The organism is Mariniflexile maritimum (genome assembly GCF_009746565.1).
Classification (GTDB): Bacteria; Bacteroidota; Bacteroidia; order Flavobacteriales; family Flavobacteriaceae; genus Mariniflexile; species Mariniflexile maritimum.
Genome location: NZ_WRPN01000001.1, coordinates 115344 through 230686, shown reverse-complemented (window position 1 = coordinate 230686; position 115343 = coordinate 115344). Strand labels below are relative to the sequence as shown.

Genomic DNA, 115343 nt, shown 5'->3' with positions numbered 1-115343 from the left:
TTGTACCAAAACTATCCACATTTTGGGTAACCATTATAGCGGGCACTGTGGCTACCGTAGCCGGACTTTTTCCTGCATTTGCTATGAAATTATTGGATTTTGTTGCTTTTTACGGCTTTGTTTTAGCACCCGTTGGGGCTGTAATCGTATTTGAACATTTCTTTCATAAAAAATATGGTATCATAAAAAATTATGCCGAATATTCGGGTATCAAATTCAACAAGTCGGTATTATTGGCCTGGGCCATTAGCTTTGGATTGTTTTATACTATTTCGTTGAAATTTGAAATTTTTCTATCGTTTGTAACCTTACCAACCTGGTTATTGTGTGGGGTGTTGTTTTTGGTGTTCAGTAAACAGTTTCAAAAGATAAAATAGAATAACCATGCAACTAAACTATTAACTATATCTGTAGTTTAAACGCTCGGGGCAGTTATTTCACACATCTTAAAGGATTTAAACCCATTTATTGTGTTCATTAGTAACTTCCATGTTTGTTACATTGTTTCAAAATTACTTTATCAAAAGCCTATAAACCGCTTGTTTGTGGGCTTTTTGGTTTTGTTCCCTAAAAATATAAAACCATTTACCACAGTAATTAAGGCGGCATGTGTATATTTGTAATACTATTAATTTTTAAAATAATTTGTTTTGTTTACTATTAAAGACGTTAGAAAAAATTCTCTTCACGAGGAATTCATTAGCATAGAAAATTCCAATAACACCACGTTTGCCAAAATTTACACCACCCTGGGTGCCAGTTTACAAGAATTGGTTTTAAACGGAAAAAGCATCATTACCGATGTGTCGCCTTTAACCTACGCCAATACCTACGCCTCTTCCCTACTGTTCCCATTTGCCAACAGAATAAAAGACGGCACTTATCAGTTTGATGGTAAAATGTATCAATTCCCCATCAACGAAAGCGGTAACAACAATGCCTTACATGGCTTGGTTTACAACAAAACTTTTCAGGTCGTTGAACAACACACCACTGAAACCTCTGCTTGCATAAAACTACAATATATTGAAACCAAGGAATCTGCTGGGTTTCCATATACTTATACCTTTCAAGTGGAATACATTCTTTCCAACGAAGCGTTGAACATACATGTAGAAGTTAAAAATACCGATACCAAACCATTTCCATTTACTGTGGGTTGGCATCCTTATTTTGATAGTAAAGACTTATATAACAGTACTTTAAATTTTGATAGTGATAAAAAATTGGTTTTCGACGTCCGTTGCATCACCCAAGAAACAGCAACTATTAAAAACGAAGGCGTTTTTGAAGTTAAGGACAAACAATTGGACGATTGCTTTATTTTGAACACCAACCAAACCCAGTTCAACACCCCAGAATACAAACTTTTAATAAGCGCAACTTCCGCCGAAAACTTTTTACAAATTTACACGCCACCTAAAAAAAACACCATAGCCATTGAGCCAACAACGGGCGTTTCCAATAGTTTTAATAATAAAATGGGCTTGCAAACCTTAAAACCAAATACTGTTTATACTGTAAGTTGGGAGGTAAAACTTCTTTAAATTCATCTTAAAATAGTAACGTTCAAACCAATTTTAGCAATTATATGCTAAATGATAATCACAAAAGTTATATTTTTGAACATTAATTGGCACATAAACCTTGCATACTCAATGAATCGTTACATCTATGTTATTGTTACCATTGGTTTTTTAATGCTCTGGAGCTCGTGTCGCAACGATTTTGATTTTTCACCAAGCACGGGCACGCTCCAATTCTCTAAAGACACCGTATATTTAGATACCGTTTTTACCAATATTGGCTCCAGCACCTACAATTTAAAGGTATATAACCGAAGCAATAAGGATATTTTAATCCCTTCCATTCGTTTGGCCTTGGGCAACAGCTCCAATTACCGATTGAACGTAGATGGCATTGCAGGAAAAACTTTTGAAAACATACCAATACTTGCTAAGGACAGTTTGTATGTTTTTGTTGAGACCACGGTTGATATCAACAATTTTGCGAACCCTGATGGCCGATTTCTTTACACCGACCAAATTGAATTTGATGCAGGAACCAACCTTCAAAAAGTAGAACTTGTTACCTTGGTGCAAGATGCGGTTTTTATTTATCCAAATCGTGATAATACCACCAAAGTAATTGAAACATTGAAGCTCGACATAAACGGCGACCAAATTGAAACCGATATTCTAGGGCGCGAATTACTACCTAGCGAGCTCACCTTTACCAACGAAAAACCCTATGTTATATATGGTTTTGCAGCGGTGCCCAACGGAAAGACTTTAACCATAAATGCCGGTGCACGCGTCCATTTTCATGAAAATTCCGGATTGTTGGTTTCTGAAGGCGCCACTTTAAAAGTGAACGGCAGCCTAAGCAGCGACCAAAAACTTTTAGAAAATGAGGTAATTTTTGAAAGCGATCGCCTAGAGCCCGATTTTGCCGATACTCCCGGACAATGGGGCACCATCTGGTTTTTCGACGGCAGCCTAAACAATACCATAAACTACGCTACCATAAAAAACGGTTCCATAGGAATTTTATGCGACGGCAACCCCAATGTAGCGACCGAAAAATTAAAAATTACCAATTCGCAAATTTACAACAACAGCAGTTTTGGCATTTTAGGCAGAAACACCTCGATAACTGCTGAAAATGTGGCGATTAACAACGCAGGACAAGCGGCATTTGCAGGTACCTTTGGCGGAAAATACAATGTTACGCACGCCACTATTGCCAACTATTGGAACGGGCCTAGGCAGTTTCCGGCCTTGTTGCTAAACAATTTTATTACCGATGAAAACAATACGGCCATAGTAACCGATTTAACCCAAGCAAATTTTAACAACTGTATCATCTACGGAAACGACAATCCTGAGATTTTGTTGGATGAAGTTGAAGATGCCTCGGTGGTTTTTAACTTTAAATTCACCAACTGCCTCATTCGGTTTGATAATACCAACAACAATACCTTAAAAGGGCCCAATTACGATTTGAACGATACCAACCACTATGTAGGAACCATTTTCAACCAAGACCCTTATTTTAAGAACACCAACTTAAACCAATTGATTATAGGCGAAAAATCGGCAGCCATCAACAAGGCGCTTCAAACCTTCGCAAACCAAGTTCCATTTGATATTTTAAATGTAAACCGAACAACGACCCCCGATATAGGCGCCTATCAACATATTGTTTTTCCTGTTGAAGATTGATAGGTAAAAATTAAAGAACCGTTTTTTAAAAAAACAGGCCTACTCTTTAAACCAGTCAGTAAAAAAACTAATGGCCATAATTTTGTAATTTATTAGTGAATTCGATTATTTTTATGGTATAACTTAAAACTTAAAATGACACTCTTACTTTTTTATCTTTTCATTGCGCTTTTTGTTTCCTTTTTGTGTTCCATCATGGAGGCCGTACTACTATCTGTACCCATTTCATTTTTAAAATCAAAATCGGAATTGGGCGACAAGAACGCCGATGCCATGATAACACTTAAAGAAGACATCGACAAACCCTTATCGGCCATCCTATCGCTAAACACAGTGGCCCATACAGTAGGTGCAGCAGGCGTTGGTGCCCAAGCTACCCATGTATTTGGCGACGCCTATTTTGGTATTGTTTCGGCTATTTTAACCATTCTCATTTTAGTGTTCACAGAAATAATCCCTAAAACGTTAGGAGCAAACTATTGTAGGGAATTAATTGGCGTTACCTCAAAAATCATCAAAGGAATGATATTTATTATCTATCCTTTGGTTTGGCTCTCTTCCATATTAACAAAAATGCTTTCAAGGGAAAAATCGAAAATGACAACCAGCAGGGAAGAAATTTCGGCATTGGCAAGCATTGGTGCGCAAGAAGGTGTTTTTGCCGATAAGGAAAATAAAATCATTCAAAACCTGATTAAACTAAAAAGTTTGAAAATTAAGGCCGTTATGACGCCTCGAATTGTAGTTATTACGGCCAATGAAGAAATGACCCTTCAGGAATTTTTGAAGAATAAGGAGTTTTTACACTTTTCCAGAATTCCAGTATATCAAGGCAATAGGGATAACATTACGGGCTATGTTTTTAGGGAAATGGTATTTGAAAAATTAGCCGAAGACCAATTTGATTTAAAACTGAAGGACATCACGCGTGAAATTGTTACGTTTTCAAAAAACATAACCTTGTTTGATGCTTGGGAAGAATTGCTGCAAAAAAAGGAACATATTTCATTAGTCGTTGATGAATATGGCGGTATGGACGGTATTACCACCCTTGAGGATATTATTGAAACCCTGCTAGGTTTTGAAATTGTTGATGAAAAAGATAAGGTTGAAGACATGCAGCAATATGCCGTAAAACGGTGGCAAGAAAGACAAAAGAAATACGAACTTTTGAAAAATGAGGAATAATTTTTTTTAGACTAAACGCAACGAGTTCTATCCGTTAGTGTATATTTCAAAAGATCCCCGGGTTGACATTCCAAAACCTTACAAATAGCTTCCATGGTAGAAAACCTTACCGCTTTTGCCTTTCCAGTTTTTAATACTGAAAGATTTGCATAAAAAAACCTGCATTAAGCAGGCTTTTAAAACTTTAACAGAACCTCACCGGTTTTTTTTTAGTTTGTGAAGTCTATTTTAATATATTATAATGATAAAACATAACTGTTTCAAACGTTAAAACGACGTAGTTTACACAAATAGTGGTCTTCCGGCCATCATCGCATTAACTTTATCTTTTACAGCTTCTAAAACTGTTTCATTATCATGGTTGGCAATTACTTCATCAATAAGGTCAACTATTTGAAGCATATCGCTTTCCTTTAACCCTCTGGTAGTAACCGCAGCAGTGCCTACACGAATACCTGAGGTTACAAAAGGCGAACGCGTATCAAAAGGAACCATGTTTTTATTCACGGTAATATCGGCTTTTACCAAGGCTTGTTCTGCTTCTTTACCAGAAACGTTTTTGTTGCGCAAATCGATTAACATGCAGTGGTTATCGGTGCCACCGGAAATAATGTTATAGCCTTTTCCAACCAATGCTTTCGCCATGGTAGCGGCATTTGCTTTTACCTGTAATTGGTAGTGTAAAAAATCGTCGGTCAACGCTTCACCAAAGGCAATCGCTTTTGCTGCAATGATATGTTCCAAAGGGCCACCTTGGTTACCGGGAAATACCGCAGCATCCAATAATGATGACATTTTGCGCAAGCTTCCATCCTTTAAGGTAATACCAAATGGATTATCAAAATCCTGTCCCATCATAATCATACCACCACGGGGGCCCCTTAACGTTTTATGGGTTGTGGTAGTTACTATGTGGCAATGCGGCATGGGGTCGTTTAAAATACCTTTCGCGATTAAGCCCGCAGGGTGGGAAATATCGGCCATTAAAATAGCACCCACGCTATCGGCAATCACTCTAAAGCGTTTAAAATCAATATCTCTGGAATAAGCAGAAGCACCGGCAATAATTAATTTTGGTTGCTCCTTAGTGGCAATTTCCTGAATTGTATCATAATTAAGAACCCCTGTTTCTTGCTCTACGCCGTAAAATACGGGATTGTATAATTTACCTGAAAAGTTTACGGGCGACCCATGGGTTAAATGTCCGCCATGAGATAAATCGAAGCCTAAAATTTTATCACCGGGCGTTAAACATGCATGATAAACCGCTGTGTTGGCTTGACTTCCGGAATGGGGCTGCACGTTTACATAATCGGCCCCAAACAAAGCTTTTGCACGATCAATGGCAATTTGTTCTACTTCATCAACCACCTCGCAGCCACCATAGTAACGTTTCCCTGGATAGCCCTCGGCGTATTTATTGGTGAGTACAGAGCCTGCTGCTTCCATTACTTGGTTGCTTACAAAATTCTCTGATGCAATAAGCTCAATACCATGTAGTTGGCGTTCTTTTTCAGCTTCAATAAGTTCAAAAATTTGTTCGTCGCGTTGCATAAAATGTAGTTCTCGTTAAATATTCGGCAAAAATAGCAAATAGATTAGTTAAATACATCAAAAAACATATATTTACAATTAAGTTTTTAACCACTTTATCAACGGTTAAAAGAAACCTATTTTTTCTGCTTTTTTTTCATTTTAAATAAAAAAATTGTGTAGGTTTGAATATAATTCCATAAACAATAAACCATAGGTTATGCCATTATCAGCTAACAATCCAGATAGAAAATCGTGGTTACACGTCGATAAAAACTCCGATTTTCCCATACAAAACATCCCTTTTGGCGTGTTTTTAACCCGCGATGATATTATCACCATTGGCACGCGCATTGGCGATACGGCCATCGATTTGGGCGCACTGCACCAACTTGGTTATTTTGACGGTATTCCGCTAACCGATGATATTTTTCTTCAGGACACCCTAAACGATTTCATTGCCGATGGCAGAAAAACATGGCGTGCCGTAAGAAACCGCATTGCGCAAATATTTGACAGCAACAACGATAGCTTAAAACAAAACAAACGCCATAAGGAAATTGTACTGTTCCGGTTGGATGAAATTGAAATGCAATTACCCGTGCACATTGGCGATTATACCGATTTTTACTCCAGTATCGAGCATGCCACCAATGTAGGCAATATGCTAAGAACCCCCGAAAATGCCTTATTGCCAAACTGGTTGCACATCCCTATTGCCTATCATGGCAGAAGTTCGTCCATCATCCCTTCCGGTATCCCTATCCATAGGCCACAAGGTCAAATACTTCCAAATGATGCCGACACCCCCATATTTGGCCCAAGTAAATTGGTTGATTTTGAACTGGAAATGGCATTCATCACCACGGTTGCGAATGATTTAGGTGAACCCATTCCTGTTGATGAGGCCGAGGAATACATTTTTGGTTTGGTGCTACTGAACGATTGGAGCGCGCGCGACATCCAAAAGTGGGAATACATACCCCATGGCCCATTTTTATCCAAAAATTTCGCCACTTCAATTTCACCCTGGATCGTTACCCTGGATGCTTTAGAGCCCTATCGTGTTGAAGGCCAAAAACCTGTAAAACCTCAATTGGAATACCTGCAGTACCACGGTAAAAAAAGTTTTGATATCGACCTAGAAGTTGCCATTCGCCCAAGTGGTGCCAAAGAAACCATAGTAAGCAAAACCAATTTTAAATACATGTACTGGAATATGGCGCAACAACTGGCACACCACACCATTAATGGCTGCCCTATAAATTCAGGCGATTTGATGGGAAGCGGTGCTATTTCTGGCCCTACTAGCGATTCTTACGGCTCCATGTTAGAACTCACTTGGAAAGGTGAAAAACCATTAAAAATGAAAGACGGCAGCGAACGCACCTTTATAAATGACAACGATACCGTTATCATGCGGGGGCATTGTGAAAAGGACGGTACGCGAATTGGTTTTGGCGAAGTATCCACTAAATTATTACCTGTTTTTAAACGAAAATAAAACATTCGCTCCTTAATAACCCTAAATTATATCTAACGGAAGGGATATGCGGGTTATTTTATATTGAATTAAAATGATTTTTTGCCATGAAAAAACACATAGTTGTACTAACCGGTGCAGGCATAAGTGCCGAAAGTGGCATTAAAACATTTAGGGATGCCGATGGTTTATGGGAAGGGCACGATGTTATGGAAGTAGCAACGCCCGAAGGTTTTGCCTTAAATCCGGGTTTGGTTTTGGATTTTTACAACCAACGCCGCCGGCAATTGCGGGAAGTAACCCCCAACCAAGCGCATTTGGATTTAGCGGCTCTAGAACAAGCGTATAAAGTAACCATCATTACCCAAAATGTGGACGATTTGCATGAACGCGCCGGCAGCACCAGCGTTATTCATTTACATGGTGAATTATTAAAAGCCAGAAATGTGGTGGATGAAACCTCTGTAATTACCTGGGAAACTGATATCAACATTGGCGATGTGTGCAAAAACGGCCATCAACTGCGCCCACACATTGTATGGTTTGGTGAAAACGTTCCCATGATTGATGCCGCCATGGCCATTTGTAAAACGGCCGATATTTTGGTTATCATAGGCACGTCCATGCAAGTATATCCTGCGGCGGGCTTAATGCATTATGTGCCCAAAAACACGCCCATTTACTTCATAGACCCAAAACCTGCCATGGATAGCAAAGAGCATGTAACCGTTATTGCTGAAAGCGCGACCCTTGGGGTAAGGAAAATGATTGAACAGTTGTAACCCATTGCGTTGTTTAAAAATTTGACACGGATTTAACCAGCAAAATCTGTAAACCCCCTACCTCATTTCCTTTTATACTAATGGATGAAAACCTTGAAGCCGTTGGCGACCGATTAAATTTTTAAATCAATTTGTTTTAAATTTTCAATACGGTTTCTAACCAAGAAATCATCAATGGTTTCAAAATGTTCAATCACACGTTGGTCCTTAAATTCAAACACTTTTTGTGAAAGTCCTTGCAGGAAATCGCGATCGTGCGATACCAGAATCAGGGTACCATCAAATGCCAATAAGGCTTCCTTTAAAACATCTTTCGATTTTAAATCGAGGTGATTGGTAGGCTCATCCAGAATCAATAAATTAACGGGTTCCAGAAGAAGCTTAACCATTGCTAAACGTGTTTTTTCGCCTCCTGAAAGCACACTTACCTTTTTATCTATATCGTCGCCCTTAAACATAAAGCGTCCTAAAATATTTTTGATTTGGGTGCGTATATCGCCTTCGGCCACTTCATCAACCGTTTGAAAAATGGTTAAGTTATCATCAAGTAGCGAGGCTTGGTTTTGGGCAAAATAACCCACTTTTACGTTATGACCCAAGGCACAACTTCCTTCAAAATCGATTTCGCCCAAAATAGACTTGATCATAGTCGATTTTCCTTCACCATTTCTGCCTACAAACGATACTTTTTCACCACGAGAAATGGACATATTGACATTTTTAAACACCACGTGCGCACCGTAAGCTTTCGTTAAATCTTTTACCGTTACAGGATAATCGCCAGAGCGAATGGAAGGTGGAAACCGCAGTTTTAAAGCAGAATTATCAACTTCGTCTATTTCAATAATCTCTAATTTTTCCAGCATGCGCTCGCGCGAACTTACTTGGTTGGTTTTAGAGTAAGTGCCTTTAAAACGCTCGATGAACGCCATATTATCGGCAATAAATTTTTGCTGTTCGTTGTACGCCTTTATTTGGTGCGCACGTCGTTCTTCGCGCAATTGCAAATAATGCGAATAGTTGGCTTTATAATCGTAAATACGCCCCATAGTTACCTCAATGGTACGGTTGGTAATGTTATCGATAAAGGCTTTATCGTGCGAAATAACCATAACGGCCTTTGCTTTGTTCAATAAAAAATCTTCCAGCCAAATAACGCTTTCAATATCGATGTGGTTTGTTGGCTCGTCTAAAAGAATTAAATCGGGTTTTTGCAATAAAATTTTTGCCAATTCAATACGCATGCGGTAACCGCCACTAAACTCGCTGGTCAATCGGGTTAAATCTTCGCGTTTAAAACCCAGACCGCGCAGAGCTTTTTCAACTTCGGCATCATAATTCACGTCTTCGAGCGCATAATATTTTTCGCCCAGATCGGATACTTGCTGAATAATTTTCATATAAGCATCCGAATCATAATCGGTTCTGGTTTCCAGTTCTTTATTTAAAAGTTCCAGTTGATCGCGCATTTCAAAAACATGTTTAAAGGCTTTTGATGCTTCCTCGAAAACGGTACAGCTGTCTTCCGTTAATAAATGTTGTGGCAAATAAGCAATAATGGCGTCTTTTGGGTAGCGCACATGACCACGTGTAGGTTTTTGTACGCCTGCAATAATCTTCATCATGGTCGATTTTCCGGCACCATTTTTCCCCATAAGGGCTATTTTGTCATTTTCATTTATGGTGAAGGACACCTCGCTAAACAAGGCGCTTCCGCCAAATTCGACTGCTAAATTATCAACTGAAATCATCGTGAATTTTTTAAAGGTGCAAAGCTATAAAAAGAAGTTAGATATTAGCAGTTAGACATGAGATTTTGGCATCCAAAAATAATATAAATCTCTTTAGCCTTTTATCTGGTAAATAGTGCCTTAAAAACAGTATCTTCGCGCCTTATTTATAAAAAATCCAGAATGAAACGTATTAATGAGTACAAAAAATTGTTTGGTGTTGAACAGGAAATTGACCTTAAACAATTAAAAACCACTTACAGAAACTTGGTAAAAGAGTGGCATCCTGATAGGTTTCAAACTGGAGATGACAAAGCCTTGGAGGCCGAATTAATGAGTCGGAAAATTATTGACGCTTATCATTTTTTGGTAAGTATGGCTCCCGAAACCAAAGCGGCCAATTTGGATGCATATAACGAAACCATTAACAGCCCCATTATAGATTGGCAACACAAGGGCTTGGTTTTAGAAATGACTTTTTTAGACGGCAATACCTATGAATTTTTTGGTGTAAACAAAGCATTGTATATGAAACTGTGTCAAGCCGATAAATTAACGCGCTTTGCAAAACGCAATATTTTCAACAGCTATACCTACCGAAAGATTAAAAAGAGTGAAGTTGCGGCCTAAATTTGTTTAATTTAAACGCAACCTTTACTTATTTTCCACATCTTACTAATAAATAGGTTACTTTATGAAAAAGAAAGCCCTTGCACTCGTGTTGATTGCTCTAATTTTCAACCTTAGCTGCGATACAAGCCAAGCACCAAACACGCAAAACCTAAAAACGTACAGGGCGAGTTTAGCAACGTGGAACGCCTTAAAGAAAACCCATGGCGCATCTTATTCTTATAACATTGTAACAAGTTCTGTTTTTGGATTTGGAACCATCAAAAAAATAACCGTTTTAAATAATAAAGTTACGTCTCGAGATTACGAAGCTTATACCATTTACGATAACGACCGCAACTACCTTGGTTTTGAGAATAGGCTCATATTAATCGCATATTCTGAAAACACCAACAACCTAGGCACAAATAGTGAAGGCGCATTGCCAATAACCATAGACGCACTTTACAAAACCTGTTTGAACGATTACCTTTCGGTAGATGCCAATACCAACACCTTAACGTTTCACGTTGACGATTTTAACATTATCAAAGATTGCTTTTACGTGCCCAATGGCTGTCAGGACGATTGTGCCTTTGGTATCATGCTAACAAATTTTAATTGGTTGAAAGCGGGATGAAATTCAGCAACTGTAATCTCTAGATATCCATAGACACGAATTTCACAAATTAACACAAACATTTATGAAATTATCGCTATAAACAATCCTACGAACAGACATAATAACCAAAAAATAATAAATTAATGTCAAGTTCGGTCAACGTTATTTAGGCATTAACATCAAAACACCCAAAACCGATAACCCAATAACTTAATAACCCTGAACTTCCAACTTCAAGACCACGAATTGTCCCCTTGAGGGGACTTTAGGGGTGTCTTCAAAACTTGAATGACATTCAAAAACCCTAAACAAAATTAAATATCATCATTGGCAGCCTACCAAACATATAACTTAATAACCCTGAACTTCCAACTTCAAGACCACGAATTGTCCCCTTGAGGGGACTTTAGGGGTGTCTTCAAAACTTGAACGACATTCAAAAACCCTAAACAAAATCAAATATCATCATTGGCAGCCTACCTAACATATAACTCAATAACCCTGAACTTCCAACTTCAAGACCACGAATTGTCCCCTTGAGGGGACTTTAGGGGTGTCTTCAAAACTTGAACGACATTCAAAAACTCTAAACAAAATTAAATATGCATCATTGGCAGCCCTCCAAACATATAACTCAATAACCCTGAACTTCCAACTTCAAGACCACGAATTGTCCCCTTGAGGGGACTTTAGGGGTGTCTTCAAAACTTGAACGACATTCAAAAACCCTAAACAAAATTAAATATCATCATTGGCAGCCTACCTAACATATAACTTAATAACCTTATAACTCAATAATCATATAAACTTCCAACTAAAAACCTCTTTCAAAACAATAATATTTTTCTTATCAAAAATTATAGCACTTCATCTATAAAATACCTCTCAAACGAATAAATTAAGTACTTTAGCCTTTCTTTTAAAAACGCAATAGATTTTAATGGTAATGGGTTTAAAGATTACGCATCACAATTTTTTTTCCGATGTATTCGAACAGCAAAAAGGCCATGCACTCTACACGAGTGTTTCCAATGGTTTTAACCATGCAAACATCCGCTTAGAAAGTTATGGAGATGCCAATATGCCATTAAAATCGCACATACATACCTTTAAATTGGTGCCCGACTACTTAAAAACAACGGTTGCTGCCAATTGGCGATGCAACAAGGTGTTTTTAAAAGAAGGGTATCTGGCAGATTTAAAAGCTTCCGCATCGGTTGACGATTACCTAAAAAATGAATGTAAGCGCACCTTCAGGTATAAAATACAAAAATCGGTAAAACGGTTGCAAGCCTGTTTTAACATTACCTATAAAACATTTTACGGAAACAATATTAGCTATCCTACTTACGAAACCTTGATGGCCGTATTTCACCAGATGCTGAAAACCCGCTTCGAACAACGTAACGACCGGAATATCATCCTTGAAAACTGGGAGTATTACTTCAACATCGCTTTCAATCTCATTACAAACAAAAAAGCATCCTTATTTGTTATTTTTAATGATGAAGAACCCATCACGTTTACTCTAAATTTTCATTGCGATACCATTTTGTATTTTTCAGTGCCAACGTTTCATTTAGATTATGCCAAATTCACACCCGGCAATGTGGCCATCTATAAAATTATGGAGTGGTGCTTTCAAAACAACTACGACGTTTTCGATATGGGTTACGGCGGGTTTGAAAATAAAGTAAACTGGTGCAACGCACGCTATAAGTACGAACACCACGTGTTATTCCGCCCCAAAAACCAATGGGGCACCATATATACTGGCTTTTTAAACTACAAATACCAACTAATAAACTACCTCCTCTCAAAAAATGTAAACGGAATGGTTAAACAACTTAAAACCACCATAAAAGGAAAAAAAGAAACACCGGCACTACCCTACACGTTTTTGCTTGGTGCTGACTTACAGCATATTAAGGAAGCTGACCTTGTAAAAATAGCAATAGAACATGATAACGAATATCTTCTTAAAAAACCACTTCATGATTTTTTATATTGGAATACCGAACATGACACGGACGTACACGTATATAGATTGAATAACATGCCACAGCACTATCTGTTTAAAGGAAAAAAGGCCAGTGCCCTATTACAATTTACCACCTAGCGACCATGAAGCATATTAAAAGAGACCAGTTTATTTGGGATTTTCAAAACCATGAAACTATTCCAAACTGTTACAAAAAGGTGTTATTGAACGAAACGGTGTTTACCAACGAAACAGCCCGGGCAAACCCCGAACCCGTACTATATGTAAGCTTAGTGCCCACATATTTGGATTATGTGCTTGTAAACCACAATGCTTACCATCACAAAAAAATAAGCCATAAAGGGAAAGATGGGGCCGGTATGCTGCTAAATGGCGAAAATACGGTCGATTCCTATTTACAGAAATTTGCAAAGCGACAACTCCGCATCAACTTAAAGCGGGCCATTACCCGTTTGGAAGAATCCTTTAATATTACTTACGAATACAATTTTGGAAGCATCACCAACGAGAAATGCCAGTTTTTACTAACCGAAATGAGGCATTTATTGGAAAATAGATTCCAAGAAAAAAATATGGAGAACATGTTTTTAAAGGAATGGGAACTGCATACCGCTAACTTAGAAGCCTTGATACGCGCCAAAAAAGCGTCCTTATTTGTTGTTTATGATGAAGAAAAACCCATCAGCATCTCATTAAATGTGCATATAAAGAACAGCATCCTCTTCTCCAAATCGAATGCCTACGATACCGATTATGCCAAATTCAGTTTAGGCCATTTGGATAATTACTTGCTTTTAAAATGGTGCTTGGAAAACAACTACCAATTTTTGGACTTAGGGTTTGGCATCATGGACTATAAAATAAAATGGTGTAACCTTTTTTACAATTTTGATTACCATATTTACAGTAAAAAGGGTTCTTTTTTAGCTACGGGCATCGCTATATTGGAAACAACAAAAATCAAGTTGAAGAATGGTATCAAAACATTCAAAATACGCGAACGCTTACGGCACATCAAGTCTATTGCCATTAAAACCAAGGAAACAGAAACAGCAACAATGCCAAGATACAAACAAGAAATCCTGAGTGCTTCTGAAGCATTTCAAGAAACCGATTTAATGGAAATAAACATTAAGGATACGGAGTACAAGGCCATCCGACAGCCTATTTACGATTATCTATATGCGCAAAAAATGCATCTGAACGCGATAAAAACCTACAAGATTGAAGAAAACACGTTTTTGTGCAAAACGGGCGAACATCTTATTAAAATCATAAGGTTATAACCATGAAAAAGGGCCACTTTTTAAATGAATTATTGGAAAAGCACCACATACCAAGTGCCTATAATGCCCTGTGGTACGATTTTAACAATACCTTAGTTTACAAAGCTGAAGTTACCAAAACATCCCATATTTCGGTGCAAAAATGGATAGCCTTTCCAACATTTTTAAGACCCGACATAAACGACGCACTTTTTAAAACAAAAAAAAGCGTTCAGAAATTTCAGGATAGTTTTGGCATCATCATCCCACCAAACTGCACGCATATAGGTGAGTATCTCAATGAACATTTCAGTAAAAGTTCGCGGTCACCCATCCTAAAAAAAATGAAACGCTTAGAAAGCTGTTTCAACATCCGTTACCGTGTGTATTATGGGGAAATATCTATGGAAACTTATACCCAAATCATGGACAAAACACAAACCATGTTAGCGCGCAGGTTTAAACAACGGAATGACAATACCTTCGTGTTAAACCAGTGGAACAGGTACAAGACCTTGTTTTTTCCGCTCATTAACGAAAAAAAAGCATCGCTATTCGTGATATATAACGACGATACGCCCATACAGGTTTCCATTAATTTCCATTACCAAAAAACCTTTTTCGCCTATATTCCTGCCTATGATATTGATTATGCAGCATTTGGCTTGGGCAATACCGCCGTTTACAAGCAACTGGAATGGTGCATACAGAACCATTATGCCTATTTGGATATGGGCAATGGCGATTACGAATACAAAAAAAGATGGTGCAATTACCAGTATCAGCTGGAAACGCATATTCATTACAAACCTAACAACGTTTTAAACCTTTTGTGGGCCAACAAGGAATTAACACGTATAAAAACAACAAACATCTTAAAAACCCTTATTCATAGTACTTTTTACCAAAAAATGAAGTATCAGGTTTTGGCCAAACCATCGGCAAATGATGAACTTCCCTATGAACATTATACCATTGAAAACCTAACTGGCACGGATGCCATAAATAGCGACACACTGCAACCAATGGATTTAAATTTTCAAGCATTAAAAAAACCACTATATGATTTCCTATACAATACCAAAGACCATATCAATGCGGTGCGGGTTTATAAAATAGTCCATGAAACCGATGCTTATTTGATTAAGGGAGCCACCAGCATCCAAAAAGTAGTTTTCAATAAAAAACACAACGGGTCGTATGCATAAAATTAAAGGGTTTATTTTCAGCAAATTTTCAATTTATAACTTTTATATTCGGTCTGCTATTAAACGGTCAGTACCGCCATTTTATAGTAACGTTCATAACAATACTACTGATTTACCTATTATTTTCGAGTCGGAATCAGATGCGCCAAATCCAAATAAAGGCCTGCATTATGTAACATTCATACCCCCTTATGTTAAAACTGTTGCCAATAAGAGTTTAAAATATAAATCCTTATATCAATTTGTTGGTTTTTTGGCTGATTTAAAACCTTATGAATCTTTAGAAGCGTATATGAATCACCAATTTGGAGCTAAAAGCAGAAGTAAAATTAGGGCGTATTGCAAACGTTTGGATACCTGCTTCAATACCCGTTATGAACTATACCATGGCAGTATTGAAAAATCGGACTATCACGCTATAATTGATGCTTTGGAACGTATGGTTAAAAGACGTTTTAATCAACGGGGCGAAGAACACCAAGCAGAAAAAGATTGGGCCTATTATAAAGAAACAACCTATCAATTTATACTAGATAAAAAAGCATCCCTTTTTGTTATCTATGATAATGATAAACCCATAGACATCTGTTTAAATTACCATTATGATAAGATTATGCTCAATTATATCAGGACTTTTGATATTGATTATGGAAAATTCCGGTTAGGATATATCGATATCTTTAAACAACTGGAATGGTGCTTTGAAAACAACTATGAAATTTTCGATTTGAGTGCCGGTGTTTTCTCTTACAAAAAACAATGGTGCAATGTGACTTATAAATTTAGAAACGATATTGTATTCAATAAAACAGCGGTTTTCAATACCTGTTTCGGATATTTTGCATTTGCACTATTAAAATTAAAATTATTTCTAACCAATAAAAACATCATCAAGGACAAGGCAAATTCAAATCGTGATGTTTCAAATAGTAGCAGCAATGCTGTTGAAAACGTATTGATCAATTTTAAACAAACTGAACAAAAAGTTACCGAAATTACTGATGATTTCTGTAAAATTGATATTGAACAAAACGATTACGCATTTTTACGACAAACAATTTACGAATATCTCTATCTGAATTTTGAAAACAAAAATACGGTAGTTATTTATAAACTGAACAATATGCCAAATAGTTATTACATATGTGGTAAAAATAACTTCATAAGCATTGAACATCAATTAAAAATCAATGAAAATGAATAAAATTAAAACGTTTCTAGTAAGCAAACTTATAAGATATCATTTCCATGAATTTACACTAATTAAAAGACAAAAATTTCCCGTTTATTCAAAAGTAATAAACAAAGTGTCCGCAAAACCTATAAATAATTTAATAAAGACTCCAAATGATATCAACATAAAAAAAAATATATATTACGTTTTAGAAATACCCTCGTATGTGGAACCCGTAATTACAGCTAGTTTTAAAAAACTTTCATTTTACCGGATGCCGGGATTTTTAGTAAATATTGAAGGCTTCAAATCACTAAACGAATATATGTCATATCAATTTACAAGTAAAAACAAAAGTAAAATTAAATCATGTTGTAAACGATTAGAAACTTGTTTTAACATATCTTATAAATTATACTTTGGCAGTATAGACAAACAAGACTACGAACGTTTAATGGAAGTTTTAGAACACATGATAAAAAGACGTTGGGATCGAAGAAGTGGAAAGCATCAAGATGTTGAAAATTTGGAATTTTATAAAAAAATAACGTATCAATCTATACTAGAAAAAAAGGCATCCATGTTTGTTATTTATGACAATGAGAAACCTATAAGTATCGCTTTAAATTGTCATTATGAAAATGTTATGATTGGTAACATTATAGCCTATGATATAGACTATGCGAAATTTAGCCTTGGAAATATTGATGTTTATAAACTACTTGAATGGTGTTTTGAAAATAATTATAAAATTTTTGACTTAGGTGTATTATTTTTATCATATAAAAAACAATGGTCAAACGTAATCTATACGTGTAGAAATGACATTTTGTTTAATAAATTTTCTGTTTTTAACACCTGTTTCGCTTATTCTATTTATACATTATTCAAACTAAAGCTATATTTTACAAAAAAAAATATTTTAAAAGATACGGTTGATTTGGTTCATGATAATTCAAATATTAATAATTATAGTTCCCAATTTGCCAAAATAGAACTAGATTTCAAAATTACAGAACAAAAGAATCTAGAAACAAATAGCGATTTTATTGAAATTAATATCGAAACTGATAATTACAACTTTTTAAGAAAAACTGTTTACGATTATTTATACTTAAATTTTGAAAATAAAAATGCTATAACTATTTACAAACTGAACAATATGCCAAATAGCTACTGCATATGTGGTAAAAAAAGCATCATGCTCACACATCAAAATAGTGATAGCCCAAATCTATAATACATAACAGAATGGCATTACATGAGAATTTTCACGAAACCATCACAACAAAAAACAAAGTATTGGAGGGCTACCAAAAACTGTATTTTACCCATAACCTCACACCTGTTTTTGAATCTGAAAATAATCATCTAACAAATAGAAATACAGCAATTAACGTATCTTTATTTCCATCATATCTTCAACCTAAATTTTATAAAGGTTCAGGGCTTGAAGTGGTTAAAATTCCCCAAAAAAAAATAACGGGTTATGCCATTTTAATTAATAACCACAACCATTTAGAGGCCTTTTTTAAAGCCGAATACAAAAAAAATTTTAGGGCAAATATTTTAAGGTTTGTAAATAGGTTTGAAACCTGTTTTAACGCAACATACAAACTGTTTTATGGCGATATAGCGAAAGCCGATTACACCTTTTTAATGGCATCATTGCATACCATGTTAACCCATCGGTTCGACCAGCGCAATGATTCCAACAAAGTGCTTAAAAACTGGGATACTTACCTTCATACCACCTTTGATTTGATTCAAGCGAAAAAGGCATCCCTATTTGTTATATACCACAACACCAAGCCGGTTCATATTTGCATCAACCATCATTTTAACAACATATTGTTTGTTTCGGTACCTTCCTACGATATCGACTATGCCAAATTCGCCCTGGGCAATATTTCACTTTACAAACTATTGGAATGGTGTATAAACAACCACTATGAGGTGATGGATATGGCACAAGGCTATTTGGAATACAAACGCCGCTGGAGCACCCTTATTTACCATTTTGACCACCACATACTGTATCGCAAAGAAAACAAATCGGCTACTTTTGGGGCATGGATTGAAATGAACAAACTGCACTTTAAAAATTTCTTGAAATCGATGCATGTCGATACCCTGATAGAGCAGCTAAAACAACGCATAAAAAAGCAAACGGCCTATCAAGAAACCCTTCAATACCAATTGGAAGATACCCAAATAATGGATACAACCGGTTTAAAGGAGATAACCGAACACAGCCCCATATACCCTAACTTAAGAAAACCCATCAACGATTTTTTGTACACCCACAAGGAGCAGGATGCGACCTTAAAAATAGTAGCACTTAAAAAAGAAAAAGAATACCTCCTGCAAGGGCAACACGCATCTCAAAAATTGATTATTAAATAAACTATAACGAAATATTTTACGTCCTAACTAATATTATTTCTAATGATTCATAAAAAGAATAATATTACAATTAATAAAATTCATAGAAGAATGTTATCAAAAATCAAAAACAAAATAAAAACATTTTATGGCCTGTTAAAAGGCGGAAAACATAAAGATATATTAGAAATAATAAAAAGAAGAATGTACTCCGATGTAAGCTACTACTTTATCAAAAAAGACCTTACGATATTAGACAATGAACCCATTCCGGAAGCCAAGATAAACATCAAACTGCGCCCTTATAGAGAATCCGACCATCAGTATTTTAAAAACCTACCCTTAGATGATATGCTCATTAATGCCAATATCCCAACCTGCTATGTGGCCGTTACCGATGATGACGTACCGTGTTTCAGACAATGGTTTATGGAACCCAAGGATAATGATAAAATCCAAGCTTTTTTTAGATATAATTTTCCATTACTTAAAGCAGATGAGTGTATTTTGGAAAGAGCTTATGCCATTAGAAAGTTTAGAGGATTAAATATCATGCCCCGCGTAATCTATTTAATGGAAAAAATGGCTTTAGACTTGGGATACAAATGGGCCATTGGGTGCATTCCGGTTAAAAATACCCTATCGCTAAAAGCAGCGTTAAACGCACAAGCACGACCTTATAAACTGCAAGTTACAAAGCGACGTTTCTTTATCAGGCATACCGTATATATAGATATTCCCAAGAAATTAAAAGTGCAAAACCCATGGCTGTTTCCTGAAATAAATACACAAGGCAAAAACACATGAAACTTAAAAACTCCTATAAAACCTTTGTCATTTCCTTGCTTTTAATACCCAATTTGTTTGTGGTTGTTTTTGGCATTGAAAGTTTTCCATATACCTGTGCCCCCATGTTTGGGCATTATATTGATAACGAAACGCCTCTGTATCTATTTAAACTGGAGGGTGTTAACCAAAATAAAACCACCGATCTCACCGCTTATTTAGGAAAACCGGAAGACTTCTTTATGCGGCATTTTTTTAGTAAGGTTTATGGCTCTACGCAGGCCATCTCTCCGTTTTCGCACAAATTATCTGAGAGCCAATCGGCTTTTCAAAATAGGATGCATGTTTTTTTTGAACACTATACCACGGTTTTAAAGGAAAAGTACCACCTAAGCTTTGAACAAATTAACATAAAAGCGATACAAGTAGATCAAAAACGCCAACCACGGGCAGAACCTCAATTATTAGGCTATTATGATGGCTTAAACAAAACTTATGTATCGGCCTATAAAAATGCAACACCAAACAACCTACACCAAAACAAAACCCAACAATGAGCGTATTAAATAAACTATCGGCGGCCGTTTATACGATACTGAACCAACCACTCAGCGTGCTGCGTTTTGGGCTCGCCATTTTATTGGGGAAAAAAACCATTGAGCAATTATATTTTATTTATGATGTAACGGACAATGGTAGCTATGCGCTTTCAAAAACTTGGTTTACCAGTGTATTGCCTCCCTCTTTTTTCGACTTCAGTCCAGGTTACTTTAAAACCCTGGTTATTGTAATTGCAGTGGTTGCCATAACCGCTGCAGTGGGTTTTTTGGGCAGGTTAAACTTATTGCTTTTAGCTTTTTTTAGCTTTTATATTTTTGGGGTTAGCGAAGGTATTGGCATTTTTGACCACCATGCCTCCTTGCCCACCCAAGTTATTTTGGCACTGGCACTGGTACCGGGTACAATGAAACTTTCCATTGATTATGCGCTATTAAAATATGGCTATTTTAAAGGTAAAATGCCTTTTCCCCATGTTTCAAATAACCCTAAATGGGGCTTTAACCTGATATTGGCCTTGGTTGCCGTTACATATTTTACGGCGGGCATATCCAAATTAAGGTATGGACATGGCTTAAACTGGCTTGATGGCCAAACCTTAGGGTTCTACCTAAAGGAAAAAACTTATTTGTACAAAGAAGGCGACGTGCAATTGATTATTGGCGACAGTAACCTACCCGATGACCATAAATGGAAAGATGCCCTTGGGTTTATAGGCCATACCTATGCCAATTATCAAGTTTCGCCAAAATTAAGGGCCATTGCTGGATATGTAGCAAACAATCGGGTGCTTTTAATAGCCCTGTCGGTAGGCTCGGTACTATTTGAATTGTTGGCCTTTGTGGTGTTTATAAACTCAAGGTACCGAAACATCTATCTTATTTCGGCCATCGTGTTCCATCTATCCATTGGGGCCTTAATGGGTATTTCATTTAGGCAATACCGTTTTATTTGTTTCTGTTTAATGGATTGGAACCTCATCGCAACCTACCTCTCAAACAAGCTACAAGGGTTTAAGTGGTTGGGGTTCAAAAAATTATCAACAGGATAAATGGGTTTTAATCGATTTTTAATATGATGAAAGGGGATACATTGTATCTTTATGGTTTAGAGTTAACTGCAATTTAACCAATCACTATGGATAACAATTATTTCTTAAATATATCGATTAGCATTTTTGCTGGTATCTTAACTTATGTGCTAATCGGAATGTTTAAACAAGTACTTGAAAAAATTCTTATTCCTAGGTATCAAGCTAAAATTTATAAAGGACTCGATATAAGCGGAATTTGGATTGAGAATCATAACTATAAAAGGACTTTTGCCTCAAGAATCCGAAATAAAAATAAAACAAAATGCACACAAAATAAATGGAACTATAACTTTAGCTAAAAAAGAAAGATGACAACGAAATAATTGAAATTAAAAACTTTAGGTTCGAGGGCGAATTTTTAAACAACTTCCTTAACATAGCTTGTTGGAATGAAAATAAAAAAACAAATTGGAACCCATAATTATTTAATGAGGGTTGAGCGAGACGGAAAAGAAATGGACGGATTTAAAACTTATTTCGACATTGGAATGAGGAAAATCAGAACTGAAGAAATGTATTGGGTGCGAAAATAAAAAACGTTAGCTAACACATTATTAAAAAATAGCTACTTTTATCATATATCAAATGCCCGCTGCTCATAAACAGAACATAATACTGAAAAAGATTTAAAACTTTTCAACCATGAAACTACTCTTTGGAAAAACCATACTGTACGGTTTGCTTATTTTTATAGCCCTGGAATGTATTGTGCGCGTATGCCATCTGTACGACCAGTACCCACAGTTTATCATAAACGACAGAAACGTAAAAACCTATGCGCCCAATCAAGAAGGCTACTCGGTAACGGGCAACCGGGTCATGAACTTTGCCCAGTACCACATCAACAAATCTGGTTTTAACTCGTATCGTGAGTTTACACCTTCCAAGGAAAAAACCGACGTGGCCATAATTGGCGATTCCTTTATTGAAGGCCTGCATCAAAATTACAACAATTCCATAGGCAAAAAAATGGAAAGACAACTAAATGATGGTACCGAAGTGTTTGAATACGGCCATTCTGGTTACGATTTTGCCGACCAACTCCATTTAATCGCTGCTTATAAGGAAAAATTTGAGCTTATTGATTATATCATCATTTACATGAAATTTGAAAATGACCTGCAACGCGATTTTTATAAACCAGACCAATATTGGATTGACTCGCAATACTTTTTAACCTCGCGTATCCAGAACAAAATAAAACTATTCAATTATGTTGGCAACATTGGGCTTTTTGAACCGTTACGCGAGTTAAAAACCAAAGTGCTATCGTTGGGGGCTGAAACTGAGGTAAAGCCCCAAGTTACTAACGTACCCAAACAAACGCCCAAGGAACTAAAATACTTAGGGAATTTTAAGAAGCTTATTGAAACCTACGGCTTCGACAGGAACAAAACAGCCATTTTACTGGATTCAAGAACCACAAGTCCATCCTTTTTAAGCTATTGCGATGCCATGAACTATGATTATATAGATTTTGGAAAAGTGTTTGAAAAATCGAAAACGCCCACTACGCTCATTTATGATATGCATTGGAACAACCATGGCAGGCACCTAATTGCTTCTGTAATTACCGATTACATCAAGAAAAAAGAAAAACAACCCTAAAAATTACCGAACCTCGTTTTTAAAATTGGAAGTAAATAAACGAACGGTCCACGCCACTATCGTAAAACAACAGCATCAATAGGATAATGAGCGTATAAATAACAAACCGTACCGCCTTATATCGGAATTTAAACGGCGAACGCTCGTCCTTACGGATGCTATACTCGTAAATTACAAACAAGATTACAAGTAGGTAATAATCTATCATACGGTATCCCATGGGGTGTTGATAGGTTTCATAAGAAAAGTTGGAAAAGATACGGTTAATGTAACCAAAAGCATCCGTTAAGGTTTCAGACCTAAAAAATATGCGCGAAAAGGTTACAATGGAAAAAGTCAACACCACCTGCCCCACTTCGGTAAGCGTTGGAAAAACCGTATGTTCGCCCACTACCGAATCTTTATAAATGGTATTTCTTCCCATTAAAAAAACGGGAATAAAGGCCAAGGCATGAAAACCGCCCCAAAAAATAAAGGTCCAATTGGCACCGTGCCAAAAACCACTTACCAAAAAAACGATACAAATATTTCTAACCGATAGTAATTTGCTGCCTTTGGAACCACCTAATGGAATATACAGATAATGCCGAAACCAGGTGGATAACGATACGTGCCACCGTTGCCAATATTCGGCAACGTTTCTTGAGAAATTAGGAAACTTAAAATTCGACATCAATTCGATGCCAAACAGTTTTGAGGTACCAATGGCAATATCCGAATACCCACTAAAATCGCCATATACCTGAAAACTAAACAAGGTAACGCCCAAAATAAGCGTCGAGGCCGTATGCTGTGAGTAATTGGTAAAAATATCATCCACAATGGGGGCCAAACCATCGGCAATGACCACTTTTTTAAACAACCCCCATAAAATAAGCTTGATGCCGTCGGCCGCCTGATCGTAACTAAAACGGCGTTTTTCTAATATTTGCGACAATAAATGGGAAGCGCGCTCAATTGGCCCTGCAACCAACTGCGGAAAGAAACTAACAAAAGCCGCAAACGATAAAAAATCGGATGTTGGCTTTAACTTTTTATAATACACATCAAACGAATACGACATGGTTTGAAAAGTGTAAAAGGAAATACCAACCGGCAAAATAACCCGCAAGGTCCAGGTGCTCTTTATTTCATAACCAAAAAGCGACACCATATCAACCCAGGAATCTACAAAAAAGTTATAATATTTAAAAAATCCCAAAAGGCCCAAATTGAAAAAAACACTCACCCACAACCACCGCTTTCTCATGTTGGGTGCACTGGTGGCGTGAATTTTAAGAGCTACAACATAATCGATTAAAGTACTTAACAAAATTAGGGACAGAAATCTCCAATCCCACAGGCCGTAAAACAAATAACTGGCCACCAAAATTAAGATATTTTGGGCTTTTAGGTGTTTTTTAAATACAAACCAATAAAGGAAAAATACGGTAGGAAGAAATATAAAAAACTCTAAAGAATTAAATACCATCTAATCTGAATATATTTTGTGGTTGGAAATTATTTTTCAAACAAACATCGATTTTAAAAAAAAACAAAACAAAAAAAATCTTTGAAAACACCATTAACATCCGCCATCTACAAAAAGCATAAAAAAAAGCTACCCCTTTAAAGAAATAGCTTTTTATAATCTTATATGTTAAACTAGTGCATCTCGTTAAAAATGGAATGCATCAATCGTTTCTTATCATTGATGCTTTCTTCCAATGAAATCATGGTTTCGGTTCTATAAACCCCATCAATATCATCCAGTTTAAAAATAATTTCTTTGGCATGTTCGGTGCTGCGCGCCCTTATTTTGCAAAAGATATTGAATTTTCCGGTGGTGATATGGGCCACGGTAACAAAAGCTATTTCATTGATGCGTTCCAATACGAACTTTGTTTGCGAAGTGTTGTTTAAATAAACGCCCACGTATGCAATAAACGAGTACCCCAGTTTTTTATAATCGAGCATTAAAGAAGACCCTTTGATGATGCCTTGCTCTTCCATTTTTTTAACGCGTACGTGTACGGTTCCGGCAGATATTAACAACTTTTTTGCAATATCAGTAAACGGAATTCTTGTGTTATCAATTAACATGTCAAGAATTTGATGATCAATTTCATCCAATTTAATTTTACCCATAATTAACTATTCTTAAATATTAATCAAAATTAATACATTTTTGTTAATAATTACGCATTTATTATACATAATATTTTGGTAATAATGAGATTTTTTCATTATTCATCATAACGAAAACGTTTTCGTTATTAACTTTCACTGGTTGCCCATCAGCATCCAGTACCTCTTGATACCCTGCATCTATGGTTCTGTGTCCATAATACCCTTCTAAGCGTTCTATTCTTTCAATGTTCGGTACAAATAAAATCTGACCATCTACCAACGTTTCTTGATATAAAATTCCAACATCAACCACCTGTTCTTGGTCGTTAATTTTTTGCTTCACATTTTTTATCAAAATATCAAAAAACAGTTTTTCGTTTTCGGGAATCGTGAAATAGGGTTCGTAATGCTGACCCGAAACATCGTTTTTAGCGATATAGTCCAACGATACCAGATACGCCATGTAAATAAGTTCGCGCGTTTTATCCCGCGCGTAATCGTTATTGAAATGGCCTGCTTCAAACAAAATTGTGGGCACGTGCTCGCTTTGGAAGGTGTCGCCAACACAGTTTAAATTAAAGGCATCATCATAAACCCCAACCTGGTTGGGTATCACCGCTTGTAGTACCGCGTTCATGGCGGCAATAAGTTCCATGGCCACTTTTCTATTGGGCGTGATGGTGCAGGCCTTATCTTGTGCGGGCGATAAAAAGGATATGGTAGCCGGTTTATTGGTATTACCGGCGCTAAAAATAGTGCGCTGTCCGTGTAGGTTATAACAATAATGGGGCTTAAAGGTTTTAAAGGCAGCTCTTAGCACCTTGCTTTCAGGCTGTGTTAACGCTTGGGCGTCCCTATTCAAATCAACCCGATTGGCATTAACGCGGGTGTAAACATGGGCGCCATCGGGGTTTAAAATAGGAATGATATACAGCGTGCACGCTTTTAAAATAGGCGCAACTAATGCTTCACTACCTAGAAAAGTGTTAAATAAGTCGAAAAGGGCCTTGGTGGTGGTCGATTCGTTACCATGCATTTGCGACCACACGAGAATGCGCTTTTCGCCACTGCCTACTTTAATACCATAAATGGGCCGATTTAAAACAGAGGTGCCAATGACTTCAACGGGGAAGCTGTGACCAAGCCGTTTTAATAAAGGTTCGATATGGGTATTGGTTATGTATCGGTGATTTAAACCGGACTCTTTGTGTTTTAAAAACAACGACTTTAAATCTTCTACTAACATCATATTATTTTGGTGTACAAATGTAAACATTTACTAATTTACAATTGTAAACATTAAAAACAGTGGTAATGTTTACATTATTATACGCGAAAAAGTTGTTTTTGAATTTCTTTATTTACAAAAAAAGAGCGCACCTATTGTTTAAAATGTAATAAACTGTTTTTCAGTAATATTTACTGCTTTACTTAAAGTTTAAAATTAATAAATATTTGTTTTTTTGGATGAGAATTGACCTCATTTGATTAATTATAATTACATTTGTAAAACCAAATCTTAAAACAGCGTTTACAATGATAAACACCGAGGCTTTTGCTAACAGACTCCAAAAAGTAATTGATTTTTATGGCGAAACAGCTTCTTCATTTGCTGAAAAAATTGGTGTGCAACGCTCCAGCATCTCGCATATTTTATCGGGAAGGAACAAACCAAGTTTAGAGTTTGTCCTTAAAATATTGGCATCCTATCCAGAGGTTGAATTGTACTGGCTGTTAAATGGCAAAGGGGAATTTCCTTCAGCTAAAAAATCAGGGGAATTAAAAACAGAACAGCCCCCTACTGTTTCTGCCCAAGAAAAAATACAAATGGATTTAAAAAAGGACAAAACCATCGAACGCATCATCATTTTTTATTCCGATGGAAGTTTTAGGAATTTTCAGAATTAACCATTTTTAGTTTCTTATTTTTGTGGTGAAATATAAAACCTATGAAATTTCTATATCTTTTTTTATGTGTTGCTTTTTTTGGCTGCTACCAAACCTCCCGCAACTGCAACGATTTTAAAACCGGTACGTTTTACAGCGAAGTAACCATCGATGGTGTATTGTTTAAATCGGAGTTTAAAAGAACCGACACCTTGCAAATAGAGATTTACAACAATAAAATTGATTCAACGCGTTTGCGATGGATAAACGATTGCGAAGTGGTTTTTAAAACCATAAACCCTAAAAACATGGCCGAACGCAAGGATATTCACCTAAAAATCCTAACCACCACCGATTCGTCATACACCTACGAATATTCGTATGTAGGCGAAACCAAAAAGCAAAAAGGGATTGCCTATAAAAAGTAACCGCAATTGGTGCAACACTTAGTTTAAAGGATACAAAAACGATTCCACAACTTGAAATGTTACTTGTTTGTCTTCAGAAACTTGGTAGGTTAGAAATACCTCGCCCCACAGCTGTCCATCGGTAAAATCGGCTATAATCCATTTGTGGTTAAGTAATTTAACGGTGTTGATCAGCATCCTTCTGCCGGCGCTTGCAGCATAAGGCACGATGGGATGCTCGCCCTTTACTTCATTGGTTTCATAAAGTTGGTCTTTTATGTACGGCTCCAGTTCAGCCACATTAAAGTCTTTGTTTTCAAAATAACTTATAGCATCTTCATTGCGCCCTAAATTAAAGTGCGACAGCTCTAAATTCTCATCTTGCAATACCGAAATGGAATCTTTGTATTGGGTTATTTTCTTCTGAAACGATTCCATGCGTTTATATTGTTCTTCCAGTTGCCGCTTGGAATTTACATATTGAAACAGCACCAATAGTACTGAAAACACCGATACATACACTAAAATTTTCTGTTTCATTTTTGCATTTTAAATGGTTAGTTCAAGACCGTCATACGCTAAAAACACGTTTTTTGGGAGTATTTTTTCTACCTCATCGTGAAAACCCATGGTATGGCTTATATGGGTTAAATAGGCTTTTTGGGGTGCTACTTTTTTAATAAAAAGCAAAGCTTCCTCTAAGTTAAAATGCGAATGGTGCGGTTGTATGCGCAAGGCGTTTACCACGAGCACTTTAACATGTTTTATCTTTTCAATTTCAACATCCTCAACGGTTTTCATATCGGTTAAATAGGCAAAATCACCAAATTTATAACCAAAAACCTTTAAATCGGCATGCTTGCCTTTTACAGGGACCACTTCCAGATTTTGCAATAGGAACGGTTTGTTTTTTATGCGATTAACAATAACCGATGGCGCTCCTGGATATTTGTTTTTTGTAGCAAAAATATAATCGAATTTTTTTTTGAGCGACTTTAAAACTCCCTTGTGCGCATAAATGGGTATAGGGCCTTGGGTGAAATAAAACGGACGTATATCATCCAATCCCGCTATGTGGTCGGAATGATCATGGGTAAACACAATACCATCCATTTTTGTGCACCCCGTGCGTAACATTTGGTATCTAAAATCGGGGCCGCAGTCTATAACATAAGTTACATCATCCCATGCTACCATTACGGAAACGCGCAACCGCTTATCTTTTGAGTTAGGGCTAAGGCATACGGGGTGCGTGCTTCCTATTACGGGAATACCTTGTGATGTGCCTGTGCCTAAAAATGTTATTTTCAAAAGTTGTTGATTTTTTATTTTATGCAACCTAATTTGCCCCTACTACTTTCAATACGGCTGTTAAGCACCATACTGAATTCTACATTTTGTCCTTATTAAAAAACATCAAAAAACAACCAGCGCAAACTCGTTCTTTACTAAGTGTTTGGTAGCATTGCCACAAAAATAAAGTTATTTTTTTATTTGCTCCCATTATTTGATACCTTTGTTTAGTACGAAATAACCCAAACTGTTACATGGAAATAAGCTTAAAAGGAGATAAGGAATTTGAGGAAATCCCATCGTTAAAAACCAAGGCACTCCGCATTAATTTAAACGAGAACATATACGGCACCTTTGCGGAAATAGGTGCAGGCCAAGAAACGAGCCGTCATTTTTTTAGAGCTGGTGGTGCATCGGGAACCATCGCAAAGGCAATGTCCGCCTACGATAAGGCCTTTAGTGATGCTATCTATGGTGCCGAGGAAGATGGCAGATACGTTACAGAAGCGCGCTTGCACAAAATGCTAACCCATGAAATTAATCTTATTGAAGAACGCCTTTCCCGGGAAGATCATCCCAACAAAATGTTTTTTACGTTTGCAAATACCGTAACTACCATTGATTTTGCAAAACAATTTAAGGGCCATGGCTGGATTGGGATTAAATACCAAATTGAGTCCAAACAGGAATACAATGAAATCATCCTCCATGTGCGCTTTAAGGAAACCGATGCGCGACTTCAACAGGAAACCTTGGGCGTTATTGGCACCAACCTTATTTACGGGGCTTTTTACAAGTATAACGAACCAAAAAAACTATTAAAATATTTATACGACCATTTGGATAAAGACCAACTGGAAATTGATACCGTAAACTTTTCGGGCCCTCTGTTTAAAAATGTAGATAACCGTTTGATGAGTTTGCAATTGGTGAAAAACGGCATGACAGATGCCGTAATGTTTGGTCCCGACGGAAAAAACGTGCTTCCTGCACGCGTACTTTACAAAAAGAACATTTTGGCCTTTCGGGGAAGTTTTAGACCCGTTACCAAAGTGAACATTGATATGTACGAGAACGCATATAAAATGTTTTTGCAAGAAAAGAAAGTGGACAAAGATAAAACCGAAGTGGTTTTTGAAATCACACTCTCAAACCTTCGAGCCGAAGGGGAAATAGACGAACAGGACTTTATTGACAGGGCCGATTTGCTATGCTCGCTAGGGCAATCGGTAATGATTTCCAATTTCCAGGAATACTTTAAAGTGGTTGAATATTTCTCCAACTATTCCAAAGCCCGAATGGGACTTGCCATGGGCGCCAACAATTTGATTGATATTTTTGATGAAAAATACTATCGTCATTTAAGTGGCGGTATCCTGGAAGCCTTCGGAAAATTATTCTTCAAGGACTTAAAAGTGTATCTCTACCCCATGCTTGACGTGGTTACGGGCGAACTTATAAACAGCGACAACCTAAAAGTGTATCCGCGTATGAAGGAATTGTACAAATTCTTTAAATACAATGGCAAAGTGGTTGATATTGTTGATTATGACAAAAGCTGCCTAACCATTTTCTCAAGAGACATCTTACATCAAATTGCCAATGGGGAAAGCGGTTGGGAAGAAATGTTGCCTGAGGGTATTGCCGACTTGATTAAAGACTATCGCCTATTTGGTTATACCAGAAAACCCTTGGTATTGCCAACAAAACGGAAGAAAATTTAATTTGTAAATTGCCACCCGAACACGTTTGAAAGCACAATTGTTGTTGGCTAAAACAAATTCATGAAGCTTTTAAGAATTACAAAATAAGCGTTTAGAAAAATTTTTAGCTTCTACCCTATTTTATTAAACTTAAAATTATCATCCCAAAATTTGGGCTGCATGTTCCTTGGCCTTTACGGTATCGATAACCCGTTCAACAACACCTTTTTCATTGATAATAAAGGTTTTACGATGGATACCATCAAAAGTGCGACCCATAAATTTTTTGGAACCCCAAACGCCAAAGGCATTGATCATAACCTTATCCACATCGGCAATCAAGGGATATTGAAAGCCATGTTTGCTTTTAAAATTGGATTGTTTCTTTTGTGTATCGGCACTCACGCCCAAAACTTCGTAACCCGCATTGGATAGCTCTTTGTAGTGGTCGCGGATATTGCAAGCTTCAACCGTGCAAGTTGGCGTGCTGGCTGCCGGATAAAAAAACACAACCCATTTTTTTCCTTTATAATCGGCTAATTTTATAAGTTGGCCGTTTTCATCATTTACCTCAAAATTTGGTACGGCATCGCCTTGTTTTAGTGTGTTCATAATGCTAACTTTGTTTTTACAAAAATACAACATGACAAAGGAAAAAAAGGTAGAATTCGTAATAAAAACATTGAATGGGTTATATCCCACCATACCTGTTCCGTTGGACCATTCCGATGCCTACACCTTGTTAATAGCTGTATTGCTATCGGCGCAATGCACCGATGTGCGCGTAAACCAAATTACCCCTTTATTATTTGAAAAAGCGAATAATCCCTATGATATGGTAAAACTTTCGGTGGAGGAAATTCGGGATATCATCAAGCCCTGTGGCCTTTCGCCCATGAAAAGCAAGGGCATTTATGGGTTGTCTAACATTTTAATTGATAAGCACAACGGCCAAGTGCCGCAAAGTTTTGAGGCGTTGGAAGCTTTGCCCGCCGTTGGGCACAAAACAGCAAGTGTTGTGATGTCGCAAGCCTTTGGAGTGCCGGCATTTCCTGTTGACACACACATCCATAGGTTGATGTATCGTTGGGGTTTTAGCAACGGCAAAAGCGTGGTACAAACCGAAAGGGACGCCAAAAGGCTGTTTCCAAAGGAACTTTGGAACGACTTACACCTCCAAATTATTTGGTATGGCCGTGAATATTCGCCCGCTAGAGGTTGGGATTTGGATAAAGACATTATCACAAAAACCATTGGAAGACAATCGGTTATAAAAACACACCCACAATACAAGGCCTTGAAAAAGTAAACGACTTTTAAACTTGATGAATAAAAAAAGTCCTAATTCGCATTAGGACTTTCCTCAAACTTAATTTAGAAGTGCTTCAAACTTCAACTTATTACAATTAATAACACTTAAAGCCTTAGAGTAATTTAGAAGAAAATTAACCGTTTCTTCTTTCGGTTCCATTTTATTCAACTTGTCAATAAAATTTTCAGGGTAAAGTTTTGCCATTTTAATAAATTAAGGGTTCATTTAATTTATTAACGTAGCGAAATTTACTTTATTGTATCAGTTTGTTAAAATGATGTTGTGCTTATCAATAATTTTCCTGAGATTGATCAAGGCGTAGCGCATACGGCCCAGTGCAGTGTTGATGCTCACGCCTGTTTTGTCTGATATCTCCTTAAAGCTCAAATCCTCGTAAATACGCATCAACAACACTTCCTTTTGGTCGTCGGGCAGCTCTTCAACCAAGCGTCTTACATCGGTTTCAACTTGTTCTTTAATAATGCTGTTCTCTGCATTTAAACTGGCATCACTAAGTACCGAAAAGATATTGAATTCATCGGTGTTATCAAATTTGGGCATGCGGTTGTTTTTCCTAAAATAATCGATAATCAAATTATGCGAAATGCGCATGACCCATGGCAAAAATTTGCCTTCTTCATTATAAGTGCCCCGTTTTAAAGTGCGTATTACTTTAATAAAGGTGTCCTGAAAAATATCTTCAGCAACATCACTGTCAAAAACTTTTGAATAAATAAAACTGTAAATTTTTTGCTTGTGTCTGTATATCAGGATTTCCAAAGCGCGCTCATCGCCTTTAATATAATTGCTAACCAGGGTAGCATCGTGTATAAGTTCGTTTTGCATAATCATTACTTTTTTGCATAGAAGCAAGCTTCAATGCTTGGAGTTATTAGTTTAAAAGTAATGTTATGCTATAGGCAAGTATTGATTTATAATCGATTAACGAATCAAATATAACAACAATCATTCCTAAAAAGCAAAAAATAATGCATTTTTTTAATATTTCTTTAAGAGTTAGGCAAATTCTTGCGCTACTACTAGAGTCCTATTTTCGCGACCCCTACACAAATTATGTAAAAAAAATAAAAAATGAGCACGCAAAATGGCTTCTTCATAGATGCAAAATACAAAAAATAGGCATGCGTGCATTTTTTCAAAATTAGTTTATCATTCTTTTAAGATAGATGCATTTTTTATGCTGACAGACTTGTAGTATCTTTGCAAAATTATTTGTTTTATGCTTATGACCACTACAATTTCCGAAGTAAACCCTAAAGAAAATATCATTATTAAAGGTGCGAAACTGCACAATTTAAAAAACATTGATGTAGTGATACCCCGAAATAAATTGGTAGTGATTACTGGCTTATCGGGTTCGGGAAAATCAAGTTTGGCATTCGATACCTTATATGCTGAAGGGCAGCGCCGCTATGTTGAGAGCTTATCGAGTTATGCTCGCCAGTTTTTGGGCCGATTAAACAAGCCCAAGGTGGATTATATTAAAGGCATTGCCCCGGCCATTGCTATTGAACAAAAAGTGAACTCCACAAATCCACGTTCTACCGTTGGCACAACTACCGAAATTTACGATTACCTCAAATTGCTATTTGCCCGCATTGGCAAGACCTATTCGCCCGTTTCTGGGTTGGAAGTGAAAAAAGATACCGTTACCGATGTTTTAAATTATATAAACACGTTTCCTGAAGGCGAAAAGCTGCTTCTACTGACGCCCATCCATTTGGAAACCGGTCGCACCATGGAAGATAAACTTAAAGCATTACTTCAACAAGGATATGCTAGGGTGAAACTAAATGAGGTAGTTGTTCGTATTGACGATAGTGTTGAATATAATAAAAACGACACCATACTATTAGTGGTTGACAGGGTTGTAATTAAAGATGAGGAAGATTTTAAAAACCGATTGGCCGATGCCATACAAACCGCTTTTTTTGAAGGCAACGGCACGTGCTTTATTGAAACCCTAACAGATAACAAACAGCGTTGCTTTAGTAATAAATTTGAAATGGACGGCATTGTGTTTTTAGAACCCAACGTCCATTTGTTTAGTTTCAACAACCCTTATGGCGCGTGCCCCAAATGTGAAGGGTATGGCGATATTATTGGGATTGACGATGATTTGGTAATACCCAACACCGGACTTTCGGTTTATGAAAACGCTATTTTTCCATGGCGTGGTGAAAGCATGAGCTGGTATCGGGACCAGTTGGTCAACAATTCGCATAAATTTGATTTTCCCATCCATAAGCCTTATTTTCAATTAACCGAGGCACAAAAGCAACTAATTTGGGATGGTAACACATATTTTGAGGGATTAAATTCGTTTTTTGCTGAACTGCAAGCCAAGGCCTATAAAATCCAAAACCGGGTGATGCTGTCGCGCTACCGCGGAAAAACAAAATGCAAGGCCTGTAACGGCAAGCGGCTTCGTGCGGAAGCAAATTACATCAAAATAGGTGGCGCTACCATTACCGATTTGGTGGAAATGCCCTTAAATAACCTGGCGCATTTCTTCAAGCATTTGCAATTAAGCGACTATGATACCCAAATTGCCGACAGGTTGCTGAAAGAAATTAACAATCGCTTATCGTTCCTTGCCAATGTTGGGTTGGATTATTTAACGCTGAACAGAAAATCGAACACACTTTCTGGTGGCGAAAGTCAGCGTATCAACCTAGCGACCTCTTTGGGCAGTAGTTTGGTGGGTTCCATGTATATTTTAGATGAACCCAGTATCGGTTTGCACCCAAAAGACACCGAACGCTTAATTGCGGTTTTAAAGCAATTGCGCAACTTAGGAAACACCGTGATTGTAGTGGAACATGATGAAGATATTATGAAAGAGGCCGATTACATTATCGATATTGGCCCTGAAGCGGGTACTTTTGGTGGCCATGTGGTAGCCGAAGGAACGTTTAAAGATATTCTCGCATCCAATTCATTAACAGCGCAATACCTAAACGAAAGCTTAAAAATTGAGGTGCCAAAAAAGCGACGGACTTCAAAATACCATGTTGATATTATAGGAGCGCGCGAAAACAACCTGAAAAATATAGATGTGCGCTTTCCTTTGGGCATGCTTACGGTTATTACAGGGGTTTCGGGCAGCGGAAAAAGCACCTTGGTTAAAAAAATATTATATCCGGCACTTCAAAAAAAATTAACCGATTTTTCAGATAAACCCGGTCAGTTTTCGAGTTTGGAAGGCAATTTCAGCATTATAAAAAACATCGAATTTGTCGATCAAAACCCTATTGGAAGGTCGTCGCGTTCCAATCCGGTTACCTACATCAAGGCTTATGATGATATTCGTGCCTTGTTCGCCAACCAAAAATTAAGTACCATAAGAAATTACCAAGCAAAACATTTTTCGTTTAACGTAGATGGCGGACGCTGTGAGACTTGCAAAGGCGAAGGTGAAGTAACTATTGAAATGCAATTTATGGCCGATGTGCATTTGGAATGTGAAACCTGCAAAGGCAAACGCTTTAAAAAAGAAGTACTAGAGGTTACCTTTGCCAATAAAAACATTGATGACATTTTAAATTTAACCATTGATGATGCCATTGCTTTTTTTGAAGAAAATAAGCAGCCCAAGATAAAGACCAAGTTGCAGCCTTTGCAAGATGTTGGGTTGGGCTATGTTACGCTTGGGCAAAGTTCATCTACCCTATCTGGTGGCGAGGCGCAACGAATTAAACTGGCATCTTTCTTGGGAAAAGGCAGTACGAAAGAGAAAGCGTTATTTATTTTTGATGAACCCACTACGGGCTTGCACTTCCATGATATTAAAAAATTATTAAAATCGTTTCATGCGTTGATTGAAAACGGCCATTCCATTATTGTTGTAGAGCATAATTTAGAACTTATTAAATGTGCCGATTATGTGATTGATTTAGGACCCCAGGGTGGCGAAATGGGCGGAAACCTTGTCGCCACCGGAACACCAGAAGAAGTTATTAAAGTAAAAACATCTGAAACCGGTCGGTATTTAAAGGATAAATTCTAGGTTGTTTTGCTGGAATTGTTAAAAAACCCTGAATTATTGATTGCACTTTAGAATTTGAATTAAAAAGCTTTTGCATCTTAACCCAAATTATTTCAAGCTGTTTTAAATTTTAATTTTTCGCAATCTTAACGCATTTGAAATAACAGAAACCGAACTAAAGCTCATTGCCAAGGCCGCAATCATGGGAGATAATAATAGCCCAAATATAGGAAACAGAACACCTGCCGCTATGGGCACGCCAAACACGTTGTAAATAAAAGCAAAAAATAGGTTTTGCTTAATGTTTTTAACCACGCTATGGCTAAGTTTCTTAGCTTTTACAATGCCGTGCAAATCGCCTTTTACGAGTGTGATTGAGGCACTTTCAATGGCCACGTCGGTGCCCGTGCCCATGGCTATACCAACATCCGATTGGGCCAATGCAGGCGCATCATTAATACCATCGCCCGCCATGGCCACCACGCGACCTTGCTGTTGAAGCTTTTTAATTTCATTTAGTTTGTCCTCTGGTAAGCAATCTGCCTTAAAATGCGCTAAGTTTAACTGTTCGGCTACTGCTTTGGCGGTGTTATTATTGTCTCCTGTTAACATAATCACATCAATACCCTGGTCTTGCAATGCTTTAATGGCCTTTTTACTTGTTTCTTTTATGGCATCAAAAATGGTAACGTAACCTACCGCTTCTTCGTTTATGGCAATGTAGGATACGGTTTTGCCCTGTTGTTGTTCAAAAACCACTGCATCACTTAATTTTTTTGGTATTTCAATAGTTAACTGTTCAAAAAGTTTGGTGTTGCCCAATGCTATTTTTTTGTTTTCAACAGTACCCATAACGCCTTTTCCAGTAATGGTTTCAAAATCGTTCACTTTTAAAATGGGGACCTGTTGTAACTTGCCATACTTCATAATCGCCTCTGCCAAAGGATGTTCACTAAATTGATTTAAGGCGACAATATACTGTACCAAGGTTTTCTTGTCGATGGAAGCCGTTGTTTCTACTTTTTCAACCGATGGTTTTCCTTCGGTAATGGTACCGGTTTTATCAATTATTAGGGTATCCACCTTATTCATTTTTTCAAGAGCCTCGGCATTTTTTATGAGCACGCCCGATTGTGCGCCCCTGCCAACACCTACCATGACCGACATGGGGGTTGCTAAACCCAAGGCACAAGGACAAGCAATAATTAACACCGAAATGGCATTCACAAAAGCAAAAACATAGGCTGGTTCCGGACCAAAAATAGTCCACACAATAAAGGTGATGATGGAAACCAGAATCACAATAGGAACAAAATATTTTGCAATCCTGTCGGCTAATTTTTGAATAGGTGCTTTTGAGCGACTTGCTGTATTTACCATCTGTATGATTTGCGAAAGCAAGGTTTCTGAACCCACTTTTTCTGCTTGCATGATGAACGATTTTGTGCCGTTTATGGTTCCAGAGCTTACTTTGTCATTTACATGTTTATCAACGGGTATGGGTTCGCCGGTAATCATCGATTCATCAATACTGCTTTCACCTTCAATGATGCTACCGTCAACAGGGATTTTTTCACCGGGTTTTACACGAAGTAAATGGCCCTGTTCAATTTTATCAATAGCAATTGTTTTTTCCACGCCATCAACCACCAAAGTAGCCGTAGAAGGCACTAATTTTAATAATTCCTTTATGGCACCACTGGTTTGGCTGTGGGCCCTTGCCTCTAAAAGTTGTCCTAATAAAACCAAGGTCAATATAACGGTGGTCGCTTCAAAATAAACGAACACATTACCATGGCCTGTTTTAAAATTTGGCGGAAAAATATCAGGGAACAGCAACGCCACTATACTGAACAACCAAGCAATTCCAGAGCCAATACCTATTAATGTAAACATATTGAGGTTCATGGTTTTAAACGATGTCCATGCACGTTTAAAAAACATCCAAGCGGCATAAAAAACCACGGGTATAGACAATAACAATTGCACCCAGTTCCAGTAGTTTTGTTCAAACACCTCATACAAGGGATTATGCTTTAGCATATCGGACATGGCAATTAAAAAAATTGGTACGGTGAAGGCAACCGCTATCCAAAACTTTTTCAATAACTTTTTATAGGTTTTATCCTCTTCAGAAACGGCAGCTTCCCTAGGCACCAAATCCATACCACATTTAGGGCAAGAACCCGGTTCATCGGCAGTAATTTCCGGATGCATTGGGCATGTAAATTGAACATGCGACGACACAGACTGTTCCTCAACCAAATCCATACCACACACGGGGCAATCGCCAGCTTGGGCATAAGTTTTATCGCCCTCACAGTGCATGGGGCAATAAAACGTGCCCGTACCCTTTCCTTTGGGTTTGCTTTTTGCTTTTTGGGGTATGGGTGTTTCACCTAAATTATGGATACTATAACTACCGCCATCATTTTTTAAGGCTTCCTGAAATTTTTCCAACGGAATATGCGTCTCCATTTCAAGAGTCGCTTCAGCATTTTCCAGGTTTACAGTTACCGATGAAACACCTTTAACTTTTGAAAGTGTTTCTTCTACATGACTTCGGCAACCATTACAGGACATGCCATGAATTTTATATGTATGTTTCATAGTTTAATGCGTACTTATTAATACAACCACTATTTAATTGGAGTTGTTTTCTTCTAAATTCAAAAGAAAAACATGTAGATCCTGCCCCAAAAAAACATAAAAGGTGCCGGATGGTTTTAATGGCATTGCTGTATTTTAATCAGGCTTAAAGTTAAAGAATTTTGAATAAAAAATCGCCTTAAAAAGGGCTGATTATGTTGATTGAAACATCATTCCTCATACCGTTGCAACTTGTTGTGTAGCGTTACTATATCTTGCTGCAAGGTTTCAACTTGTTTCAATAAATGATGAATAGCATCCAGACCTTCTAAATTAATGTCGAGTTCAAAATGCAGGCGGGTCATTTTTTCCAGATCCTTTAAAGCGGTGTGTTTTATATAGTACGCGTTATCCATGGTTGTAATTTCTATAAGTTCATAATCGCGTAACGCCATTACAAACGAAACAGGAATATTGTGGTGCGTACAAAAATGTTCAATTAATATATAGTCTTGCGTGCTCATTTGTGTCGTAGTTTTTGTAATTCTTTGAGTAGTTCTTTTTCCTTGGCGGTTAGGTTTTTAGGTGTTTTAATGCTGAAGGTTATATACAAATCGCCAAAAACGCCTTCGCTTTTATATTTTGGAAAGCCTTTGTTTTTAAGCTTTACCTTGGTGCCGTTTTGGGTTTCTGGTTTAATGGTAAGTTTCGCTTTACCATCAAAAGTATCAACCAACAATTCACCACCCAATAAGGCTGTGTAGAGGTCCAAATCGGCAGTTAAGTATAAATTATCACCTTCTCTTTTAAATTTTGTATTATTTGTAATCGAGAAATGGATAAACAAATCGCCATGAGGCCCACCATTTACACCAGGGCCACCATATCCTGAAATTTTAATTACCTGTCCATTTTCAACTCCTGCCGGAATGGTTAACCTAATATTTTTGTTGTTTACCGTTAAGGTTCGCTTGTGCGATTTGTAAACATCAGTTAAATCGAGCTGTAATTCAGCATTATAATCCTGACCCCTAAATTTAAGGTTTCTGCTTTGTGCACCAGAGGCTCTATGACCGAACATGGATTCAAAGAAATCGGAGAAATCGCTTCCAGAGAAATCGTCCGAGGTTTGATACTGCGTTTGTCTTTGTTGGTGTTGTGCCCGTTCAGAATTTTTTATCTCATCGGCATGCTTCCAATGCTCGCCATACTCATCGTATTTCTTTCGGTTTTCCGGATGGCTCAATACCTCGTTGGCTTCATTTACAGCTTTAAACTTTTTTTCCGCTTCTTTATCATTAGGGTTTAAATCGGGGTGGTACTTGCGCGCCAATTTTCTATATGCCTTTTTTATGTCCTGTTCCGAAGCATCTTTGGAAATACCCAATATGCCATAATAATCAATGTATGCCATGTTATTGTAGGATTTAGTTAAATACCCTAAACGTTTTGAAGCATTAAGTTACCCATTTTATTGATGGTATGCAATGATATTATTATGAAAATTTTGAAATAAAATGTATTTGAATGTTTCTGTGAAGAATAAAAATGAACGTATTGAAATTTAACAATGATATTGAGCTATTGAATGATAACGATGGACAAGCAAAAAAAAACCTCCCAAAAACAGAGAGGATTACTAATTTAAAATAATTTATAAAAAGCCATTTACAGTTTCCCAACGGGCGTAAACAGGCCATTAAACGGTTATTTTTTTATGAAAATGTTGGTGTAAAACCATTTACCTTCAGCATTTTGTTCGGCAGCAACATCAAAGTTTGTAAAATCGCCTTCAATGTTGGCGCGGTGTTCTTCGCTTTTTAACCAAGCATTAACAACAGATTGCGCAGAACTGTAACCAAAGGCAACATTTTCGGTTACTCGTTTGGCTGCCGCTTTCGCTTTTAAATAATCGCTACGCTTGTAAAAATTGGCATGCGATACTTCATTATTATCAACCATATAATCGGTATGGCTCAATGCTACCGATTTTACGATGGTCATATCGGTTAAAGGATTTAAACCCACCGAAAGGCGATGGTTATTTATAAGTTCAAGTATTTGAACCTCAATAGGTTTTGTTTCAGGAGTAACCAGTTTTAATTCAATGGCATCGGCTTTGTCATCCAGACTATCGGTAGTACAAGAAAAGCTAAAAAAAGTTAACAGTGCCACTAAAGGCAGTTTTACTAATAACTTCATAAGTAGGTAATTTAGATTTTGGTACTATAAATTTAACCTACCATTCAGTATTAAAACGTTAATAAAATGTTAAAATCGATTAAAAACATGCATTTTGTCGGTATTTAATGTATTTAATCGTTGAAATGCGCATTAGAAGTAATTTTACGTGCATTTCATCCTATTTATTAGGGAGATAATCGATTTATTTCCCAATTATAATCTGGTTGCAGTTTGTAACGAATCCTATCGTGCAATCGGTTAGGGCGACCTTGCCAAAATTCCATTTCAACAGGTTTTACAATATACCCGCCCCAATTGGCCGGTCGGGGTATTTCTTTGCCTTCAAATTCAACTTCAAGCGCTTTCAACTTTTCTTCAAGATATTGCCTATTTGGAACAATGTCGCTTTGTTTTGAAACCAAGGCTCCTAATTGGCTGCCACGTGGGCGCGATTCAAAATAACCATCGCTCATGTTTTCTGGTATTTTTTCAGCAATACCTTTAATAATTATCTGGCGTTCGGCACTGTGCCAAAAAAAGGAAATACATACCTTGGGGTTTTGGGCTATGGCCTTGCCCTTTTCACTATCGTAATTGGTGTAAAATATAAAACCTTCATAAGTAAACCGTTTTAAAAGTACCACCCTACTTTTTGGGTAACCATCCAAACCCATGGTACTAACGGTCATGGCATTGGTTTCATCCTCATCAAAATATGTATCTACTTCATAAAACCATTTTTGGAACAATTCCAAGGGGTTTTCGGGCGCATCTTTTAAAAGAAGTTCGCTTTTTTGGTAAGTTTTTCTGTAACTGCTTAAATCTTTATCCATAGTACGCAAAATAACAAAAATATTTTTTGCCATTTATAATTTTTGTGTCAAGAAACTTTATACATTCGTGTATCCTAACAACTTTTAATATGACGTTTGAAAATTCTTCTTTTTTTGAACTGAAACACCATAAGTTGGAAATGCCTTTTGGCAATTTTTATCTTCTGGAAAAATTTTTTATTTCCGAATTAAATGAAGGCGCACACTTTGATTGGACAATGATCAAGAGCGTGATGGATGAGTTGGTGATTTTTTATGGTGCCGATGCTAAAATTGGCTATATTTCAAATAGGGTCCATTCCTATTCCATAAATCCGCAAACATGGAATAAAGTGCATCAAAAATACCACATGATTACCGTTGGTGCTATTGTTGCGTACAATACCATTACGTTTATGAATGCTTCGCTGGAAAATCAATTCTCGAAAACCATCCCAATAAAGGCTTGCCATACACTTACCGAGGCCATTGCTTGGGTTATGGAAGAACAGCCCATTGCGTAAATATTATTTTTGATGTTAAACGGAAGTTTGAATTTAGTTTAGTGGGCAGTATGGCGTAAATAAATTTTAAATATTACAAAACCCATGCGTTTTGAGATACCTAGAAATTAAAAACCTTACCGTCTTCGCAAAGCTCAACGTGCTCAAAAACGGTATTAGCTTCTTCCTTAAAGGCCTCTAAACTATCGTAACGTGTTGAGTAATGCCCCAGCAGCAACACACCTGCGTTCGCTTTTTTTGCAATGGTTGCCGCTTGTTTTGCGGTAGCATGTTTTGTTTTTGTGGCTAAATGGGCATGCGTTTCCAAAAAGGTCGATTCGTGGTACAGCACATCCACATTTTTAATAATGGGCACAATGGTTTCTTGGTACATGGTATCGCTGCAAAAAGCATAACTTTTGGGTTTTGCCCCGGGGTTTGTAACGCTTTTATTTTTAATGAGCTCGCCATCTTCATTAATCACATCAAACCCAAGGGCCAGTTTTCGGTAGTAGGCAACATGAATTCGGGCATCTTCAACCAGACCCAAATCCAATTTTCTGTTGCCTTCTTTTTCCTTAAAAAGAAATCCGTTGGTATAAATGCGATGGTTTAAGGGTATGGTATGCACTTCAACTTCATCATCCTCAAAAATAAGCACCGATTTTTCCGAAGCCAGTTCGTGGAATATAAGGTTGAAATTGGTCCATGAATCGGCCAATTTCATTTGAAGCGTTACCACTTCCTTGATGCCCACGGGCCCGTAAATATGCAAATCGGTTTCGCGCGTTAGCAACCTGAATGTTGAGATTAAGCCTACCAAACCAAAAAAATGGTCGCCATGTAAATGGGAAATAAAAATATGCTTAATGCGGTTGAATTTAACCTTGTGCCTGCGCAAATGTATTTGTGTACCTTCACCACAATCGATTAAAAACATGTGGTTATTGATTTCGAGTACTTGCGAAGTGGTATTATTTAAAGTTCTTGGCGTGGCACTATAACAACCTAGTATGGTTACTTTCATTTTCCTTTGTTGTTTGTCGTTTAGTTGTTTGTTGTTAAGTCGAACAACTCACCAACTCACAACTTAACAACCAACTATTTTGTTAGAACCCCAAATCGCGTTCCATTTCTTCCATCTCAATAATATCGTAGGCCTCTTGGATGGTTGGCACTACCATAATTTCATCGGGAACGCTATCTAAATCAATCTTATCTGAAACGATTACAAACGACTGTTTTGAGCCCCTGTGGGTATTTGAAATCTCAAGGAACTCAATAATATCCTGTAAATCCAGTTTATGCAATGATGATAAACATACAATAATATTATTTTTTTTAAATTTTGGATAGAGTGCCTGTAGCTTTTTAACCAACTCAATAATGGTCGCTTTTTCTTGTGTGATGATGGAAATAGTGCCGTCTTGATCGATAATCATACTGTTATTGTTTTATTTTTGAAGCCAATAAATAAATGACCGCCATCCTTATTGCAACGCCGTTTTGTACTTGGTCCAGGATGATGGATTGCTTGGAGTCGGCCACATCGCTTGTAATTTCAACACCACGGTTTATGGGCCCTGGGTGCATGATAATTATTTCTTTGTTTAACGAGTCCAGCAGTTCTTTATTAACGCCAAATTGTTGTGTATATTCTCTTGTTGATGGAAAATAACTGATGTCCATGCGCTCATTTTGCACACGAAGCATATTTGCTACATCACACCAATTGAGTGCTTTAAGCAAGTTTGTTTCAACTTTTACTCCCAGTTTATCAATATATTTTGGTAATAATGTTTTAGGGCCGCAAACCATAACTTGTGCACCTTGAAGCCGTAAAGCAAAAATATTAGAAAGCGCTACCCTACTGTGTAAAATATCGCCCACAATAACCACTTTTTTGCCGCTAACATCACCCAATTTTTCGCGAATGGAATAGGAATCCAACAAAGCTTGCGTTGGGTGTTCGTGCGCGCCATCACCAGCATTGATGATACTTGCCTTTACATGTTTTGACAAAAACACACCCGCTCCAGGATTGGGATGCCGCATCACCACCATATCTACCTTCATGGATAATATGTTGTTTACCGTATCTATTAAGGTCTCTCCTTTTTTTACTGATGATTGCGATGACGAAAAGTTAAGCACGTCGGCGGACAAGCGTTTTTCGGCCAATTCAAATGATAATTTGGTTCTGGTAGAGTTTTCAAAGAATAAATTGGCAATGGTAATATCGCGAAGCGAAGGTACTTTTTTAATGGGACGATTGATCACTTCCTTAAAATGATCGGCCGTTTCAAAAATAAGTTGAATATCTTGTTTGTTCAGATATTTGATCCCTAATAAGTGGTTTACACTTAATTCGCTCATTGTTAAAGTTAAAGATTAAAAGTTAGAAGTTTAAGGTTGCAAAGGCATTTTTAAACGGTAACTTATCATTGTTAATTTTAATTATTAATTGGTAATTAATGTTATTTTTCTATTAAATAAACGGAATCTTCGCTATCGCGCTCTTTCCAGTTTACTTTTACTTTTTCATTATTGATAACATCTACTTGTCGCCCACGGTAATTGGGCTGTATGGGTAGATGCCTGCTAAAACGTCTGTCTATTAACGTTAAAAGCTCAATTTCGTTGGGTCTTCCAAACGATTGGATGGCCGTTAATGCGGCGCGGATACTTCGGCCGGTGTATAAAACATCATCAATAAAAACCACGTTTTTATCTTCAACCAGAAAATTGATTTTGGTGGTATTGGCTTCCAATGGTTTTTCGCCACGGCGGAAATCATCGCGAAAAAAAGTAATATCCAAGTGGCCCAATTGTATGTTCTTTACTTTGTAATCTTCCCGTAAAATTTTAGCAATCCTATCGGCTAAAAATATGCCACGAGGCTGCAAACCAATAAGGACGGTATTTGAAAAATCGGTATGTTTTTCAATTAATTGACAAGCCAATCGGTGAAGAATGATGTTTACCTCTTTTTGGTTAAGTAAAACTTTTTGACTCATATAGTATCCAAACGTGTTCGGAATACAAATGTAATGCAAAATTTTAAAAACTTGGTTTTAAAAATGGTAAATAAAAAAGCCTTCAAGAAATTGAAGGCTTTAATTTTTATAAAAATGGATTCCTGCTTGCGCAGAAATGGCAAAAATTATTTTTTGGTTTTCGTTTTTGCTACTTTTCCGTCCATTTTGTCTTTAAGGGCTTGTAACGCTTCATTGGCATCGCCTAAGGTTGGTTTTGCTTCGGCAGCAGCCGCTTCTATTTTCTTTGCAGCCGCTTTTACGTTTGCAATTTCCTCTGCTTTAAAAATGGCAGTGTGCGATGCTACAACGCGCTTAAACTCTTTATTGAATTCAATAATCTTAAATTCGGCGGTATCGCCTTTTTTAAGTTTGCTTCCGTCTTCTTTTTCAAGGTGACGTGTTGGAATAAAGGCTACGATGTCTTCGTTAAATTCAACGGTTGCGCCTTTGTCAACGATTTCAGAAATTGTTCCTGTGTGAACGGTTTCTAAAGCAAAATCTGTTTCGTATTCATCCCAAGGGTTTGCGGTTGTTTGTTTGTGGCCTAAAGATAATTTACGACCTTCAACATCCAATTCCAATACAATTACTTCTAACTTATCGCCAGCTGCACAGAATTCGGATGGGTGCTTGATTTTTTTGGTCCAAGATAAATCTGAGATGTAAATCAAGCCATCGATACCTTCTTCCAGTTCAACAAAAACACCAAAGTTTGTAAAGTTACGAACAATACCTGTGTGCTTAGAACCTAATGGGTATTTAGTTGTAATATCGGTCCAAGGATCAGAGGTTAATTGTTTGATACCCAATGACATTTTACGTTCTTCCCTATCTAAAGTTAAGATAACCGCTTCAACTTCATCACCAACATTTACGAAATCTTGAGCAGAACGTAAGTGGGTTGACCATGACATTTCAGAAACGTGGATTAAACCTTCAACACCATCGGCAACTTCAATAAATGCACCGTAATCTGCAATAACCACTACTTTGCCTTTTACTTTATCACCAACGGCCACCGTATCAGCTAATGCTTCCCATGGGTGTTTGCTTAATTGTTTTAAACCTAATTGGATTCTTGATTTGTTTTCATCAAAATCAAGGATTACCACGTTCAGTTTTTGGTCTAATTCTACAATCTCGTTTGGATGATTGATACGAGACCAAGATAAATCGGTAATGTGGATTAAACCATCTACGCCACCAAGATCGATGAATACACCGTAAGACGTGATGTTTTTAACAATACCTTCCAATACTTGACCTTTTTCTAATTGGCCAATGATTTCTTTTTTCTGAACCTCGATATCCGCTTCAATAAGCGCTTTATGGGAAACGACTACGTTTTTGAATTCGTGGTTGATTTTAACAACTTTGAATTCCATAGTTTTATTTACATATTGGTCGTAATCCCTAATTGGTTTCACGTCAATTTGAGAACCTGGTAAGAAGGCTTCAATGCCGAACACATCTACAATCATACCGCCTTTGGTTCTACATTTAACAAAACCATTAACGATTTCGCCCGTTTCGTTCGCTCTGATAACACGGTCCCAAGCTTTGATTACGCGCGCTTTACGGTGCGATAATACCAATTGGCCTGTGGCATCTTCGCGCACATCGATTAATACTTCAACTTTGTCGCCTACGGCTAAGTTTGGGTTGTAACGGAATTCGTTTAATGAAATAACGCCTTCCGATTTTGCGTTGATATCGATAATCGCATCCCTATCAGAAATGTGAACTACCGTACCCATAACCACTTCATCGTTCAGGGTATCAACGAAATTTTCAGCTACTAATTTTTCAAATTCCTGCAATTGTTTTTCATCAACTTCATCAATACCTTCTTGGTAATTGTGCCAATTGAACTCTTTTAAGAATTTTTCAGGGTTTGCTTTTGCTTCCGAAATTACCGGAGCCTCTACTGTTTTTGCTTCAGTTGCTTCAACTTCAGCTTGGTTTGCTTTTTCAGCCATTTAAAAATGAATAAGTAAAAAATAAAATTTAACGCTTGTAAACTTTATTCATTTACGGTTTGTATTCTGTATGCTTCGGAAGATTTAAGCAAATAACGCACAGAAGTGTTATTGATTTTTTGTTTCGTGTTCCCTTTATCGTTCCGACGATTTGCTAAAAGGAGCGCAAAAATACAAATTATTAGCTTAATTACCTAAAAATGAACACATAAAATTAATGTGACTTTTTATAATTATTGTGTCTAGTTTAAGTAATGAAAACTTAACTGAAAATTAAGAAGTTGCGATTGAAAAATTAACTATATTGATGACACTTTTTTAACTATTAAACTTTTATAAAATTATGACAGCAAAAGCAAAATACCAACCCGTATTGGATTTAGGTGAAAAACTAAACATTAAAAACGGGGATGTTACTGAAGAAAACGGCGTTTTAAAAGTTAAGGGAACTGCCAACACACCTTATGAAAAAAACCTGCTTTGGGATAAAATTAAAGAAATTGGCGGCGAAAAACCAACCGATATCATGGCCAACATTACCGTTGCCGACAACAGTATCTACCACAGGCATACCGTTAAAAGTGGGGAAACTTTAAGTAAAATTGCAAAGCACTATTATGATAATGCTGCAAAATACCAAGCAATTTTTAATGCGAACACAACTATTTTGAAAAACCCAGATTTAATACACCCAGGGCAAGAATTGGTGATTCCTAATATATAGCTTTAGGCTTTAGGCTTTAGGCTTTAGGCGAAATTACTAAACGAATCTTTATTTATTTAAAGGTTCGTTTTTTTATAGCTACGAATATCTGAATTTAAAATAATGGCGACTGAACATTAAACTTCTTTTTTCAAAGTTACTTTTACAAGTTGCATGATTTTATCAAACTGTTCTTGCAAACCCATGAGCGAATTATCAATTTCAATGGCATCTTCGGCTTTTGTTAAAGGTGAATCTTCTCGATTTGTATCAATATAATCTCTTTCTTGTACGTTTTTTAAAACTGCTTCATAAGTAACGGTTTCGCCTCTTGCAATCAATTCAGAATAACGCCTTTTTGCTCGTGTTTCCGCGGAAGCCGTCATAAATAATTTAAGTTCGGCATGGGGAAAAACCACGGTTCCTATATCGCGCCCATCCATAACCACACCGCCTTGTTTGCCCAAGTGCTGTTGCTGTTCTACCAATTTTTGGCGTACTTCTGAAATTTCGGCCACTTTACTAACAAAATTTGACACCTCCAACGTACGAATCTCATTTTCTACATTTCTGTTGTTAAGATAAACTTCCGCAAAACCTAATTGTGGATTGAACTTAAAACTGATAGTTATATTTTTTAGGTTGGCTACCAAAGCTTTGGCATTAAAATAATTTTCCTTGATGAAACCATTTTGCATGGCGTAAAAGGTTACCGCACGGTACATCGCTCCAGAATCTACATATACATACCCTAAACGGTTGGCAATTTGCTTTGCTACCGTACTTTTTCCGGTGGAAGAAAACCCGTCGATGGCGATGGTAATTTTGCTCATGTTATAAGTTTTAAGTGTCTAAAGTGTCTAAAGTGTCTAAAGTGTCTAAAGTGTCTAAAGTGTCTAAAATATAAAATTAATGCTTTTAGTTTAGTGTCGTTTTGGATACTTTAGTTTGTTCTATCGTAAATCGATTTGCAGCCCAAAAAAATTAGAATTGGCCGCACTTGTATATTTGGCATGGGTATAACTAAAGCGCATTTTGTTCATTTTTATGGAAAAACCGGCCGAGAGTCCTGAAAAATTCCGTTGATCGACGATGCGCAATTCTTCGGCACGCCTGAAGTTATAGCCCAAACGGATGTTAAAACCGCCTTCCGGAAATATTTCGGCCCCAAAAATACTATGCCGTATCACCTGGCCAAGAAATCCAATTTTTTCATTGGCTTGATTGCCACTTAAATCGCTAGTTGTACGTGCAGGGTTTGGTCTAGCAATGGGCCATTGCTGTAAGTTTTCTAGAGTGACATGCCAACGAATGGGAACGTTTTCAAGGCGCTGCGACATGCCAAAATCGACCTCAAAAGGCAGTTTTTCATTTAAACCCGCATAGGTTGTGAGTTGCGTTCCAAAATTTCTAACGGCCAAAGCAGCTTGAAAATCCAGATCTTCATTTATATAAAGCAAACCCAAATCGGTTGCGACCCCAAAGGAATTGTATTGTTCTAATTTTGAAGTGATTAACTTTGCGTTTGCGCCAAAATAAAAATCGGAATACCCAATTTGAAGCGCATACCCGAATGACAAAGCCGTTTCATTGCCAGAAAACGTTCCGGTGGCATTGCCTGCTTCATCATAACCATCGAACGAACCGTAATTCACATAGGTTACGCCCACGTGAAATGTTTGTGTTCGTCTATCAAGAGTATATGCATACGCCGCAGTACCATAACTGATGCCCCCCAAATAACTGGTATAATTTAATGCTAGTTGGTTATCCATTTCCACATTAATGGTGGCCGGATTAAAAAGTGCTTGCGTAACATCATAGTCAACATTCGTTAGCACCTTTCCTCCTAAAGCTGCTTGCCGTGGCGACGAAACCAGATTTAAAAACCGATAGGTAGCTTCACCCCCAACCTGCGCATGGCTGAACATACCAAAAAGCAAACAACAAGTTAGAATAATTTTTTTCAGCATATTTACGGGCGCAAAGTAAGAAATCTATCTTAAAACGGCAGTAAGAGTCTTTTATTTTAAATCATTAAAAAAGAGATTCTCTTAAAAGTGTATTTTACGTGTTTGCGAGCTACGAAGCAATCTGCTAAATAAGAACCCCAAATTTTGAGATGGCTTCGTACCTCGTGATAACGCTTTAAATTAAATTTTCAGAAAGTCTGCTACTATTTAAAGTTTCTTAGCGTTTACAACCTTTTGTTGCGTGAGCGCAATTTTGATAACATCGCTCATATCGGTAACGTAATGAAACGTTAAGCCTTTTAGGTAATCGGGTTTTATTTCCTCGATGTCGCGACGGTTTTCTTCACAAAGTAAAATTTCCTTGATTCTTGCACGTTTTGCAGCGAGAATTTTTTCCTTGATGCCACCCACGGGAAGCACTTTTCCACGAAGGGTAATTTCGCCCGTCATGGCCAAACTTTTCTTTACTTTTCGCTGTGTGAACAATGATACCAATGAGGTTAACATGGTAACGCCCGCACTTGGCCCATCCTTTGGGGTTGCACCTTCTGGCACGTGGATATGCACGTTGTACTTATCGAAAATATCCGATTCGATACCAAAAGCTTCAGCGTTCGATTTTATATACTCCATGGCAATAGTAGCCGATTCCTTCATAACCGTACCCAAATTGCCCGTTATGCTCAATGTGCCTTTTCCTTTGGACAAAATAGATTCGATAAACAGGATATCGCCGCCTACGCTGGTCCAGGCCAACCCCGTTACAACGCCGGCTACATCATTGTTTTCGTATTTATCGCGTTCCATTTTGGGACCGCCCAAAACTTCAATAACATCTTCATTGGTAACTTTTATGTTGTAAGGCTCGTCCATCGCAATATTTTTTGCTGCATAGCGTACCATTTTTGCGATTTGTTTTTCCAAACCACGAACCCCCGATTCGCGGGTGTAACCTTCAACAATTTTTTCAAGCTGAGCCTTGCCTATTTTAAGATGCGCATCGGTTAAACCGTGTTCCTTTAACTGTTTTGGCAGTAAATGGCGCTTGCCAATTTCTATTTTTTCCTCGATGGTATAACCTGTAACATTGATAATTTCCATTCGGTCGCGCAGTGCGGGCTGAATGGTAGAAAGATTATTGGAGGTGGCGATGAACATAACCTTTGAAAGGTCGTAGCCCATTTCCAGAAAGTTATCGTAAAACTCGTTGTTTTGTTCGGGGTCCAAAACTTCTAACATCGCCGAAGAAGGATCGCCTTGGTTGGAATTTGACAATTTATCAATTTCATCCAATACAAAAACCGGGTTTGAGGTACCTGCTTTTTTCAAACTTTGAATGATTCGCCCGGGCATGGCGCCTATATAGGTTTTTCGATGCCCGCGAATTTCGGCCTCATCGCGCAAGCCCCCTAGCGAAATGCGCACATATTCCCTACCCAAAGCCTCGGCAATCGATTTGCCTAACGATGTTTTACCAACGCCCGGAGGCCCGTACAGGCATAAAATGGGCGATTTCATATCGTTACGCAATTTTAAAACCGCTAGATATTCAATAATACGTCGTTTAACGTCTTCCAACCCAAAATGATCGCGATCCAGAATTTTCATGGCGCGTTTTAAATCGAATTTATCCTTGCTAAATTTGTTCCAAGGTAAATCCAAGAACAGCTCTAAATAATTGCGCTGAATGGAATATTCCGCTACCTGCGGGTTCATGCGCTGCATTTTGGAAAGTTCTTTCTCGAAATGCTTTGCTACCTTTTCGTCCCATAATTTTTCAGTAGCGCGCATTTGCATTTCCTCAATTTCTTGATCATGGCTAACACCACCCAATTCTTCTTGGATGGTTTTCATTTGCTGGTGCAGAAAATATTCGCGCTGTTGCTGGTTCATATCCATTTGCACTTTCGACTGGATATCGTTTTTCAATTCCAGTTTTTGAAACTCCAAATTCATAAACCTAAGGGTGGCCAAGGCGCGTTTTTTTAGATCGTCAATTTGCAGCAACGATTGTTTTTCGGCAACAGAAAGGTTCATGTTTGAGGAAACAAAATTGATCAAAAACGAATCGCTTTCGATATTTTTTATGGCAAAAGAAGCTTCACTTGGAATATTGGGACTTTCCTTAATAATGTTAAGCGCCAATTCTTTAATCGAATCGATTATCGCCAAAAACTCCTTGTTTTTTTGTGCAGGTCTAGCCTCTGGAATGGGGCGGATTGTAGCGTTCATATAAGGTTCCTCGGTTAAAACCTGGGCAACCTTAAATCGTTTTTTTCCTTGTATGATTACCGTTACGTTACCATCGGGCATTTTTAAAACCCGCAAAATTTTGGCAACCGTACCTATTTCGTGGATTTCTTTGGCCGAAGGGTTTTCAACCGATTCATCTTTCTGCGCCACCACGCCAATAACCTTGTTGCCTTTATTGGCATCGTTAATTAAACGTATGGACTTATCGCGACCCGCTGTGATAGGAATAACCACGCCCGGAAACAGCACCGTATTGCGCAAGGACAAAATTGGCAAGGTTTCCGGTAGTTTTTCGTTGTTTATTTCTTCTTCATCTTCAGGTGTCATGAGCGGGATCAATTCTGAATTTTCATCAAAATCCTGCAATGACAAACTGTCAAGCGTTAAAAAATTAGATTTTTTCATATATATATTTAAGTCAATCTGTCATTAAAACAAATTTTCCTTGATTTTTAAAGAATTACAAAAAAAATTAAAGCACTAAATATCAATTACTTAAACAAAGCATTAAATAATAGCCTACTATACAATTTCAATTGCTGTGCCACTATTAAAATTATGTAGCATGAATTTAACCATGTTGATTAAACCGCAAGCATGCCGCCGATAACAAATTTTTAATCTTCTGGCGGATACCCGTGGATGCTTTCAAAAACAGTATCAAAATTGGCACGTAGATATGCGTTGAGTTTTTTTCTGTAATCGTCTTTCAACCATTCTACAAAGTTAAAGGTGCTTTTGCTGATGCATTTGGTATAGCGCTGAATTCTAAAATCAATATCATCCCCTAACATTTTTGCCAAACCTAGGGCATCGTAAACATCTTCACTATTTTCAATACAAATTTTGGCATGTTGCTCGATGGAACGTTCCAGAACCACTTTTGATGATTCGCCATTTCTAATAGAATCGACGTAGGTTTTTTGGATATCGAAATACACATCCTTTGATTTTGAAAACTCCGCACGTAAATCATCGGGCATTTCATACCTAAAATTGCTTTCCAGTTCCTCATCACCTAGAATAGAATCCAGATAGTAGTTTGGCGACCTAAAAATACGTTGCCAATCCAGATCATCGCCCCAGGGCCCGAAGCGGTAAAAATTATTTCCTAAGTCGATGACGCTGAACGTTTTTTTATTTTTTAAAATACGCGACCCACGGCCAATCATTTGATAATAAAGCGTTAACGATTTGGTAGCGCGATTTAGGATAATGCTTTCAACAGTAGGCTCATCAAACCCCGTTGTTAAAATACTAACCGAGGTTAAAATGGCATCGGGCGTTTTTTTGAACCATTTTAAAATGAGGGCGCGTTCTTTTTTTGTGTTCGTATTATCTAAATGGGCAATGGGGTAACCGGCCCTTCTAAAGGTATCGTAAACGTGCAATGAGGTGTTGATACCGTTGTTGAAAATGAGGGTTTTTTTGCCTTTGGAACGTTCTTCATACGCTTGGATGAGCTTCGATAGCATGTCATCGGCCGTATATAAATCTTCCGAAGATTTAACGGTATAATCGCCATTGGCTCCCACAACAAGCGAGGTTAAGCCAACGTTATAGGTAAACATTTCGGCACGTGCCAAAAATCCGTTTTCAATAAGCGATTCGATGCTTTCGCCAACAATCAGTTCGTCGTAATTGTCGGTCATTGGCAATTCAATACTCGAGCTTAAAGGTGTTGCGGTAACGCCCAAGATAAAGGATTGGCTAAAAAACTTGAACAATTTTGTAAAGGAATTGTAATGTGCTTCATCAATAATTACCAGGCCAATGTCCGAAATATCCAATTTATCATCGTTCAATCGGTTGTTCAAGGTTTCCACCATGGCCACAAAACAACTGTAATTTCCTTGGTCACTTAAATCGGCCTTACTGTCAATAACCTTGTTTACCACTTCAAATTCCGTAAGCATGTTAGAGGTTTGCTTGCACAATTCTATTCGATGTGTCATTACCAACACCTTCTTTTTGTGGTGTTTAAGATATTGTCTTACAATTTCAGAAAAAATAACCGTTTTACCACCGCCTGTTGGCAATTGGTAGAGTAAATGGTAATCGTCTGGCGACTCTTCAAAAGCTTTAAAAATTTTGTCGATGGCCCCTTTCTGGTAGCTATATAAATCCTTACCCGCTTTACGTTCCTCTAATTCTGTTTTTGATATAGACATGCTACATTTTTATAAGACGTGCAAAAATAACATCTTTAAAGGGTTTATAAGGCATGTTTGTTGGAAAATTTATCATGTTTTTTGTTGAAAAGCCGAATCGCTCATGGGAAACAAGATGGCTTTGCACTTTATTTTTTACACCTCTTAGCGGTTTTTTTAATGTGTAATTGGACAACGTTGATAATTTTACCCTCAAATAAAAAGTAATTTATATATTTAACCTTTTAATTTTTGTACTATGCACACCAACGATAAATCTGAAACAAAAGACTATTTGGCAAGTTCGCAACGCTATGATGCCATGACCTATAACAGAACAGGCAAAAGTGGCATTCTTCTACCCGCTTTATCCTTAGGTTTGTGGCATAATTTCGGGTTTATTGACGCTATTCAAAATGCCAGAAATGTGTTGCGTTGTGCGTTCGATTTAGGCATCACCCACTTTGATCTCGCAAATAATTATGGACCACCATACGGTTCAGCAGAAGAGAATTTCGGTACTATTTTAAAGGCAGATTTTAAAAACTATCGCGACGAACTTTTTATAGCATCAAAGGCAGGTTATGATATGTGGCCGGGGCCTTATGGCAATTTGGGCTCCAGAAAATATTTGATTTCTAGTTTAGACCAAAGTTTAAAACGCATGGGATTGGATTATGTTGATATTTTTTACCACCACCGCCCCGACCCCAATACACCCTTGGAAGAAACCATGGGTGCCTTGGCTGATATTGTTAGGCAAGGCAAGGCACTTTATGTGGGCATATCCAATTACCAGCCTCTAGAAACCCAAGAAGCTGCCGAAATTTTAAAACGCTTAAATGTACCTTTTATATTGCACCAAGCGCGGTATTCCATGCTTGACCGTTGGGTTGAAGATGGCCTGTTAAGAACCTTAGAGCAAAACGGCGTGGGCTGCATAGCCTTTTCGCCCTTGGCACAAGGCATGCTTACCGAACGTTATCTAAACGGTATTCCGAAAGATTCCCGTGCTGCTAAAGAATTGACTTTTTTAAATATTGAAACCGTAAACAACCATCTGGAAAAAGTAAAAAAACTAAACCAAATTGCCGAAAATAGAGGTCAAAAACTATCGCAAATGGCTTTGGCTTGGATTTTAAGGCAACCGCAAGTGGCCTCGGTTTTAATAGGTGCCAGTTCGCCCAATCAATTAAAGGAAAACGTAAAAGCCTTGGATAATTTAAAGTTCAGTAAAGAAGAACTGGATTTGATTGATTTGATTGTTGGCTAGTATTGGGTATAAAAAGAAGCCACCAATACACGAAGATTTATTTTTTTAATGATTATTCCTTAACAATAATGATGGTTACTTTTACGCCTGTTGCCAGCGCCCAAATTTTACCTGTAATAACATTTTTCCACTGATCTACAATTCGGTACTCGGCGGTATTAGGCAATAAGGAACCTTCATTAACGGCGTAAAACTCAATTTTATTCAGGCCTTCCTTCAACCTTAACCGGAAGCCCTTGAAACTGGCCATCAACAACTCACTCGATCTCAAAATATCATCATCAACCAAAATATTCAAAAGATCGCCATCAACCTGCCCAAAATCCCGATACGAAATATCGATATATTCCGATTTTGTTCTATAATCTCCCCAATAGGCATCAGTTTTTAAACCTGCATTGTCTCCAAATCCTTCGGGTTTCAAATCGTCTTCCTGTTTTTTAAGCTGCTTCTGATAAAGTTCTCCGGGGTTTCCAAACGCTTCACCAAACAATGAAAACTCTTTTTTGGGCGCCTCGACACCGGTTGATAAATTTGGCACGTTCAAGCTTCCAAAGTTGGTATTATTATTTAAAGGTTGCGCGGGTATTGTTTTTTGGGTTTCGTTTGTTTCCTTTTTGCTTTCAACCGCGGGTATTGCCATCGATTTTTTTTGGCTATCGATTTGCGCGTTCAAAGCTAATGTGATGGAACAAAAAACAAGAAATGATAAAAACAGTTTCATTCAGCTTAAATAATGATTTTGGGGTAAAGGCTTGAATTTAGATATCAAAGATATTTTTTTATCTTAAATATGGCACTTTATACCCATTTATTTTACATTCATTTAACAAAAACCATTCCTAAAATTTCTTGGTATTAAAATAGGTTCTCCGTTTTTATTAGAACCATTTTAGTTTTACTGCGCTTTTGAACATTTTAGGTTAAGTGTTAAAAAATGTTAATTTATTACTTTGTTATACATAGTACTGTAACAATTATCATCTTCCATCGTCTATCCCATATAAACCATTAAAAAAACACATAATGAGAACTTTAAACAACAACCAAATTACCGAAGCCCCAAAAAGCACAAAAATTCATATTTGGAACAGCAAAAGGCGCAACAGATAGTAGGCCTTCAATTAGACATTTAAGAAACTAAAAAACAATAAAATACAGCCATTATGAAAACATTAAACACCCATCAGAAAACCGACTCACCAAAGAACACAAAAAGCCATTTGTGGAACACCAAAAGACGTTACAGATAACAGAATTTAATTTAACCGAGCCCATCATCAATCAGCAAAAAAAAAATGAAGACAAAAATCAGGATAAAAAAACAAAATCGGTATTTAACCCATACAAATTTAATGGTTAGTAGGCGTATTGAGTGTTTTAAACATACCTGCGAAACCATTTGGAATGCACCCAAAAAATATGCCTATTAATTAAATGACTTATTTTTTTAAGCTATCAACAGGTTTTAGAGTGCCGTAAGCGATGGAAACCTTTTTTCTGCCCCATTTTTTAGCAGATTTCACATCGGTTCCCATGTAAATATCAATTTTGTTTTTCCAACGCCCGTGCATGCGATCCTTAACAAAATATATGCTATCAAACCCTTTAATTTTTACCGGGGTATTGTGCTTTAAGCCTTTTCTGTACAAATCTTGGGAAACCGCTATGTATCGCAGCCCAGGTATTAAACTATCGCCAAAAGCAGTGATATGCGGGTTGGCATCGGTTTGGCTCTTTACCGAGTTGTAAGCAGATGCGGTTACTTTTAATGGGTGCCAATCATACTTTTTTTCAAAAGGGATTTCCTCCTTCTTGCAACCAAAAAGAAAAAAAACGACCGCCCATAAAACGATGCCATATTTAAACATACCCTGACTTTGGCACTAAATATACAAAATTCTTATTGTGAAGGGATTGAAATAAAAAAAGAGAGCGTTTTTTGCTCTCTTTTTTAAGTTAAGAAATTTTTATTTTTTTAGCCGGTTTTTTCTTGGCTTCTTCTCTTTTGGGAAGATGAATTTTTAGAATACCATCGTTGTAGTCGGCCGAAATAGCCTCGGTGTTTACAGATTCTGGGATGGTAAATGTTCTTTTAAAGGTAGAATAACCAAATTCCCTGCGTGTATAATTTTCGGTTTTTTCGTTACTCTCAGTTTTCGATTCTACACCAATTGACAACACACGGTTATCAATATTGATATCAAAATCAGATTTTTTTAATCCTGGAACTGCTACTTCAATAGCAAATTCATGGTCGCCATCGATAACATTTACTGCGGGCAATGTCATGCCTGTATTGAAGTTGGACATAAATTCGGTACCCAAACCTTTTCCAAGAATATCATCAAACCAAGATGGTAAACTTGGTAACACATTAAATTTAGGGTCGTTCAACTTTTTGTTATCTGATTTAATTGTTGGAATTAAAGTGCTCATAATTAAATAATTTAAGATTAAACAATCAGTTACAACTAATGTATAGCAAATAGAATACCAATTGAAAATACCTGAAAAAATTTCAGTTTTTATGACATTTTTTCATCACAACTTGATTAAATTGACGCTAAACATGCGTTAAGAGTATAAAAAAATTAATCTTTAAAGAAGATTAAAAATTAAATTTTAAAACAGTAAAAGAATTTGGTTGCAAATTTATTTCGGCTTTTTTGCCTTTAAGTCCATATTGTGTTTCTTGCGGACTAATTGCGAAGGGATTTTCAAAAGTATTTACCGCCATTAAATTAGTATGCGACAAAACAATTATTTTAGCCTTTGATTTTAACTTATATCCTGATAAATTGACGGCTATATTTTTGGGCCGATTTGAAGTATTTACCAATTTAATGATAATTTCTTTCTTTATAACATCTTTAACTGCACTAGCGTACACATTATTTTGTCCAGTTACAGCTTTACCATCTTGAGTAATTGCTAAGAGATCTGTTCCTGGATTGTTTCCATATAACTTTTGAACATGGTAATTTGCCGTTCCATAAGATTCTAAATTGTTGAACCAAATCATGTCTGGTGCCCATTGAAACGCATCTACATGCGCCATTAATGGTGCGTATGAAGTTAAGTTAACCACATCTGCATTCCGTTCTAAACCAGTCATAAAAGCAGCTTCTGAAAGTGCCGCTTCCCAATTGTTCTCTTTTGGGCCATCTGCAACATCCTTTGGATGAGCCGCATATTCGCCGGCGAATACTTTTGGGCCAGTTCTATCATAACTATCATATCTGTTTGCATTGTCTCTAAACCATTGCGGGGGGCGGTAGTAGTGTTCATCTACAATTTCTACATTCAATTTTTTTAGTTCTTCCCAGCCGTATTCAAAATAATCGCCATCTGGGAAAGGCCCACTTCCTGAAACAAGTATGATTTCTGGATATTTCGCCTTAATTGCCTTATGAAATATTTCGTAACGCTCTATATAAGCTTCGCCCCATTGTTCGTTTCCAATGCCTAAGTATTTTAAATTGAAAGGTTCTGGATGCCCCATGCTTGCGCGAAGTTTTCCCCATGAGGTTGAAATGCTACCGTTAGCAAACTCGATTAAATCTAATGCGTCTTGCACATAAGGGTCTAGTTCATCCATAGGTACCAGTTCGCCTGTATTAAACTGGCATGCGATACCACAACTTAATATTGGTAATGGCGATGCCACTAAGTCTTCCGATAATTGAAAATATTCAAAGAACCCTAAACCAAAACTTTGGTAATAATCTGGTGCAGGCTTATGGGAAAACTCCGTATTCCATCGGTTAACTAATATTTCCCTATCTTCTATATTGCCCACCGTTTTTTTCCATTGATAGCGCCGTGCCAAAGTTCTACCCTCCACAATACACCCTCCGGGAAATCTTAAGAAACCTGGTCTTATATCTGCTAACAATTCAACAATATCTTTCCGTAAACCTTTTTTTCTACCTTTCCAAGTATCTTCTGGAAACAAAGAAATCATATCTAAATCAATTTTTCCCGTACCTTCAAAAGTTATCTTCAATTGGGCTTTCATTACCGTTTTTGAAGCAATTAATTGCGCTTCATAATTTTTCCAAATGCCGCTATTTGGTATAATTGAAGCTTCTCCAATACTTGAACCATTTTCATCTATGAGTTGAAATTTTATTTTAGTAATATCTCCACTGAATTTTTTAGCATCAATAGTCAAATTATATTTAGCATCTTTTTTTACTCCCATGCCTCTAAATCCTTCATTGATTAATTCATAATTCAGACCTTTAACTTCCACTCGTGCGTACGTGTGATTTGTGTTTTGTCCAGCATATTTTATAGGGCTCAAATAACCTGATTGATTGTTAAGACTGAGTTTTTTACTATTGGGCTCTAACCAACCCATCTTAGAATCCAAAAATTCAAATGAACGATTTTTAACCATTTCAGCGTATAAACCACCGTCTGCAGCAAAATTGATATCCTCGAAAAAGATACCATACATAGTTGGTTGAATTTTAACACCCGTAGCTTTAATGTCTAAAACCAAATTAATAGTTTCATTTAAAGACGAAGTTATTGCTTGTTGGCCTATTCCTTTAAAACTGATTAAGCTCGCAACTAAAAAAGCGCCAAAAAGTGTATTTACTGAAAATGGGAGTTTCATAAAACTTAATTTAATAATACTCGAATAGTGGTTTTCCGGACTCGTCAAATTTTACTTCCATAGCTCTTGCGTGTCGGTTGGGGTCGTATAGCGGGTCGCCCACAATATGTTCATAATCGCGTGCATGGTAGATGCTTAAAGGGGTTACGCCGTCTTCCGCTACGGTAAAACTGTTATGTCCCGGGCCATAAATACCTTTTTCATAATCAGTTTTTAAAACCGGGTATCTCGATTTTTTCCATGAATTTCTATCCAACAGATCGGAGGCCGCATCGGCTTCCATCATGCCCATGCAATAACAGGCACCCGTGGCACTTGCCGAAAATGTGATGTAAATGTTGCCGTTGTTTTTTATAACTGCGGGCCCTTCGTTTACCCAAAAATCAATGCGCTCCCAGTCGTAATCGGGCGTGGTTAACATAAATTGGGCGGTCTTTAGCTTCACTGGCGATGCCATTTCGGCCAAATATAAATTGGAGGCCGCAAACTGGCCGCCTGTTTTTTCTGCCCAACAAAAATACCGCTTGCCATTTTTTTCAAAAACGGTTCCATCCAATGAAAAATCGGTGAACGATTTGGTATCGCCCTCTGCTGCCTGCATTTGCCCAAGTTCCAGCCAATCATCCTGTAACGGATCCTGGCCTTTACATTCCAGCACGTAAGGCCTTAATTTCCATATATCATCAACTTCACTAGCAGCAAAATAAATATACCATTTTCCGTCTAAATAATGAATTTCTGGTGCCCAAATATGTTGGCTCATCGGGCCCGTTTTATGCTTTAGCCAAATGATATGGGTTTCGGCGTGTTGCAAATCATTTATAGATTTGGCTTTTCTTAACTCGATAACATCGTAGGTTGGCACGGAACCCGTAAAATAATAATAACCATCGGTATGCTTATAGATAAACGGGTCGGCTCGTTGCGCGACAATAGGGGTATTTTTTCCAGCTGTATCCATTTTATATGTTCAATTTGGTTTTGATGGTTTCATAATAGGCGTCGGTAATTTTGTAGCGGAACATCAATCCGCCCATAATGACATGGAAAATTCCGGGAATGATGGTCAACATAAGCGCAAGACCCACCAAGGCCGTTTCGCTTTGCACCGTATCGGGGATGTAGCCAAAAAAGTCCAATAAATAACCAACCGCAGCCCCTGCTACGCCCATGCCTGCCTTTTGGGCAAAGGAAATGCCTCCAAAGGAAAGCCCCGAAACACGTTTTCCGGTTTCTGCATGGCCATAATCAACCGCTTCGGCGATAGCCGACCAAAATACGGGCGCGTGCAGATCGACCACAAAGGAGAGTATAAAATACAGCACATAAGCCAAAACCATATCGCCCGGTTTAATCACAAAAAACATGACCAAACTAATGGCGCCCACCGCCAACTGAGTGTATTTAAACAGTTTAACCTTGCAATAACGCTTGGTGATAAAAGTAGAGGCCGGCATAGCCAAAATGGCAGCGATAACGCCTGTTGCCATAAAAGTTGACTGCACACTGGCATCGCCCCCAAGGAAATACTTAGCATAAAAAATGGCCACCGAACCACGAATAACATACCCAACGGTGCCCGTAAAGCACACGCCGAACAACAGCGTCCATTGCCCATTATTAATCAGTAATTTAAACTGTTCCAAAAGTGGTTTTTTATCAACCACATGTTCTACCCGTTCCTTGGTTGTAAAGAAACTGAACAGAAATAGCAGCGTGCCCAAAAGCGCCATAAAGCCCATTGAAAGTTGGTACCCTCTCGCCAAATTGTCCTTGCCTAACGATTCTGCCATAATAGGCACAACAATAGAAACCAGAAAAGCAGCAATCTTCGCGAAGAAAAGTCGGTAACCATTTGCAGATAGCCGTTCCTTTGGGTCGCTGGTCAATACGCCAATGAGCGAAATATAGGGGATGGTAACCCCCGTAAACATGATGGTTACAAAAATATAGGTGATGTAGGCATAAATGAGTTTACCCGTATAATCAAACCCAGGGGTTGTAAACGTTAAGAAAACCGAAATACCAAAAGGCACCGACAGATACAGGAAATAGGGTCTGTAACGCCCCCATTTGGTAGTGAACTTATCGGTTATAAGCCCCATAAGTGGATCGGTAATGGCATCAATAAGCCTTACCAACAGGAATAAAATGGCCATATCCTTGGGTTTTAAGCCATAGATATCGGTGTAAAAAAAAGTGATAATAAGAAACATAGACGAGATAACCACGTTTACCGCCGCATCTCCGGAGCCGTAGCCTATTTTTTCAAGAATGCTTAACTTTTGATTGTTGGATTTCATAAATGATGTTCTAAAAGGTTTTTTAAACAGGCAACAGTTAAGCTTTTATCTTTTCTGTTATTTGTTGGGTTTAGTTTTAAGGTTGTTCGTCAATCCAAACCTTCATTTTGCCTACGCCCCTATTGGACCAAGCATAATACGGTATGGCTTTCATGTTTTTTGTTTGAATGGTCTGTACGCCATTTAAAAGGTTGTGTTCCTTTTTAACTTCAAAAACCTCGTTTTTATCAATTTTGATGTTGTCGAAATCTTGCGGATTGTCAATTTCCTCCAAGGCATACACCAAGGGACCAAACGCCAAGGCCACCTTGTTTTTGTTTTCCTGTACTTTTGAATTGGTGACAACCTCCCTAACGGCCATCGGGATATGTATATTAACTGTATCATTTGCTTTCCAAGTTCTGTTGATGGTTACATAGCCATTGGTTGAACCAACTGCAATGGGATTTCCGTTAACCAATACAGAAACCGAAGCGTTTGATGGGTTTTTAAAACTGTACAGATCACCGGGCAGCACTTCATTCCTGGCCCAACCGGGAATGCGTAGCTTAAGACTGAACTTAGCGGTTTTCCCTGGATTTACCGTTATGGAAATTTGCCCGTTCCAAGGATAGTCGGTTTTTTGTGATAGATGGATGCGCTTCGTGCCCAAATGAATGGTCGCTTCATTGGAAGCATATAAATTAACATATATTTCATTGCTTGTTTTTGAATAGATCAACCCCGGAAGGGATGGAATGAACCGGATTAAATTGGTGGGACAGCAAGAGCAATCGAACCAAGACTGACGCGTACACGCCCCGCGATTGGATTTATATATCCCATCAGACTCTAAAGCATTTGGATAGAAAAAATTAGTACCATCCAACGATAAACCTGAAATTAAACCATTATATAATGTGCGCTCAATAACATCAAAATATTTTGAATATCCATACAAATTATGCAAGCGATGGTTCCAATACACATCGCCAATGGCTGCGCAGGTTTCGTTGTATGCGGTAAGATTGGGCAGTTCGTAATTTTCGCCAAAAGCCTCGCCATCATGTTTGGCCCCAATGCCACCCGTAATGTACATTTTTTTATAGACCATATTGTCCCATAACTTGTTTATGGCACTCGCATAGGCAGTGTCTTTTTTAAAAGCCGCCACATCGGTCATGGCAGCATACATATAAACCGCCCTAACGGCATGCCCCACGACCTCATCTTGCTGAACAACAGGTATATGGTCTTGGGAATAAGGCCCATACAGTTCATGGTTTTCAGGGTTGCCCCGGTTGTCCAGAAAGTATTTTGCCAAATTAAAATAGGCTTCATTGTTAGTAATCTGATATAATTTTATCAACCCAGATTCAATAATTTGATGCCCCGGAACTGCCTTTATTTGCCCGTTGCCGTCTCCAAAGGTTTTCACCATTAAATTGGCGTTCTTTATGGCAATGTCCAAAAAATTACGTTTGCCGGTAGCTTCAAAATGTACTGCGGCGGCTTCATACAGGTGGCCGGCGTTGTACAGTTCATGGCTCATAAATAAGGATTCCCAACGTTTGCCCGCTATCACCTTCACCCAAGGTGCGGGCGGTTTTGCGGGGTTTATGGTGCGCCAGGTGGTTAAATAACCATCGGGTTCCTGGCCTGTTTTTACAATGCCAATCAAGGAATCCAAAAGGGTTTCGAGCTGTTTGTTTGGTGCGCTAATCAATGAATTTGAGGCGCCTTCAATAATTTTATACACATCGGAATCATCAAAGGGCATGGCGCCTTTTACCGCACCTTCCATTTGTTTTCCTGCAATTAAAAAGTTGTCAAACCGCCCTTCGGCCTCACATTTGTTAATGGCATAGGCAATGGTTTTTTCCTGGACCCTCTTTATAATGGGCAACCAAAACGCATCGGTTAATTTTACATGCTGAATGTTTATGGGTACAATGGGATAGCCTTTGTTGGAAGCCTCCATTTCAACCTTGTCCTGTTTATTTGTTTTACAACTGAAAAAAACAAATACCGCAATGACCATGTATGTTGATAGTTTCATAGCTAATCCATTGGTTTTACGGTTGGCCAACCATCCACCCAGATTATTTCCTTTACGATCAGTTTTGGTTTTCCGTTGTCGCTGGAATCGTAGCCGTGCATAAAACTGTAATCTTTACCATCAAAAGTAAACACGCTGTTGTGCCCCACGCCATACCAGTTTTTATTGCCTTCAATCACCAAAGAGCCACCACCTTTATTAAGTTCGGTTCCGTTTTTGTCGATGTAAGGCCCCGTAACCGATTTTGAGCGGCCCACCATTAATTTATAGGTGCTTTTGTCGCCACGGCAACAATAATCCCAAGACAAAAACAGATAGTAATCATCGCCTTTTTTGAAGATGAAAGGCCCTTCCAAAGCGGCGTTGCCAGCCTCGGCATCTTCCAATTGGCTATCCCTATCGCGCCTTGCAATGGTATGCCATTCCTGCGGTTGTGCGGGGGTTTTTAAATCGGTGTCCAGTTTCAGCATTTTTAAGCCGCTCCAAAACGAACCAAAGGCGAGCCAAGGGGTTCCGTTGTCGTCAAAAATCAAGTTGGGATCGATGGCATTCCATAAATCCCTGTTGGGGACGGACTGGATAACGATGCCTTGGTCTTCCCATTTATAATGGTCGTCTTTGGGGTTTAAGGTTTTATTGGTTACCAGCCCAATTGCAGAAGTATTCTTGCCAAAAGCCGATACTGAATAATACACATAATAAGTGCCCTTATGAAGCGTAATATCGGGCGCCCAAATATGGCCATTAAAACCGGGCGCAACTTGTAAGGCCCAGTCGGGCGATTTTGCAAAGATTGGGGCAGTTTGTGTCCAAGTTTTTAAATCCTTGGACGTAAAGCCCGTAATGCCGGGACCCGTACAAAATAGATAATATGTGTCGCCCTGTTTGGCAACAACGGGATCGTGGGTAATGGGTTTTTGTGTTTGGGCACAGGCCGCCATCGAAATAAAAAATATAAATAGTGCCGTGTAATGCTTCAATAGTTCCATATCATCTATTTTTGAATGCCTTCGGAAGTCATCACCACGCGTTTCATGGTGCCGTCCTCATTATAATAAAGCCTATCAACACAAACCGAACGCCTAAAACTGCCGCCGTTTGGTTGTATGCCCCCTGTGTGATAAATAAAATAATCGTTGCCTTTAAATTCTATAATGGCTTGATGGTTTGTGTTTGAATTGCCTGCCAATTCATTCAAAATACCCTTAAATTCCCAGGGGCCGGTTATGGATTTGCTCATGGCATAAGCAATTTTTTCAGGAAACTGGTACGCATACGATAAGTAATACCAATCGCCCTTTTTATGGATGTATGGCGCTTCGGTAAAGTTTGGCAAATCAATGGTTTTAATGGGGCCATCCAATTCTATCATATTGTCCTTTAACTTAGCGTATTTGCACACCGTATTGCCCCAAAACAGATAAGCCTGTCCATCATCGTCAATCCAAACGGTTGGATCGATATCGTCCCAACTTATTTTGGTTTGGTTGGTCATATCGTTGGTGATCAAAGCTTTGCCTAAAGCATCCTTAAAAGGCCCGGTGGGACTATCGGAAACCGCCACACCAATGGCCTTGCCATGGATACTGCCATGTTCTACGGTTACAAACCAATAAAATTTGCCGTTCTTTTCAATAACCTGTGATGCCCAGGCTTCGCCGGAGGCCCACTTAAAATCGGTTGGTTTTAGCGGCACGGGATGCGCTTCCCAGTCCACCATATTAGAGGAGGAATACACCAGCCACTCGTACATGCGGTAGGCATTCACATCATTGGGCGCTTCATCGTGGCCTGCGTATAAATACACCTTGTCTTTGTACACAATGGCTGCGGCATCTGCGGTATATGTATCCGTAATAATAGGATTGTTGAATTTTAAATTTTCCGCCCTAGAACCAGAAACCTTAGGTGCTTTACAGGAAAACACGAGCAAAAGCCCCATGATTACCAAAAATAGGTTCTTCATCATAACTATTTCAATTTAAAAATCCATTATATTTTCTTGCCCCATAACGGCAAACCATCTGCGGTAAGGCCGGAATAGGTTATGGTTACTTTTCTAGGCGACGCTTCCCAATCCCAGGCATCCTTCACCTTGCACTTCACGCCATTAATGGTCAAGGTTTTGGTTGTACTGTCGAAAGCCCAAGTGCCTGTTATGCCGCCCGTAATTTTTTTATCGGCTGTTAAGTTAATGGTTGATGATGTTTGCATGGTTTTGTACTGATACTTCATCGCAATATGTTCCCAACTGCCAATAAAGGAGGCTTCGGTAATTTCTGTGGTAGGTACACCGGCATAGCGTTCAGGCGCTATAACGGGCCAGCCATCTTCCGTCCATTGCATTTCGCGAACATGCCCCATCATAATGGCGTTCGATACCGCAATGCCCGGTACATTTTCGGGCAAACGTGCCTGTGAGGCATAAAACCATTGCTTGGTATCCGGATTTTGAAAAACGGCACAATGGGAAATGCCTACCCAACCCGTATGGTTTTTAAAACTATAGGGGTGCGTTAACATGGGGTAGCAATCGGCGCCATTGGTTACATTCGCCCCATTGATTCCCAAATAGGGGCCTGTAATGTTTTTTGAACGTGCCACACGCGTGTTGTAGGCCACCGACAGTTCATCATAGGCCAAAAACAAATAGTAGTAATCGGTATCTGGATTATAGATTATTTCAGGTCCTTCCGATGCCTGCCAACGGCTATTGCCGCGTTTGGCTATTGTTACGCCATAGTCCGGTAAAGTTTTTAACTTATCAGGTTTCCCGGTAGCTGGATTTAATTTTAGGGCGGCGATGCCCGAATGCCAAGACCCGTAAATTAACCAATGTTCGCCTTCCTTGGTAACAACCATTGTGGGGTCTATCGCATTATATTTAAAATAGCCGCTCCAATCATTGCCGCTGGTTCGGGTGTAGGTTTCAAGTCCGTCTGGTTCCGAACACACCACCATGCCTTTATCCGTCCAAATATTAGAGGCCAAATCATCTGCTTCCGCAAGACCGATAAAGGCCCTTTCAGACCAGGATTTATTGGTATCGTTCCCAACAATGGGTTCCACGACCACAATGCTGTAGTACATCCTGAACTTGTTTCCCACCTTGGTAATGTAGGGCGCCCAATAGCCATAATTGGGGTTTGCAATGGCAGGCAATGCCGGCACCATGCGGGCCCTTTTATTGTTCAATGAATCTTTTACCCAAGCTGGGGCAACGGCCATGGTACTACCGCGATATTCCCAGTTCACTAAATCCTTCGATCTTCTATGGTGAAAATGTCCATGGCCATCATGGGCGTTTCCATAGGAAGCATCGGTTTGGTACATATAATAGTATTCGCCATCCTTAACAACCGTTGGATCGTGTACATTGGCCAAGTTCCATTGGGCACGACTGTCCCAGGACGCTATGGGCGAATAATTATCGGCATACGTGGGGCCATTAAAGGTGGTTGGCGCCACGTAGCCACACTCTACCGAATTTTCAACATTACTTATGGTAAAGCCACCCTTGCCATCGGCATATTTAATAATTTGGGTGGTTCCAGAGCATTCCTTGCCCAGCACGGTGCCTGCCTTTGGTTTTTCAATGCTATCATCTTTTGAACAACTAGCTACAAAACACACCAACAAGAAGGTTGCAAACTTAGTTCCTATTTTAAGGTTTTTCATTTTTATCTTTATTTACCTTCCATCATCACAACTGAAAATGGTGGAATTGTTATTTCTAGTTTTCCTTTTTTATTTTCAAAAGTTTTAAAAACAACAGGCTTAATTTTGTTAGGGGTATCAAAAGTGTTATGGTCTTGTAATTTTGAAGCTGTTAAAATGGTGCCTGAGAAGTTTTTAACACCTAATTTTGTGATGTCAATTTCTACTTTATTTTCTTTTTTCGAATCAATATTTACCAAAGAAATATGTACCGATCCGTTTTTATCAATAGAAGCCGAAGCTGAAATTGCAGGAAGTGATTCGTTGTTAAATCTATATGATGGCGATTCAAATGTTAATGGTAATAGCTTAGCGTCGTGGTGCGCCGTGTACATTTTCATGATATGATATGTTGGCGTTAGTAACATTTTTTCGCCTTCAGTTAAAATTACTGCCTGTAACACGTTTACTGTTTGTGCTAAATTTGCCATTTTTACCCTTGCGCTATGGTTATTGAATATATTTAATGTAGTACCAGCTATCATAGCATCGCGCATGGTGTTTTGTTGATATAAAAACCCCGGATTTGTTCCCTCTTCAACATCGTACCAACCGCCCCATTCATCAACAATAAGTGCTATTTTGTTTTTTGGATCGTATTTATCCATAATTTCAGAATGTTTGGTAACCAATTCTTCCATTTTAAGGGCTGTTTGCATGGTTGAAAAATATTGCGCTTCATCAAACTTAGTTGAAGACCCTTTTTTATCCCATGTAACAAACGAATAGGAGTGTAAAGCAACGCCCTCTATTAAATTTTTTGGAATATCACGCATTAAAACTTCAGTCCAATGGTAATCGGCAACATTCGCTCCTGAAGCTATTCTAAACATTTTATCACTATTGATCCAATCGGTCATAAATGTAGCGTATTGTCTATACAAATTTGCATAGTATTCTGGAGTCATGTTTCCGCCGCATCCCCACATTTCATTACCAACACCCCAAAAAGAAACATTCCACGGTTTTTCTCGACCATTTTCTTTTCTAAGATCTGCCATAGGACTTCCTCCTTTATGGCTTACATATTCTATATATTCTGTAAATTCTTTTACTGTGCTACTGCCAACATTGGCAGCTAAATACGGTTCCGTTTCTAACACTTCACAAAGGTTTAAAAAATCGTGGGTGCCAAAACTATTGTCTTCGGTTACACCACCCCACCATCTGTTTACCATAGAAGGTCTATTTTCTTTAGGCCCAATTCCATCTTTCCAATGGTATGTATCTGCAAAACAACCACCTGGCCAACGTAAATTTGGTATTTTTAATTCTTTTAGGGCAAGAATAATATCGTTTCTTACACCATTTGTATTAGGGATTTTACTGTCTTCACCAACATAGATACCGTCATAAATACATCTTCCTAAATGTTCTGCAAAATGCCCATAAATATGTTTGCTGATAATAGGTGATTCTATATCTGTTTTTATTTCTAAAACAGTAACATTATTTTGAGAAAAACTTAAAAAAGTGACAAGAAAAAATACAAATAACTTCGATAATTTGAACAGTGCTTTATTTTTCATAGGGTTTATTTTAAAAACATATGGCAAGCATAGCGCCTGCCATATGAAACTAATTAACTCGATTAACAAACTTTAATCAAAAACATTTTTAATAGCCTGAATTTTGTACGGTCCCTGGGTTGTTGTCCATTTCTAGCTGTGGGATTGGGAAAAACTCCCGTCCAGGAGAATAGGTATCAAACTCTGGGTCTCTTGATTTTAACCAGGTAAGTTTTGTTTGGTCTTGCAACCATCCCCAACGACGAATATCGTCAAACCTGTGTCCTTCCAGTGCAAATTCTAAGTATCTTTCATGGCCTATTTGTTCTCTCATTTGCTCTTTTGTCATGTTTGGTTTTACAATGCTTAAATTAGGCAATCCAACACGATCTCTTACTGGTTTAATATAATTGTAGGCCCCTGGCGTATCGTTTGTTTCATTTAAACATTCGGCATACATTAACAGTACATCTGCATAACGCATAATACGCTCATTGATTCCAGAACGCCAATCGTATTCGTTTGGATAGGCACCATCAGAATTTTGATATTTTCTACAAAAAAGATCGTTCAAATCTTGTGCATTACCTCCATAAAACGTTGCAAAGTCTTGACCGTACAACATCATGCCCCCAGGTTTATTATAGAACATAGTGGCATCTAAACGAGGGTCAACAGCCCCAGAAATTGTTAATTCTTGCTGAAATTCATTAAATAATGCTCTGGTAGGCTGAACATCGGTCCATCCAAAAGCCCTGGGCCCATAGGTAATAGCCCTTGCCGATGTTTTTCCCCAACCTGAAGCGGGAGCACCGCCCCAGCCTAAATCTACACCACCTGCATCTCTACTAAATTGTACTTCAAATACAGATTCTGAATTGTTTTCATTTACATCTGTGAAGTTATCCCTGTAATTAGAAACCAACGAATACACATTTAGATCAATAACTTGTTTAAAGGTATCTCTTGCATTAGGGAAATCTTTAGTGAACAAATATGATTTGCCTAAATATGCTAACGCAGCACCTTTAGTGGCGCGTCCTTTTTGACCTGCATCCAGCCCAGACACATTGGTGTATGATAACGGAAGCAAATCGGCCGCAGATTTAAAATCTTCAATTACCTGTGCCCATCCTTCGGCTTCAGTTTTTTGAGGATATATAGCGGCTAATTCAGTAGGAACAGGTACATTTTTAAACATATTTACTGCATGGAACAAATATAAGCCCCGTAAAAAATAAGCTTGTCCTAAAATTCTGTTTTTAAGCGCTGCATCGGCAAAATCGATGTTAGGAACATTTGTTAACACTTGATTTGCACGATATATCCCTTGATAGTACGTTTCGTAAGCCCAACCATAAATGGCAGCATCGGTAACGTTTGAATTAAATTTACCTACCACGTACATAGCGCCCCAAGGGCTATTGCTTTTACAATCATCGCCTTTTAGATCTAATAATAAAGGTGTGCTTCTCATATAAGTTCCATCTGTTAATAAACTACCGTAAGCAGCGTTAACACCCTCTAGTGCATCATTATCTGTTTTCCAAAAAGAATCAACCGCATCGTTATTAGGGTCAATTTGTATTAAATCATCTTCTTTCACACAAGCAGTTAATATAACAGATAGCGAAAGAAATAATAATGAGTACTTAAAATTTATATATTTCATTTTAATTCGTTTTAATTTTTTAAACAATTTATTAAAAACCTACCAGAACTCCTAATGAGAACGTTCTAGGATTTGGGAAAGACCCACCGTCATAACCTCTGGAGAACAAGCCATCGTTATAATTGAAATCTGCATCGTAACCTTTATACTTAGTTATTGTAAATACATTTTGTGCATTTACATACACTCTGGCGTTTTGGACCAATTTTGTTTGCGATAAAGGAATATTATAGCCAATTTCCATATTTTGAAGTTTTATGTAATCGCCCTTTTCAATAAATCTATTGGAATCCCTTGCATTGGCATTAGGGTCGCCTATAATGGGCCTAGGCACATTGGTATCGGTATTGGTAGGTGTCCAGTAGTTCAAGGCATCGGTATGATGGTTCACATATTGCTCGATCATTAAATTTCTGTACATGCCATTGAATACTTTGTTTCCGCCTGCACCTTGTAAAAAGAAGGACAGATCAAAGTTTTTATAAGTACTGCTGAAGTTAATGCCATAGCTGTATTTTGGGATGGTTACCCCTTGGTAAACCCTGTCTTGATCGTTGATAATACCATCGGTGGCATCAAAAACACCATCACCATCGGTATCAACCGTTAATTGATCCTTAAATTTAATATCACCGGCAGCAGCACCCACTTGTGTAGGTGAGGCAGTTACTTCGGCATTGGTTTGGAAAATACCATCGGTTTCATAAGCAAATATCTCTCCAATAGATCTGCCAACTTCTGTTTTAGAAGCAGCTCCATAAATTGGGTTTCCGTTAATGCCTATTTGTAATACTTCATTTTTAAGAGTTCCTAGATTTGCAGAGAGCTCGTACTTAAACTCATGGCTGTTATTTTTATATGAAGCCGTAAACTCTAAACCTTTATTTTGTACTGCACCCGCATTGGTAGTAATACTGGCTGGAAAAGCGCCAGTGGAATAAGGCAGCGGCACGCCAATTAACAAATCGTTTGATTTTTTAACATAATATTCGGCAGTAAATTGCAAATCATTATTTAGCATGCCTAATTCTAACGCTACGTTTGTGGTATTGGTTTTTTCCCAATGTACATTTGGATCTAAAGCACTAACCACCGTGGTACCTGGTGCTAATGTATTATTGAAATCATATCCAGCAAACTGGTTTGTAGTGGTTGCAAAAAAGTAAGGAGAAATGGTATTGTTTCCTAACTCGCCATAACCACCTCTTAACTTTACGGTATTTAACCATTCGGGCAATGTTATAAAGTTTTCGTTACTAAGTTTCCAAGCTCCAGAGAAAGAATAGAAATTTGCTGAATTATTAATTGTGCTAAAAAGCGAGGTTTTATCTTGCCTAAAGTTTACTGTTATTAAATAACGGTCGTCATAACCATAATTTAACCTGCTTAAATAAGAAAGGCCCGCTATGGTGCTTTCATATTCACCCGTGCTGGTATCGGCGGCATATTCCAAATGGCTTATGGTGCCTGTTGGATACCCCACGCCCCTAGACCAATGGTTGTAATAATCATTTCTTTCCTGTACAATACCTGCCAATACGCTAATGCTATGTTTGTCCTGCAAGGTTACATCATAAGTCAATAAATTATTTAAAAATGTCCTGGTTTGGCTGCCCGTTGCAATATCCAAGGAAGCTTCATCTGCGGTTGTTAAGTAATACCATCCTAAATTGCTTTCCGGGAAAAACGTTCTGTTTTTCCAATCCAATCTATCAAAACTGGCATCCAATTTATATTTCAAGCCTTTAACAATTTCCAGCTCACCCCAAATATTTCCAATAAAACGGTTTCTTTCACCTGTTCTTTCATTCACATTGTTAAAACCAATTACGTTCATGGAGATGGCTCGTTGGGTTAAATTATCGGTACCGCCATAACCCCCTAATCTATTAGCGTCATAAACTGGCATGGTTGGGATAGCGCCTAATAAATCGCTTATGGGAGATTCACCTGCTAGATATTCATTGAAAATTTCCTTATTGGATTGCGTATAACCAATCTTGGAACCATATTTGAATTTTCCTTTAGTACCGGTTAAATTCAAATTGGTTGAGATACGTTCGTAATCTTGCGGCGAGTCCATGTAACTACTGTTTTTAAAGTAATCTACATTCATATTGTAGCCTAAACTCTCCGCCCCACCGCTAAAAGTTACGGCGTGGTTTTGAATGTAACCCGTACCAAAAGCAGCATCTTGCCAATTGGTATCTACATTATTAATGTATGAAGGATTACTTGGATCGTTTCCAGGTGCTATGGTTAGGCCTGCATTTAATTCGGCCGCAGTGGTGATGTTTTGATAACCCACCCTATCGGTAACCGACCATTTCTTGGCCACATTTTGTACGCCGTAAAGTGATTTAAAATTAATGTCGAATTTACCTTCTTTACCTTTTTTGGTGGTAATGATTACAACGCCGTTCGCACCACGCACACCATAAATGGCCGCTGCCGAGGCATCTTTAAGCACTTGCATAGATTCAATATCGCCAGCCGCAAAATCGTAAGGACTGTCTATGATCATGCCATCAATAACAAAAAGCGGATTGTTATTACTAAACGAACTAATCCCTCTAATTTTAATGTTTACAAAACCACCCGGTTCTCCAGAAGATTGTACGGTAACACCCGCAACCTGCCCCTGCAACATTTTGGCGGCATCGTAAGTTACGGTTTTTTTGGCGTTGTCAATGTCCACAACACTTATCGAACCGGTTAAGTCCGATTTCTTTTGCGTGCCGTAGCCCACCACCACTACTTCGTCCAACGAGGTGGCATCTTCTTGTAAGGCCACATTAATTTGAGTTTGATTGCCCACAGTGATTTCCTTACTTTTAAAACCGAGATAAGAAAATACCAGTACATCATTGCTTGAAGCATTAATTGAATAATTTCCATTAAAGTCTGTTACAACACCATTTGCTGTACCTTTAACCAAAATATTCACACCTGGCAAGGGAAGATTTTCATTTACCGAAGTAACAATCCCCTGAATAATTTTTTTTTGCTGAGCAAATGTGTAATTCGCGCAAAAAAGTATAATTACCAACGCCATAAGCCACCCTTTAAACGACCTGTAGAATTTGTAATTACCAAATAATAGTTTAGTTGTTGTCATACTAATTTAGTTTAATTAATTTATAAGTGTTAGTTTTACATTTGTAAATTAAAAACAAAAAAACAACAAAAACAAATTTTTAGGCAAATAAATGTAATATTAACACTTATTGAATGGGATGCTATGTTACTTTTAATAAAAATTATATATTAGCTTAAAATTATTTACTATGAATAGAGGCTATAATCAAGCAGACAAAGTATTTCTTGCTGTAGATTGTATAATTTTTGGATTTGACAATGAAGATTTAAAAGTGCTTTTAATTAAAAGGGATTTTGAGCCCGAAAAGGGTAAATGGTCGCTAATGGGTGGATTTCTGAAAAAAGATGAAACACTAAATGATGCCGCATCCCGTATATTATTTAAACTAACCGGTATGCATAACATTTATATGGAGCAGTTGTATTCGTTTAGTGAAGTTAATCGTGACCCTGTAGCACGAACCATATCTACATCCTATTATGCCATTATTAATATTGAAAAGCATAATGAAGAATTAATCGCAAATTATGAAGCAAAGTGGTTTAGCCTTTCTAAAGCGCCACATTTAATTTTTGACCATGACGAAATGTTAGGCAGAGCCATTAGAAGATTGCGTAGAAGGACATCAATCAGTCCTATTGGGTTTGAACTTTTGCCTGAGAAATTTACAATGAGGCAACTTCAAAAATTATACGAGGCAATCTTAGATAAAGAATTAGACAAAAGAAATTTTATCAATAAAATAAATTCTATGGATATATTGATAAAATTAAAGGAAAAGGATATGAGCTCCTCTACAAAAGGTTCTTACCTATTTATGTTTGATCAAGAAAAATATGACGATAAGCAAACCAACAACTTTTATCTAAAATTATAAAATCATTTCAAAAACTTCCTTAAAGTAATAAGAAGCTTTCACTTTTACAGTTTCTGTTTTTTTTTAAAATATCATAAAACTGTAACTATAATTTTAGCAATAGATTATGGGATATTTCAAAAAAAAAAATAACAACTACACTATTTCTAATATCGCCATAAAATATCAATTATTTTTTTTTATGCTTAAGGCATAGGCTTTAAACCTTCCCATTTAACATGCCATGTGCCGTCTTTGGGAAACCCTGGATTTTCAATGGTATTGCCATCAAAACCGGCGCACATAAGCGCCATCGCCGAAAGGATTCCGCCATTTCCGGGCAAGTATAAGGTTAATCTTTCGTTTTGGTAATTGTGCCCGCTTGGTAAATAGGTATTGGTTGTTTCATCCCTTAAAAGTGCTTTAATGGCATCTTCTGGTCTGTTTAGCCGTGTGGCGGTCATGGCTTCCAATGGAAAATCCCAGCCCCAAGTGTGGTCCCAATGCCAAACCTTATCAACTATATCAAAGGTCTGGCCCATTGTTTTAACATCAACAAAGTTGTTGTGCGGCAACATGGCCATGGCGCCCAAAACTGCTGGATGGTCTATGGTGTGTTTACTTGTTGGCGAATAAGAATCTGGCACACTTTCGGCCGCTAAATACACCCCGTTTTTTTGGGCCATTGGCGATAGTTTATCAATAATGTTTTGCCATTCAGTTTGGGGTTCCAATCCCAATCGTTCACGCCATTGTTGCGCTGTTTGCAATGCCCATTTCCAATAGGCCAGTTCCCAAGGCGGGTTGAAGGTTTCCATTTTATCGAAACATTCTTGTGCTGGTATAACACCTTTTCCTAAAATATACCGGTCGTTTTTAGCATCGTAATTTGGGTAGGATGCCATAAAATCGGCCGTTGAAAAGATGAGCTTTTTATACTTTTCCAAATTTTCCTTTGACGGGTTGTTTCTATAAATCAATTCTGCCAGATAAATAACATGCGGTTGTTGCCATATTAAAAACGAGCCCACGTTTGATGGTGCTTCATCGGCATTGTGGTCGGTCATTTTTTGCCAACGCACCCCTTTATAACCTTGTCTTTCGGCTATCAACTTCGCTTTATCATAGGCTGTAAAATACCAACCGATACTTTTTTCCAGAAATTCGGTTCGTCCCCAAAGCGGATAATGTGCCGCATGCCACCAATACATTTCCATGTGCGGTTTGCCGTACCAACTATTATAGGTTAAACCTGTTTCCTGAACAGGATAGTTTCCTGCGCATTGCGAACGCGTTAAATATTGCGATAGCACCACGCGTCGTTCCAATTCAAAAGCCCGAGGGTCGGTACATGCTGAAAAATCAACTGCACCGCCCGATTGCCAAAAGTCTTTCCAAGCGGTTATACTATTTGTTTCAACCTCGTTAAAAGTAAGGGTTTCGTTAGGGTTTTCCTCTGAAAAAACGACCGCAACTTCAAAACTATCCTCTGCATCTGGTTGCATGGTAAAATAATGGTCTTCAACTTTTGAGACCGAAGCTTCTGTATTCAAAATGGCTTTTACAAAATAGCGGTCGTTATCCAAAATCCTGTTGAAAACAAAGCTTTTTCCTTTTTGTTCGTTTACGGTTGTTTGATGCAATTCATTGTTGGAATAATGAACACCTCTATCGGCAAACTGGTTGGTTGGGTATGGAAACCTAAATTTTAATTTAATGCGGTTTTCCTTTAATAATGGCGACTCTACTTTTGCTGCAATACCGTCTGTTTTAAAATCTGCATAGGTGATTACTTTTACAGGAATGCCTTCAACAGTAAAATGACTTTCAATCTTACCGGTCCAAAGGTTTAGTTCCTGATTGATGTCTTTTAAGTCCTCTGGTTTGGCCACGGTTCCATCTTTCTTAAGAATTTCCAACCCTACGTTTCCCAATTGCAAACCGTGCGGATTTGCCCGAAAATAATCGGCTGCAGCCATGTTTCTGTCATTGGCCCTATCCTGTATGGCATATAAACTATTTGGGTTTCCGTTGAAATCGTAACCCTTTAAAGTTTCGCTAAATTCAAAATTTTCAGTATTTGGAAAGGTGTGCCAGCCCCACTCCGATTGTGTTCCCAAAGGCACACCTTTTTCATAAAACTCTGGGAACGATTGCAACCCGGTAGCATCAACGGTGAAAGCAAATTTTCCATTCCCCACATTTAACGAACCCAACGTGTCAATGGTTGTTATTTTTACATTATGACGTGTAACTACTGCATTTCTATCTATTTTTTCTGGTTGGGAAGATGGTTTTTCCTTGCATGAATGAAGGCTTAAAAAAGCTAAAACTGGGAGTAAAAGAAGCGTTGTTTTCATCATTTAATATTTTAAATATTTAGTTTATTTTAAAGATAAATCCTGAAGCTGTTTCATATTTTCCTCCTTGCGAGGCTGTAAATAAATACGTTGGTTTTCCGTTTTGAAACAATACTTGCGGGCGTTCGGCACGTCCATAACGGTTTAAATGTTTTGGTGCTGGCGGTTGGTTTACATATTTACTGAGCTCTTGATAAGCAATTAATGGTTCCGACCAGTGTTTGCCATCTTTTGAACTCATATACAATCCTTTATCAATTCCGAAAACACCTAAATCCCTTGCTAGCATGTTGAATTTTTCACCATCGTACCACGTAAAAGCATCTTCGCATTGCTGATTGTTTCCCATAGCATGATAATCTATCACTGGGTTTCCTTGATATTTAACGTAAGGCCCTTGCAACGATTTTGCAATGGCCAATCCATATTTTCGATTGCCCCTAACTTCAAACTTGGGGTTTACATAACCTTCGGTATCAAACGACTTATAGTATAACCAATATTCGCCATTTGGGTGTTTTAAAAAGGATGGATTTGTAGTACAATGGTCGTCCCAATCCCCAACTTTTCCAGGATGCAATAAAGGTTCGTCAGGACGGTTCCATGGCCCATAAAGCGAATCGGCGGTTGCCAAACCTATGCGCTGTGTATCCAGTTTACCATTGGAGTTGCCCATAAAAAACAAGGCATATTTTCCATCAACAAAATGGATATTTGGGTTGTGGCAAGTGGTGGCATCCCAATAACCTTCACCTCGTGATGCCAAAACAGTACTTACATATTTGTATGGACCTTCTGGTTTATCGGCTACGGCGTGGGCAATTTCCGAACTATTGGTCCAACCACTCATGCTTTTGGCTTTAGGCCATCGTGAGAAAAACACATGGATTTTACCATCCGGCCCTTCAATTGGGCTATTGCACCACACATAATAATCTTCAAACTCTAAGGCGCGACCGACAGGCGTAAGGCGTTTTTCAAAATCAGACAATGGTAGTTGCTGCTCTCTTCCGCTAAGGAGAGCCATCGCCTGCATGGGCAAACAGGCCCCTAAAGAAGCAAGCATTGACGTTGATATAAATGTTTTCCTGTCCATTTAATTCCTTGTTAAGGTTAAACCCATCAATCCAATAACCACATCATTTGCAACCGCTTTAATTTCAAGGTCTTTTAGCGTTTTGTTTCCATTTAACGGTAAATCCAAAATGGTTGCGGCGCCGCCATCAATACCAAAATCGGTAAAACCATTTATGGGCTTGAAATCCTTAAAGTCCCTGGTGATGGTTCCAGATTTTAAATAAACCCGTGGCGGTTTGGGCGCATCGGTTGTAAAGGCCAAACCATTTACAAAATAATCCTGTTCAATAGGCCACCAATTTTCTGGGTTTTTAAGTTCTAAGGTTTCAATGGTGCCATCGGTGTAAGTTACTGTAATTTCACCATTTACAAACCTGCTTTGCATCGGGTTGGTAGTGCCTGCCATCATAAAATACGCATGGGTTGCTTTACCGGAAAGTGGTATTTCAATGGATTTTGGAAAATTATCCCATTGCGATACAAAAGCGATATTCTTTTTATTTGCTTCCGAAGGCGTGCTAAAGGGAATATGCTGCGGACTTACAATCGTATTGTTTTCGCCTGCTATTTTACGCAAACCAGAATCGTCAATAATGGGTTTTATAAACGGATAACACCAATTGCCAATCCCTTGTGTGGGGAGCTGTAAGGTTGGTGATGTTGGTCTCGGACTTAAATATTGCTGTTCAAAAACGTCGGTTACTTTACTGTTGAAAACGGTTTCTAAGTTGATTTTTTCAAACTTGGTTTCAGGCGATAGCTTTTCATCCCAATTTTGGAATTTAGAGATAACATCTTTTTCAGAAATTACTTTTAAATGAACCGGTTGCCACCAAAGCATGCCATTTTGTTTCAGTTGAACAAAAAATGTTTTATGTCCTTTTTTTGAATTAACCGTAAAATCGAATTGGTTCTTCGTTTTCCTTACTTCTGAAATTGAAGTTTGTGGGTCGTAAACCTTAACAATTTCCGCTTTTGAAGTTTTAAATTGAAGTTGTTTATTGTGATGGCCTTCAAACTCAAATTTAGGTTGTTCCAACCTTCCTTCCTTCAACTTGATTTCGATGATATACTGTTTTTGATACGGACTTTCAATTATTATTTTAGGCGTACCAATGGCGGTTTCATCAAGTTTCCAATCAACTTTATTGCCATTTATTTTAACGTATGCAACACCTTCATTTGAGACGTTCACAGCGAAATGAAGTGCCATGTGGTTGTTAAATTTGGAATCGATTGTATATTTTAAAATGGAATGCTCTTCCGCGAAAGCGATTTTAATATCAGGAATATCCAACGAAGCATACTTCCAATCTTTGGGAAACCCTGGTTTTATATACAGAGTATTTGTAATGGCATTGGGTTGAATCCCGAACAAGCCCTCTACCAACGACCGTGCAGCCATGGCAATGGGGTCGGCAAAATCGCGGTACAATTCGCCACGAATCGCATCGTAATAAGACAACTGTTGAAAACTTCCTGGCGATGCGCCCAAATACATGCTTTCCACCAAGACACTGTGCCATAACTGAAACGCTTTTTCGCTTCTGCCACCTTGCCAATACGCCAAGGCTGTATGTAAATTTTCAGCCAACGCGACGTTGTTAACCGACCATGTATAGGGTTGCCAATTGGTGGTTGAAACAAGTTGTAAATCTTCAAAGGGCAAGCCTCCCGCCTGTACGGGAATATGCGGGATTTCAGCATCAACATACCTTAACGATTGATATGCTTGAAACGGGTTGGCTATGTTTTCATCCAACGCATGGTAAATGGTCCAAAGGCCCGGTGCATCGTGTAGCAATTGGTTGCCCAACAAGTCTTTATACTCCGCAAAAACACCTTTTTCGGGTATCCACAATTTACTGTCTATGGCCGATTTGATATGTTTAGCCTCCTTGATGTATGGCTCCGGATTTTCGCCCAAAAGCTTGGCAATACTTGCGGCTAACACATTGCAACTATAATTATATGCCGACGCATAAGTAACGCCGCCACCAGAATATTGCAGCGCATCGCTTGCCCAAATCATGGCATAGGCATCGTAAAGTCCGTCGCCATCTGCATCAAAATTTCGCTTTTCCCAAGCGATGTGGCGTTTTATAACCGACCATATTTCTTTCATAAAACCCACATCGCCCGTCCATTGATAATGACGAAGGATTTGGTTGATGAATACCGAATTCATATCATAATGGTGTGCTACCGTATTATTGTTGGGATGGCGACTGATATAACCGCTGCTGAACATGGCCGTTCCCAGAACCTCTTTTTGTCTGGCAAAATTGCGGAAGGTATCCAATACCACAGAACCAGTTTCGGGTTCTAAAACCTGAGAGTTTCCGTAGCTTCTAAAATGTGTTTCAGCCCTGTCGTGCCAACCCAATGGATTGGCAACCGAAGCACCTCGCCATGCGTTCAAGTGCATACGCCATGCTATGGAACCATGCAAAAAGGCGGGCGATTCCCAAATGGCATCACCTGCAATGGCCAAGGCACCGCCCAGTGTATTGAGGTAGGGGTCGGGCGTTTTTAAAGTAACGCGCGATGCCAATTTTTTCATCTTTTGTACCGCTTCAACAAACTCCGATGCCAATTGGGTTTGGGTGGTTGGAACTACAGTTTCATCATTTTCTAATTTCCACAGCAATGTATCATTGGAATTCAAATGGATGTTGCCAATGATGACAGGTAACTTATCAACTTCAGATTCAAATAGTTCCTTTGGATTTTTTTCAGGATCAACCTCCACCAACTTGATATCGGACTTAGGGTAATATCCAGAAATGGCTCTATTGTTTCCAGTTTTTTGTTTGTTGTTTTCTGAACCGAAATTCAACAGAAACCCATCCTTTTGAAGGGTGTATTGATTATTGATGCAATAGTCCGGTTGCAGGTAAAACACCGATTCTGGGTCGGCACCAATATCGCCATCCCGACTAAACTTTTTACCGCTTGCTCCTCCATATATCCAAATTAAATCGACGTTTTTAGGGATGTTTTCGGTTTCAACCTTTAAAATCATGGCTTCGTTTTTGGCATGTGCAACCACTTGCATGTTTATAATTCCATTTGGAAAAGAGGCATCCCTCAGTTCATAATGCATCGTGCCTTGAATGTAACGTGTTACAATCGAATCGCATGCTGCTAGCCATTTGCTGCCCGAATTTGTTACAATTCCCAATTTAAAGTTGCCGCCCATACCGGGCATGTAAAGTGCGAATTCCGGCAAATCGCCCGCTTCTACCCTAAAACCGGTGTTGGTGCCATACAATGCCCTGTTGAATTTTCTTGATCCATTTTTTAAAACGAAACTTTCACCTTCGGGAACATAATGGATTTTTCGAGTGCTTATGTCTTGAGCCGATATATGAAACAACACCCCTAGCAGAAAAAATAAACTAAAATGTTTTTTATAATTATTAGTGAAACACATGCCTTAATTATTTTGAAGATATACAGCATCTGAAAAATTGATTCCTGAAGTATTTTCTAAAGAGACTTTAGACCCGTCTTTAGATTTTATTTTCACGTCTTTAAGTATCCAATTTGAACTGTAACTTATCTGTCCTGCCTTTTCAGCTTCAATATGCACATTGTTCAAGGTAACATTGCTAATTAGGGAACCCTCCATACCATTAACGTTTATGGCCGTTTCAGCGCCTTTTACATGGATATTGTTAAGACTGATATTTCTAAACGTAGGAATGCCCTTTGATGCTGGCTCTACCTTTTGGAGCATTTTTTTCCAATGCTCGGGGATGGAATCAAAAATAAATTCTTCAGGTAGTTTTGAATAGCTGTATGCAGGATTCCAGTTCATACCAACTTGCATAAACGTGCGAACACTATCCATTTTAATGTTTTCCATATAAATATCCTCAACCGTACCGCCTCTATTGGTGGCTGATTTTATATTTAATCCGTTTTTTGTTCCTAGTCCTTTAATGTTTGATACATATACATGGCGAATGCTTCCGGCTGTTTCACTACCTAAAGTAAATAATCCGGCGCCTTTTCTGGCTATGCAGTCTTTTATTACCACATATTCGGTTGGTTTGTTAACCCGTTGCCCATCCCAATCCCTGCCGGCTTTCAGGCAAAAATTATCATCGTTACAATCGATATCGCAATTTTGTACCAAAATCCATTGTGAGGAATCAATGTCTATCCCATCGGTACTGGGGCCGTGGCCGCCTATATTGTTTTTTATGGTGAGCCCATCAACCGTAATGTATTCTGAATACAGCACTTGAATCGTCCAGAAACCAGCCCGTTGTATATTCAAATCCTTTACAAAAACATTTTTTGAGTTTGAGACCAAAATGGTCCGTGGGCGTTTGGCATCATAATCCACAATCCAGCGCAAGCCTCGAGGTTCGTAATCGTTTTTTCTTAAGTCCCAGTAATAATCCCAAAACACCTTTCCCTGTCCGTCAATAAGGCCGTCGCCTTCAATAACAACATTTTTTTGACCCAGAACGTTTATTAAGGCCGCGGGCCAAAGCATTTCAATACCTGCCACCCGTGTATCAATTTCCTTATAGTCCTTAATATTTTCACTACCTTTAATTTCAACATCTTTTGGCACTAAAAATTTGACGCCTTCCTTTATAAAAATTGAACCCGTTAAATAAACGCCCGGTTTAAAGGTAACGGTGCCTCCCCCGTTTTTGGCACAGGCCTCAATGGTTTTTTGAATGGCCTCTGTGCATAGCATTTTTCCATCATTAACAGCTCCATAACTATTAACAAAATATATATTACTGTTTACACTAAATGATTTTGCTCCTACTTTATCTACCCAAAATGGCTTAAATTGACTTAAAACCGGAAACTCGTTTACAGAATTTATTTGTTTACAGGACAGCATGAGATAAGGAACAATAAGGAACAATAAAAAATTTACCTTTTTCATAAAAAATGTTTGTGGGAAGTAAATTTAAAAAATTTAAGAAGGTAATGTGTCCTGTACCTACATGCTAACGACCAGATTGCTCTACAACCAATATCCGTTTCTTATTGCTATTAATTATTTATGATTAATTTTTAAGGCTTAGCTTAATGCAATCGATTAATTTTTTTAAATTCGCTGCAATCACCTTTTCATAACTATACTTTTTTTATAGAATTTTTATGTCTCAAATAATAACAATAAAAATTAACGATTATTCTCGTGTTCCTAAATACAAGCAAATTGTTGATTCCATCATTAATGACATTGCAAAAGGGAATTTAAAAATTGGAGAAAAAATCCCCTCTATAAACGAGTTGAGCGAGTCGTGCTATTTATCACGGGATACCGTTGAAAAAGCATATAAACAACTTAAAAAACAAAAAGTTATTGTATCGGTTAAAGGAAAGGGGTATTATACGGCCAAGACCGATTTGATTTCAAAGATTCAGATTTTCTTCATGATTAACAAGCCAAGTTCTTACAAAATGATGATCTATAATTCTTTTGTAAATAGCATTGGCATAAATGGCCATGTAACATTATCGGTTTATCACTGTGAAGAGTCTCTTTTTGTTAGAACTTTAGAAAGAAATCTCGGAGCTTTTGATTATTATGTGATCATGCCACATTTTAAAACAGAGGATTTGAACCATATAAGTAACACTAATCTGGTAAAGGATATAATTGAGAAAATTCCTAAAGACAAACTCATAATTTTAGACAACAATAAACTAGAAATTAGTGGTGAATACGGCACAGTATATCAAGACTTTGAAGATGATATTTACAATGCACTACAAAAGGGCTTAAAAACACTTAAGAAATATGATAAATTAGTTTTAGTTTATCCATTAAAATCAGTATATCCTTATCCTTTAAGAATTGTTCAAGGCTTCAGAAAATTTTGTTCAAAACATAACTTCGATTTTGAAATTTTAGATGAAATTTATGATGATATGGATCTGGACAGCAAAGACACCTACATCATTATTGAAGAAACCGATCTGGTTAATTTAGTACAACAGATCCGTGCTAAAAACTTAATCCTTGGCAAAGACATAGGTATTATTTCCTATAACGATACGCCTTTAAAAAACCTGTTGGGCATCAACGTAGTTAGCACCCATTTTGAGGGGATGGGAGAAACCGCGGCTTATTTGGTTCTTAACAATAAAACAGAAAAAATTAGAAATGTTTTTGAATACATAGAGCGTAATTCTGTTTAAATGCCGTTGGCGCACCATATAAAATTGAAGCATTCATCCTGATACATCATAGTACAGGATGGATTTTTTTTTTTTTTGAAACTATTTTAGTGAAAATTTTATGGATGAAACAACTAAGCACATCTTTTATATTCCTACTTAGCATCGTCTTTTTTTTGAATGTTTCAGCACAAAACCAATTTACTAAAAGCTTCTATTTTGGGATGAAGGCCAACAAAAACAAGGGCATTTCAATACATAAACCCATCGTGTACACCAACACTTTAGGATACGGTTTCGATTTTGAGTCTGCCGAAAATGTTATTTTCAAAAAAAACTACATCAGTAGCAAAAGTAGCATTTATTTTTCGGTGAAACTTCCAGAGGGCCATTACAAAATAGAGGTGGTTTTAGGTGGTGAAAAACCTTCAAAAACCACGGTAAAGGCCGAATCCAGAAGGTTGATGCTAAAAGAAATCACTTTAGGAAAAAACCATACGGCACAGCGTTCGTTTACCGTTAATGTGAGGTCTCCCAAAATTAACGGCACAACACATATTAAAATTAAGGATCGGGATAAAAACCAACTAAATTGGGACGATAAACTAACCTTGGAATTCTTGGGAAACCCTACTGTTCAGCATATAAAAATCATCCCCACTTCAACAGTTAAAACCCTGTTTTTAGCTGGCGATTCCACCGTAACCGACCAAGATTTAGAGCCTTGGGCCTCTTGGGGGCAGTTTATTACCAATTATTTTTCAAATGAAGTGGTTATAGCCAATTATGCCGAATCGGGCGCCACCTTAAGTTCGTTTAAAGCTACAAACCGATTGGAAAAAATACTAAGCCTTTTAAAGCCAAACGATTATGTTTTTATTGAATTTGGACATAATGACGAAAAAATAAAAGGCGAAGGCAATGGCGCCTGGGGGTTGTACACAAACTCTTTAAAGGAATATATTACTAAATTTAGGGAAAAAGGTGGTATTCCTGTATTGGTAACACCAACGCAACGGAGGGCCTTTAACGACGATGGCACCTTAAAACCAACACATGGCGATTTTCCCGATGCGATGCGACACGTGGCAACCAATTTGCAGGTACCACTCATCGACCTTACAAAAATGACCACCTACCTGTACGAAACCTGGGGCGATGAACCCTCAAGAAAAGCCTTTGTGCAATACCCTGCAAACACTTTTCCGGGGCAAACAGAAAAGCTGGAAGACAACACGCACTTTAACGGTTTTGGCGCCAATGAAATTGCCAAATGTGTGGTGCAAGGCATTAAAGATTTGAATTTGGACATTGCCCAATACCTAAACCCCAATGTACCAAACTACAACCCCAAAAACCCCGACATTTTTAGTAGTTGGAAGCTGCCCATGAGCACACGCTTTGAAAACACAAAACCAGACGGTAACTAAAACATTATGAGACACAGCACAACATACCCACGTAAACTTCTGGCATTTTTTGCCCTTGCCTTTCTTATTTCCCTGAATTTCCATTCGCAGGAAACCCAAAAAATTTACTTATCGGGCAAAGATTTCAAAAACCCCGTAAAATGGGATTTTATGTGTACCGATGGCAACAACAGTAAAACCTGGAGCACTATAAATGTGCCATCCAACTGGGAATTACAGGGCTTTGGAACCTATACCTACGGTAGATGGTATAAGGAATTAAATGAAAAAGAACCCAGTAAGGAAGAAGGGTTTTACAAATACAAATTCAATATCCCTAACAGCTATAAGGGTAAAAACATCACGATTGTTTTTGGGGGCGCCATGACCGATACCGATGTAAAAATAAATGGCAAATCGGCAGGTGAGACCCATCAAGGTGGCTTTTATGAGTTTAAATTTGATATTACTGCCTTAATAAACTATGGCGCAGAAAATCTGTTGGAAGTGCATGTTTCCAAACATTCCAGCAACAATACCGTAAATAATGCCGAACGCAAAACCGATTGGTGGTTGTTTGGGGGCATTTACCGCCCCGTTTGGTTAGAGGTTTCGCCAAAATCGTATATAGAACATGTTGCCGTAGATGCCAAAATGGACGGATCGTTTACCGCCAAACTGGATTTTGTAAACCTTCCTAAAAATGCCAGTCTTGACGCTAGCATTGCAGCCATTGGAAATTCCAAAACGTATCCTACCGTAAATATTCCTTTAAACCAAAACGAAAATTCCCAAACCATACATGCCAAATGGAACGATGTTCAGACTTGGGCCCCAGAATCGCCCAATTTATACACGCTAACCTTAACTTTAAAGACCAAAAACGAGGTACACCATACCTATAAAACAAAAATCGGTTTTAGAACACTGGCGTTTTTAAAAAAAGATGGCATTTATGTGAATGGCAAAAAAATCATCATGAAAGGCATCAACCGCCATACCATTTGGCCCGAATCGGGCAGAAGCACCGATAAAGCCATTAGTATTCTGGATGTTAATCTGTTAAAGGACATGAACATGAACGCGGTTCGTGGCCATTACCCCCCAGACACGCATTTTTTGGAAGTTTGCGATTCCTTGGGCCTTTTTGTGCTGAACGAGCTGGCGGGTTGGCAAAACGGTTACGACACCAAAACAGGGGCCAAATTAATTAAGGAAACCGTTCAGCGCGATGTAAACCATCCGTCGGTAATTATTTGGGACCATGGCAACGAAGGTGGCTGGAATTACGATATAGACCATGTTTTCCATCAATACGACCCACAAAAGCGCATCGTTATCCATCCTTGGGCCGACTTTAACGGTTGGGATTCCCACCACTACCCTACTTATTTAACTGGCATGCACCGTTTTAACAATGGCGAGAATGTATTTTTCCCAACCGAATTCATGCACGGCACTTACGATAATGGCATTGGTGCCGGGTTAGAGGATTTTTGGACACGCTATAAACAAAGTCCGCTTTTTGCCGGTGGCTTTATGTGGGCCATGCTAGATGAAGCGGTATTAAGAACCGATTGGAGCGGCGAGCAGAAATACGATTCCAAAGGCTCGCTTGCTGCCGATGGCGTTTTGGGGCCACATCGGGAAAAGGAAGGCAGTTTCTATACCGTGAAAGAGGTTTGGGCGCCCATTCAATTTCAACCAAAAATGATTACAACAACATTTGACGGCTCTTTCCTAATAACAAACGATTACATTTACACAAATTTAAACGAATGTAAATTAGAATACCGGGTGTTAAAAACCGCAAACAATATCCTGTACACCCACAACAAAGCTGAAGTTATTGATTCAAACACCATTCAAATTGAGAGCATTGAACCCAGTGAAACCAGAAAAATACATTTCGAGGTTCCAGCCATTTTTTTTGATGGCGATTGGCTGGAAATTACCGCCCACGATAAACATGGCAGGGAAATTTATACGTGGTCGTGGCCCATTCACCGTGCGCCCTATTTTGCCAATAAGTTCATGGCCAAGGAAGCTTCAACAAAAACAGCTACCGTTTCAAAATCGCAAGACAAAATTCTTTTATCCAGCGAAAAGCTTCGTGTTCATTTAAACGCTACCACGGGCGAGATTACAAGTATAGAAAACAATCAAGGGAATGTGCCTTTTATCAATGGCCCAAAACCCGTTGGTATGAAAGCCAAGGTTGAAAACGTTTCCATAGAACAGAACAAAGAAGGCGCCGTATGTTTTTTTAACTATTTTGGCGGTATCCATTCCATAAAATGGACCTTGTTTAACGACGGAAGGTTAAAAATGGAAATGATTCTATTAAAGGATGCCGGTAGAAATGAGGGTTTTGATGGGTCGGCCTTTGAAGATAAAATCAGTAAACTTGGTATCACGTTCGATTACCCTGAAGCAGGTGTACAAGGCGTCAAGTGGATTGGAAATGGCCCATACCATGTTTGGAAAAACAGAATAAAAGGCACCACATTTGGCCTTTGGGAAAAAGATTATAACAACACCATTACGGGCGAAAGTTTTGAAAATTTGGTATATCCGGAATTTAAGGGCTATCATGCCAATGTAATAGGCGCGAACCTTAAAACAGAAAAGGGCGCTATTAAGTTTTTTAGTGAAAACGATAAATTGTTTTTAAGATTGTTTACGCCCGACCTACCAAAAAATGCCTTTTCCGGCACCTTTCCGCAACCGGAATTTCCAGAAGGCAATATATCCTTTATGTATGAAATACCCGCTATGCGTGCCTTTAAACCTTTGGAACACCAAGGGCCCGAAAGCCAACCGACCAACATTCGCATAAAAAGTGGCGATGACGGCATCCCCATGACGCTGTGGTTTGATTTCAGGGACAATTAATTAAAATTTCATTATGAAAACATTACAACTTCTAACGATTCTTTTTACAACTTTTTTATTTACAAGTTGCTTCCATGCACAAAACATAAAGCCAACGGTGTATGCTGTGGGCGATTCAACAGTAAAAAATGGTAAAGGTGATGGTTCTGGCGGTCTTTGGGGTTGGGGCGATTTTATTGGTCAGTTTCTGGACAGCACCCAAGTTTCAGTTGAAAATCACGCATTGGGCGGCACCAGCAGCAGAACCTTTCAAAATTTAGGCTTATGGGATGCCGTAAACAATAAACTAAAGGCGGGCGATTATGTTTTAATACAATTTGGGCATAACGACGACGGCCCTGTAAACGACACCATTAGGGCCCGTGGCACCATTAAAGGCATAGGAAACGAAACCGAGGAAATTGACAACATGATTACCAAAAAGCACGAAATTGTGCATAGCTATGGTTGGTACATCGAAAAAATTGTAAAAGATGCGAAATCAAAAGGTGCGATTCCAGTAATAATGTCGCCAATACCTAGAAACGATTGGAAAGAGGGCAAAGTACCAAGAAACAATACCTCGTACGGATTATGGGCCAAACAAATAGCCAAAAGAAACAACGTCACTTTTATTGATTTGAACGATAAAATGGCCTCCAAATTAGAAAAACTGGGACAAGAGCAGGTTACGGGCACTTATTTTTATAAACGCGACCACACCCATACATCGGCAAGGGGCGCACTTATGGCCGCTTCCATTATTATAGGCGAATTAAAAAGCACAACCAATTCGCTTAAAAATTATATAGTTTCAAACCCCAAAATAGAGCTTCCCAGAAAAAAGCATATTTTTTTAATTGGCGATTCCACCATGGCAAGCAGCAGCAACCCAAACACCATTGGCTGGGGCGTGCCTTTTCCGCAGTTTTGCGACACCACACAAGTGAACGTTATCAACATGGCAAGAGGTGGCAGAAGCACCAGAACGTTTATTTATGAAGGGTTATGGGACGCCGCAAAAAAAGAATTTCAACAAGATGATTTTGTAATTATCCAATTCGGTCACAATGATGCTGGAAATATTGACAAGGCCAAATACAGAGGCTCCCTACAAGGTATTGGAGACGAAACCCAGAAAGTGATGCGCGATAGTACTGGTGTTAAAACAGTGCACACGTACGGCTGGTACCTAAAAAAAATGATTCAAGAAACCAAAGACAAAGGTGCAAAACCCATTGTTTTAAGCTTAACGCCCCGTAACGAATGGCCAAATGGAAACGTAGAAAGAAGAACTGAAACCTATGTGAAATGGGCCAAGGAAGTTGCCATGGCAGAAGATGTTTTTTTTATAGATGTTAACGATGTGGTTGCCAAAGCCTACGAAACTTTGGGAAAGGATAAAGTAAAGGATTTCTTTCCGCAGGACCATACACATACCAATTTGGAAGGTGCCACGTTTACCGCAAAACTTGTTGCTGAAATACTTAAAAACTCAAAAGAAATAGGTTTAAGAGATTACATTTTGTAAGGCACTAAGTAAACATTTTTTAGGGTTAATCCGTCTATAATACTTTTATCGTAATCGGCATTTTTGGCCTTCACTTTCAAATTTTCAAAAGTAAAGTTTGAAAGACGGTCGTATTCGGTAATTTTCATATCATAAAACACATCGCATTCAAATTCAATGTTCCTCATGGTAATATGGTCGCAATAAGACAAAGGCACTTCCTCTCTTCCTTTTAGGTCGAAAAACTGCGTCCATGGCTTCACAAATATCATGCTTTTTGCCGACCCTTTTATGTTTTCTACCGTAATAAACTCATATTTTTGTGGCGTATCTGGTCTCATTTTAAGCCATAACAATCTTTGGGCATTGTTCACCGTGCAGTTCCTCATCAAGATATTTTTATTATGAATGGATTCACTGCCACAGGTTAAGGCCGAATGGCAAAACCCAAAATCGCAATCTTCAATAATAATATTGGCATTCCCACCGTTGTTTGGCACAATATCTGCCCACGGGCCTTTTCCGCCTTTAAGGGCAATGGCATCATCATTCACCGCCATATAACAGCCTTTGATAAGCACATTGGTGCATACATCTATATCTATGGCATCGGTACTGGGCGCCTTAACGGGTTCGTGCGGTGAAGTAATGTACAAATCCAATATTTTCAGATTATTGCACTGGTAATAATGACTGCTCCAAAAGCCCGAATTTATAAGTTTCACATCTTGCAATTGTACGTTGTTCGATTTCCAAATAAACACCAAACGTGGCCTTGAAACCTCCAAATTTGTACAGTTGGGGTTTTCCTTTCTTCGGTCCCAGAACGCTTCCCAATATTTAAGCCCGTTGCCATTAATGGTTCCGGTTCCCGAAATGGTAAAACCATCCACCCCGTAGGCATTCACCAAGGCCGGAAAATAATCCAAATTTTGTCCTTCCATTCTTGAAGGCATGATGGGATAATGGGCAATATCATCCGAACCTTTTAAAGTGCCCCCTTCAGAAACGTGCAAATGGGTATTGGGTTTAAAAAACAATGCACCGCTTAAAAATGTACCTTTGGGAATAATTATAACGCCGCCGCCTTCATTACTGGCCCTATCAATTATTTTTTGGATGGTGGCTGTTTGTAAAACGGTACTATCGCTTACAGCCCCAAAGTTGGTAACGATATATTGTTTGCCCAAATCCTCAATCTTTATTTTTGAAACATCCGAAAACCAAGCTGGAATTTCAGTCCCGTCGGGAAAGGTGTTATTGTTGTTTTGCGAATGGCTATTTTGCAGAAATGAAGCTACACAAATAATAAAAGTCAATAAATTTCTCATTATATTTTTTAAATTGGATGTTTTACAAATTACTGAAAATTTTAATCTAAATGGAACACTTCCTTTAAAGGTTTTGCAACGGGCGAACGGTCTGCATTTGTTTCCATAATATCTGCCATAAAGGCCCACCATTTTTTTACAATGGGGTGGTTTGGCAAATAGGCTTCATCATAATCTTTACTTATTTTTTGAACCGCAAAGAGGGTTAGGCTTTCTTCATCCAAAAAAATGCTATAATCTTGAATACCCGTTTCTGAAAGTAGTGCTGCCAATTCTGGCCAAATTTCATCATGGCGCTTTTTATATTCGGCCTCAAAACCAGGTTTAAGTTTCATTTTGAAGGCATTTCTAATACTATTGTTCATTATTCAGTAAATTTTAAGTTAATAAATACCGGTTTGTTTCTATTGCAAATAATGTTGCCATTAACATATTCCAGTTCGGCTACCTGAATAGAGCTTCGTCGGGTTTGGTAGGTGTCCTCTCCTTTGTTTTCTGGCAATCTTCCCGGGTGTGTAAAGTAAAAAACATAGGCCTTATCGCCATTCACAACGACATCAGGATGCCCACCTATTACGGCATCATCCATTCCTGTACCCGGAATTTGCAAGATGTTGTGTTGTTGACGGGTCCAATTGGTAAAATCTTCCGATGAATAAACCCCCAAGCCATTCCAGGCATCGTTTACCATCCAGTTTTTCCCTTTCCATTTGAATACCTTGGGGCCTTCCCCCCTATCTTTTACAACTTTTTTCCCGCTATCCACCCAATGATATAAATCGTTGCTATCGGCATAATAAATGGATTTTCCATCATTCTCATTATTGTAATACATACGCCAAGTACCGTTTGGCAATTGAAAAACGGAAGCATCAATACAGCGCTCGGAGGCTAATTTTAATTGCGATTGAAACTTCCAATCAGTTAAATTTTCACTGGTTAGATGAATGATATAACGCGGGTGGTACCAATCTTCAAAAACACCCGGAACAATAGTTAAATACATGTGGTAAATACCTTTGTGCTCCATAACATCGGGTGCCCAATGGGTAACATCTTTAATTTGATAATCTATATTACAGGTATCTTTATAGGTCCAATGCGCACCATCATAGGATTCTGCTATACCAATTCTAGTGCCATGTACCCAAGCCACGCCACGAGCTGTGGAATCTTTAGCACGCCTATTGGTATAAAACATAAACCACTTTTTTTCGTGTTTGTTCCAAATAACCGATGGGTCGGCAGCCCCATCAAATACCGGGTCCCTAAACAAAGGCTTGTCTGCCATATTGTTTTTTGTAGCGTGGTCCGTTTTTTGGGCAAAACAGGATAAACAGCATAGCATTAAAAATAGATAGGCAAATTTTAATTTCATTTAGTGTTTCTGTTTATTTCAATTCTACGTTTACCGTTTTATCGTCTTTGGCAAATTGCTTGTTTAATAATTGTTTCATTGTTGAAGTAACGTCGTCATCTGTATCTATAATATTTTGTTTTTCTTCCGGGTCAATCTCTATATTGAAAAGTTCATATAAAGGTGGCGAATTATGTTTGTTACGGGTTCTAATAATTTTCCATGGTTTATGTATCAAGCTTTCTTGTTTATGCCCTCTAATGTAGATATCGTGATGTGTTTCGGTTTTTGAATTTAAAATTGATGGCCATACATTGACCCCTTCAACGTCTTTAGGTATATTTTGATTAACCAAAGAAAGCAGAGTTGGCATTACATCTGAAACCGACATATAATTTTCATTTTTGGAAGCTTTTAAATGGTTTTTCCAATACATAATTGCTGGTACACGAATGGCGCCCTCATAGTTTGAGGTTTTCCAATCGCGCAAAGGTTCATTACTGCCCAAAACCGGGTTTGGTTTAAATTTACCATCATATTGATTTTCTGGATACCAATTTTCCATGGCGCCGTTATCACTTATGAAAATAACCAAGGTATTGTCTTCTAAATTCTGTTGCTTTAAAGTTTCCAAAACCAACCCAATGCTATAATCCATGTGTGCCATGGCTGCGGCAAAATCCCTTCGCGAACCATTTTTGATAGTTTCCAGATAAGGTTCTTTCCACCTATCTTCCTCCTGCAAAGGAAAATGTGGCGCACTGTATGCCAATTGAACATAAAAGTTTTTGGAAACATCCCTTTTTTTGGTCAGCCAATTGATGGTTTCCTGGGTCACCAAATCGGTGGTATGGCCTGCTTCCTCAATCATTTCATTGTTTCTGTACCAACTGGCATCGCCGTTTTTATAGCGATGCGTATATTGGTCTATTTGCCCATGCAGAAACCCATACGAATAATCGAAACCAAAAGCATTGGGCCCGTTGGAAATATTTAATCCCAAATGCCATTTCCCAAATAAGGCTGTTTGATAGTTTTGTTTTTTTAATGCTTGGGGCAAGGTGGTTATAGAATCTGGCAGGGTTTTATCGCTTTTATCGCTTATGGGCGCCACAATACCTAGGCGACTTGCCGGCATGCCCGTTAACAACGACACACGCGAGGGAGAGCATGTGGGGTTGGCGTAAAACCTATTAAGTTGTACGCCGTTGTTTGCCAGCCCATCGATGTTTGGCGTGTGGATTTCTGAGCCATTGTAGCCCACATCGTTCCAACCGGCATCATCGGCAATGATTACCAAAATATTGGGCGGGTTGGGTTTCTTGGTTTCCCTTGGAATTTCTTTACAAGAAAACAATCCTATAAAAACCATTAAAACAAGAAAGACTTTATCCGTTTGAAAAATCATGTTGGGTTACTTTTTTACTTTCAATTGTAAAGCACTATCGTTCATTTCAAAGTCATTGTTTTTCAACAATAAAATCATTTCGGAGCCGGCAAGTAAAACAGGGCCGTAGCCATGGGAGGCAAAAACATTGATAGGCCTGTAATAATAAAAAGCAGGGTCGAACGCCATACCGGTACCCACACAAGTGCCTTCAACCTGACCTTTATCGTTTACTTTTGTGGCCACAGCATTCCAACCAAGTAATACCACGGGAGCGTATGCCATTTTATCAATATAACCCCGATTGATGGCTCTAGCAATGGCATAGGTATAAATGGCCGTTGCTGAGGTTTCAAGGTAGGAATCATTTCTGTCCAAAAGCTGATGCCAAAACCCTGTTCCATCTTGATAGTTGACCAAGCCTGCAATATGTGCCTGTAATTGCGACAGAACTTCAGCATAACCTGGATGGTCCTTTGGCAAAACTTCCAACAATTCTACCATGGCCATAACGGCCCACCCGTTGGCCCTTCCCCAATGGAACTGCGGGTGCACCCCCATATCTTGAACCCACCCGTGCATGAAGATGCCTTTTTGAGGGTTGAACATCCTTTCGGAAAATTGTTTTACCTGTTTAACGGCATCGTCAAAATATTTTACATCGCCGGTATATTTTCCCATTTGGGCCAGTGCTGGCACGCTCATAAACAAATCATCAAGCCACAGGGTGTTGTCCTGAGGCCTGTTTCTGGCCAAGGTGCCATCCTTTAACCTAAACTGTTTGTTGCTAATAAAATCGATGTAATTATTTACCAATGGGTTCACATCGGTTTTTAGGCCTGCTTGTTTTGCTTTTATGAAGGCGGCACACAGGGCACCGGCAAAATCCAGGGCCTCCGGATGCAGCGTTTTAAGCATATCGGGGTCTTTAATATGCTTTGCAGGAAAATTTTCGGCCACATCTGCAATTAATTTAATGCGTTTGTTTGAATAATCGGCAAAATAGTTTTCGCCCGTAGCTTCATAGGCCAATAGCATACCGGCATAGGTAACGCCCCATTCATAACTGGTTAGTCTAAAGGCGCCGGGTTCAAACGTAATATCTACATCTTTGTTTTTTTTAAAGTCCGTTATTTCGGCCTTGGTAGAGGCATTAATTATTTTATCGGCACTATTTGCTTCAAGAAAATTATGCACCCGGTTTAAAACCTGTTTAATACTCTCATTTTGTGGCACTATGTAAGGCGTAGGATATTCTGGCTGAAGGGCATGCAACGGTGCCGTTGCGTCGTTAATCTGGGCAGCAGCATTAAAGCATATCAATAATGCAATAACGGGGGCGTTTATCATTTTTTTTTTTGAAAGCTTCATGATTTTATTTTTAAAAATGAATATTTTTTATTTATTGATAAGGATGTCTATAATAAGGCAACTAAAGGTTGTTTTCCAACAGATTAAAGAATTTGAACCCAAATATATTGGTTTACTTTTTTAAAAGCATCCTGTGCTATACTGTACTAAAAAAAGCGCTACAGTGAATGTTACCATAGCGCCTTTACAAACTTAATAAAACAAACTATTATTTAATTATCGTATCCTGGGTTTTGATCGTAAAGCCCTGGAACTGTTAAAAGTTCTTGAAGTGGAATTGGGTAAAGCAACGCGTTTTTATCGATGGTTCCAATACTGTTGGAGGCATCTTCAGCAGCTTTCCAATTGTTCATAATGGTTATAGCGTTACCAGACCTAATCAAATCGAACCATCTGGTGCCCTCGCCAAAAAACTCAGCCCTTCTATGCTCAAACAATTGTTGTAATGTAACGTTACTGGCATCTCTTGGCAAACCAGCACGCTCTCTAACGTCGTTTACAATGGCATCGACATCGGCTTGGGTGCCGCCGCCACTGTGCAATGTACATTCGGCCATTAACATTAGTACATCGGTGTATCTCATGGCTATGAAATCTACTCCCCAATCTTCTCTTCCGTTACCATATCTGGTTTTGTCGATGTATTTTTTAATAGTTGGACGGTCTGTATAAGTGCCAATATAGGTTCCTGAGGTTACGGTATAAGTATCAGCAATACCGAAAATGCGTCTCTTGTCGGTTGCGCTTAACAAATTTAAAAGCGATGCCGACATTGGGCGGTATTCCAAAGAGCCTTGTTGCGATAAACTCAATGAAGCAAAATATGGCTCATAACCTAATTCAACCATAAAATTTCCACCCACACTATTCCCTGTATTTTGAGTATAAGGGATAACCAATACGTTTTCCTTGTTGGCAATACCTTCAACAGTAAATATGGAAGCATAGGTTGGGGAAAACACATAAAGGCCACTTGTTTTGATGTCATTTAATTGTTGATAGGCTTTATCCCATTCATTTAAACCCAATGTAGATCCATCAATTCCGTAGTTTGGGCTAGAGCGTGTCATGTAAACTTGAGCCAACAATCCTTTTGCGCCATATTTTGTAACCCTACCAAAATTGGCAGCATCGTAGGATGGTGCTAAATTTGTAACCGCAAATTGTAAATCAGAAAGAATTAAATCATAAATTTCTGTAATGGGACTTCTGCCAATGGTTGAAACCTCTTGTGGGGATAGCGTATTTTTGATTAAAGGCACCCTGCCAAACCATCTTATCAAGTCGAAATAACAGAAAGCCCTTAAAAAACGTGCTTCCGCTTCCATATTGGTCCTATCGGCAACTACGGGTATAATGTCGCCCTTTGCCGCTAATTGCTCCAACAATTGATTGGCCTTGTAAATGGCGTTGTAGTTACTTACATAAGCTTCATTAATGTATCCGTTTGTACTTAAGGATGTGAAAAAATTATTGATGCCTTCCCAATCCCTTGATGCTTGGGTGGTTGCATAAAAATTGTCGGATCTGGTTTCACTTAAGTTCAATATTCTGTTTGCATAACCATACGTTCCCGTGCCATGAAATGCTATGGAATAGGTGGCATTTCTGGCTTGGATAAAATCGTTTTGCGTAGAGTAAAAATTCTCTGTGGTGCCTTGTGATAAAGGAATTTGATTTAGTTCTTCTTCACATGAGACTAAAACGAGGAATGCAAAAATATTTGCTATTAGATAAATATGTTTTTTCATAGTAATTTTAATTAAAATTAATGTTAAGTCCTACTACTAATGATTTTGCCAATGGAGCACCACCGTAATCTGCTGGAACTGGGTATCTACTATCGCTACTTCCCGATGTATTTGTTGCTTCTGGGTTAAAACCACCGTCGTATTTATCCCAATAGAACCAGTTTTCAAGACTTAAATATAATCTGGCATTATCAATTCGGCTAATAGATTTTAACGCTTTTGAAAGGTCATAGCCTAATGTGATGTTTCTTATACTTACATAATCCGATTTATATAGCCAATCGGTATTGGGCACATACCCAAAATTTGTTTTCCAGTTACCTCTTACAGCAGGATCGACATCTAAGTTGTTTTCAACGGCTCCCATGCCAGTACGGTTAATGCCCCGGCTTAACAAACTATAAATATAACCTCCATTTTGTCCTTCAACCAAAACATTCAAATCAAAATCTTTGTATTTAAAGGTATTGGTAACGCCCCAAGTATATTTTGGTGTTGGGTTTCCTAAATCTACCCTATCATCGGTGGTTATTTTTTTATCGCCGTTCTGGTCAACATAGCGGGGGTCTCCTAAAACCAAGGCTTTACCGCCCCATGTGGTACCTCCAGCATCAATATCAGCTTGCGTAACCACACCGTCTTGTTTTATTCCAAAAATGGTGTACATGGGCTTGCCAACCTCAAGTTTGTAAAATGGCACGCCACCGCCCCAACTAGAACCAATTTCAATTTTGTCTTGATCTGGACCTAAAGCCAATACCTTGTTTTCGTTATGGCTAATGTTTGCTGAGGTTTTCCATTGAAAATCGTTATTGCTTATGTTAACGCTTGTTAGTTCAAACTCCCATCCTGTATTTTCAACTTCACCTATGTTTGAAAGGTAACTGGTGTACCCTGACGATGCCAACGCAGGAACTTGCAATAAAAGGTCGGTATTTGTTTTTTTATAATAATCAAAAACCCCTGTGATCCTGTTTTTTAATAAACCGAAATCCATCCCTATATCATTTGTTTTTGATTCTTCCCAGTGTAGGAAAGGATTAGGTATTCCAGATACGCCTTGTCCCAACCCAGTAGCACCGCCTAATGCGTAATTGTAACTGCCCAAAGTTGAGAACGCAGCATAGTTGCCAATGTTGTTGCTACCGTTTATACCAGAGCTTCCCCTTAGTTTTAATTCGCTCAACCAACTAACATTTTTCATAAAATTTTCTTCGGTAACACGCCATCCCAATGATACTGAAGGGAATGTGCCCCAGCGTTGTTCAAAACCAAATTTTGATGAGCCATCACGCCTTAAACTCGCAGAAAGCAGGTATTTTTCCTTGTAATCGTATTGAAGCCTTCCGAAATATGAAATTTGAACATTTTTTTCAGAATTTGTATAACCTATTGAACCATTTGGTAAGGTTTGGATGGTAAAGCTGTTGTAGAGATTTCCAGAAGACAGACTCGATCTGGTTATCTGGTAAGCACTGTAAGATTGACCCGCAAGTAAAGTAACATTATGGGCATCAGCTATTGTTGTACGATAGGTTAATGTGTTTTCATTAACAATATTTTGTCTTCTATATGTGCTGTATCCACCTCTTATACTTGTTAATACATCGTTTGGGGTATAAGTTTCGGTTGTGTTATCCGAATTATCGAAATTGATGGTACTTTTTAGTGTTAGGTTATTGAAGATGTTGTAACTGGCATAACCTGAAAGTAGATTTCTAAACATTGAGTTTTTCCCTACCCTGCTTAAAAGGGGCAACATGTTGGTTGTGCTGCTTCCCCAAGCATATTTCGTAGTATATTTTTCGCCATTTTCATTTACGGTACTTTCAAATACAGGAGTCGCTCCAAGGGCTTTGTGTATTACATTGTCCTTACCTTCAACACCTGGGTCGTTTTTTATAGAATAGGAAGGCGAAATATTGATGCCAATTTTAAAGCTATCCGATAGATTGATGTCAACATTGGCTCTGGCCGAATACAAACTGTAATCCGTACCAATAATATAACCTTTGTTTTTTTGATAATTTCCTGAAACATAATAATTTACCGCGTCGGTTGCTCCAGATGCTGATACCTGATAGTTGTTAAATTCGCCTCTACGGAAAATAATGTCTTGCCAATTAATATAATCTAATCCTGGGTGACCTGGAACGTCCCAGCGTGGGTCGTACATGAAGCCAGTATTGAACTCGTTTGGTCCCAAATCAGGGTTTCTGGCCGCATTATAAAGTACGCGCCGTTCATCTACGGTCTGGTCGGCAGATGCGCCCGCTATTCCTGAAGCTACCCATTGAGTGTCTATCATATTTTTAGCTCTATCTATCCATCCTTCGGCACTTAACATGTCAACTCTTTTTACTTCTTTTGAAACTCCTGAATAGGTATTAAATGTAAATTTCGCTTTTCCTGATTTACCTCTTTTTGTGGTTATTAAAACGACACCGTTTGAAGCCCTAGAACCATAAATGGCAGCGGCTGCGGCATCTTTTAAAATCTCAACCGATGCAATATCATTTGGGTTCATATTGTCCAACGGACTACCGTTTCCAAAACCGCCACTACTTGACGATCCTTCGGTATGAATTGGAAATCCATCAATGACATATAAGGGCTCATTGCCCGCAGAAATAGATCCTGTACCGCGGATATTAATGCTAAACGGTTGCCCTGGCAAACCTGAGGTTTGTTTAACGCGAACACCCGCAATTTGACCAATAAGTCCTTGGTCAACCCTAGAAATAGGCCGCTCTACAAAATTTTCGGTTTTAATTGATGATACCGCGCCTGTGGTCATGGTTCGTTTTTGCGTACCATACCCCACTATTACCACCTCGTCCAAAACTTCATCATCGGTTTCTAAAGAAATATTGTATGTGTTGGCACTTCCAACCACAAGTTCTTTAGATTTAAAACCAACATAAGAAAACACCAGGGTTTGGCCAGCAGTTGCAGAAATACTATAATTGCCATCAAAATCGGAACTCGCTCCTTTTTTTGTTCCTTTTATAATGATATTAACACCTGGTAATGGCAAGTTGGAGAGATCTGTAACTGTCCCCGAAACCTTTTTTTCCTGAGCAAATGTTGATGTATGCATGAAAGCAAACATGAACAAACTCATTAATAGAATTAATTTGTTTTTCATATAACATTTAGTTTAGTAATTATTGAAACCAAATCTATTTATTAGAAATTGTTGTTCCATCCTGCTCTTACCTGTTAACAATCAATAAGTTAGTTTATGTGCCATCTAACTATTTGTTATTCAGTCACATAGTTTTAACAAATTTTTATGAAAATATTTTCTTTAAAATTAAATTTTAGTAATCGATTACAATTTTCTGTGTTTTTTAGATGATTTAACATATCATTTTTAAATTTAAACAGGATGCCACAGGATAGCAATTTTAAAAATCGGAGTTATTTTTAAAGACTGAAAAAAATAAACGATGAACATCCTTAAAGTAGCCCTCATGGCATGCGTGTTAAGTCATTTTTCATGCAAGGTGAATGACCACAACCTTAAAACAACCGAAATAAAAGTGGAAGCACCTTTTAAAATGCCCACTATCAAAATTCCAGATTTTAGCAATTGCAAGCAGTTTTTAATTACCGATTTTGGTGCCGTTCTAGGGGATAAGGAACTCATTTCCAAGGCCATTGCCGATGCTATTACAGAGGCCAATAAAAATGCTGGCGGTGTTGTGGTTATCCCCGAAGGTGAATGGATAACGAAAAAAATACATTTAAAAAGCAACGTAAACCTTCATTTGAACAAAGGTGCGGTATTACTTTTTTCTGAAAACCCACAAGATTATTTGCCCGCAGTGCACACCACTTGGGAAGGCATGGAATGTTATAACTACTCACCGCTCATTTACGCGTTTAATTGTGAAAACATTGCCATTACGGGCCCAGGCAAGCTAAAAGCTAAAATGGATGTTTGGGAAAAATGGTTTGCCCGCCCCGAACCGCACATGCAGAGTTTAAAACGGCTTTACAATTTGGCCGCTTACAACAAACCTGTTGCGCAACGCCAAATGGTAAACGATACCGCCCATTTTCGGCCACAATTTATACAGTTTAACCGCAGCAAGCATATTTTGCTGGAAGGTGTTTCCATAGAAAACAGTCCGTTCTGGACCATTCACCCTTACCTTTCCAAAGACGTTGTTATTAGAAACCTGAATGTATATGCCCATGGCCACAACAACGATGGCGTGGACCCAGAAATGAGCGAAAATGTGTTAATTGAAAATTGCGTTTTCGACCAAGGTGATGATGCCATTGCGGTAAAATCGGGCAGAAACCAAGATGCTTGGCGCTTAAACACCCCCTGTAAAAATATTGTGATGCGCCATTGCACCATGAAAAACGGGCACCAGTTATTGGCCATTGGCAGCGAACTATCTGGCGGTATAGAAAACGTGTTTGTTGAAAATTGTAAGGTGGTTGATGGCGCTAAAATGTTCCATTTGGTGTTTATAAAGACCAACGAGCGCCGTGGTGGCTATGTAAAAAACATTTATGTTGAAAACATTCGCGCAGGTGCCATACAAAATGGCATACTTGGTATCGAGACCGATGTTTTCTACCAATGGCGCGACTTAGTACCGACCATTGAAAGGAGATTGACCCCTATTCACGATGTTTATTTAAAAAATGTGAAAGCAACCAAAACAGAATTCCTGTCGCGCATTTTAGGTCAAGAAGCCCTTCCTGTAAAAAATATTTTCCTGAACAATGTTGAAGTGGATTCAATAAGCCAACAAAAACACATCCATGAGCATGTTTTAAATTTTAGCACAACCCCAAATTAGAGTTGCTTATTGGCAGGCCATAGCAGGATGCCACAGGATAGAATATATAAACACAAACCTTATTTTTATTGAAAATAAAATAGATTTAGATGAAATTTATTAAAACCACGCTTCTGGCAATGTTGATTGTTTTGAATTTTTCTTGTAAAATGAACCGTTCCAAAACAGAAAACAGTTCAAAAAACAATGCTGTTCCAATGATGGAAACAGGCAAGGAAAGTTCTCTGGCAAAGGTTTGGATTGACGCCTCAACTGGCCATAAAATAGAAAAACTGGTGCATAGGGACGGAAACAATAGCAGCTTTTATTTCCATAACAATCCGTTTTTGAAATCTAAGGATGGAAACACTGATTTAATGGTTTTTTCTGGCAGAACCGAAGCAGGCAACCAATATTTCACGGTTAATTTGAAAACAAAAGACATTCAGCAAATTACAGATACCAACGGAAACAAGCGCGGTGAAATCTTGGGCACAAAAACCCGTAAAGTATTTTATATGGTGAACGACAGCGTGTTTTCAACCCATATAGATACGCACCAAACAGATTTCATCTATAAATTTGATGATGATGTTATAGGCTCCATCACTACTTTAAATGCCGATGAAACGCTTTTGGGCGGTGCCTTAATAACCAAGGAGGAAAACGAGATTTTCAAAAAAAACCCTTCAAAATCAAGTTATTTCGATAAAATCTACGAAGCGAAACTTGAAAGAAGTTTAATAACCATTAATGTAAACACCAAAGCCTACAGCCATCTGTATTCTGAAAATGCTTGGTTAAACCACATTCAGTTTTCGCCAACAAACCCAGCCTTACTAATGTATTGCCATGAAGGCCCATGGCATAAGGTTGATAGAATTTGGACCATGGACATTACCGCAAAACAAAACCAGCTCATCCACAAAAGAACGGTAGATCGCGAAATTGCGGGCCATGAGTTTTTTAGTCCGGATGGAAAAACCATTTGGTTCGATCTTCAAATACCGCGGGGGGAAACCTTTTACTTGGCAGGAAAACATATTGAAACAGGCGCTGAAACACGTTATGCTTTAAAACGGGACGAATGGTCCATTCACTATAACATAGCGCCCGACCAAAAAACCTTTGCCGGCGATGGTGGCGATGAAGGGCAGGTGGCCCGTGCCAAAGACGGTAGGTGGCTGTACCATTTCACGCCAAAAGGTGATAGTTTGGTTTCAAAAAAATTGGTGAACATGAAAAACCATGATTACGATTTGGAGCCCAACGTACATTTTTCGCCGGATGGGAAACAAATTATCTTTAGGGCCAATTTTGAAGGAAGTACGCAAATTTATGCTGTGGATATTAAAAAACCCTCAAATGAATATGATGCCAAATAAAAATTCAATAGTCCTTTTAGCTTTAAGTGTCTTTGCCTTGTTGAACCTGCAAGCACAAAACAATACCGTTTGGCCCGAAAACACCTCGCAAACAAAACCTTGGGCACGCTGGTGGTGGATGGGTAGCGCGGTTGATAGCGCTAATTTAAGGTCTAGCTTAATCGATTTTCAAAAAGCGGGCCTAGGCGGGGTAGAAATTACACCCATTTATGGTGTAAAAGGACAAGAAGCAAACTTTATTGATTTCCTATCGCCAAAGTATCTCGAAATGCTGGACTACACCATTAAAATTGCCGATAACCTAAATATGCAGGTTGATATGGTTTTAGGAACCGGGTGGCCCTATGGTGGCCCGCAGGTTACCGGGCCTTACGCCGCCACAAAACTGGTTATAGAAACATTTGGGGTGAAGAAAAACGAACAGATAAGCAAAACCATAACCGTTGATGCCACCAAGGAAAAAATGCCCGCAGAACTGCTGCACGTTTTGGCTTATGGCAAAAACGGAACTTTTATAGATTTAACAAACCAATTGAACGGCAAACAACTAAACTGGAAGGCCAAAAAAACAGATTATACCGTTTATGCCGTATTTGCAGGCAAAACAGGGCAACAGGTTAAGCGTGCCGCTCCCGGTGGCAAGGGTTACACATTGGACCATTATTCAACCGAGGCCTTAAACGCTTACGTGCAACCTTTCAACAAAGCTTTTCAAACGATTGAAAACCAACCCAGGGCCATTTTTAATGACAGCTACGAAGTGTATGGCACCGATTTTACGCCCCAATTTTTTCAGGAATTTGAAGAACGCCGTGGTTACGATTTAAAAAAATACATGCCACAGCTTTTGAACAAGGAGGACGGGCCAATAAGCAACAGGATAAAAAGCGATTACAGGGAAACCATATCCGATTTATTGCTGAATAAATTTGATATGCCCTGGACGGCATGGGCCCATTCCAAAAACCTCAAAACAAAATTGCAGGCACATGGCTCGCCCGGGAATTTGTTGGATTTATATGCCTCAGCCGACATTCCGGAATGTGAAACCTTCGGCTCTATGCCGTACGACATCCCCGGGTTTAGGCGCGATGCGGAAGATATTAGGGAAGGCGATGCTGATCCTGTGATGCTTAAATTCTCATCATCGGCGGCACATATTTCAGGCAAACAACTTACCTCCTCAGAAACCTTTACATGGTTGCGCGACCATTTTAAAACGGCTTTATCACAATGCAAGCCAGAGGTTGAGGATTTATTGCTAAATGGCATCAACCATGTGTTTTTGCATGGTTCAACGTATTCACCAAAAGAAGCGGTATGGCCAGGTTGGAAATTCTACGCATCGGTCAATTTTAATGCTACCAACACTATATGGGAAGATGCGTCTGCCCTATTTTCATATATAGCAAATTGCCAATCGATGCTTCAAACAGGAAAGCCGGATAACGAAACCTTACTTTACTGGCCCATTTACGATACTTGGGGCAAAAATTTAGGAGGTAATTTGTTTTTTCAATTTAAAATCCATTCACTGGATGAATGGTTGCACAATACACCATTTTACAGCACAACAAAAAAATTAATGGAAAACGGTTATGGTGTCGATTTTATTTCCGATAAATTCATAGCGCAGGCCACTGCTAGAAACGGACGTATTGTTTTACCGGGCGGTACTTACAAATCGCTGGTAATTCCGCCATGCGAAAAAATGCCATTAAAAACCTTGGAAAAATTGATCGCCCTAAAAAAGGAAGGCGCCAACATTATTTTTGGAGGGTTGCCACAAACCATACCGGGTTTTCACGATTACGAAGCCCAAACCTCAAAAATGTTGGCTGCCATTTCAAACAATCAGGACCTTGTAAACCCCACTTCAAACTTATTTCAAGATTTGGAAATTGCCCATGTTTACCCAGAAACCTTGGTTAAAACGGGCTTGAAATTTATTAGAAGAGATGTTGATGGCGAAAAAATATACTACTTAGTAAATCATACATCTAAAGTAATAGATGATTTTATTCCATTAGCAATTGCCAATAAAGAGGTATTGATTTTAAACCCTTTAACCAAAGCTTATGGTAACGCCACCGTTAAAAAAACAGATAAAAACACCTTGGTAAAGCTTCGCTTAGAACCTGGGCAATCGTTCCTTCTTAAAACTGAAAACACAAAATCGCAACAAGATTGGAAATATTACGAAGCAGCCAACAAACCAATTCCTTTAGAAGGCGAATGGACGCTTGTTTTTGAAAAAGGAGGCCCGGAATTGCCGCCTTCAGCAAAAATGGATACCTTAAAATCTTGGACAAATTTAAGTGACAAAGCCGAAGCCTTTTCGGGAACCGCAACTTATACCTTACAATTTGATGCCCCAAATATGGAAGCCGATAATTGGCATTTGAATTTAGGCGATGTTCGGGAAAGTGCCAAGGTTTGGCTTAACGGAAATGATATCGGAACGGTTTGGTCGGTACCGTTCAGCATCCATTTAGGGCCACTTAAAAAAGGAAAAAACGAGCTGAAAATACAGGTCACCAATTTACCGGCCAATAGAATTCGCGCCAAGGAAATGCGGGGTGAAGCATGGAAAATTTTCTACGAAATAAATATGGTAAACAAAGATTACGAAACATTTGATGCTACCAAATGGCGCCCGATGCCTTCCGGATTATTGGGGCCTATTTCCATAACGCCATTAAAACAAATTAAATAACGCTAATCAATTCACAATGAAAAAAAATATATTGTATTTAAGCTTAAGCCTTATCATAACGTCCATAAGTTTTGCCCAACAACCTTTTAACAAAAAAGAGGTGTTGGCCCAAATGGAACTGGCCAACAAATACTTTATGGAAAAATGGCCCGATGTGGGCAAAACCATCGTAACCAATAAAGAACGCCCCAGCCATATCTGGACCCGTGGGGTGTATTACGAAGGGTTGATGGCATTGCATGACATTTACCCAAAAGAGGCTTATTACGATTATGCGTATGCTTGGGCAGAATTTCATAAATGGGGATTTAATGGTGGAAATACTACCCGAAATGCCGATAATTATTGCGCGGCACAAACCTATATTGATCTGTACAATTTAGAACCGGACGCCAAAAAACTAAAAAATACAAAGGCGTGCATAAACATGTTGTTGAACACGCCTCAATTGGATGATTGGTCGTGGATAGATGCCATACAAATGGGCATGCCCGTTTTTGCAAAATTGGGGGTTCTGGAAAACGACCATCGGTATTATGAAAAAATGTACGATATGTATATGTTTACTCGGGACAAACATGGCGATAACGGACTATATAACCCAAAAGACGGCCTTTGGTGGCGCGATGCCGACTTCGATCCGCCTTATACAGAACCCAATGGTGAAGATGCTTATTGGAGCCGTGGTAATGGTTGGGTGATTGCGGCATTGGCAAAAACCTTGTCAATAATCCCAAAGGATGCGCCACACAGGGAGCAATATGTGAACGATTTAAAAGCGATGGCAGAAGCCCTCATCCCAATTCAAAGAAAAGATGGTTTTTGGAACGTAAGCCTACACGACCCCAAACATTTTGGCGGCAAGGAAACCTCTGGCACCGCCTTGTTTGTTTACGGCATGGCGTATGGCATTAACAATGGTATTTTAGATAAAGCAAAATATTTGCCCGTAATTGAAAAAGCGTGGAATGCCATGACCAAAGAGGCTTTACATGATAATGGCTTTTTGGGCTATTTACAATCTACCGGAAAAGAGCCAAAGGATGGGCAACCACTATCGTACGATAAAATTCCGGATTTTGAGGATTATGGTTTAGGGTGTTTTTTATTGGCTGGAGCTGAGATTTATAGGATGAAATAATTGTTTTAATAGGTTAGTCCCAGTGAAATTTTAACTTTATTGGGACTAATTTAAATTTCTAGATGAGAATGAACAAAGCCATAAAAATATTAATTATAGGAGTATCATTAGTGCTATTCGCTCAAACATCTACTTCTCAAAATAAAGAAATTGCCCTATGGAAAAACGTTCCGGGAGCCATCGAAAATGAAACTTATAAAGAAGAATTCAGGTTAGATGACAACGGCAACCCAAACGCCATTAGAAAAGTTACAGAACCCACGCTCAAGGTTTTTTTGGCAAACAACAACAATTCAAAAAACACGGCGGTAATTGTTTGTCCCGGCGGTGGTTATACCGTTTTGTCGCATGATAAAGAAGGTGATAAAATTGCCGAATGGTTAAACGCCATAGGCATTTCTGCTTTTGTTTTGAAGTACAGGTTGCCAAGTGATCTTATTATGGAAGACAAAACCATCGGGCCACTTCAAGATGCACAAGAGGCTATTAGAACCTTGAGAAGAAATGCAAAGGAATGGCATTTAGACCCCAATAAAATTGGCATTATTGGTTTTTCGGCCGGTGGGCATTTAGCTTCAACCGCATCTACACGTTATAATGATACGGTTTATGCTTCCGATGGAACCAGTGCGCGCCCCGACTTCTCCATGTTGATCTATCCCGTTATTTCTATGGAAGATGGCATCACGCACCAAGGTTCAAAAGAAAGTCTGTTGGGAAAAAATCCTTCCGAAGCATTCATTGAAAAATATTCAAATGAAAAACAGGTTGATGAAAATACACCGCCAACTATTTTGATTCATGCTACCGATGATGGCGCCGTACCTGTTGAAAATAGCATCAACTATTACCTAGCCTTAAAAAAACACAAAGTACCTGCCGAAATGCACATATATGAAAATGGCGGGCATGGTTTTGGCTTGGGCAGGTTTGGCACACACCTTAATTGGCCAAAAGCGTGTGAAAACTGGCTGATTGCCAACAACTTTATTCCTGAAAAGGAAATCTACATGTTCTCCTATTTTAAGGGAAACGGTGAAGACGGTTTGCATTTGGCCTTTAGTGAAGATGGCTATAAATGGGAAGCCTTAAAAAACGACACCTCTTTTTTAACACCCGAAGTTGGCAAGGATAAACTAATGCGCGACCCCTGTATTATAAAAGGCGGCGATGGTTTGTACCACATGGTTTGGACGGTGAGTTGGACCGATAAAGGCATTGGTTATGCCTCCTCAAAAGATTTAATTAATTGGTCCGAACAAAAATTCATCCCGGTGATGGAACACGAAAAAGGCACACGGAACACTTGGGCTCCAGAAATAACCTTTGATGAAACTTCAAAAGAATATATGATTTATTGGGCCTCAACTATTGAGGGGAAATTTCCGGAAACCCAATCTACCGAAGATAACGGCTACAACCATAGGATGTATTACACGGTTACAAAAGACTTCAAAACGTTTGGCAAAACCCAATTGTTATACGATCCCGGATTCAATGTGATTGATGCCAGCATTCAAAAACATGGCAATAAATTCGTGATGTTCTTGAAAGATGAAACCAAAAATCCGGTACAGAAGAATTTAAGGGTAGCTTATAGCGACCACCTAACGGGCCCCTTTACCAAAGCCAGCGAACCTATTACGGGAAACTATTGGGCAGAAGGGCCTACCGCCATTCAACTTGACGGCAATTGGATTGTCTATTTTGATAAATATACCGAAAAAAATTACGGGGCCATCCAATCTAAGGATTTAAAAACTTGGGAGGATATTTCAGATAAAATACAGTTTCCAACAGGTGCTAGACATGGCAGTGTTTTTACAATTTCAATAAAAGAATTAAAGGATATTAAACCTAATTTTTAAGATACTATTTTAAAATATTGAACATCTTCATGTTTTTGTATTGCCTTTAGGTTGATTTTCAATTAACAAATGGATATTTTCCTATACATTTTAAAAAACTTGCAAGTACAATTTATATTGATTATATGTGTTTTATTTAAGTTCAGTTACTCCAAAATTTTGAATAATTTCAGTGGCAAATATGTTTTTCTTAATTTAAACCACAAAAAAAGCTCCCAATTTCTTGGAAGCTTTAATTTTTTTCGTGACCTCGACTGGATTCAAACCAGTAACCTCTTGAGCCGTAATCAAGTGCGCTATTCAGTTGCGCCACGAGGCCTTTTTTGTGGGTGCAAATATAATATTTTTATTAAAACTCTACCAATTTTTTTTCAATTTTGTATTTCATTACTTTTGGAGTTAATTTTATTGATACCATTAATTAAATAAACCTGTATGGACATTATCTTAAACCCCTGGCCGTGGTATGTTTCTGGCCCGTTGATTACTACCGTTATGGCACTGTTGCTTTATTTTGGAAAAACTTTCGGCATGTCGTCAAACCTAAAAACAATGTGTACCATAGCGGGTGCAGGAAAAGTTTCAGAGTTTTTTAAATTTAATTGGAAAGAACATTCATGGAACTTGGTGGTAGTTGCAGGTGCCATTATTGGTGGCTACATAGGAAGCCATTATCTGTCAAACCAAAGCACCACGAATTTAAACCCTGAAACGGTAAAGGAACTTAAAAATCTTGGTTTTGATAATATTGGCGCGCATTTAGTACCTGCTGAAATTTTTGATTGGGAAGTGGTTTTCTCTGTAAAAGGGCTCTTGATTTTAATTATTGGAGGTTTTTTGGTTGGCTTCGGAACGCGTTATGCCGATGGTTGCACTTCCGGACATGCCATTAGTGGGCTTAGCAGTTTGCAAAAGCCTTCGCTGGTAGCGGTTATTGGCTTTTTTATTGGCGGCCTTATCATGGCCAATTTTATTTTACCTCTTATTTTTTAAGCTTATGAACTATTTAAAATTTTTGATAATTGGTGTTTTTTTCGGAATTGTCCTCGTAAAATCGGAGGCTGTTTCTTGGTACCGTATATATGAGATGTTCAGGTTTCAGTCCTTTCACATGTATGGTATTATAGGAACTGCCATCATAACCGGGATTTTGTTTCTTCAACTTTCAAAAAAAGGCATTAAGGGCAAGAATATTTTAGTACCAAAAAAAGAAAACGGTTTTACCCGTTATATTATTGGCGGTACTATTTTTGGGTTGGGTTGGGCCTTAATTGGAGCCTGTCCCGGGCCACTATATATTTTATTGGGCACCGGTGTTTTAAGCATGGCGGTGGTTATAGCCGCAGCCATGTTGGGCACTTTTGTGTACGGCATTTTGAAAAATAAATTGCCCCATTAATTTTAAGATCAAAGGTTGCCATAAAGTGCTTTCGTTTTTGTAAATTTGAATTGGTTGAAAAACCAAGGATACCGTTTAACTTAACAGCCATATTATGAAAAAAAACATGGGAAGTACCGACAAAGGCATTCGCGTTTTCATTGCCATACTTATTGCGCTATTGTATTATTTCAATGTTATAGAAGGCACTTTGGCCTATATACTAATGGCATTGGCTATTGTGTTCTTAGTAACCAGTTTTGTTAGTTTTTGTCCACTTTATACGCTTTTAGGCATAAACACTTGTAAATTAAAAAAATGACAACAACGCTCAAGGTGCAAAACATAAAATGCCAAGGTTGCGCCCATACCATTACCACCAACCTATCAGGTTTAAATGGTGTTGAAGCTGTTTCGGTAACTACCGATAGCCAATCTGTGGCGATTCAACATAAAAATGAAAATGTTCTGGCGGAAGCAAAAAAAATGCTCGTTTCGTTAGGTTATCCCGTAAATGGGGATAACGCCCCTTGAAGCGAAATTTTTGTTTGATGTTATATGGGATGTTAGCTAATTTTGTTCTTATTTTATAAAAAATAGTATTAAACGCACTTTATATTAGATACATTTGCACCTTTCTTATAAAGAAATTTCCATGCGTTACAAATACTATCTGGCAGTTATAACAGCTTTTACCATTTGGGGCTTTTTTAGCTTGGTCCTTAAATCGCTCGATGCGTTTCCTGCATTTGATATCTTAATTTTCCGTGCACTCATATCGGTAAGTATCATGTTGTTGGTTTCGTTGGTTTTACGCCCCAAAGTTTTAAAAAAAAATATCAAGATTTACCAAACCCTATCAAAAAACAAAAAACGGCAAGTATGGATTGTAAACCTTTTAAGCGGATTGTTTTTAGCGCTTAACTGGTTTATTTTTATTTATGTCATGAACCATGTAAGCGTAAGTGCCACCTCGTTGGCATATCTTATTTGCCCTATTTTAACCATGGTATTGGCCTATTTCATTTTAAAGGAAAGGCTCTTCAAAATTCAATGGTTTTCGGTTTTTTTAAGTTTGGTAAGCTGTTTAATATTGTCGCTTGGAAATTTCACCGACTTATTTTACAGCATGATCATTGCTTTTACTTATGCCATTTATTTAGTTCTGCAAAGAAAAAACCAAGAAATTGATAGGTTTATGGTGTTAACCCTGCAAATAGGTGTTGCTGTTGTATTATTGCTTCCCTTTGTTCCTATTTATATTTCTGATATTGAAAAAACAAGCTTTTTCTATGCCATTATTGTTTTAATTGCTTTGGTGTTTACCATCGTTCCCATGTATCTAAATATTTATGCTTTAAAAGGACTTAATTCGTCGGTAGTAGGTATTTTCATCTACCTAAACCCTATTATCAACTTTCTACTGGCAGTTTTTTATTTTAAGGAGCACATTGGTTTTTTACAAGGACTAAGCTTCAGCCTTATTGGAATTTCTGTAATTATTTTTAACATCCCAAACTTTAAGAGCCAATTGAGCAAACGAAAGGCCACCCACGTTAAAATTTAATACTGATTTTAACCAGATGAAGCATCCAATTAAGGCCTACAAGAAAGTTACTACTCTTCGTATTTCAATATTTCACGGTCGTAAAACTCGGTTGCCAGTTTAATCATGCTTTCGGTTTCCGATACCAATTCGTTTTCATCCTCATCGTCAAAATCCTCAAACCACTCCAGTTCGTCGTTTTCAAGGTTGATTATAAATCGTGGGAATTCGGTATGAATTACATAAATAGCATTTGGAAAGTCGGTGTTATCACCAAGAATAAATTTAGGTAGTGCCATGGTTTTTTGTGGATTTTTGTGGTTGTTGGTTAATAGATTTTATTTGCTAACTGTTGGTCAATATGAGTTTTTTAGTAAGATAATTGAAGCGTATATACAATAAAATGGCGGCAGTTGTTAAGCCGGCCAATAAGCCCAACCAGATACCAAAACTTCCGTAAGCGGTTTCCTTCCCAAGAAACCAGCTTATTGGAAAACCGATAAGCCAATATGAAACAAAAGTGATTATTGTGGGTATTTTTACATCTTGTAAACCCCGTAACGCACCCAGAACTAGCACTTGAATACTGTCGCTTAATTGAAAAATGGCCGCGGCAATCAATAATTTTGAAGCGATGCCGACAACTTCGGTGTTATCGGCCAGATTTTTGGCGTCATCAAAATCGACATACAGTTTTGGAAGTTGGTTATGGAATATAAAAAACAGAAACGCAAAAATTAATGCCATGATGATGCCCAATAAAAATATGGAATAGGCAATACGCCGTAAATTCACATAATTTTGCAATCCTTTTTGATTGCCAACACGAATCATGGCGGTTACGCTAAAACCGGTTGCCACCATAAAGGTCATAGAGCTTAAATTTAGGGCTATTTGGTTTGCCGCCTGCGGATTTTTTCCCAACAACCCGCTCATCCAAATGGCCGCCGTAAATACACCCACCTCAAAAAACATCTGCATCGCACTGGGCGACCCCAAACTAAGCAGTTTTTTTAGCATTAATTTATCGAGAACAAAAAATTTGATTTGGGCAACAAATGCTTTCGATTTTTCTTTCTTGTGAAGCAAGGCCCACAAATACCACACCATGGCAAATCTTGAAATTAGCGTACCGTAAGCAGCACCAACAATACCAAGTTCGGGAAATCCAAATTTTCCGAATATGAGCACATAGTTAAATACAATGTTTAGGATATTGGCCAATATGGTTGCGTACATAGGGTAGCGCGTCATGGAAAGCCCATCACTAAACTGCTTAATGCCCTGGAAAACAATAAGCGGTAATAATGAAAATGCCACCAAATCAAGATACGGAATTGCCAATTCTACTACTTCAACAGGTTGCTTCATGAAGTACATAAGCGGTTTTGCCAAAAGCACCAGTAAAAAAAGGGAAACGCCTAAAACGGTACACAAAAAAAGGCCGTGTTTAAAGGTCGATTTTCCTTTTTCAAAATCATGCTCCGCATCGGCTTCAGCAATTAACGGTGTAATAGCCGTTGAAAACCCAATGCCCAAAGACATGGCAATAAACATAAAACTGTTACCCAAGGATACCGCAGCAAGTTGGGCAGTACCTAATTGCCCTACCATCACGTTATCTATAAAACCTACAAATGTATGGCCCAACATACCCAGCATAACAGGTGCTGCGAGCTGCCAATTATATTTAAACTCTTTGGTGTAATTTTTTAATTGCATCCGGCAAAAGTAAGGTTTAGCGATTGCTTTTTATCGATTAAAAAGTATCTTTTTACAAATAAACTTTAAATGAATCTGTAAATTTATCTGATTTAATGTTTGGAACAAAAACATAATCACAATCATTCAAATTAGAGTGTACTCCAAAATTTTCAATTTTTGATAATCCTAAAAGTTTATTTTTATTTTTCTTAATCCTAAATATTGAATAATTCAGTTCATCCAATATGGCTTTAATGTTATTTTGTCTATGAAACCTAATACTATTTTTCAACTCATCATAAACAGGCAATATTTCCATTAATATAAATGGGTTACTGTCATGTATTTGCTTTTTAAAACTTTGTAAAACTTCAAGTTCAGAGCCTTCAACATCAATTTTAAGAATAGAAATTTTATCGAAATCAATTGTATTCAGTAAGGTTTCTACATTAAATAAGGGAATAAACGCTTTATGCAAAATTTTATTTTCCCTGAAATTACTAAGAATGGACGCTGAACTATCGGTTACATTATCTTCGTAAAAGTGAAGCGCACCTATTTCGGTTTTTGTTGAAATTCCAACCGGCAATATCGTCACATTTTTGATTGCATTGCGCTTAATTAATCTTTGCAAATAATGATTGCAACTAGGATTTGGCTCAAAACCAATATAATTTATGTCTTCATCAATACTTCTTAATTTCAAAAGTGTTTGCCCGATATTGGCACCAACATCAACAAATTTAGAAGACTCCATTTTTAATATGTTTTTAATTAAAACAATCATCCATTTTTCTTCCATCTTAACGTTAGCATATCCCAATCCGCCCATAATGGGGATTCTAAAATAGTTTCCAGAAAGTCTGATTGATAACGTAAAATTGAAAAAGGAAGCTATCTTTTTTAAAACAGGTTTGATGATTTCTTTCATGTGTCTCTATTGTTGTATTTTACCGGTCACATGGT

92 protein-coding genes, 1 tRNA gene and 1 pseudogene (1 of these 94 only partly in view) are annotated in these 115343 nt (G+C 38.3%); 42 read left to right on the top strand and 52 right to left on the bottom strand.

Going from position 1 to position 115343, the window contains the following annotated elements; translation table 11 throughout:
• The 4 genes from GQO80_RS00995 to GQO80_RS00980 form a co-directional block, all read left to right on the top strand.
• Nucleotides 1-377: the end of a purine-cytosine permease family protein gene (locus tag GQO80_RS00995; RefSeq protein ID WP_157206335.1), read on the top strand. The gene continues 1036 nt to the left of window position 1, outside the view; only the last 377 of its 1413 coding nucleotides appear in the window; the start codon falls outside the window, past its left edge; the stop codon is at nucleotides 375-377.
• A 273-nt stretch (nucleotides 378-650) separates the two neighbouring features.
• Nucleotides 651-1547, top strand: a complete 897-nt coding sequence (locus GQO80_RS00990) for an aldose 1-epimerase (protein WP_157206334.1) — start codon at nucleotides 651-653, stop codon at nucleotides 1545-1547.
• 111 nt (nucleotides 1548-1658) lie between these two features.
• Entirely contained in the window at nucleotides 1659-3224 is a 1566-nt protein-coding gene (locus GQO80_RS00985; RefSeq protein ID WP_157206333.1) for a hypothetical protein, read from the top strand.
• Nucleotides 3225-3359: 135 nt separating this feature from the next.
• A complete protein-coding gene (locus GQO80_RS00980) occupies nucleotides 3360-4412 on the top strand; it encodes a CNNM domain-containing protein (protein ID WP_157206332.1) in 1053 nt (350 codons plus the stop codon).
• Nucleotides 4413-4423: 11 nt separating this feature from the next.
• Here GQO80_RS00980 and GQO80_RS00975 read toward each other — a convergent pair.
• Both GQO80_RS00975 and glyA read right to left on the bottom strand, forming a co-directional pair.
• Nucleotides 4424-4561, bottom strand: a pseudogene (locus GQO80_RS00975) (helix-turn-helix domain-containing protein); the annotation flags it as partial.
• A 133-nt stretch (nucleotides 4562-4694) separates the two neighbouring features.
• Nucleotides 4695-5966, bottom strand: coding sequence for a serine hydroxymethyltransferase (gene glyA, locus GQO80_RS00970; RefSeq protein ID WP_157206331.1), 1272 nt, complete (start codon nucleotides 5964-5966; stop codon nucleotides 4695-4697).
• 199 nt (nucleotides 5967-6165) lie between these two features.
• On the opposite strand from glyA, the gene fahA reads away from it, so the two are divergent.
• Nucleotides 6166-7449 (top strand): fumarylacetoacetase, encoded by a 1284-nt coding sequence (fahA, locus tag GQO80_RS00965; protein WP_157206330.1) that lies wholly within the window; start codon nucleotides 6166-6168, stop codon nucleotides 7447-7449.
• Between the two features lie 86 nt (nucleotides 7450-7535).
• Nucleotides 7536-8210, top strand: a complete 675-nt coding sequence (locus GQO80_RS00960) for an SIR2 family NAD-dependent protein deacylase (protein ID WP_157206329.1) — start codon at nucleotides 7536-7538, stop codon at nucleotides 8208-8210.
• Between the two features lie 113 nt (nucleotides 8211-8323).
• Here the strand turns inward: GQO80_RS00960 and GQO80_RS00955 are convergent, their stop codons facing one another.
• Nucleotides 8324-9961, bottom strand: a complete 1638-nt coding sequence (locus GQO80_RS00955) for an ABC-F family ATP-binding cassette domain-containing protein (RefSeq protein WP_157206328.1) — start codon at nucleotides 9959-9961, stop codon at nucleotides 8324-8326.
• 162 nt (nucleotides 9962-10123) lie between these two features.
• On the opposite strand from GQO80_RS00955, the gene GQO80_RS00950 reads away from it, so the two are divergent.
• The 12 genes from GQO80_RS00950 (at nucleotide 10124) to GQO80_RS00895 (ending at nucleotide 23250) form a co-directional block, all read left to right on the top strand.
• Nucleotides 10124-10570: a KTSC domain-containing protein gene (locus GQO80_RS00950; protein WP_157206327.1), complete on the top strand. Its 447-nt coding sequence runs from the start codon at nucleotides 10124-10126 to the stop codon at nucleotides 10568-10570.
• Nucleotides 10571-10634: 64 nt separating this feature from the next.
• Nucleotides 10635-11189, top strand: a complete 555-nt coding sequence (locus GQO80_RS00945; protein WP_157206326.1) for a hypothetical protein — start codon at nucleotides 10635-10637, stop codon at nucleotides 11187-11189.
• Between the two features lie 928 nt (nucleotides 11190-12117).
• A complete protein-coding gene (locus GQO80_RS00940) occupies nucleotides 12118-13290 on the top strand; it encodes a GNAT family N-acetyltransferase (RefSeq protein WP_198037702.1) in 1173 nt (390 codons plus the stop codon).
• Between the two features lie 5 nt (nucleotides 13291-13295).
• Complete coding sequence (locus tag GQO80_RS00935; RefSeq protein WP_157206324.1) at nucleotides 13296-14459, top strand: GNAT family N-acetyltransferase; 1164 nt, start codon at nucleotides 13296-13298, stop codon at nucleotides 14457-14459.
• 2 nt (nucleotides 14460-14461) lie between these two features.
• Nucleotides 14462-15646, top strand: coding sequence for a GNAT family N-acetyltransferase (locus GQO80_RS00930; protein ID WP_157206323.1), 1185 nt, complete (start codon nucleotides 14462-14464; stop codon nucleotides 15644-15646).
• Entirely contained in the window at nucleotides 15639-16850 is a 1212-nt protein-coding gene (locus GQO80_RS00925; RefSeq protein WP_157206322.1) for a GNAT family N-acetyltransferase, read from the top strand. The genes GQO80_RS00930 and GQO80_RS00925 overlap by 8 nt, the downstream gene beginning before the upstream one ends.
• On the top strand, nucleotides 16843-18060 hold the full coding sequence (locus GQO80_RS00920; protein WP_198037701.1) for a GNAT family N-acetyltransferase: 1218 nt from the start codon (nucleotides 16843-16845) through the stop codon (nucleotides 18058-18060). The genes GQO80_RS00925 and GQO80_RS00920 overlap by 8 nt, the downstream gene beginning before the upstream one ends.
• An 11-nt stretch (nucleotides 18061-18071) precedes the next feature.
• Nucleotides 18072-19226 (top strand): GNAT family N-acetyltransferase, encoded by a 1155-nt coding sequence (locus GQO80_RS00915; protein WP_157206320.1) that lies wholly within the window; start codon nucleotides 18072-18074, stop codon nucleotides 19224-19226.
• 90 nt (nucleotides 19227-19316) lie between these two features.
• Entirely contained in the window at nucleotides 19317-20012 is a 696-nt protein-coding gene (locus GQO80_RS00910) for a hypothetical protein (RefSeq protein WP_157206319.1), read from the top strand.
• The gene (locus tag GQO80_RS00905; protein WP_157206318.1) at nucleotides 20009-20548 is read left to right on the top strand and encodes a hypothetical protein; all 540 of its coding nucleotides are present in this window, start codon (nucleotides 20009-20011) and stop codon (nucleotides 20546-20548) included. Before GQO80_RS00910 ends, GQO80_RS00905 begins: the two co-directional genes overlap by 4 nt.
• A complete protein-coding gene (locus GQO80_RS00900) occupies nucleotides 20545-21600 on the top strand; it encodes a hypothetical protein (RefSeq protein WP_157206317.1) in 1056 nt (351 codons plus the stop codon). The genes GQO80_RS00905 and GQO80_RS00900 overlap by 4 nt, the downstream gene beginning before the upstream one ends.
• A 684-nt stretch (nucleotides 21601-22284) precedes the next feature.
• Nucleotides 22285-23250 carry a hypothetical protein gene (locus GQO80_RS00895; RefSeq protein WP_157206316.1) on the top strand — a complete coding sequence of 322 codons (966 nt, stop codon included), beginning with the start codon at nucleotides 22285-22287 and terminating at the stop codon, nucleotides 23248-23250.
• Between the two features lie 19 nt (nucleotides 23251-23269).
• On the opposite strand, the gene GQO80_RS00890 is transcribed toward GQO80_RS00895, so the two are convergent.
• From GQO80_RS00890 to GQO80_RS00880, 3 genes are all read right to left on the bottom strand, one after another.
• A complete protein-coding gene (locus tag GQO80_RS00890) occupies nucleotides 23270-24721 on the bottom strand; it encodes an MBOAT family O-acyltransferase (RefSeq protein ID WP_157206315.1) in 1452 nt (483 codons plus the stop codon).
• Between the two features lie 173 nt (nucleotides 24722-24894).
• Entirely contained in the window at nucleotides 24895-25377 is a 483-nt protein-coding gene (locus GQO80_RS00885; protein ID WP_157206314.1) for an Lrp/AsnC family transcriptional regulator, read from the bottom strand.
• 61 nt (nucleotides 25378-25438) lie between these two features.
• A complete protein-coding gene (locus GQO80_RS00880; RefSeq protein WP_232333088.1) occupies nucleotides 25439-26608 on the bottom strand; it encodes a M14 family zinc carboxypeptidase in 1170 nt (389 codons plus the stop codon).
• Between the two features lie 287 nt (nucleotides 26609-26895).
• Between GQO80_RS00880 and GQO80_RS00875 the strand changes: the two genes are divergently transcribed.
• Nucleotides 26896-27267, top strand: coding sequence for a helix-turn-helix domain-containing protein (locus tag GQO80_RS00875; protein WP_157206313.1), 372 nt, complete (start codon nucleotides 26896-26898; stop codon nucleotides 27265-27267).
• A 41-nt stretch (nucleotides 27268-27308) separates the two neighbouring features.
• Complete coding sequence (locus tag GQO80_RS00870) at nucleotides 27309-27674, top strand: DNA topoisomerase IV (RefSeq protein ID WP_157206312.1); 366 nt, start codon at nucleotides 27309-27311, stop codon at nucleotides 27672-27674.
• An 18-nt stretch (nucleotides 27675-27692) separates the two neighbouring features.
• Here GQO80_RS00870 and GQO80_RS00865 read toward each other — a convergent pair whose 3' ends face one another.
• Nucleotides 27693-28193, bottom strand: a complete 501-nt coding sequence (locus GQO80_RS00865) for a hydrolase (RefSeq protein WP_157206311.1) — start codon at nucleotides 28191-28193, stop codon at nucleotides 27693-27695.
• A gap of 9 nt (nucleotides 28194-28202) precedes the next feature.
• Nucleotides 28203-28964 carry an MBL fold metallo-hydrolase gene (locus tag GQO80_RS00860; RefSeq protein ID WP_157206310.1) on the bottom strand — a complete coding sequence of 254 codons (762 nt, stop codon included), beginning with the start codon at nucleotides 28962-28964 and terminating at the stop codon, nucleotides 28203-28205.
• Nucleotides 28965-29200: 236 nt separating this feature from the next.
• On the opposite strand from GQO80_RS00860, the gene GQO80_RS00855 reads away from it, so the two are divergent.
• Nucleotides 29201-30670 carry a TonB-dependent receptor gene (locus GQO80_RS00855; RefSeq protein ID WP_157206309.1) on the top strand — a complete coding sequence of 490 codons (1470 nt, stop codon included), beginning with the start codon at nucleotides 29201-29203 and terminating at the stop codon, nucleotides 30668-30670.
• Between the two features lie 138 nt (nucleotides 30671-30808).
• Here the strand turns inward: GQO80_RS00855 and bcp are convergent, their stop codons facing one another.
• Nucleotides 30809-31261 (bottom strand): thioredoxin-dependent thiol peroxidase, encoded by a 453-nt coding sequence (gene bcp / locus GQO80_RS00850; protein WP_157206308.1) that lies wholly within the window; start codon nucleotides 31259-31261, stop codon nucleotides 30809-30811.
• 31 nt (nucleotides 31262-31292) lie between these two features.
• Between bcp and GQO80_RS00845 the strand changes: the two genes are divergently transcribed.
• Nucleotides 31293-31958 (top strand): endonuclease III domain-containing protein, encoded by a 666-nt coding sequence (locus GQO80_RS00845; protein WP_157206307.1) that lies wholly within the window; start codon nucleotides 31293-31295, stop codon nucleotides 31956-31958.
• 264 nt (nucleotides 31959-32222) lie between these two features.
• Here GQO80_RS00845 and GQO80_RS00840 read toward each other — a convergent pair whose 3' ends face one another.
• Nucleotides 32223-32807 (bottom strand): RNA polymerase sigma factor, encoded by a 585-nt coding sequence (locus GQO80_RS00840; RefSeq protein ID WP_157206306.1) that lies wholly within the window; start codon nucleotides 32805-32807, stop codon nucleotides 32223-32225.
• Between the two features lie 400 nt (nucleotides 32808-33207).
• Between GQO80_RS00840 and uvrA the strand changes: the two genes are divergently transcribed.
• Nucleotides 33208-35991 carry an excinuclease ABC subunit UvrA gene (gene uvrA, locus GQO80_RS00835; RefSeq protein WP_157206305.1) on the top strand — a complete coding sequence of 928 codons (2784 nt, stop codon included), beginning with the start codon at nucleotides 33208-33210 and terminating at the stop codon, nucleotides 35989-35991.
• A 102-nt stretch (nucleotides 35992-36093) separates the two neighbouring features.
• On the opposite strand, the gene GQO80_RS00830 is transcribed toward uvrA, so the two are convergent.
• The 5 genes from GQO80_RS00830 to pdxH form a co-directional block, all read right to left on the bottom strand.
• Nucleotides 36094-38580, bottom strand: a complete 2487-nt coding sequence (locus GQO80_RS00830) for a heavy metal translocating P-type ATPase (RefSeq protein ID WP_157206304.1) — start codon at nucleotides 38578-38580, stop codon at nucleotides 36094-36096.
• A gap of 209 nt (nucleotides 38581-38789) precedes the next feature.
• Entirely contained in the window at nucleotides 38790-39083 is a 294-nt protein-coding gene (locus tag GQO80_RS00825; protein ID WP_157206303.1) for a chaperone modulator CbpM, read from the bottom strand.
• Nucleotides 39080-39973, bottom strand: coding sequence for a DnaJ C-terminal domain-containing protein (locus GQO80_RS00820; RefSeq protein WP_157206302.1), 894 nt, complete (start codon nucleotides 39971-39973; stop codon nucleotides 39080-39082). The genes GQO80_RS00825 and GQO80_RS00820 overlap by 4 nt, the downstream gene beginning before the upstream one ends.
• Nucleotides 39974-40266: 293 nt before the next feature.
• Complete coding sequence (locus GQO80_RS00815) at nucleotides 40267-40761, bottom strand: CAP domain-containing protein (RefSeq protein ID WP_157206301.1); 495 nt, start codon at nucleotides 40759-40761, stop codon at nucleotides 40267-40269.
• Between the two features lie 167 nt (nucleotides 40762-40928).
• On the bottom strand, nucleotides 40929-41576 hold the full coding sequence (gene pdxH, locus GQO80_RS00810; protein WP_157206797.1) for a pyridoxamine 5'-phosphate oxidase: 648 nt from the start codon (nucleotides 41574-41576) through the stop codon (nucleotides 40929-40931).
• 89 nt (nucleotides 41577-41665) lie between these two features.
• On the opposite strand from pdxH, the gene GQO80_RS00805 reads away from it, so the two are divergent.
• Nucleotides 41666-42079 (top strand): hypothetical protein, encoded by a 414-nt coding sequence (locus GQO80_RS00805; protein WP_157206300.1) that lies wholly within the window; start codon nucleotides 41666-41668, stop codon nucleotides 42077-42079.
• A gap of 100 nt (nucleotides 42080-42179) precedes the next feature.
• On the opposite strand, the gene GQO80_RS00800 is transcribed toward GQO80_RS00805, so the two are convergent.
• The 5 genes from GQO80_RS00800 to rpsA form a co-directional block, all read right to left on the bottom strand.
• Entirely contained in the window at nucleotides 42180-43085 is a 906-nt protein-coding gene (locus tag GQO80_RS00800; RefSeq protein WP_157206299.1) for a ribonuclease Z, read from the bottom strand.
• An 82-nt stretch (nucleotides 43086-43167) separates the two neighbouring features.
• A complete protein-coding gene (locus GQO80_RS00795) occupies nucleotides 43168-43500 on the bottom strand; it encodes a ribonuclease Z (protein ID WP_157206298.1) in 333 nt (110 codons plus the stop codon).
• A 4-nt stretch (nucleotides 43501-43504) separates the two neighbouring features.
• The gene (locus GQO80_RS00790) at nucleotides 43505-44434 is read right to left on the bottom strand and encodes an aspartate carbamoyltransferase catalytic subunit (protein ID WP_157206297.1); all 930 of its coding nucleotides are present in this window, start codon (nucleotides 44432-44434) and stop codon (nucleotides 43505-43507) included.
• A 101-nt stretch (nucleotides 44435-44535) separates the two neighbouring features.
• Entirely contained in the window at nucleotides 44536-45075 is a 540-nt protein-coding gene (gene pyrR, locus GQO80_RS00785; protein ID WP_157206296.1) for a bifunctional pyr operon transcriptional regulator/uracil phosphoribosyltransferase PyrR, read from the bottom strand.
• A 146-nt stretch (nucleotides 45076-45221) separates the two neighbouring features.
• Nucleotides 45222-47075 (bottom strand): 30S ribosomal protein S1, encoded by a 1854-nt coding sequence (gene rpsA / locus GQO80_RS00780; protein ID WP_157206295.1) that lies wholly within the window; start codon nucleotides 47073-47075, stop codon nucleotides 45222-45224.
• Between the two features lie 343 nt (nucleotides 47076-47418).
• Between rpsA and GQO80_RS00775 the strand changes: the two genes are divergently transcribed.
• Entirely contained in the window at nucleotides 47419-47799 is a 381-nt protein-coding gene (locus GQO80_RS00775) for a LysM peptidoglycan-binding domain-containing protein (protein ID WP_157206294.1), read from the top strand.
• 116 nt (nucleotides 47800-47915) lie between these two features.
• Here the strand turns inward: GQO80_RS00775 and cmk are convergent, their stop codons facing one another.
• The 4 genes from cmk to GQO80_RS00755 form a co-directional block, all read right to left on the bottom strand.
• Nucleotides 47916-48611: a (d)CMP kinase gene (gene cmk / locus GQO80_RS00770; RefSeq protein WP_157206293.1), complete on the bottom strand. Its 696-nt coding sequence runs from the start codon at nucleotides 48609-48611 to the stop codon at nucleotides 47916-47918.
• 120 nt (nucleotides 48612-48731) lie between these two features.
• A complete protein-coding gene (porQ, locus tag GQO80_RS00765) occupies nucleotides 48732-49751 on the bottom strand; it encodes a type IX secretion system protein PorQ (RefSeq protein ID WP_157206292.1) in 1020 nt (339 codons plus the stop codon).
• A gap of 207 nt (nucleotides 49752-49958) precedes the next feature.
• Entirely contained in the window at nucleotides 49959-52409 is a 2451-nt protein-coding gene (gene lon, locus GQO80_RS00760; RefSeq protein ID WP_157206291.1) for an endopeptidase La, read from the bottom strand.
• 212 nt (nucleotides 52410-52621) lie between these two features.
• On the bottom strand, nucleotides 52622-54175 hold the full coding sequence (locus GQO80_RS00755) for a DEAD/DEAH box helicase (protein ID WP_157206290.1): 1554 nt from the start codon (nucleotides 54173-54175) through the stop codon (nucleotides 52622-52624).
• Between the two features lie 238 nt (nucleotides 54176-54413).
• Here GQO80_RS00755 and mgrA point away from each other — a divergent pair, with 238 nt between their 5' ends.
• Nucleotides 54414-55427, top strand: a complete 1014-nt coding sequence (mgrA, locus tag GQO80_RS00750; protein ID WP_157206289.1) for an L-glyceraldehyde 3-phosphate reductase — start codon at nucleotides 54414-54416, stop codon at nucleotides 55425-55427.
• Nucleotides 55428-55479: 52 nt separating this feature from the next.
• Here mgrA and GQO80_RS00745 read toward each other — a convergent pair whose 3' ends face one another.
• Entirely contained in the window at nucleotides 55480-56151 is a 672-nt protein-coding gene (locus GQO80_RS00745; RefSeq protein ID WP_157206288.1) for a hypothetical protein, read from the bottom strand.
• 501 nt (nucleotides 56152-56652) lie between these two features.
• On the opposite strand from GQO80_RS00745, the gene GQO80_RS00740 reads away from it, so the two are divergent.
• The gene (locus GQO80_RS00740; RefSeq protein WP_157206287.1) at nucleotides 56653-56790 is read left to right on the top strand and encodes a hypothetical protein; all 138 of its coding nucleotides are present in this window, start codon (nucleotides 56653-56655) and stop codon (nucleotides 56788-56790) included.
• 79 nt (nucleotides 56791-56869) lie between these two features.
• Here GQO80_RS00740 and GQO80_RS00735 read toward each other — a convergent pair whose 3' ends face one another.
• The 12 genes from GQO80_RS00735 to GQO80_RS00680 all read right to left on the bottom strand — a co-directional run bounded on the left by GQO80_RS00735 (nucleotide 56870) and on the right by GQO80_RS00680 (nucleotide 74410).
• Nucleotides 56870-57298, bottom strand: coding sequence for a 3D domain-containing protein (locus GQO80_RS00735; protein WP_232333087.1), 429 nt, complete (start codon nucleotides 57296-57298; stop codon nucleotides 56870-56872).
• An 88-nt stretch (nucleotides 57299-57386) separates the two neighbouring features.
• Nucleotides 57387-57866 carry an Hsp20/alpha crystallin family protein gene (locus GQO80_RS00730; RefSeq protein WP_157206286.1) on the bottom strand — a complete coding sequence of 160 codons (480 nt, stop codon included), beginning with the start codon at nucleotides 57864-57866 and terminating at the stop codon, nucleotides 57387-57389.
• A gap of 172 nt (nucleotides 57867-58038) precedes the next feature.
• Entirely contained in the window at nucleotides 58039-60054 is a 2016-nt protein-coding gene (locus GQO80_RS00725; protein ID WP_157206285.1) for an alpha-L-arabinofuranosidase C-terminal domain-containing protein, read from the bottom strand.
• 10 nt (nucleotides 60055-60064) lie between these two features.
• On the bottom strand, nucleotides 60065-61015 hold the full coding sequence (locus tag GQO80_RS00720) for a family 43 glycosylhydrolase (RefSeq protein WP_157206284.1): 951 nt from the start codon (nucleotides 61013-61015) through the stop codon (nucleotides 60065-60067).
• 1 nt (nucleotide 61016) lies between these two features.
• Nucleotides 61017-62357 carry an MFS transporter gene (locus GQO80_RS00715; protein ID WP_157206283.1) on the bottom strand — a complete coding sequence of 447 codons (1341 nt, stop codon included), beginning with the start codon at nucleotides 62355-62357 and terminating at the stop codon, nucleotides 61017-61019.
• Nucleotides 62358-62433: 76 nt separating this feature from the next.
• Nucleotides 62434-64395 (bottom strand): glycoside hydrolase family 127 protein, encoded by a 1962-nt coding sequence (locus GQO80_RS00710; protein ID WP_157206282.1) that lies wholly within the window; start codon nucleotides 64393-64395, stop codon nucleotides 62434-62436.
• A gap of 2 nt (nucleotides 64396-64397) precedes the next feature.
• Nucleotides 64398-65384, bottom strand: coding sequence for an arabinan endo-1,5-alpha-L-arabinosidase (locus GQO80_RS00705; RefSeq protein WP_157206281.1), 987 nt, complete (start codon nucleotides 65382-65384; stop codon nucleotides 64398-64400).
• A gap of 5 nt (nucleotides 65385-65389) precedes the next feature.
• Nucleotides 65390-66361 carry a glycoside hydrolase family 43 protein gene (locus GQO80_RS00700; RefSeq protein WP_157206795.1) on the bottom strand — a complete coding sequence of 324 codons (972 nt, stop codon included), beginning with the start codon at nucleotides 66359-66361 and terminating at the stop codon, nucleotides 65390-65392.
• Between the two features lie 26 nt (nucleotides 66362-66387).
• The gene (locus GQO80_RS00695) at nucleotides 66388-68073 is read right to left on the bottom strand and encodes an arabinan endo-1,5-alpha-L-arabinosidase (RefSeq protein ID WP_157206280.1); all 1686 of its coding nucleotides are present in this window, start codon (nucleotides 68071-68073) and stop codon (nucleotides 66388-66390) included.
• Nucleotides 68074-68081: 8 nt separating this feature from the next.
• Nucleotides 68082-69641 carry an alpha-N-arabinofuranosidase gene (locus tag GQO80_RS00690; protein WP_157206279.1) on the bottom strand — a complete coding sequence of 520 codons (1560 nt, stop codon included), beginning with the start codon at nucleotides 69639-69641 and terminating at the stop codon, nucleotides 68082-68084.
• 88 nt (nucleotides 69642-69729) lie between these two features.
• Nucleotides 69730-71292, bottom strand: a complete 1563-nt coding sequence (locus GQO80_RS00685) for a RagB/SusD family nutrient uptake outer membrane protein (protein ID WP_157206278.1) — start codon at nucleotides 71290-71292, stop codon at nucleotides 69730-69732.
• Between the two features lie 31 nt (nucleotides 71293-71323).
• Nucleotides 71324-74410 carry a SusC/RagA family TonB-linked outer membrane protein gene (locus GQO80_RS00680; protein WP_157206277.1) on the bottom strand — a complete coding sequence of 1029 codons (3087 nt, stop codon included), beginning with the start codon at nucleotides 74408-74410 and terminating at the stop codon, nucleotides 71324-71326.
• 169 nt (nucleotides 74411-74579) lie between these two features.
• On the opposite strand from GQO80_RS00680, the gene GQO80_RS00675 reads away from it, so the two are divergent.
• Entirely contained in the window at nucleotides 74580-75269 is a 690-nt protein-coding gene (locus GQO80_RS00675) for an NUDIX hydrolase (protein WP_157206276.1), read from the top strand.
• 185 nt (nucleotides 75270-75454) lie between these two features.
• Here GQO80_RS00675 and GQO80_RS00670 read toward each other — a convergent pair whose 3' ends face one another.
• The 4 genes from GQO80_RS00670 to GQO80_RS00655 are packed head-to-tail and all read right to left on the bottom strand — an operon-like array spanning nucleotide 75455 to nucleotide 83603.
• Complete coding sequence (locus GQO80_RS00670; protein ID WP_232333086.1) at nucleotides 75455-77611, bottom strand: hypothetical protein; 2157 nt, start codon at nucleotides 77609-77611, stop codon at nucleotides 75455-75457.
• A gap of 16 nt (nucleotides 77612-77627) precedes the next feature.
• Nucleotides 77628-78704: a glycoside hydrolase family protein gene (locus GQO80_RS00665; RefSeq protein ID WP_157206275.1), complete on the bottom strand. Its 1077-nt coding sequence runs from the start codon at nucleotides 78702-78704 to the stop codon at nucleotides 77628-77630.
• The gene (locus tag GQO80_RS00660; protein WP_157206274.1) at nucleotides 78705-82121 is read right to left on the bottom strand and encodes a DUF4450 domain-containing protein; all 3417 of its coding nucleotides are present in this window, start codon (nucleotides 82119-82121) and stop codon (nucleotides 78705-78707) included.
• A gap of 3 nt (nucleotides 82122-82124) precedes the next feature.
• Nucleotides 82125-83603: a glycoside hydrolase family 28 protein gene (locus tag GQO80_RS00655; RefSeq protein ID WP_157206273.1), complete on the bottom strand. Its 1479-nt coding sequence runs from the start codon at nucleotides 83601-83603 to the stop codon at nucleotides 82125-82127.
• 218 nt (nucleotides 83604-83821) lie between these two features.
• On the opposite strand from GQO80_RS00655, the gene GQO80_RS00650 reads away from it, so the two are divergent.
• The 4 genes from GQO80_RS00650 to GQO80_RS00635 all read left to right on the top strand — a co-directional run bounded on the left by GQO80_RS00650 (nucleotide 83822) and on the right by GQO80_RS00635 (nucleotide 90661).
• On the top strand, nucleotides 83822-84868 hold the full coding sequence (locus GQO80_RS00650) for a GntR family transcriptional regulator (RefSeq protein ID WP_157206272.1): 1047 nt from the start codon (nucleotides 83822-83824) through the stop codon (nucleotides 84866-84868).
• A gap of 104 nt (nucleotides 84869-84972) precedes the next feature.
• A complete protein-coding gene (locus GQO80_RS00645; RefSeq protein ID WP_157206271.1) occupies nucleotides 84973-86277 on the top strand; it encodes a rhamnogalacturonan acetylesterase in 1305 nt (434 codons plus the stop codon).
• Nucleotides 86278-86283: 6 nt separating this feature from the next.
• Nucleotides 86284-89151, top strand: a complete 2868-nt coding sequence (locus tag GQO80_RS00640; protein ID WP_157206270.1) for a glycoside hydrolase family 2 protein — start codon at nucleotides 86284-86286, stop codon at nucleotides 89149-89151.
• A 13-nt stretch (nucleotides 89152-89164) separates the two neighbouring features.
• The gene (locus GQO80_RS00635; RefSeq protein ID WP_157206269.1) at nucleotides 89165-90661 is read left to right on the top strand and encodes a rhamnogalacturonan acetylesterase; all 1497 of its coding nucleotides are present in this window, start codon (nucleotides 89165-89167) and stop codon (nucleotides 90659-90661) included.
• Here GQO80_RS00635 and GQO80_RS00630 read toward each other — a convergent pair.
• From GQO80_RS00630 to GQO80_RS00600, 7 genes are all read right to left on the bottom strand, one after another.
• Complete coding sequence (locus tag GQO80_RS00630) at nucleotides 90649-91971, bottom strand: rhamnogalacturonidase (RefSeq protein ID WP_157206268.1); 1323 nt, start codon at nucleotides 91969-91971, stop codon at nucleotides 90649-90651. The two genes, GQO80_RS00635 and GQO80_RS00630, sit on opposite strands and share 13 nt — an antisense overlap.
• Before the next feature lie 41 nt (nucleotides 91972-92012).
• A complete protein-coding gene (gene rhaM / locus GQO80_RS00625) occupies nucleotides 92013-92336 on the bottom strand; it encodes an L-rhamnose mutarotase (RefSeq protein WP_157206267.1) in 324 nt (107 codons plus the stop codon).
• Nucleotides 92336-93349 carry a family 43 glycosylhydrolase gene (locus GQO80_RS00620; RefSeq protein ID WP_157206266.1) on the bottom strand — a complete coding sequence of 338 codons (1014 nt, stop codon included), beginning with the start codon at nucleotides 93347-93349 and terminating at the stop codon, nucleotides 92336-92338. Before GQO80_RS00620 ends, rhaM begins: the two co-directional genes overlap by 1 nt.
• 13 nt (nucleotides 93350-93362) lie before the next feature.
• On the bottom strand, nucleotides 93363-94736 hold the full coding sequence (locus GQO80_RS00615; protein ID WP_157206265.1) for a sulfatase family protein: 1374 nt from the start codon (nucleotides 94734-94736) through the stop codon (nucleotides 93363-93365).
• Nucleotides 94737-94742: 6 nt separating this feature from the next.
• Entirely contained in the window at nucleotides 94743-96086 is a 1344-nt protein-coding gene (locus tag GQO80_RS00610) for a glycoside hydrolase family 88/105 protein (protein ID WP_157206264.1), read from the bottom strand.
• A 212-nt stretch (nucleotides 96087-96298) separates the two neighbouring features.
• Entirely contained in the window at nucleotides 96299-97837 is a 1539-nt protein-coding gene (locus GQO80_RS00605) for a RagB/SusD family nutrient uptake outer membrane protein (protein WP_157206263.1), read from the bottom strand.
• A 7-nt stretch (nucleotides 97838-97844) separates the two neighbouring features.
• Nucleotides 97845-100985, bottom strand: coding sequence for a SusC/RagA family TonB-linked outer membrane protein (locus GQO80_RS00600; protein ID WP_157206262.1), 3141 nt, complete (start codon nucleotides 100983-100985; stop codon nucleotides 97845-97847).
• A 304-nt stretch (nucleotides 100986-101289) separates the two neighbouring features.
• Here GQO80_RS00600 and GQO80_RS00595 point away from each other — a divergent pair, with 304 nt between their 5' ends.
• From GQO80_RS00595 to GQO80_RS00575, 5 genes are all read left to right on the top strand, one after another.
• Nucleotides 101290-102660 carry a glycoside hydrolase family 28 protein gene (locus GQO80_RS00595; RefSeq protein WP_157206261.1) on the top strand — a complete coding sequence of 457 codons (1371 nt, stop codon included), beginning with the start codon at nucleotides 101290-101292 and terminating at the stop codon, nucleotides 102658-102660.
• An 89-nt stretch (nucleotides 102661-102749) separates the two neighbouring features.
• On the top strand, nucleotides 102750-104024 hold the full coding sequence (locus GQO80_RS00590; protein WP_157206260.1) for an oligogalacturonate lyase family protein: 1275 nt from the start codon (nucleotides 102750-102752) through the stop codon (nucleotides 104022-104024).
• Complete coding sequence (locus GQO80_RS00585) at nucleotides 104011-106740, top strand: glycosyl hydrolase (protein ID WP_232333084.1); 2730 nt, start codon at nucleotides 104011-104013, stop codon at nucleotides 106738-106740. Before GQO80_RS00590 ends, GQO80_RS00585 begins: the two co-directional genes overlap by 14 nt.
• Nucleotides 106741-106756: 16 nt before the next feature.
• Nucleotides 106757-107881 (top strand): glycoside hydrolase family 88/105 protein, encoded by a 1125-nt coding sequence (locus tag GQO80_RS00580; RefSeq protein WP_157206258.1) that lies wholly within the window; start codon nucleotides 106757-106759, stop codon nucleotides 107879-107881.
• Between the two features lie 62 nt (nucleotides 107882-107943).
• Nucleotides 107944-109749: a prolyl oligopeptidase family serine peptidase gene (locus tag GQO80_RS00575; RefSeq protein ID WP_157206257.1), complete on the top strand. Its 1806-nt coding sequence runs from the start codon at nucleotides 107944-107946 to the stop codon at nucleotides 109747-109749.
• Nucleotides 109750-109994: 245 nt separating this feature from the next.
• Here GQO80_RS00575 and GQO80_RS00570 read toward each other — a convergent pair.
• A tRNA-Arg gene (locus GQO80_RS00570) sits at nucleotides 109995-110068 on the bottom strand.
• Nucleotides 110069-110184: 116 nt separating this feature from the next.
• Between GQO80_RS00570 and GQO80_RS00565 the strand changes: the two genes are divergently transcribed.
• The 5 genes from GQO80_RS00565 to GQO80_RS00545 all read left to right on the top strand — a co-directional run bounded on the left by GQO80_RS00565 (nucleotide 110185) and on the right by GQO80_RS00545 (nucleotide 112694).
• A complete protein-coding gene (locus tag GQO80_RS00565) occupies nucleotides 110185-110742 on the top strand; it encodes a YeeE/YedE family protein (RefSeq protein WP_157206256.1) in 558 nt (185 codons plus the stop codon).
• A gap of 4 nt (nucleotides 110743-110746) precedes the next feature.
• Nucleotides 110747-111148 (top strand): DUF6691 family protein, encoded by a 402-nt coding sequence (locus tag GQO80_RS00560; protein WP_157206255.1) that lies wholly within the window; start codon nucleotides 110747-110749, stop codon nucleotides 111146-111148.
• Nucleotides 111149-111242: 94 nt separating this feature from the next.
• On the top strand, nucleotides 111243-111449 hold the full coding sequence (locus GQO80_RS00555; protein WP_157206254.1) for a YgaP family membrane protein: 207 nt from the start codon (nucleotides 111243-111245) through the stop codon (nucleotides 111447-111449).
• A complete protein-coding gene (locus GQO80_RS00550; RefSeq protein WP_157206253.1) occupies nucleotides 111446-111661 on the top strand; it encodes a heavy-metal-associated domain-containing protein in 216 nt (71 codons plus the stop codon). The genes GQO80_RS00555 and GQO80_RS00550 overlap by 4 nt, the downstream gene beginning before the upstream one ends.
• A gap of 121 nt (nucleotides 111662-111782) precedes the next feature.
• Nucleotides 111783-112694 carry an EamA family transporter gene (locus GQO80_RS00545; RefSeq protein WP_157206252.1) on the top strand — a complete coding sequence of 304 codons (912 nt, stop codon included), beginning with the start codon at nucleotides 111783-111785 and terminating at the stop codon, nucleotides 112692-112694.
• Between the two features lie 50 nt (nucleotides 112695-112744).
• Here the strand turns inward: GQO80_RS00545 and GQO80_RS00540 are convergent, their stop codons facing one another.
• From GQO80_RS00540 to GQO80_RS00530, 3 genes are read right to left on the bottom strand one after another with little or no spacing between them, the layout of a single operon-like run.
• Complete coding sequence (locus GQO80_RS00540) at nucleotides 112745-112972, bottom strand: hypothetical protein (protein WP_157206251.1); 228 nt, start codon at nucleotides 112970-112972, stop codon at nucleotides 112745-112747.
• Between the two features lie 46 nt (nucleotides 112973-113018).
• Nucleotides 113019-114395, bottom strand: coding sequence for an MATE family efflux transporter (locus GQO80_RS00535; RefSeq protein WP_157206250.1), 1377 nt, complete (start codon nucleotides 114393-114395; stop codon nucleotides 113019-113021).
• A gap of 52 nt (nucleotides 114396-114447) precedes the next feature.
• The gene (locus GQO80_RS00530; RefSeq protein WP_157206249.1) at nucleotides 114448-115308 is read right to left on the bottom strand and encodes an FkbM family methyltransferase; all 861 of its coding nucleotides are present in this window, start codon (nucleotides 115306-115308) and stop codon (nucleotides 114448-114450) included.
• Nucleotides 115309-115343 lie beyond the last annotated feature (35 nt).

What these genes read in the sequence shown, in the direction of transcription:
- GQO80_RS00985 (WP_157206333.1), top strand. Translation starts at nt 1,659, where the DNA reads ATGAATCGTTACATCTATGTTATTGTTACCATTGGTTTTTTAATGCTC.
- GQO80_RS00980 (WP_157206332.1), top strand. Translation starts at nt 3,360, where the DNA reads ATGACACTCTTACTTTTTTATCTTTTCATTGCGCTTTTTGTTTCCTTT.
- glyA (WP_157206331.1), bottom strand. Translation starts at nt 5,966, where the DNA reads ATGCAACGCGACGAACAAATTTTTGAACTTATTGAAGCTGAAAAAGAA.
- fahA (WP_157206330.1), top strand. Translation starts at nt 6,166, where the DNA reads ATGCCATTATCAGCTAACAATCCAGATAGAAAATCGTGGTTACACGTC.
- GQO80_RS00960 (WP_157206329.1), top strand. Translation starts at nt 7,536, where the DNA reads ATGAAAAAACACATAGTTGTACTAACCGGTGCAGGCATAAGTGCCGAA.
- GQO80_RS00955 (WP_157206328.1), bottom strand. Translation starts at nt 9,961, where the DNA reads ATGATTTCAGTTGATAATTTAGCAGTCGAATTTGGCGGAAGCGCCTTG.
- GQO80_RS00950 (WP_157206327.1), top strand. Translation starts at nt 10,124, where the DNA reads ATGAAACGTATTAATGAGTACAAAAAATTGTTTGGTGTTGAACAGGAA.
- GQO80_RS00945 (WP_157206326.1), top strand. Translation starts at nt 10,635, where the DNA reads ATGAAAAAGAAAGCCCTTGCACTCGTGTTGATTGCTCTAATTTTCAAC.
- GQO80_RS00940 (WP_198037702.1), top strand. Translation starts at nt 12,118, where the DNA reads ATGGGTTTAAAGATTACGCATCACAATTTTTTTTCCGATGTATTCGAA.
- GQO80_RS00935 (WP_157206324.1), top strand. Translation starts at nt 13,296, where the DNA reads ATGAAGCATATTAAAAGAGACCAGTTTATTTGGGATTTTCAAAACCAT.
- GQO80_RS00930 (WP_157206323.1), top strand. Translation starts at nt 14,462, where the DNA reads ATGAAAAAGGGCCACTTTTTAAATGAATTATTGGAAAAGCACCACATA.
- GQO80_RS00925 (WP_157206322.1), top strand. Translation starts at nt 15,639, where the DNA reads ATGCATAAAATTAAAGGGTTTATTTTCAGCAAATTTTCAATTTATAAC.
- GQO80_RS00920 (WP_198037701.1), top strand. Translation starts at nt 16,843, where the DNA reads ATGAATAAAATTAAAACGTTTCTAGTAAGCAAACTTATAAGATATCAT.
- GQO80_RS00915 (WP_157206320.1), top strand. Translation starts at nt 18,072, where the DNA reads ATGGCATTACATGAGAATTTTCACGAAACCATCACAACAAAAAACAAA.
- GQO80_RS00910 (WP_157206319.1), top strand. Translation starts at nt 19,317, where the DNA reads ATGTTATCAAAAATCAAAAACAAAATAAAAACATTTTATGGCCTGTTA.
- GQO80_RS00905 (WP_157206318.1), top strand. Translation starts at nt 20,009, where the DNA reads ATGAAACTTAAAAACTCCTATAAAACCTTTGTCATTTCCTTGCTTTTA.
- GQO80_RS00900 (WP_157206317.1), top strand. Translation starts at nt 20,545, where the DNA reads ATGAGCGTATTAAATAAACTATCGGCGGCCGTTTATACGATACTGAAC.
- GQO80_RS00895 (WP_157206316.1), top strand. Translation starts at nt 22,285, where the DNA reads ATGAAACTACTCTTTGGAAAAACCATACTGTACGGTTTGCTTATTTTT.
- GQO80_RS00890 (WP_157206315.1), bottom strand. Translation starts at nt 24,721, where the DNA reads ATGGTATTTAATTCTTTAGAGTTTTTTATATTTCTTCCTACCGTATTT.
- GQO80_RS00885 (WP_157206314.1), bottom strand. Translation starts at nt 25,377, where the DNA reads ATGGGTAAAATTAAATTGGATGAAATTGATCATCAAATTCTTGACATG.
- GQO80_RS00880 (WP_232333088.1), bottom strand. Translation starts at nt 26,608, where the DNA reads ATGATGTTAGTAGAAGATTTAAAGTCGTTGTTTTTAAAACACAAAGAG.
- GQO80_RS00875 (WP_157206313.1), top strand. Translation starts at nt 26,896, where the DNA reads ATGATAAACACCGAGGCTTTTGCTAACAGACTCCAAAAAGTAATTGAT.
- GQO80_RS00870 (WP_157206312.1), top strand. Translation starts at nt 27,309, where the DNA reads ATGAAATTTCTATATCTTTTTTTATGTGTTGCTTTTTTTGGCTGCTAC.
- GQO80_RS00865 (WP_157206311.1), bottom strand. Translation starts at nt 28,193, where the DNA reads ATGAAACAGAAAATTTTAGTGTATGTATCGGTGTTTTCAGTACTATTG.
- GQO80_RS00855 (WP_157206309.1), top strand. Translation starts at nt 29,201, where the DNA reads ATGGAAATAAGCTTAAAAGGAGATAAGGAATTTGAGGAAATCCCATCG.
- bcp (WP_157206308.1), bottom strand. Translation starts at nt 31,261, where the DNA reads ATGAACACACTAAAACAAGGCGATGCCGTACCAAATTTTGAGGTAAAT.
- GQO80_RS00845 (WP_157206307.1), top strand. Translation starts at nt 31,293, where the DNA reads ATGACAAAGGAAAAAAAGGTAGAATTCGTAATAAAAACATTGAATGGG.
- GQO80_RS00840 (WP_157206306.1), bottom strand. Translation starts at nt 32,807, where the DNA reads ATGCAAAACGAACTTATACACGATGCTACCCTGGTTAGCAATTATATT.
- uvrA (WP_157206305.1), top strand. Translation starts at nt 33,208, where the DNA reads ATGACCACTACAATTTCCGAAGTAAACCCTAAAGAAAATATCATTATT.
- GQO80_RS00830 (WP_157206304.1), bottom strand. Translation starts at nt 38,580, where the DNA reads ATGAAACATACATATAAAATTCATGGCATGTCCTGTAATGGTTGCCGA.
- GQO80_RS00825 (WP_157206303.1), bottom strand. Translation starts at nt 39,083, where the DNA reads ATGAGCACGCAAGACTATATATTAATTGAACATTTTTGTACGCACCAC.
- GQO80_RS00820 (WP_157206302.1), bottom strand. Translation starts at nt 39,973, where the DNA reads ATGGCATACATTGATTATTATGGCATATTGGGTATTTCCAAAGATGCT.
- GQO80_RS00815 (WP_157206301.1), bottom strand. Translation starts at nt 40,761, where the DNA reads ATGAAGTTATTAGTAAAACTGCCTTTAGTGGCACTGTTAACTTTTTTT.
- pdxH (WP_157206797.1), bottom strand. Translation starts at nt 41,576, where the DNA reads ATGGATAAAGATTTAAGCAGTTACAGAAAAACTTACCAAAAAAGCGAA.
- GQO80_RS00805 (WP_157206300.1), top strand. Translation starts at nt 41,666, where the DNA reads ATGACGTTTGAAAATTCTTCTTTTTTTGAACTGAAACACCATAAGTTG.
- GQO80_RS00800 (WP_157206299.1), bottom strand. Translation starts at nt 43,085, where the DNA reads ATGAAAGTAACCATACTAGGTTGTTATAGTGCCACGCCAAGAACTTTA.
- GQO80_RS00795 (WP_157206298.1), bottom strand. Translation starts at nt 43,500, where the DNA reads ATGATTATCGATCAAGACGGCACTATTTCCATCATCACACAAGAAAAA.
- GQO80_RS00790 (WP_157206297.1), bottom strand. Translation starts at nt 44,434, where the DNA reads ATGAGCGAATTAAGTGTAAACCACTTATTAGGGATCAAATATCTGAAC.
- pyrR (WP_157206296.1), bottom strand. Translation starts at nt 45,075, where the DNA reads ATGAGTCAAAAAGTTTTACTTAACCAAAAAGAGGTAAACATCATTCTT.
- rpsA (WP_157206295.1), bottom strand. Translation starts at nt 47,075, where the DNA reads ATGGCTGAAAAAGCAAACCAAGCTGAAGTTGAAGCAACTGAAGCAAAA.
- GQO80_RS00775 (WP_157206294.1), top strand. Translation starts at nt 47,419, where the DNA reads ATGACAGCAAAAGCAAAATACCAACCCGTATTGGATTTAGGTGAAAAA.
- cmk (WP_157206293.1), bottom strand. Translation starts at nt 48,611, where the DNA reads ATGAGCAAAATTACCATCGCCATCGACGGGTTTTCTTCCACCGGAAAA.
- porQ (WP_157206292.1), bottom strand. Translation starts at nt 49,751, where the DNA reads ATGCTGAAAAAAATTATTCTAACTTGTTGTTTGCTTTTTGGTATGTTC.
- lon (WP_157206291.1), bottom strand. Translation starts at nt 52,409, where the DNA reads ATGAAAAAATCTAATTTTTTAACGCTTGACAGTTTGTCATTGCAGGAT.
- GQO80_RS00755 (WP_157206290.1), bottom strand. Translation starts at nt 54,175, where the DNA reads ATGTCTATATCAAAAACAGAATTAGAGGAACGTAAAGCGGGTAAGGAT.
- mgrA (WP_157206289.1), top strand. Translation starts at nt 54,414, where the DNA reads ATGCACACCAACGATAAATCTGAAACAAAAGACTATTTGGCAAGTTCG.
- GQO80_RS00745 (WP_157206288.1), bottom strand. Translation starts at nt 56,151, where the DNA reads ATGAAACTGTTTTTATCATTTCTTGTTTTTTGTTCCATCACATTAGCT.
- GQO80_RS00735 (WP_232333087.1), bottom strand. Translation starts at nt 57,298, where the DNA reads ATGTTTAAATATGGCATCGTTTTATGGGCGGTCGTTTTTTTTCTTTTT.
- GQO80_RS00730 (WP_157206286.1), bottom strand. Translation starts at nt 57,866, where the DNA reads ATGAGCACTTTAATTCCAACAATTAAATCAGATAACAAAAAGTTGAAC.
- GQO80_RS00725 (WP_157206285.1), bottom strand. Translation starts at nt 60,054, where the DNA reads ATGAAACTCCCATTTTCAGTAAATACACTTTTTGGCGCTTTTTTAGTT.
- GQO80_RS00720 (WP_157206284.1), bottom strand. Translation starts at nt 61,015, where the DNA reads ATGGATACAGCTGGAAAAAATACCCCTATTGTCGCGCAACGAGCCGAC.
- GQO80_RS00715 (WP_157206283.1), bottom strand. Translation starts at nt 62,357, where the DNA reads ATGAAATCCAACAATCAAAAGTTAAGCATTCTTGAAAAAATAGGCTAC.
- GQO80_RS00710 (WP_157206282.1), bottom strand. Translation starts at nt 64,395, where the DNA reads ATGAAACTATCAACATACATGGTCATTGCGGTATTTGTTTTTTTCAGT.
- GQO80_RS00705 (WP_157206281.1), bottom strand. Translation starts at nt 65,384, where the DNA reads ATGGAACTATTGAAGCATTACACGGCACTATTTATATTTTTTATTTCG.
- GQO80_RS00700 (WP_157206795.1), bottom strand. Translation starts at nt 66,361, where the DNA reads ATGAAGAACCTATTTTTGGTAATCATGGGGCTTTTGCTCGTGTTTTCC.
- GQO80_RS00695 (WP_157206280.1), bottom strand. Translation starts at nt 68,073, where the DNA reads ATGAAAAACCTTAAAATAGGAACTAAGTTTGCAACCTTCTTGTTGGTG.
- GQO80_RS00690 (WP_157206279.1), bottom strand. Translation starts at nt 69,641, where the DNA reads ATGAAAAATAAAGCACTGTTCAAATTATCGAAGTTATTTGTATTTTTT.
- GQO80_RS00685 (WP_157206278.1), bottom strand. Translation starts at nt 71,292, where the DNA reads ATGAAATATATAAATTTTAAGTACTCATTATTATTTCTTTCGCTATCT.
- GQO80_RS00680 (WP_157206277.1), bottom strand. Translation starts at nt 74,410, where the DNA reads ATGACAACAACTAAACTATTATTTGGTAATTACAAATTCTACAGGTCG.
- GQO80_RS00675 (WP_157206276.1), top strand. Translation starts at nt 74,580, where the DNA reads ATGAATAGAGGCTATAATCAAGCAGACAAAGTATTTCTTGCTGTAGAT.
- GQO80_RS00670 (WP_232333086.1), bottom strand. Translation starts at nt 77,611, where the DNA reads ATGATGAAAACAACGCTTCTTTTACTCCCAGTTTTAGCTTTTTTAAGC.
- GQO80_RS00665 (WP_157206275.1), bottom strand. Translation starts at nt 78,704, where the DNA reads ATGGACAGGAAAACATTTATATCAACGTCAATGCTTGCTTCTTTAGGG.
- GQO80_RS00660 (WP_157206274.1), bottom strand. Translation starts at nt 82,121, where the DNA reads ATGTGTTTCACTAATAATTATAAAAAACATTTTAGTTTATTTTTTCTG.
- GQO80_RS00655 (WP_157206273.1), bottom strand. Translation starts at nt 83,603, where the DNA reads ATGAAAAAGGTAAATTTTTTATTGTTCCTTATTGTTCCTTATCTCATG.
- GQO80_RS00650 (WP_157206272.1), top strand. Translation starts at nt 83,822, where the DNA reads ATGTCTCAAATAATAACAATAAAAATTAACGATTATTCTCGTGTTCCT.
- GQO80_RS00645 (WP_157206271.1), top strand. Translation starts at nt 84,973, where the DNA reads ATGAAACAACTAAGCACATCTTTTATATTCCTACTTAGCATCGTCTTT.
- GQO80_RS00640 (WP_157206270.1), top strand. Translation starts at nt 86,284, where the DNA reads ATGAGACACAGCACAACATACCCACGTAAACTTCTGGCATTTTTTGCC.
- GQO80_RS00635 (WP_157206269.1), top strand. Translation starts at nt 89,165, where the DNA reads ATGAAAACATTACAACTTCTAACGATTCTTTTTACAACTTTTTTATTT.
- GQO80_RS00630 (WP_157206268.1), bottom strand. Translation starts at nt 91,971, where the DNA reads ATGAGAAATTTATTGACTTTTATTATTTGTGTAGCTTCATTTCTGCAA.
- rhaM (WP_157206267.1), bottom strand. Translation starts at nt 92,336, where the DNA reads ATGAACAATAGTATTAGAAATGCCTTCAAAATGAAACTTAAACCTGGT.
- GQO80_RS00620 (WP_157206266.1), bottom strand. Translation starts at nt 93,349, where the DNA reads ATGAAATTAAAATTTGCCTATCTATTTTTAATGCTATGCTGTTTATCC.
- GQO80_RS00615 (WP_157206265.1), bottom strand. Translation starts at nt 94,736, where the DNA reads ATGATTTTTCAAACGGATAAAGTCTTTCTTGTTTTAATGGTTTTTATA.
- GQO80_RS00610 (WP_157206264.1), bottom strand. Translation starts at nt 96,086, where the DNA reads ATGAAGCTTTCAAAAAAAAAAATGATAAACGCCCCCGTTATTGCATTA.
- GQO80_RS00605 (WP_157206263.1), bottom strand. Translation starts at nt 97,837, where the DNA reads ATGAAAAAACATATTTATCTAATAGCAAATATTTTTGCATTCCTCGTT.
- GQO80_RS00600 (WP_157206262.1), bottom strand. Translation starts at nt 100,985, where the DNA reads ATGAAAAACAAATTAATTCTATTAATGAGTTTGTTCATGTTTGCTTTC.
- GQO80_RS00595 (WP_157206261.1), top strand. Translation starts at nt 101,290, where the DNA reads ATGAACATCCTTAAAGTAGCCCTCATGGCATGCGTGTTAAGTCATTTT.
- GQO80_RS00590 (WP_157206260.1), top strand. Translation starts at nt 102,750, where the DNA reads ATGAAATTTATTAAAACCACGCTTCTGGCAATGTTGATTGTTTTGAAT.
- GQO80_RS00585 (WP_232333084.1), top strand. Translation starts at nt 104,011, where the DNA reads ATGATGCCAAATAAAAATTCAATAGTCCTTTTAGCTTTAAGTGTCTTT.
- GQO80_RS00580 (WP_157206258.1), top strand. Translation starts at nt 106,757, where the DNA reads ATGAAAAAAAATATATTGTATTTAAGCTTAAGCCTTATCATAACGTCC.
- GQO80_RS00575 (WP_157206257.1), top strand. Translation starts at nt 107,944, where the DNA reads ATGAGAATGAACAAAGCCATAAAAATATTAATTATAGGAGTATCATTA.
- GQO80_RS00565 (WP_157206256.1), top strand. Translation starts at nt 110,185, where the DNA reads ATGGACATTATCTTAAACCCCTGGCCGTGGTATGTTTCTGGCCCGTTG.
- GQO80_RS00560 (WP_157206255.1), top strand. Translation starts at nt 110,747, where the DNA reads ATGAACTATTTAAAATTTTTGATAATTGGTGTTTTTTTCGGAATTGTC.
- GQO80_RS00555 (WP_157206254.1), top strand. Translation starts at nt 111,243, where the DNA reads ATGAAAAAAAACATGGGAAGTACCGACAAAGGCATTCGCGTTTTCATT.
- GQO80_RS00550 (WP_157206253.1), top strand. Translation starts at nt 111,446, where the DNA reads ATGACAACAACGCTCAAGGTGCAAAACATAAAATGCCAAGGTTGCGCC.
- GQO80_RS00545 (WP_157206252.1), top strand. Translation starts at nt 111,783, where the DNA reads ATGCGTTACAAATACTATCTGGCAGTTATAACAGCTTTTACCATTTGG.
- GQO80_RS00540 (WP_157206251.1), bottom strand. Translation starts at nt 112,972, where the DNA reads ATGGCACTACCTAAATTTATTCTTGGTGATAACACCGACTTTCCAAAT.
- GQO80_RS00535 (WP_157206250.1), bottom strand. Translation starts at nt 114,395, where the DNA reads ATGCAATTAAAAAATTACACCAAAGAGTTTAAATATAATTGGCAGCTC.
- GQO80_RS00530 (WP_157206249.1), bottom strand. Translation starts at nt 115,308, where the DNA reads ATGAAAGAAATCATCAAACCTGTTTTAAAAAAGATAGCTTCCTTTTTC.